This is a genomic window from Amycolatopsis camponoti (assembly GCF_902497555.1).
Taxonomy (GTDB): Bacteria; Actinomycetota; Actinomycetes; order Mycobacteriales; family Pseudonocardiaceae; genus Amycolatopsis; species Amycolatopsis camponoti.
Genome location: NZ_CABVGP010000001.1, coordinates 1,592,501 through 1,704,094, shown reverse-complemented (window position 1 = coordinate 1,704,094; position 111,594 = coordinate 1,592,501). Strand labels below are relative to the sequence as shown.

General features: G+C 71.4%; 111 protein-coding genes, 2 rRNA genes and 1 pseudogene (2 of these 114 only partly in view). 51 read left to right on the top strand and 63 right to left on the bottom strand.

Going from position 1 to position 111,594, the window contains the following annotated elements:
- Together AA23TX_RS08255 and AA23TX_RS08250 are read right to left on the bottom strand one after the other, a co-directional pair.
- Positions 1-343, bottom strand: the 5' end (the start) of a protein-coding gene (locus AA23TX_RS08255; RefSeq protein ID WP_155541968.1) for a transketolase family protein. The gene continues 542 nt to the left of window position 1, outside the view; 343 of the gene's 885 nt are visible here — the first part of the coding sequence; it begins with the start codon at positions 341-343; its stop codon lies off the left edge, out of view.
- Between the two features lie 6 nt (positions 344-349).
- On the bottom strand, positions 350-1,039 hold the full coding sequence (locus tag AA23TX_RS08250; RefSeq protein WP_155541967.1) for a thiamine pyrophosphate-binding protein: 690 nt from the start codon (positions 1,037-1,039) through the stop codon (positions 350-352).
- A 52-nt stretch (positions 1,040-1,091) separates the two neighbouring features.
- Between AA23TX_RS08250 and soxR the strand changes: the two genes are divergently transcribed.
- Together soxR and AA23TX_RS08240 are read left to right on the top strand one after the other, a co-directional pair.
- Positions 1,092-1,553, top strand: a complete 462-nt coding sequence (gene soxR, locus AA23TX_RS08245; protein ID WP_155541966.1) for a redox-sensitive transcriptional activator SoxR — start codon at positions 1,092-1,094, stop codon at positions 1,551-1,553.
- Positions 1,554-1,586: 33 nt separating this feature from the next.
- Positions 1,587-2,120, top strand: coding sequence for an RNA 2'-phosphotransferase (locus AA23TX_RS08240; protein ID WP_196425228.1), 534 nt, complete (start codon positions 1,587-1,589; stop codon positions 2,118-2,120).
- Positions 2,121-2,441: 321 nt separating this feature from the next.
- Here the strand turns inward: AA23TX_RS08240 and AA23TX_RS08235 are convergent, their stop codons facing one another.
- A complete protein-coding gene (locus tag AA23TX_RS08235; protein WP_155541965.1) occupies positions 2,442-3,035 on the bottom strand; it encodes a TetR/AcrR family transcriptional regulator in 594 nt (197 codons plus the stop codon).
- Between the two features lie 204 nt (positions 3,036-3,239).
- Here AA23TX_RS08235 and AA23TX_RS08230 point away from each other — a divergent pair, with 204 nt between their 5' ends.
- A complete protein-coding gene (locus AA23TX_RS08230; protein WP_155541964.1) occupies positions 3,240-5,435 on the top strand; it encodes an MMPL family transporter in 2,196 nt (731 codons plus the stop codon).
- A gap of 174 nt (positions 5,436-5,609) precedes the next feature.
- On the opposite strand, the gene AA23TX_RS08225 is transcribed toward AA23TX_RS08230, so the two are convergent.
- Genes AA23TX_RS08225 through hisD form a run of 5 tightly spaced genes read right to left on the bottom strand, consistent with a single transcriptional unit; the run spans position 5,610 to position 10,194 of the window.
- Positions 5,610-6,977, bottom strand: a complete 1,368-nt coding sequence (locus AA23TX_RS08225; RefSeq protein ID WP_196425227.1) for an RNA polymerase subunit sigma-70 — start codon at positions 6,975-6,977, stop codon at positions 5,610-5,612.
- A gap of 43 nt (positions 6,978-7,020) precedes the next feature.
- On the bottom strand, positions 7,021-7,179 hold the full coding sequence (locus AA23TX_RS49545) for a CG2302 family histidine operon protein (RefSeq protein ID WP_196425226.1): 159 nt from the start codon (positions 7,177-7,179) through the stop codon (positions 7,021-7,023).
- Positions 7,176-7,775, bottom strand: coding sequence for an imidazoleglycerol-phosphate dehydratase HisB (hisB, locus tag AA23TX_RS08220; protein WP_155541963.1), 600 nt, complete (start codon positions 7,773-7,775; stop codon positions 7,176-7,178). The genes AA23TX_RS49545 and hisB overlap by 4 nt, the downstream gene beginning before the upstream one ends.
- Complete coding sequence (locus AA23TX_RS08215) at positions 7,772-8,872, bottom strand: histidinol-phosphate transaminase (RefSeq protein WP_155541962.1); 1,101 nt, start codon at positions 8,870-8,872, stop codon at positions 7,772-7,774. The genes hisB and AA23TX_RS08215 overlap by 4 nt, the downstream gene beginning before the upstream one ends.
- Positions 8,869-10,194: a histidinol dehydrogenase gene (hisD, locus tag AA23TX_RS08210; protein WP_155541961.1), complete on the bottom strand. Its 1,326-nt coding sequence runs from the start codon at positions 10,192-10,194 to the stop codon at positions 8,869-8,871. Before hisD ends, AA23TX_RS08215 begins: the two co-directional genes overlap by 4 nt.
- 83 nt (positions 10,195-10,277) lie before the next feature.
- Between hisD and AA23TX_RS08205 the strand changes: the two genes are divergently transcribed.
- Complete coding sequence (locus AA23TX_RS08205; protein ID WP_155544321.1) at positions 10,278-11,072, top strand: carbon-nitrogen hydrolase family protein; 795 nt, start codon at positions 10,278-10,280, stop codon at positions 11,070-11,072.
- A gap of 42 nt (positions 11,073-11,114) precedes the next feature.
- Here the strand turns inward: AA23TX_RS08205 and AA23TX_RS08200 are convergent.
- The 4 genes and pseudogenes from AA23TX_RS08200 to eccB form a co-directional block, all read right to left on the bottom strand.
- Positions 11,115-12,115: pseudogene (locus AA23TX_RS08200) on the bottom strand (IS481 family transposase).
- 125 nt (positions 12,116-12,240) lie between these two features.
- The gene (locus AA23TX_RS08195; protein ID WP_155541960.1) at positions 12,241-12,900 is read right to left on the bottom strand and encodes a response regulator; all 660 of its coding nucleotides are present in this window, start codon (positions 12,898-12,900) and stop codon (positions 12,241-12,243) included.
- Positions 12,897-13,592, bottom strand: a complete 696-nt coding sequence (locus AA23TX_RS08190) for a response regulator transcription factor (protein ID WP_196425225.1) — start codon at positions 13,590-13,592, stop codon at positions 12,897-12,899. Before AA23TX_RS08190 ends, AA23TX_RS08195 begins: the two co-directional genes overlap by 4 nt.
- A gap of 11 nt (positions 13,593-13,603) precedes the next feature.
- Entirely contained in the window at positions 13,604-15,025 is a 1,422-nt protein-coding gene (gene eccB / locus AA23TX_RS08185) for a type VII secretion protein EccB (RefSeq protein WP_155541958.1), read from the bottom strand.
- 140 nt (positions 15,026-15,165) lie between these two features.
- On the opposite strand from eccB, the gene AA23TX_RS08180 reads away from it, so the two are divergent.
- Complete coding sequence (locus AA23TX_RS08180) at positions 15,166-16,215, top strand: type VII secretion protein EccE (RefSeq protein ID WP_155541957.1); 1,050 nt, start codon at positions 15,166-15,168, stop codon at positions 16,213-16,215.
- Positions 16,216-16,222: 7 nt separating this feature from the next.
- Here the strand turns inward: AA23TX_RS08180 and AA23TX_RS08175 are convergent, their stop codons facing one another.
- The 7 genes from AA23TX_RS08175 to AA23TX_RS08145 are packed head-to-tail and all read right to left on the bottom strand — an operon-like array spanning position 16,223 to position 22,305.
- Positions 16,223-16,813: a hypothetical protein gene (locus AA23TX_RS08175; protein ID WP_155541956.1), complete on the bottom strand. Its 591-nt coding sequence runs from the start codon at positions 16,811-16,813 to the stop codon at positions 16,223-16,225.
- A gap of 50 nt (positions 16,814-16,863) precedes the next feature.
- Positions 16,864-18,237, bottom strand: coding sequence for a type VII secretion integral membrane protein EccD (eccD, locus tag AA23TX_RS08170; protein WP_155541955.1), 1,374 nt, complete (start codon positions 18,235-18,237; stop codon positions 16,864-16,866).
- 37 nt (positions 18,238-18,274) lie between these two features.
- Positions 18,275-18,595 (bottom strand): YbaB/EbfC family nucleoid-associated protein, encoded by a 321-nt coding sequence (locus AA23TX_RS08165; RefSeq protein WP_086674669.1) that lies wholly within the window; start codon positions 18,593-18,595, stop codon positions 18,275-18,277.
- Positions 18,592-19,062 carry a hypothetical protein gene (locus tag AA23TX_RS08160; protein WP_196425224.1) on the bottom strand — a complete coding sequence of 157 codons (471 nt, stop codon included), beginning with the start codon at positions 19,060-19,062 and terminating at the stop codon, positions 18,592-18,594. Before AA23TX_RS08160 ends, AA23TX_RS08165 begins: the two co-directional genes overlap by 4 nt.
- Positions 19,062-20,423: a WXG100 family type VII secretion target gene (locus tag AA23TX_RS08155; protein WP_155541953.1), complete on the bottom strand. Its 1,362-nt coding sequence runs from the start codon at positions 20,421-20,423 to the stop codon at positions 19,062-19,064. The genes AA23TX_RS08160 and AA23TX_RS08155 overlap by 1 nt, the downstream gene beginning before the upstream one ends.
- A 2-nt stretch (positions 20,424-20,425) precedes the next feature.
- Positions 20,426-21,490: a WXG100 family type VII secretion target gene (locus AA23TX_RS08150; RefSeq protein ID WP_155541952.1), complete on the bottom strand. Its 1,065-nt coding sequence runs from the start codon at positions 21,488-21,490 to the stop codon at positions 20,426-20,428.
- A 38-nt stretch (positions 21,491-21,528) separates the two neighbouring features.
- Positions 21,529-22,305 carry a WXG100 family type VII secretion target gene (locus AA23TX_RS08145; RefSeq protein WP_155541951.1) on the bottom strand — a complete coding sequence of 259 codons (777 nt, stop codon included), beginning with the start codon at positions 22,303-22,305 and terminating at the stop codon, positions 21,529-21,531.
- Positions 22,306-22,448: 143 nt separating this feature from the next.
- Between AA23TX_RS08145 and eccCa the strand changes: the two genes are divergently transcribed.
- The 4 genes from eccCa to AA23TX_RS51005 all read left to right on the top strand — a co-directional run bounded on the left by eccCa (position 22,449) and on the right by AA23TX_RS51005 (position 28,073).
- Positions 22,449-26,375 (top strand): type VII secretion protein EccCa, encoded by a 3,927-nt coding sequence (eccCa, locus tag AA23TX_RS08140; RefSeq protein ID WP_155541950.1) that lies wholly within the window; start codon positions 22,449-22,451, stop codon positions 26,373-26,375.
- A 162-nt stretch (positions 26,376-26,537) separates the two neighbouring features.
- Complete coding sequence (locus AA23TX_RS08135; protein WP_338422488.1) at positions 26,538-27,242, top strand: S1 family peptidase; 705 nt, start codon at positions 26,538-26,540, stop codon at positions 27,240-27,242.
- Positions 27,243-27,297: 55 nt separating this feature from the next.
- Entirely contained in the window at positions 27,298-27,741 is a 444-nt protein-coding gene (locus AA23TX_RS08130; RefSeq protein WP_155541948.1) for a YdeI/OmpD-associated family protein, read from the top strand.
- Entirely contained in the window at positions 27,741-28,073 is a 333-nt protein-coding gene (locus tag AA23TX_RS51005; RefSeq protein WP_369334184.1) for a nucleotidyltransferase domain-containing protein, read from the top strand. Before AA23TX_RS08130 ends, AA23TX_RS51005 begins: the two co-directional genes overlap by 1 nt.
- Positions 28,074-28,162: 89 nt before the next feature.
- On the opposite strand, the gene AA23TX_RS08120 is transcribed toward AA23TX_RS51005, so the two are convergent.
- Positions 28,163-29,626, bottom strand: a complete 1,464-nt coding sequence (locus AA23TX_RS08120; protein WP_155541947.1) for a class I adenylate-forming enzyme family protein — start codon at positions 29,624-29,626, stop codon at positions 28,163-28,165.
- A gap of 255 nt (positions 29,627-29,881) precedes the next feature.
- On the opposite strand from AA23TX_RS08120, the gene AA23TX_RS08115 reads away from it, so the two are divergent.
- The 6 genes from AA23TX_RS08115 (at position 29,882) to AA23TX_RS08090 (ending at position 34,071) form a co-directional block, all read left to right on the top strand.
- Positions 29,882-30,226: a WXG100 family type VII secretion target gene (locus AA23TX_RS08115; RefSeq protein ID WP_155541946.1), complete on the top strand. Its 345-nt coding sequence runs from the start codon at positions 29,882-29,884 to the stop codon at positions 30,224-30,226.
- A 17-nt stretch (positions 30,227-30,243) separates the two neighbouring features.
- Complete coding sequence (locus AA23TX_RS08110) at positions 30,244-30,546, top strand: hypothetical protein (protein ID WP_020644701.1); 303 nt, start codon at positions 30,244-30,246, stop codon at positions 30,544-30,546.
- A 106-nt stretch (positions 30,547-30,652) separates the two neighbouring features.
- The gene (locus AA23TX_RS08105) at positions 30,653-31,039 is read left to right on the top strand and encodes a hypothetical protein (protein WP_155541945.1); all 387 of its coding nucleotides are present in this window, start codon (positions 30,653-30,655) and stop codon (positions 31,037-31,039) included.
- Entirely contained in the window at positions 31,036-32,343 is a 1,308-nt protein-coding gene (locus AA23TX_RS08100; RefSeq protein WP_155541944.1) for a WXG100 family type VII secretion target, read from the top strand. The genes AA23TX_RS08105 and AA23TX_RS08100 overlap by 4 nt, the downstream gene beginning before the upstream one ends.
- Before the next feature lie 25 nt (positions 32,344-32,368).
- Positions 32,369-33,709, top strand: coding sequence for an alpha/beta hydrolase (locus AA23TX_RS08095; RefSeq protein WP_155541943.1), 1,341 nt, complete (start codon positions 32,369-32,371; stop codon positions 33,707-33,709).
- Positions 33,706-34,071 carry a hypothetical protein gene (locus AA23TX_RS08090; RefSeq protein ID WP_155541942.1) on the top strand — a complete coding sequence of 122 codons (366 nt, stop codon included), beginning with the start codon at positions 33,706-33,708 and terminating at the stop codon, positions 34,069-34,071. Before AA23TX_RS08095 ends, AA23TX_RS08090 begins: the two co-directional genes overlap by 4 nt.
- A 210-nt stretch (positions 34,072-34,281) precedes the next feature.
- Here AA23TX_RS08090 and AA23TX_RS08085 read toward each other — a convergent pair whose 3' ends face one another.
- The 4 genes from AA23TX_RS08085 to nadA form a co-directional block, all read right to left on the bottom strand.
- Complete coding sequence (locus AA23TX_RS08085) at positions 34,282-35,433, bottom strand: S8 family serine peptidase (protein ID WP_439328753.1); 1,152 nt, start codon at positions 35,431-35,433, stop codon at positions 34,282-34,284.
- Between the two features lie 95 nt (positions 35,434-35,528).
- The gene (nadC, locus tag AA23TX_RS08080) at positions 35,529-36,422 is read right to left on the bottom strand and encodes a carboxylating nicotinate-nucleotide diphosphorylase (RefSeq protein ID WP_155541940.1); all 894 of its coding nucleotides are present in this window, start codon (positions 36,420-36,422) and stop codon (positions 35,529-35,531) included.
- Positions 36,419-37,996, bottom strand: a complete 1,578-nt coding sequence (locus AA23TX_RS08075) for an L-aspartate oxidase (protein WP_155541939.1) — start codon at positions 37,994-37,996, stop codon at positions 36,419-36,421. Before AA23TX_RS08075 ends, nadC begins: the two co-directional genes overlap by 4 nt.
- A 61-nt stretch (positions 37,997-38,057) precedes the next feature.
- Positions 38,058-39,071 carry a quinolinate synthase NadA gene (gene nadA, locus AA23TX_RS08070; protein WP_155541938.1) on the bottom strand — a complete coding sequence of 338 codons (1,014 nt, stop codon included), beginning with the start codon at positions 39,069-39,071 and terminating at the stop codon, positions 38,058-38,060.
- Between the two features lie 111 nt (positions 39,072-39,182).
- Here nadA and AA23TX_RS08065 point away from each other — a divergent pair, with 111 nt between their 5' ends.
- Together AA23TX_RS08065 and AA23TX_RS08060 are read left to right on the top strand one after the other, a co-directional pair.
- Positions 39,183-39,815 (top strand): NUDIX hydrolase, encoded by a 633-nt coding sequence (locus AA23TX_RS08065; RefSeq protein ID WP_155541937.1) that lies wholly within the window; start codon positions 39,183-39,185, stop codon positions 39,813-39,815.
- A gap of 41 nt (positions 39,816-39,856) precedes the next feature.
- The gene (locus tag AA23TX_RS08060) at positions 39,857-40,573 is read left to right on the top strand and encodes an LON peptidase substrate-binding domain-containing protein (protein WP_196425223.1); all 717 of its coding nucleotides are present in this window, start codon (positions 39,857-39,859) and stop codon (positions 40,571-40,573) included.
- Positions 40,574-40,708: 135 nt separating this feature from the next.
- On the opposite strand, the gene AA23TX_RS08055 is transcribed toward AA23TX_RS08060, so the two are convergent.
- From AA23TX_RS08055 to AA23TX_RS08010, 10 genes are all read right to left on the bottom strand, one after another.
- Entirely contained in the window at positions 40,709-41,785 is a 1,077-nt protein-coding gene (locus tag AA23TX_RS08055; RefSeq protein WP_155541935.1) for a M48 family metallopeptidase, read from the bottom strand.
- A 45-nt stretch (positions 41,786-41,830) separates the two neighbouring features.
- On the bottom strand, positions 41,831-42,427 hold the full coding sequence (locus AA23TX_RS08050; RefSeq protein ID WP_155541934.1) for a DUF2567 domain-containing protein: 597 nt from the start codon (positions 42,425-42,427) through the stop codon (positions 41,831-41,833).
- A gap of 108 nt (positions 42,428-42,535) precedes the next feature.
- Positions 42,536-42,739, bottom strand: coding sequence for a biotin synthase auxiliary protein BsaP (gene bsaP, locus AA23TX_RS08045; protein ID WP_155541933.1), 204 nt, complete (start codon positions 42,737-42,739; stop codon positions 42,536-42,538).
- Positions 42,726-43,739 (bottom strand): biotin synthase BioB, encoded by a 1,014-nt coding sequence (gene bioB / locus AA23TX_RS08040; RefSeq protein WP_155541932.1) that lies wholly within the window; start codon positions 43,737-43,739, stop codon positions 42,726-42,728. The genes bsaP and bioB overlap by 14 nt, the downstream gene beginning before the upstream one ends.
- A gap of 72 nt (positions 43,740-43,811) precedes the next feature.
- Positions 43,812-44,531 (bottom strand): dethiobiotin synthase, encoded by a 720-nt coding sequence (gene bioD / locus AA23TX_RS08035; RefSeq protein ID WP_196425420.1) that lies wholly within the window; start codon positions 44,529-44,531, stop codon positions 43,812-43,814.
- Positions 44,532-45,143: 612 nt separating this feature from the next.
- Positions 45,144-47,321: a SulP family inorganic anion transporter gene (locus AA23TX_RS08030; protein WP_155541930.1), complete on the bottom strand. Its 2,178-nt coding sequence runs from the start codon at positions 47,319-47,321 to the stop codon at positions 45,144-45,146.
- A 284-nt stretch (positions 47,322-47,605) separates the two neighbouring features.
- Positions 47,606-49,840, bottom strand: coding sequence for a bifunctional SulP family inorganic anion transporter/carbonic anhydrase (locus AA23TX_RS08025; RefSeq protein ID WP_155541929.1), 2,235 nt, complete (start codon positions 49,838-49,840; stop codon positions 47,606-47,608).
- A 217-nt stretch (positions 49,841-50,057) separates the two neighbouring features.
- Positions 50,058-51,335: an adenosylmethionine--8-amino-7-oxononanoate transaminase gene (locus AA23TX_RS08020; protein ID WP_155541928.1), complete on the bottom strand. Its 1,278-nt coding sequence runs from the start codon at positions 51,333-51,335 to the stop codon at positions 50,058-50,060.
- Positions 51,336-51,354: 19 nt separating this feature from the next.
- The gene (locus AA23TX_RS08015) at positions 51,355-52,557 is read right to left on the bottom strand and encodes a cytochrome P450 family protein (RefSeq protein WP_155541927.1); all 1,203 of its coding nucleotides are present in this window, start codon (positions 52,555-52,557) and stop codon (positions 51,355-51,357) included.
- A gap of 22 nt (positions 52,558-52,579) precedes the next feature.
- Positions 52,580-52,993, bottom strand: coding sequence for an SRPBCC family protein (locus AA23TX_RS08010; RefSeq protein WP_196425222.1), 414 nt, complete (start codon positions 52,991-52,993; stop codon positions 52,580-52,582).
- A 64-nt stretch (positions 52,994-53,057) separates the two neighbouring features.
- Between AA23TX_RS08010 and AA23TX_RS08005 the strand changes: the two genes are divergently transcribed.
- Positions 53,058-53,681 carry a nucleoside/nucleotide kinase family protein gene (locus AA23TX_RS08005; RefSeq protein WP_155541926.1) on the top strand — a complete coding sequence of 208 codons (624 nt, stop codon included), beginning with the start codon at positions 53,058-53,060 and terminating at the stop codon, positions 53,679-53,681.
- Between the two features lie 4 nt (positions 53,682-53,685).
- Here AA23TX_RS08005 and AA23TX_RS08000 read toward each other — a convergent pair whose 3' ends face one another.
- From AA23TX_RS08000 to AA23TX_RS07985, 4 genes are all read right to left on the bottom strand, one after another.
- Positions 53,686-54,843: a glycosyltransferase family 4 protein gene (locus tag AA23TX_RS08000; RefSeq protein WP_196425221.1), complete on the bottom strand. Its 1,158-nt coding sequence runs from the start codon at positions 54,841-54,843 to the stop codon at positions 53,686-53,688.
- A gap of 132 nt (positions 54,844-54,975) precedes the next feature.
- Positions 54,976-56,028 (bottom strand): C40 family peptidase, encoded by a 1,053-nt coding sequence (locus AA23TX_RS07995; protein WP_196425220.1) that lies wholly within the window; start codon positions 56,026-56,028, stop codon positions 54,976-54,978.
- Positions 56,029-56,453: 425 nt separating this feature from the next.
- Entirely contained in the window at positions 56,454-56,711 is a 258-nt protein-coding gene (locus AA23TX_RS07990; protein ID WP_155541924.1) for a hypothetical protein, read from the bottom strand.
- Between the two features lie 110 nt (positions 56,712-56,821).
- Entirely contained in the window at positions 56,822-58,231 is a 1,410-nt protein-coding gene (locus AA23TX_RS07985; protein WP_155541923.1) for an NYN domain-containing protein, read from the bottom strand.
- 96 nt (positions 58,232-58,327) lie between these two features.
- On the opposite strand from AA23TX_RS07985, the gene AA23TX_RS07980 reads away from it, so the two are divergent.
- The gene (locus tag AA23TX_RS07980; RefSeq protein WP_155541922.1) at positions 58,328-60,031 is read left to right on the top strand and encodes a DEDD exonuclease domain-containing protein; all 1,704 of its coding nucleotides are present in this window, start codon (positions 58,328-58,330) and stop codon (positions 60,029-60,031) included.
- Between the two features lie 118 nt (positions 60,032-60,149).
- Here AA23TX_RS07980 and AA23TX_RS07975 read toward each other — a convergent pair whose 3' ends face one another.
- On the bottom strand, positions 60,150-61,055 hold the full coding sequence (locus AA23TX_RS07975) for a MerR family transcriptional regulator (RefSeq protein ID WP_155541921.1): 906 nt from the start codon (positions 61,053-61,055) through the stop codon (positions 60,150-60,152).
- A gap of 44 nt (positions 61,056-61,099) precedes the next feature.
- Here AA23TX_RS07975 and AA23TX_RS07970 point away from each other — a divergent pair, with 44 nt between their 5' ends.
- The 3 genes from AA23TX_RS07970 to AA23TX_RS07960 are packed head-to-tail and all read left to right on the top strand — an operon-like array spanning position 61,100 to position 62,342.
- A complete protein-coding gene (locus AA23TX_RS07970) occupies positions 61,100-61,837 on the top strand; it encodes a maleylpyruvate isomerase family mycothiol-dependent enzyme (protein WP_155541920.1) in 738 nt (245 codons plus the stop codon).
- 41 nt (positions 61,838-61,878) lie between these two features.
- Complete coding sequence (locus AA23TX_RS07965) at positions 61,879-62,160, top strand: Lrp/AsnC family transcriptional regulator (RefSeq protein ID WP_155541919.1); 282 nt, start codon at positions 61,879-61,881, stop codon at positions 62,158-62,160.
- The gene (locus AA23TX_RS07960; protein WP_155541918.1) at positions 62,157-62,342 is read left to right on the top strand and encodes a YdeI/OmpD-associated family protein; all 186 of its coding nucleotides are present in this window, start codon (positions 62,157-62,159) and stop codon (positions 62,340-62,342) included. The genes AA23TX_RS07965 and AA23TX_RS07960 overlap by 4 nt, the downstream gene beginning before the upstream one ends.
- A gap of 51 nt (positions 62,343-62,393) precedes the next feature.
- On the opposite strand, the gene qcrB is transcribed toward AA23TX_RS07960, so the two are convergent.
- The 4 genes from qcrB to ctaE form a co-directional block, all read right to left on the bottom strand.
- Positions 62,394-64,073, bottom strand: a complete 1,680-nt coding sequence (qcrB, locus tag AA23TX_RS07955) for a cytochrome bc1 complex cytochrome b subunit (protein WP_155541917.1) — start codon at positions 64,071-64,073, stop codon at positions 62,394-62,396.
- Positions 64,070-65,236, bottom strand: a complete 1,167-nt coding sequence (gene qcrA, locus AA23TX_RS07950) for a cytochrome bc1 complex Rieske iron-sulfur subunit (protein WP_155541916.1) — start codon at positions 65,234-65,236, stop codon at positions 64,070-64,072. The genes qcrB and qcrA overlap by 4 nt, the downstream gene beginning before the upstream one ends.
- Positions 65,233-66,051 (bottom strand): cytochrome bc1 complex diheme cytochrome c subunit, encoded by an 819-nt coding sequence (qcrC, locus tag AA23TX_RS07945; protein WP_155541915.1) that lies wholly within the window; start codon positions 66,049-66,051, stop codon positions 65,233-65,235. The genes qcrA and qcrC overlap by 4 nt, the downstream gene beginning before the upstream one ends.
- 62 nt (positions 66,052-66,113) lie before the next feature.
- Positions 66,114-66,737, bottom strand: coding sequence for an aa3-type cytochrome oxidase subunit III (ctaE, locus tag AA23TX_RS07940; protein WP_086681061.1), 624 nt, complete (start codon positions 66,735-66,737; stop codon positions 66,114-66,116).
- A gap of 95 nt (positions 66,738-66,832) precedes the next feature.
- Between ctaE and AA23TX_RS07935 the strand changes: the two genes are divergently transcribed.
- The 3 genes from AA23TX_RS07935 to trpD all read left to right on the top strand — a co-directional run bounded on the left by AA23TX_RS07935 (position 66,833) and on the right by trpD (position 68,755).
- Positions 66,833-67,246 (top strand): hypothetical protein, encoded by a 414-nt coding sequence (locus tag AA23TX_RS07935; protein ID WP_155541914.1) that lies wholly within the window; start codon positions 66,833-66,835, stop codon positions 67,244-67,246.
- A 61-nt stretch (positions 67,247-67,307) separates the two neighbouring features.
- Positions 67,308-67,715 (top strand): hypothetical protein, encoded by a 408-nt coding sequence (locus AA23TX_RS07930; protein WP_155541913.1) that lies wholly within the window; start codon positions 67,308-67,310, stop codon positions 67,713-67,715.
- 5 nt (positions 67,716-67,720) lie between these two features.
- Positions 67,721-68,755, top strand: a complete 1,035-nt coding sequence (gene trpD / locus AA23TX_RS07925) for an anthranilate phosphoribosyltransferase (protein WP_155541912.1) — start codon at positions 67,721-67,723, stop codon at positions 68,753-68,755.
- A gap of 6 nt (positions 68,756-68,761) precedes the next feature.
- Here trpD and AA23TX_RS07920 read toward each other — a convergent pair whose 3' ends face one another.
- Positions 68,762-69,715: a GlxA family transcriptional regulator gene (locus tag AA23TX_RS07920; RefSeq protein WP_155544318.1), complete on the bottom strand. Its 954-nt coding sequence runs from the start codon at positions 69,713-69,715 to the stop codon at positions 68,762-68,764.
- An 83-nt stretch (positions 69,716-69,798) separates the two neighbouring features.
- Here AA23TX_RS07920 and AA23TX_RS07915 point away from each other — a divergent pair, with 83 nt between their 5' ends.
- Positions 69,799-70,731 (top strand): DMT family transporter, encoded by a 933-nt coding sequence (locus tag AA23TX_RS07915; RefSeq protein ID WP_155541911.1) that lies wholly within the window; start codon positions 69,799-69,801, stop codon positions 70,729-70,731.
- On the opposite strand, the gene AA23TX_RS07910 is transcribed toward AA23TX_RS07915, so the two are convergent.
- Both AA23TX_RS07910 and ctaC read right to left on the bottom strand, forming a co-directional pair.
- The gene (locus AA23TX_RS07910; protein ID WP_155541910.1) at positions 70,679-71,104 is read right to left on the bottom strand and encodes a cytochrome c oxidase subunit 4; all 426 of its coding nucleotides are present in this window, start codon (positions 71,102-71,104) and stop codon (positions 70,679-70,681) included. The genes AA23TX_RS07915 and AA23TX_RS07910 overlap by 53 nt on opposite strands.
- A 20-nt stretch (positions 71,105-71,124) precedes the next feature.
- Complete coding sequence (gene ctaC, locus AA23TX_RS07905; RefSeq protein WP_196425219.1) at positions 71,125-72,069, bottom strand: aa3-type cytochrome oxidase subunit II; 945 nt, start codon at positions 72,067-72,069, stop codon at positions 71,125-71,127.
- A 184-nt stretch (positions 72,070-72,253) separates the two neighbouring features.
- Here ctaC and asnB point away from each other — a divergent pair, with 184 nt between their 5' ends.
- Positions 72,254-74,188 (top strand): asparagine synthase (glutamine-hydrolyzing), encoded by a 1,935-nt coding sequence (asnB, locus tag AA23TX_RS07900; RefSeq protein WP_155541908.1) that lies wholly within the window; start codon positions 72,254-72,256, stop codon positions 74,186-74,188.
- Between the two features lie 69 nt (positions 74,189-74,257).
- Here asnB and AA23TX_RS07895 read toward each other — a convergent pair whose 3' ends face one another.
- Positions 74,258-75,247, bottom strand: a complete 990-nt coding sequence (locus AA23TX_RS07895) for a carbohydrate kinase family protein (protein ID WP_155541907.1) — start codon at positions 75,245-75,247, stop codon at positions 74,258-74,260.
- 149 nt (positions 75,248-75,396) lie between these two features.
- Between AA23TX_RS07895 and AA23TX_RS49540 the strand changes: the two genes are divergently transcribed.
- Positions 75,397-75,567 carry a hypothetical protein gene (locus AA23TX_RS49540; protein WP_196425218.1) on the top strand — a complete coding sequence of 57 codons (171 nt, stop codon included), beginning with the start codon at positions 75,397-75,399 and terminating at the stop codon, positions 75,565-75,567.
- An 80-nt stretch (positions 75,568-75,647) separates the two neighbouring features.
- On the opposite strand, the gene AA23TX_RS07890 is transcribed toward AA23TX_RS49540, so the two are convergent.
- A complete protein-coding gene (locus AA23TX_RS07890) occupies positions 75,648-76,025 on the bottom strand; it encodes a HesB/IscA family protein (RefSeq protein ID WP_155541906.1) in 378 nt (125 codons plus the stop codon).
- 146 nt (positions 76,026-76,171) lie between these two features.
- On the opposite strand from AA23TX_RS07890, the gene AA23TX_RS07885 reads away from it, so the two are divergent.
- The 3 genes from AA23TX_RS07885 to AA23TX_RS07875 all read left to right on the top strand — a co-directional run bounded on the left by AA23TX_RS07885 (position 76,172) and on the right by AA23TX_RS07875 (position 78,530).
- The gene (locus AA23TX_RS07885) at positions 76,172-76,819 is read left to right on the top strand and encodes a DUF3043 domain-containing protein (protein ID WP_155541905.1); all 648 of its coding nucleotides are present in this window, start codon (positions 76,172-76,174) and stop codon (positions 76,817-76,819) included.
- A gap of 443 nt (positions 76,820-77,262) precedes the next feature.
- On the top strand, positions 77,263-77,481 hold the full coding sequence (locus AA23TX_RS07880) for a hypothetical protein (RefSeq protein ID WP_230862392.1): 219 nt from the start codon (positions 77,263-77,265) through the stop codon (positions 77,479-77,481).
- Between the two features lie 59 nt (positions 77,482-77,540).
- Positions 77,541-78,530, top strand: coding sequence for an aldo/keto reductase family protein (locus tag AA23TX_RS07875; protein ID WP_155541904.1), 990 nt, complete (start codon positions 77,541-77,543; stop codon positions 78,528-78,530).
- Here AA23TX_RS07875 and AA23TX_RS07870 read toward each other — a convergent pair.
- From AA23TX_RS07870 to AA23TX_RS07860, 3 genes are read right to left on the bottom strand one after another with little or no spacing between them, the layout of a single operon-like run.
- Positions 78,527-78,739: a hypothetical protein gene (locus AA23TX_RS07870; RefSeq protein ID WP_155541903.1), complete on the bottom strand. Its 213-nt coding sequence runs from the start codon at positions 78,737-78,739 to the stop codon at positions 78,527-78,529. The two genes, AA23TX_RS07875 and AA23TX_RS07870, sit on opposite strands and share 4 nt — an antisense overlap.
- The gene (locus AA23TX_RS07865) at positions 78,732-79,574 is read right to left on the bottom strand and encodes a phosphoribosylaminoimidazolesuccinocarboxamide synthase (protein WP_155541902.1); all 843 of its coding nucleotides are present in this window, start codon (positions 79,572-79,574) and stop codon (positions 78,732-78,734) included. Before AA23TX_RS07865 ends, AA23TX_RS07870 begins: the two co-directional genes overlap by 8 nt.
- Positions 79,571-80,320 carry a GntR family transcriptional regulator gene (locus AA23TX_RS07860; protein WP_155541901.1) on the bottom strand — a complete coding sequence of 250 codons (750 nt, stop codon included), beginning with the start codon at positions 80,318-80,320 and terminating at the stop codon, positions 79,571-79,573. The genes AA23TX_RS07865 and AA23TX_RS07860 overlap by 4 nt, the downstream gene beginning before the upstream one ends.
- 139 nt (positions 80,321-80,459) lie before the next feature.
- Between AA23TX_RS07860 and AA23TX_RS07855 the strand changes: the two genes are divergently transcribed.
- Entirely contained in the window at positions 80,460-80,912 is a 453-nt protein-coding gene (locus AA23TX_RS07855; RefSeq protein ID WP_155541900.1) for a hypothetical protein, read from the top strand.
- Between the two features lie 6 nt (positions 80,913-80,918).
- Here AA23TX_RS07855 and AA23TX_RS07850 read toward each other — a convergent pair whose 3' ends face one another.
- The gene (locus AA23TX_RS07850; protein WP_155541899.1) at positions 80,919-81,602 is read right to left on the bottom strand and encodes an IspD/TarI family cytidylyltransferase; all 684 of its coding nucleotides are present in this window, start codon (positions 81,600-81,602) and stop codon (positions 80,919-80,921) included.
- An 86-nt stretch (positions 81,603-81,688) separates the two neighbouring features.
- Here AA23TX_RS07850 and cobT point away from each other — a divergent pair, with 86 nt between their 5' ends.
- A complete protein-coding gene (cobT, locus tag AA23TX_RS07845; RefSeq protein WP_155544316.1) occupies positions 81,689-82,765 on the top strand; it encodes a nicotinate-nucleotide--dimethylbenzimidazole phosphoribosyltransferase in 1,077 nt (358 codons plus the stop codon).
- A gap of 54 nt (positions 82,766-82,819) precedes the next feature.
- On the opposite strand, the gene AA23TX_RS07840 is transcribed toward cobT, so the two are convergent.
- Entirely contained in the window at positions 82,820-83,923 is a 1,104-nt protein-coding gene (locus AA23TX_RS07840; RefSeq protein ID WP_155541898.1) for a branched-chain amino acid aminotransferase, read from the bottom strand.
- A gap of 96 nt (positions 83,924-84,019) precedes the next feature.
- On the opposite strand from AA23TX_RS07840, the gene AA23TX_RS07835 reads away from it, so the two are divergent.
- Positions 84,020-84,319, top strand: coding sequence for a hypothetical protein (locus tag AA23TX_RS07835; RefSeq protein ID WP_155541897.1), 300 nt, complete (start codon positions 84,020-84,022; stop codon positions 84,317-84,319).
- On the opposite strand, the gene AA23TX_RS07830 is transcribed toward AA23TX_RS07835, so the two are convergent.
- Together AA23TX_RS07830 and AA23TX_RS07825 are read right to left on the bottom strand one after the other, a co-directional pair.
- On the bottom strand, positions 84,276-84,938 hold the full coding sequence (locus tag AA23TX_RS07830; protein WP_196425217.1) for a ribonuclease FAU-1 family protein: 663 nt from the start codon (positions 84,936-84,938) through the stop codon (positions 84,276-84,278). The two genes, AA23TX_RS07835 and AA23TX_RS07830, sit on opposite strands and share 44 nt — an antisense overlap.
- Complete coding sequence (locus AA23TX_RS07825; protein WP_155541896.1) at positions 84,931-85,779, bottom strand: hypothetical protein; 849 nt, start codon at positions 85,777-85,779, stop codon at positions 84,931-84,933. Before AA23TX_RS07825 ends, AA23TX_RS07830 begins: the two co-directional genes overlap by 8 nt.
- Before the next feature lie 109 nt (positions 85,780-85,888).
- Here AA23TX_RS07825 and AA23TX_RS07820 point away from each other — a divergent pair, with 109 nt between their 5' ends.
- The 5 genes from AA23TX_RS07820 (at position 85,889) to AA23TX_RS07800 (ending at position 91,902) form a co-directional block, all read left to right on the top strand.
- Complete coding sequence (locus AA23TX_RS07820) at positions 85,889-87,388, top strand: leucyl aminopeptidase (RefSeq protein WP_155541895.1); 1,500 nt, start codon at positions 85,889-85,891, stop codon at positions 87,386-87,388.
- Positions 87,389-87,514: 126 nt separating this feature from the next.
- Entirely contained in the window at positions 87,515-89,479 is a 1,965-nt protein-coding gene (locus tag AA23TX_RS07815; RefSeq protein WP_155541894.1) for a TRAP transporter permease, read from the top strand.
- The gene (locus AA23TX_RS07810; RefSeq protein WP_155541893.1) at positions 89,476-90,450 is read left to right on the top strand and encodes a TAXI family TRAP transporter solute-binding subunit; all 975 of its coding nucleotides are present in this window, start codon (positions 89,476-89,478) and stop codon (positions 90,448-90,450) included. Before AA23TX_RS07815 ends, AA23TX_RS07810 begins: the two co-directional genes overlap by 4 nt.
- Positions 90,451-90,461: 11 nt before the next feature.
- The gene (locus AA23TX_RS07805) at positions 90,462-91,439 is read left to right on the top strand and encodes an SMI1/KNR4 family protein (protein ID WP_155541892.1); all 978 of its coding nucleotides are present in this window, start codon (positions 90,462-90,464) and stop codon (positions 91,437-91,439) included.
- Between the two features lie 10 nt (positions 91,440-91,449).
- Entirely contained in the window at positions 91,450-91,902 is a 453-nt protein-coding gene (locus AA23TX_RS07800) for a GNAT family N-acetyltransferase (protein WP_155541891.1), read from the top strand.
- On the opposite strand, the gene AA23TX_RS07795 is transcribed toward AA23TX_RS07800, so the two are convergent.
- Entirely contained in the window at positions 91,899-92,243 is a 345-nt protein-coding gene (locus AA23TX_RS07795; RefSeq protein WP_155541890.1) for an oxidoreductase, read from the bottom strand. The two genes, AA23TX_RS07800 and AA23TX_RS07795, sit on opposite strands and share 4 nt — an antisense overlap.
- A 182-nt stretch (positions 92,244-92,425) precedes the next feature.
- On the opposite strand from AA23TX_RS07795, the gene lpdA reads away from it, so the two are divergent.
- Genes lpdA through lipB form a run of 6 tightly spaced genes read left to right on the top strand, consistent with a single transcriptional unit; the run spans position 92,426 to position 98,854 of the window.
- A complete protein-coding gene (gene lpdA, locus AA23TX_RS07790) occupies positions 92,426-93,799 on the top strand; it encodes a dihydrolipoyl dehydrogenase (protein ID WP_155541889.1) in 1,374 nt (457 codons plus the stop codon).
- 56 nt (positions 93,800-93,855) lie between these two features.
- On the top strand, positions 93,856-95,652 hold the full coding sequence (gene sucB, locus AA23TX_RS07785; protein WP_155541888.1) for a 2-oxoglutarate dehydrogenase, E2 component, dihydrolipoamide succinyltransferase: 1,797 nt from the start codon (positions 93,856-93,858) through the stop codon (positions 95,650-95,652).
- Positions 95,653-95,662: 10 nt separating this feature from the next.
- A complete protein-coding gene (locus AA23TX_RS07780) occupies positions 95,663-96,631 on the top strand; it encodes a serine hydrolase (protein WP_155541887.1) in 969 nt (322 codons plus the stop codon).
- Positions 96,619-97,494 carry a TIGR01777 family oxidoreductase gene (locus AA23TX_RS07775; RefSeq protein WP_155541886.1) on the top strand — a complete coding sequence of 292 codons (876 nt, stop codon included), beginning with the start codon at positions 96,619-96,621 and terminating at the stop codon, positions 97,492-97,494. Before AA23TX_RS07780 ends, AA23TX_RS07775 begins: the two co-directional genes overlap by 13 nt.
- A complete protein-coding gene (locus AA23TX_RS07770; protein WP_155541885.1) occupies positions 97,491-98,114 on the top strand; it encodes a phosphatase PAP2 family protein in 624 nt (207 codons plus the stop codon). The genes AA23TX_RS07775 and AA23TX_RS07770 overlap by 4 nt, the downstream gene beginning before the upstream one ends.
- Entirely contained in the window at positions 98,111-98,854 is a 744-nt protein-coding gene (lipB, locus tag AA23TX_RS07765; RefSeq protein ID WP_155541884.1) for a lipoyl(octanoyl) transferase LipB, read from the top strand. The genes AA23TX_RS07770 and lipB overlap by 4 nt, the downstream gene beginning before the upstream one ends.
- A 96-nt stretch (positions 98,855-98,950) precedes the next feature.
- Here the strand turns inward: lipB and AA23TX_RS07760 are convergent, their stop codons facing one another.
- Together AA23TX_RS07760 and AA23TX_RS07755 are read right to left on the bottom strand one after the other, a co-directional pair.
- Positions 98,951-99,886, bottom strand: a complete 936-nt coding sequence (locus AA23TX_RS07760) for an LLM class F420-dependent oxidoreductase (RefSeq protein WP_155541883.1) — start codon at positions 99,884-99,886, stop codon at positions 98,951-98,953.
- Positions 99,887-99,891: 5 nt separating this feature from the next.
- Positions 99,892-100,503: a TetR/AcrR family transcriptional regulator gene (locus tag AA23TX_RS07755; RefSeq protein WP_155541882.1), complete on the bottom strand. Its 612-nt coding sequence runs from the start codon at positions 100,501-100,503 to the stop codon at positions 99,892-99,894.
- A 131-nt stretch (positions 100,504-100,634) separates the two neighbouring features.
- Between AA23TX_RS07755 and AA23TX_RS07750 the strand changes: the two genes are divergently transcribed.
- The 4 genes from AA23TX_RS07750 to AA23TX_RS07735 are packed head-to-tail and all read left to right on the top strand — an operon-like array spanning position 100,635 to position 103,845.
- Positions 100,635-101,156 carry a hypothetical protein gene (locus AA23TX_RS07750; protein WP_155541881.1) on the top strand — a complete coding sequence of 174 codons (522 nt, stop codon included), beginning with the start codon at positions 100,635-100,637 and terminating at the stop codon, positions 101,154-101,156.
- Between the two features lie 18 nt (positions 101,157-101,174).
- Positions 101,175-102,125, top strand: coding sequence for an oxidoreductase (locus tag AA23TX_RS07745; RefSeq protein WP_155541880.1), 951 nt, complete (start codon positions 101,175-101,177; stop codon positions 102,123-102,125).
- Between the two features lie 25 nt (positions 102,126-102,150).
- A complete protein-coding gene (lipA, locus tag AA23TX_RS07740; protein WP_155541879.1) occupies positions 102,151-103,152 on the top strand; it encodes a lipoyl synthase in 1,002 nt (333 codons plus the stop codon).
- A gap of 45 nt (positions 103,153-103,197) precedes the next feature.
- The gene (locus AA23TX_RS07735) at positions 103,198-103,845 is read left to right on the top strand and encodes a DedA family protein (protein WP_155541878.1); all 648 of its coding nucleotides are present in this window, start codon (positions 103,198-103,200) and stop codon (positions 103,843-103,845) included.
- 119 nt (positions 103,846-103,964) lie between these two features.
- Here AA23TX_RS07735 and AA23TX_RS07730 read toward each other — a convergent pair whose 3' ends face one another.
- The 3 genes from AA23TX_RS07730 to AA23TX_RS07720 form a co-directional block, all read right to left on the bottom strand.
- Positions 103,965-104,723 (bottom strand): hypothetical protein, encoded by a 759-nt coding sequence (locus AA23TX_RS07730; RefSeq protein WP_155541877.1) that lies wholly within the window; start codon positions 104,721-104,723, stop codon positions 103,965-103,967.
- Positions 104,720-105,283: a papain-like cysteine protease family protein gene (locus tag AA23TX_RS07725; RefSeq protein ID WP_155541876.1), complete on the bottom strand. Its 564-nt coding sequence runs from the start codon at positions 105,281-105,283 to the stop codon at positions 104,720-104,722. Before AA23TX_RS07725 ends, AA23TX_RS07730 begins: the two co-directional genes overlap by 4 nt.
- 99 nt (positions 105,284-105,382) lie before the next feature.
- Positions 105,383-106,318, bottom strand: a complete 936-nt coding sequence (locus AA23TX_RS07720) for a LysR family transcriptional regulator (RefSeq protein WP_196425216.1) — start codon at positions 106,316-106,318, stop codon at positions 105,383-105,385.
- 70 nt (positions 106,319-106,388) lie between these two features.
- Here AA23TX_RS07720 and AA23TX_RS07715 point away from each other — a divergent pair, with 70 nt between their 5' ends.
- Entirely contained in the window at positions 106,389-107,258 is an 870-nt protein-coding gene (locus AA23TX_RS07715) for a patatin-like phospholipase family protein (RefSeq protein WP_155541874.1), read from the top strand.
- Positions 107,259-107,362: 104 nt separating this feature from the next.
- Entirely contained in the window at positions 107,363-108,574 is a 1,212-nt protein-coding gene (locus tag AA23TX_RS07710; RefSeq protein WP_196425215.1) for a L,D-transpeptidase, read from the top strand.
- 458 nt (positions 108,575-109,032) lie between these two features.
- On the opposite strand, the gene rrf is transcribed toward AA23TX_RS07710, so the two are convergent.
- A 5S ribosomal RNA gene (gene rrf, locus AA23TX_RS07705) occupies positions 109,033-109,149 on the bottom strand.
- A gap of 82 nt (positions 109,150-109,231) precedes the next feature.
- A 23S ribosomal RNA gene (locus tag AA23TX_RS07700) occupies positions 109,232-111,594 on the bottom strand; it runs 760 nt beyond the window's last position.

The following is a 111,594-nucleotide window of genomic DNA, read 5'->3' as shown; positions in this document are numbered from 1 at the left end:
GCGACTGATGCGTCCGCCCCGCCATCGACATGTCGTACGACGCCCCGTACGACACCAGAACCCCACCCACCTCCTGGTGCGAAAAGTCCAGCTTGATCTGCTCGAACGCGCGCTCCACCAGGAACGACGGGAACGTGTGCACGATCGGCCGCAGCCCCGCCAGCGCCAGACCCGCACCCGTGCTCACCAGCAACTGCTCGCGGATCCCCACGTTGATCACCCGGTCCGGGTGCCGCCGCGCCGCGCCGGCCAGCTGGGCCGCCGAAATGTCCGCCAGGACCACCGCCACGTCCGGGTCCGCGTCCAGAATCTCTTCCGTCGTCTTCAAAAACGTTTCCCTCATGGAAAATCAGCCCTTCGGTTCGACGACGGCGACCACGGCCAGCGGCCGGCCGGGATGGGCGTCGGTGAACGCCGAGTACAGCGCCGCATGGTCGCGGCCGGACACCGTGCGCGTCTCCCAGCCCTCCACCTCGAAGCGGCGGGCGAGGCCTCCCGGCCAGCCGTGCGTCGACGAGCGATTGTCGATCACCACCGTCGTCAGGTTTTCGAGGCCGGAGCGCGCCGCGACGACGATCGCCTCGTGGTTCGATCCCTCGTCCAGCTCGGCGTCGCCGATCAGCGTCACGACCTTCGACGGCAGCCCGCGGGCGCGCAGCCCGAGCGCCGTGCCGAACGCGATCGGCAGGCCGTGGCCGAGGGAGCCGCTGGAGATCTCGACGCCGGGGACGCGCCGGCGGTCCGGGTGGCGGCCGAGGCGCGACAGCGCGTTGGACCACATCGGCAGCTCGGCTTCGTCGAGAAAGCCCTTCACCGTCAGCACGGCGTAGTACGCCATCGGCCCGTGTCCCTTGGACAGCAGGAAACGGTCGCGGTCCGGCGAGCGGAAGTTCGCCGGCGTGACGTCGAGCACGCGGTCGTAGAGCACCCACAGGACGTCCACAGTGGACTCTGCGGCGGCGTGGTGCTTGTCGTCGCCGGTCATCAACGAGATCAGTCGCGGTAGCTCGGCGTAGCCCGGTTCGGTCGCAGTGGTCATACTCCGACGATGCAACCTCGACTAAACTCGAAGTCAAGGATAGCCTGAGCTGGTGACGAGGCTCGCTGAACATCTCAGCATCGGACAGGTGGCGGACCGCAGCGGCGTGCCGCACACGGCACTGCGGTTCTACGAGGAGAAAGGCCTGATCAGCTCGGAGCGGTCGGCGGGCAACCAGCGCCGCTACTCACGCTCGGTGCTGCGGCGGATCGCGTTCATCCGCGCCGCGCAACGGGTCGGGCTCTCCCTCGAAGACATCAGCGCGGCGCTGGCGTCACTGCCCGCCGACCACGCCCCGACGAAGACCGACTGGGCGCGGCTGTCGCGCGACTGGCAGCACGAGCTCGACGCGCGGATCGACGCCCTGCAACGGCTTCGCGACCGGCTCACCGGCTGCGTCGGCTGCGGGTGCCTGTCGCTGCGCAGCTGCGCGCTCTACAACAACGACGACGAGCTGGCGCGCTTCGGGCCGGGAGCGAGCAAGCTTCGTCCGGCGGTCGAGGGCGGCATCTAAATCGCTTGCCCGCCGCGGGATCCTGGGGAGGAAATGAACGAGAAAGAACTGATCCGCATCTCCAAACGGATGTCACTGCACCTGCGCCACAACCCGGCCGCGGCCGGCCTCACCCTCTCCCCCGACGGCTGGGTCGACGTGGACGCGCTGCTGCGCGCGCTGAAGATCACCCGCGAACAGCTCGACGAAGTGGTCGAGACGAACAACAAGCGCCGCTTCGCGTTCGACGAGACCGGCGCGCGCATCCGCGCGAGCCAGGGCCACAGCGTCACGGTCGACCTCGGCCTGGCGGACGCACAGCCGCCGGACGTGCTCTACCACGGCACGGTGGCAAAGTTCCTCGACGCCATCCTGCGCGAGGGGCTGCACCCGATGAACCGCCACGCGGTCCACCTTTCGGAAACGGTCGACACGGCCCGGACCGTAGGCGCCCGCCGAGGCAAGCCGGTGATCCTCCGAGTCGACGCCGCGGCGATGTCCGAGACGGGACACGCGTTCCAGGTGAGCGCGAACGGAGTCTGGCTGACGGCGAGCGTGCCACCGAAGTACCTCTACCGCATCGGCTGAGGCGCGCCGCAGCGGTCGACACGCGCACACGGACGGCCGACACGCGCACCCGGAGGGCCGACACGCGCACCCAGGCGGACGACACGCGTACCCAGGCGGCCGACACGCGCGCCGGAAGCCGGATCTCGCGCGAATGGGCGCGCGACTCGCGTGATCAGCGAGGCATCACGCGTGACCGGGCGGGCATCACGCGTGATTGGCGGGGCATCCCCCGTAGCTGGCGCGCATCTCGCGTGATCAGCGAGGCATCTCGCGTGACCGGGCGGGCATCTCGCGTGACCGGGCGGGCATCTCGCGTGATTGGCGGGGCATCACGCGTGATCAGAGGGTCGACACCGCTGTGGGGGTTCGGCGGCGGGGGCGGCCCAGGAGGCGGCGGCCCACATCCAGCAGTTCCGTGCGCAGGACGTCGTCGCTCAGGCGGGCCAGGTCCGGGGAACCGCCGGCCATCGCGATGCCCGTCAGCGCCACCATCGCGTTGACGCGCGCCGCCGGCGTCGGGTCCGGGCCCGACAGGATGCCCAGCAGCGCCTGGCCGAAGCCCTCCATGCCGCCGTGCGCCGACTTCTCGATCGCGCGGACCAGGCCCGGGTCGCTCGAAAACAGCGCCACCAGCGCGCGGTGCCGGATCACCAGGTCGACGAACCCCTCCAGCAGCAGGTCCACCTGCGTGCCGCGGCGCTTCTGCGCGGCCGCGCGCAGCACCAGCTCGTCCAGATCGCGCACGCCGGGCTCGGCGACGGCCTCGGTGATCTCCGCCTTCGTCTTGAAGTGGTAGTAGACCGCCGCCTTCGTGATGCCGAGCGCGTCGGCGATCATCTGCAGCGACGTGCCCTCGACCCCGTGTTCGGTGAACAGCCGCAACGCGGTCTGCAGCAGTCGGGTCCGGGTGTCCTCGGCCGGGCCGGCGGTCATTCTTCCTCCTCATCGAGCCGTCGGAGCGTACGTCACTCCCTGTCGATCGGCAAACCAGCCACTAGCCGATCGGCTGGGATAAACCTTGCTGTTCGGCAAGTCACATACTTGCCGATCGGCTTGGACTATGCTTGCCGATCGGCTAGCTTGGTCAGTAATCAATTGGAGTGAACCGACCCCGTTCGGGCGAAACGGAGCTGACTCGTGGCGACCTTCCTGTACCGGCTCGGCCGGTTGTCCTTCCGGCGGCGGGCGCTGGTCGCCGCCGTCTGGGCAGCCGTCCTCGTGGCGCTCGGGCTGGGCGCGCTCACGCTGTCCGGCCAGCTGTCGAACTCGGTGACGATCCCCGGCACCGAGTCGCAGCGGGCCGTCGACCTGCTGACCGAGAAGTTCCCGCAGGCCAACGCCGGTGGCGCCACCGCGCGCGTCGTGATCGAGGCGCCGGCCGGCACCACCGTGACCGACGCGAAGGGCAAGGCGGCCGTCGAGACGCTGGTCGGGCAGCTGAAGACCGCGCCGAAGGTCGCGGTGGTCGTCGACCCGTTCCAGGCGCAGTCGATCTCCCCCGACAAGCGCGTCGCGCTCGCCCAGGTCAGCTATGGCGCGAAGGCCTACGAGCTCACCGACGGTGACCGCCAGGCGCTGCTCGACGCGGCGAAAGCCACCCGCGAGGCCGGGTTCACCGTCGAGTTCGGCGGTGACGCCGTCCAGGGCGTCCCCGAGACCGGCGCGACCGAGGGCCTGGGTGTCGCGGTCGCCGCCGTCGTGCTGATCATCACCTTCGGCTCGCTCGTCGCCGCCGGGATCCCGCTGCTCACCGCGCTGATCGGCGTCGGCACCGGGATGGGCGGCATCTTCCTCGCCTCCGGCTTCCTGGAGCTGAACTCGAACACGCCGATCCTCGCGCTGATGATCGGGCTGGCCGTCGGCATCGACTACGCGCTTTTCATCGTGTCGCGCTACCGGCACGAGCTGAAGCTCGGCCGCGATCCCGAGGAGGCCGCGGGCCGCGCCACCGGCACCGCCGGTTCGGCTGTCGTGTTCGCCGGGCTCACCGTCATCATCGCGCTGGCCGGCCTGACCGTCATCGGCATCCCGTTCCTCGGCCAGATGGGCGTCGCCGCGGCCGTGACCGTGGCGGTCGCCGTGGTCATCGCCCTGACGCTGCTGCCCGCGATCCTCGGCTTCGCCGGCACCCGGGTCGCCGGCGAGCGCATCCGGCTGCGCCGCAAGCCCGTCGAAACGACGCACGGCGAGCGTTGGGCGCGGTTCGTCGCCCGCCACCGGTGGCCGGTGCTGCTCGTCGCACTGGCCGGGATGGCCGTCGTCGCGCTGCCCGCGCTCGGCATGCAGCTCGGCCTGCCCAACGACGCGACCGCCGCGCCGGAGTCCACGCAGCACAAGGCGTACGAGATCGCCAGCCGCAGCTTCGGCGAAGGCTCGAACGGGCCGCTGCTGGTCGTCGTCGACACCGGCGCGAGCACCAACCGGCAGGCCGCACTCGGCCAGGCCGCGGCCGACATCCAGAAGCTCCCCGACGTCGCCGCCGTCACTCCGCCGCGGGTCAACCAGACCGGTGACACGGCGTTGCTCACGGTGATCCCCAAGAGCGGGCCGAGCAGCACCCAGACCGAGGACCTGGTGGCCGCGATCCGCACCGAGTCCGGCGCGCTGGAGAACGCGACCGGCGCGAAGCTGGCCGTCACCGGGCAGACCGCGGCGAACATCGACGTCTCGGAGAAGCTGTCCGACGCGATGCTGCCCTACCTCGCGCTGATCGTCGGGCTGGCGTTCGTGCTGCTGATGCTGGTGTTCCGCTCGGTCGTGGTGCCGCTGAAGGCGACGATCGGCTTCCTCGGCTCGGTCGCGGCGACGTTCGGCGCGGTGGTCGCGGTGTTCCAGTGGGGCTGGCTGACGGACCTGCTCGGCGTCAAGTCGACCGGGCCGATCATGAGCATGCTGCCGATCCTGCTGATCGGCGTCCTCTTCGGACTGGCGATGGACTACCAGGTGTTCCTGGTGACGCGGATGCGCGAGGAGCACGTCCACGGCGCGGAGCCGCAGGAGGCGATGGTCACCGGCTTCCGCCACGGCGCGCGGGTGGTCGTCGCGGCGGCGCTGATCATGATCAGCGTGTTCGCCGGGTTCATCCTGGCCGAGTCGGCACTGATCCAGTCGATCGGCTTCGCGCTGGCGTTCGGCGTGCTGGTGGACGCGTTCGTGGTCCGGATGACGCTGGTGCCGGCGGTGATGTCGCTGCTGGGCCGCGGCGCGTGGTGGCTGCCGAAGTGGCTGGACCGCATCCTGCCGGACGTTGACGTGGAGGGCGAGAAGCTCACGAAGCACCTCGACGCCGCACCCGACGACGACGAGCGCGAACTGGTCGGCGCGAGCCGGTGAGCCGCTGGTTGTCCACAGCCCGGCGGGGTTGTGGACAACCAGGCTCCGGCAGCCGGTTTTGTCGGCCGGGGCCGATAGACTGGACCAGGGACGCCCCCCGGAGAGGGTGGGGGCCGCTCTCGGTGGGGGCCGCTCTCGGCGGGGCCGCTCTCGGCGGGGTCAGCGTCGGCGCGGTCAGCCCGGTGCGGGAACGCCGTCGAGGATGATCACCGGGAACACCCGGTCCGTGTTCCGCTCGTAGGCCGACGTCCCATCGGACACCCTGCCGTACAGCCGGTCGCGTTCCTCACCCGTCGTCACGATCGCCCGGGCCTCGTAGGACCCGTCGCCGAGTTCGACCGTCACCGATGGGTTCGCGCGCAAGTTGTGGAACCACGCCGGATGCCGGGGCGCCCCCGCCTTCGAGCCGACCACGAACACGCGGCCCTCGTCGTCGACCGCATAACCGAGCGGGACCGTTGTCCGCCGGCCGGTGCGGGCGCCCGTTGTCGTCAGCAGCAGGATCGGGAACGGTGGCTGGCTGACCACACCCCGCTGGGCGCGGAATTCGCTGATGACGCCTTCGTTGTAGGTCCGGAACTCCTCGTCGGCCGGCACGCTCGACTCCGTGGGAAGGCCGAACCGCGCCACCAGTTCGGGGCCGCCCGGGAACACCGTGATGCGGGCTATTCCGGTGGCCGTGACCGTGAGCACCGCGATCCCGAGGGCCTGGCCGTGGTAAGACGTCGCCGCGGCGGGTTGGCCGTTCGCGCGCGTCGGGGTCATCCGCCAGTCGCCGGGAGCGCCGAGCACCTGTGCCAGGTAGCGCAGGCACGTCGCCTTGCCGGAGAACCAGGTCCGCGTGCCCACCAGCTCGATGGCGGCGTCGGCGCGCAACGCCTGCTCCAGAACCGCCAGGTCGGCGTTCTCGAAACCGGCGATGTACTGGCGCAGCAGGTCCCGGGCGTGCGGTTCGGCCGGCTCGACGACGTCGTCGGGCGACGGCGCGACCTCGTCGAGCCGGGCGCGGGCCCGTTGCAGCGTGCTCTTGACCGCGGCCGTGGAGATCTCCAGCATGGCCGCGACCTCGGCGGCGCTGAACCCCAGCACCTCCCGGAGCAGGAGCACCGCGCGTTGCCGGGCCGGCAGGTACTGCAGCGCGGCGACGAGCGCCAGCCGCACGCTGTCCCGCTCCGCCGAGAGCGTGGCCGGGTCGGGGGTCACCAGCGCGTCCGGGACCGGCCCCAGCCAGGCCACCTCGGGCCCCGCCGGCACCGGCGGCGCGCCGGGGTCGACGGCCGGGCCCCCCAGGCCGGCGGGCAGCACCCGCCTGCCGCGCTGCTCCAGCGCGGACAGGCAGGCGTTGGTCGCGATGCGGTGGAGCCAGGTGCGCAGCGAAGAACGGCCTTCGAACGTGCCGTACGACCGCCACGCCCGCAGGTACGTCTCCTGCACCAGGTCCGCGGCGTCGTCCGCCGAACCGACCATGCGGTAGCAGTGCGCCAGCAGCTCCGGCCGGAACGGCTCCGCCTGCCGCGCGAACTCCTCTGACCACTCCGTCATCAGCATGCCAAGGTAGACCGCCCGCGACGCTGAAAGGAATCGGTCAGCTCATGAACCAGAAGATCGCGCCGCCGATGGCGAGCAGGGCCGCGACGCCGAGCACGCCCGCCATGAACTTGGCCGTCTTCCACGTCGAGTAGACCCCGCCCACGAGGAAGCCCCCGAGGGCGAGCAGGAGGACTCCGACGACTTCCTTGCTCACAGAACGCCCTTCGTGGAGGGGATGCCGGCCGCGCGCGGGTCCGGCTCCGTCGCGGCCCGCAACGCGCGGGCCACCGCCTTGTACTCCGCCTCCGCGATGTGGTGCGGGTCGCGGCCGTGGATCACCCTTACGTGCAGCGCGATCTGCGCGTGGAACGACAGCGAGTCGAACACGTGCCGCGTCAGCACGAACGGGTAGTTGCCGCCGATCGTGAAGGTGTTGAACTGCTCCGGCTCGCCCACGTGCACGCAGTACGGGCGCCCCGACACGTCGATCGCCGCGTGGGCCAGGGTCTCGTCCATCGGGATCCACGCGTCGCCGAAGCGGCGGATGCCGCTCTTGTCGCCCAGGGCCTGGCGGATCGCCTGGCCCAGCACGATCGCCGTGTCCTCGACCGTGTGGTGCGCGTCGATGTGGATGTCGCCGGTCGCCTCGACCTTGAGGTCCAGGGAGCCGTGGACGCCGAACGCCGTCAGCATGTGGTCGTAGAACGGCACGCCGGTCGAGATCTCGACCTCGCCCGTGCCGTCGAGGTCCAGCTGCACGGAGATCGAGGACTCCTTGGTGGTCCGCTCGATCTTGCCGATCCGGGTCATCGGGAAACTTCCTTACTCGCCTCGAGGAAGGCGTCGTTCTCTTCCGGGGTGCCGATGCTCACGCGCAGGTGCCCGTCGATGCCGGGGTCGCGGATCAGCACTCCCTTGTCCAAATAGGACTGCCACGCCGCGTGCGGATCGCTGAACCGTCCGAAGAGGACGAAGTTCGAATCGCTCGGCACGGGGTCGTAACCCAGCCCCGCCAGCGCCTCCACGACGCGGTCGCGTTCCGCCGCCAGCTTGTGCACACTGTCCAAAGTGGCGTCCGCGTGGCGCAGTGCCGCCCGCGCGGCCGCCTGCGTGAGCCGCGAAAGGTGGTACGGCAGCCGCACCAGCTGCAGCGCGTCGACGACCGCCGGGGCCGCGGCCAGGTAGCCCAGCCGCCCGCCCGCGAACGCGAACGCCTTGCTCATCGTGCGCGACACGATCAGCCGCGCCGGGTAGTCGGCCAGCAACCCGACCGCGCTCGGCTGCGACGAGAACTCCGCGTACGCCTCGTCGACCACCACGATCCCCGTGGCCGCGTCCAGGACGGCACGCAGCTCCGGCAGCGGGATCGAGCCGCCGGTCGGGTTGTTCGGGCTGGTGACGAACACGATGTCCGGCCGTTTCTCGGCGATCAGCGCAGCCGCCGCGGCCGTGTCGAGCGTGAAGTCGGCGCGGCGCGGCGCCGGGACCCACTCGGTGCGCGTGCCCGACGCGATGATCGGGTGCATCGAGTACGACGGCTCGAAGCCCAGCGCGCTGCGCCCGGGACCGCCGAAGGCCTGCAGGATCTGCTGCAGCACCTCGTTGGACCCGTTGGCGGCCCAGACGTTCGCCTCCGACAGCACCACCCGCGTCGACACGCTCAGGTAGTCGGCCAGGTCCTGGCGCAGCGCCAGGGCGTCGCGGTCCGGGTAGCGGTGCAGCTCGGCAGCCTCAAGACGGACGGCTTCGGCCACGTCCGCGACCAGCTCGGGCGGCGGCGGGTACGGGTTCTCGTTGGTGTTGAGCCGGACCGGGACGTCCAGCTGCGGCGCGCCGTACGGCGTCTTCCCGCGCAGGTCGTCGCGCAGCGGCAGCTGGTCCAGGGTGACGTCTTCGCCGATGGTCATCGGACGGAACCTCCGAAGCGCGCGGCGACGGCCTCGCCGTGCGCGGGCAGGTCCTCGGCGTCGGCCAGCGCGACGACGCGGCCGGCGACCTCGCGCAGCGCGTCCTCGGAGTAGTCCACGACGTGGATGCCCTTGAGGAAGCTCTGCACGGACAGGCCCGAGGAGTGGCGGGCGAAGCCGCCGGTGGGCAGGACGTGGTTGGACCCGGCGCAGTAGTCGCCGAGCGACACCGGGGCGTACGCGCCGACGAAGATCGCGCCCGCGTTGCGGACCCGGGCGGCGACCGCGCGCGCGTCCGCCGTCTGGATCTCGAGGTGCTCGGCGGCGTAGGCGTCGACGACGCGCAGGCCGTCGTCCACTGTGGACACCAGGATGACGCCGGACTGCTTGCCGCCCAAAGCCTCGGCGACGCGTTCGGAGTGCTTCGTCGCCGCGACGCGGTTCACCAGGTCCTTGTCGACGGCGTCGGCCAGCTCGACGGAAGTCGTCACCAGGACGCTCGCCGCCAGGGGGTCGTGCTCGGCCTGGCTGACCAGGTCGGCGGCGACGTGCACCGGGTCGGCCGTCTCGTCGGCGAGGATGGCGATCTCGGTCGGGCCGGCCTCGGAGTCGATGCCGATCAGGCCGCGCAGCATCCGCTTCGCCGCGGTCAGGTAGATGTTGCCCGGGCCGGTGACGACGTCGACCGGGGTGAGCTCCGTGCCGTCGGTGTCCGTGCCGCCGTACGCGAGCAGAGCGACGGCCTGGGCGCCTCCCACCGCCCACACCTCGTCGACGCCGAGGAGCTCGGCCGCGGCGAGGATGGTCGGGTGCGGCAGGCCGTCGAACGCGGCCTGCGGCGGTGAGCAGACGACCAGCGAGCCGACGCCCGCGATCTGCGCCGGGACGACGTTCATCACCACGGTCGAGGGGTACACGGCCAGCCCGCCCGGGGCGTACAGCCCGACGCGCTCGACCGGCACCCACTTCTCGGTGACCGTGCCGCCGTCGACGACCGTGGTCGTGACGTCGGTGCGGCGCTGCTCTTCGTGCACCTTCCGGGCGCGGGTGATCGACTCCTCCAGCGCGGCGCGCACGGCCGGGTCCAGCTCGGCCAGCGCCTTCGTCAACAAAGCACGCGGCACCCGCACGGACGCCGGCCGCACCTTGTCGAACTTCTCCGTGTACTCGAGGACGGCTTCGACACCGCGGTCACGGACCGCCTCGACCACCGGGCGCACGTGATGCAGCGCCGCGTCCACGTCGTATTCGGCGCGGGGAAGCGTGGCGCGCAGTTCGGCGGCGGTCGGGACCTGCCCACGCAGGTCGGTGCGGTTCAACATGCCACCAGGGTACGAGGTCACGCCGAAGGGGTTTTCAGCGATACTCCCCGGTGACGGCGGATCCCAGCATGCAGGAGGCAGTGGTGGCGCGAATCGCGTTGTGCCAGGTCAACTCGGGTGACGACCCGGCGGCGAACCTGAAGCTCGTTCGCTCCGGGGTGGAAGCCGCGGTGGCCGACGGCGCGCGGATCGTCGTGTTCCCCGAGGCGACGATGGCCCGCTTCGGGCGTCCGCTGGCGCCGGTCGCGGAGGAGCTGGACGGGCCGTGGGCCTTGGCGGTGGCCGCGGTGGCCGCCGAGCACGACGTGGTGGTCGTCGCCGGGATGTTCACCCCCGCGGACGGCGGCCGGGTGCGCAACACGCTGCTGGTCACCGGCGCCGGGCAGCACCGCGGCTACGACAAGATCCACCTCTACGACGCGTTCGGCTTCGCGGAGTCGGACACGGTGGCGCCCGGCGCGTCGGTGACCACGTTCGAGCTGGACGGCGTCGTCTACGGCGTCGCGACCTGCTACGACGTGCGGTTCCCGGAGCTGTTCCGCGCGCTGGCCGACGACGGTGCCGACGTCGTGCTGCTGCCTGCGTCCTGGGGCGCGGGCGAGGGCAAGCGCGAGCAGTGGGAGGTGCTGGTGCGCGCGCGAGCCCTCGATTCGGGCTGCTGGGTGCTGGCCTGCGGCCAGGCGGACCCGGCGGCGACGGGCCTCACGGTGAACCCGAAGGCCCCGACCGGGATCGGGTATTCGCTGGTCGCGGATGGTTTCGGCCGGCTGCACGCCGCCGCGGGCCCGGCCCCGGAGACGCTGGTGGTCGACATCGACACCGCGGTGTCGGCCAAGGCCCGCACGGCGACGGGAGCCCTGGCCAACCGCCGTCTCTGAACCCGGCCGGACGCAGCTTTCACGGGAAAGCTCGGGACGGGCCTAGCTGTGATGTCCGGGGAGGTTGGTCAGCCGGGTGACCGGCGGCTTGCCGCCGGTTGAGCTGTGGGGTCGATGATGATTGTAGAAGTGCAGCCACCCCGGTAACGCGGCCCGCCGCAGGGTTTCCGACGGATAGAAACGGGCATAGGCCCAGCCCTCGGCCAACGTGCGGTGAAACCGTTCGATCTTGCCGTTGGTCTGCGGCCGGTAAGGCCGAGTCCGTTTCGGAGTGATCCCCAGCTCGAGGCAGGTATCGCGCCAGGCATGAGACCGGTAGGCCGACCCGTTGTCCGAGAGCACCCGCTCGACGGCGACGCCGCGGGCAGCGAACCAGGCCACGGCCCGGCGCAGCACTGCGGTGGCGGTAACAGCGGTTTCGTCGGCGTGGATCTCGGCGTAGGCGACGCGGGAATGGTCGTCGAGCACCGTGTGCACGAACCCGGTCCCGATCTTGGGGTTGCGGTAGGCGTTGCGGGGCTTGCCCGGCGTCGCGGCCCGGTTGCGGTCACCTTGAGCGCGTCCGACGTAGCGCCAGCCGCCGCCGTCGGGGATGTTGCCGAACTTGGTGACATCGACATGGATCAGCGACCCGGGATGGTCGTGTTCGCAGCGGCGCAGCGGCGCAGCGGCTCGCCGGTGACCCGGTCGATGCGGGAGAGCCGGTTGATCCGGCATCGCACCAGCACCGCGTGCACCGTGGATGCGGGCAGGCCGAGCCGGCCGGCGATCTGGACCGGGCCCAGCCGCTTGCGCCACCGCAACCGCACGATCGCCCGCACCAGGTGCTCGGGTGTGCGGGTCGGGCTGCGGCGGGGACGGCAGCTGCGATCAGCCATGCCGGCCACGCCTTCGGCTCGGTAGCGGGCGGCCCATTTCGCGGCGGTTTTGGCGGCGACCATGAACATCTTCGCTGCTGCGGTGCAGGTCCAGCCGTGCTCGACGATCAGGCGGGCCAGGCGCAGCCGGGTGCGTGGGGTCAGGGTGGCGTTAGGGTGGGACACGAAGGCCTCCGGTGGGTGAAGCGGTTCCTAGACAGCTCCACTTCACAACCGGAGGCCTTCACCTGTCAGCACGACAGGCCGCCGCTGGTCACCTCAACTCGGGACAACGTCCCTGGACATCACACCTAGCGGAGCAGGCCCTCGCGGATGGCGACGCGCACGAAGCCCGCGCGCCGCCGTTCGCCCGTCTTGTCGCGGATCCGGTCCAGGTACGACCGGACCGTGCGGACGCTGATGTTGAGGATCTCCGCCACGTCGACGTCGCGCTCCCCCGCCGCCACCAGGCGGAGCACCTGCTTCTCGCGCTCCGACAGGACGATCTTCGGCCCCGCGTGCCGCTCCTCGCTGTCCTGGATGATCATCCCGGCCAGCGTCGGCGAGACGTAGGCGTTGTCGTCGGCGATCGTGCGGATCGCGCGCAGCAGCTCGTCGCCGTCGACGTCCTTCGACAAGAAGCCCTTCGCGCCCGCCTGCATCGCGCCGAGCACCTCCGGCTGTTCCGCGTGCGCGGACACCACCAGCACCTTGTGCCCCATCTGCCCCACTTCCAGGACCGCGGCCGCGTCCTGGACGCCCCGGAGCTTCAGGTCGAGGACCACGACGCTGCCGGCCGGCTGGTCCTGCACCGCGAACCGGGCCACCGAGTCGGCGACGGCGCCGAGCTCGATGTCCGCGGCCTCGGTGAGCACGCGGGTGAGCGCGTACCGGTAGAGCGGGTGGTCCTCGATGACCCCGACGTGGATCCGCCGGGGCGCCTTGGCCGCCGCCTGGTCGTCGTCGCTCATTTGCGGCCGCCGCGCCGCGGGCCGGAGCCGCCGATCAGGCCGCGCCGGATGGCTTCCTTGACCAGGCCCGGCCGACGCCGTTCGCCGGTCTTGTCGCGGATGCGGTCGAGGTAGCCCCGCACCGTCCGGACGCCGATGCCGAGGATCAGCGCGATGTCGACGTCGCGCTCCCCCGCCGCCACCAGCCGCAGCACCTGCTCTTCACGCGGCGACAGCTCGACGTCCGCCGAGACGGCGGGCCGGTCCGCGTTGTCCTTCATGATCATCCCGGCGACCACCGCCGAGACGTACGCGCCGCCGTCGGCGACCGTCTTGATCGCGATCAGCAGCTCGTCCCCGTCGACGTCCTTGGAGAGGAAGCCGCGCGCCCCCGCGGCGATCGCCCCCAGCACGACTTCGGGCTCCGCCTGCGCGGAGACCACGAGGACGTGGTGCCCGAGTTCGCAGACCTCCAGGACCGCCGCCGCCCCGGCGACGCCCGGGAGGCCCAGGTCCAGCAGCACCACGCTGCCCGGTGGCTGCCGGTGGACGTGGAACCGCGCCACCGAGTCGACCACCGCCCCCAGCTCGATGAATTCGGCTTCGGCCAGCACCCGCTCCACCGAAACGCGGTACAGCGGGTGGTCTTCGATGACCGCGACCCGGACCCGGCCCCGGTCCAGATCGTCCTCGGCCGAGCGCTCTTGTGTCATGTGCACGACTTTCACCCCGTTCCACCCGACGGGGCCGGCTGCCCGGCCGTGGCCGGGTCCAGCGCGGGGCCCATCGGCACCAATGCCAGCAAACTACCGTTGACCGGTGACTTGGCCACGTTTCCGTAGCCGAGCGAGGCCACTGCCTGCGCGTTCACCACCGGGTACTTCCGGCCCGTGTCGGTCACCAGGTAAGTGGTGGCCGAGCCGGATTCGACGACGACGGCTCCCCCCGACGGAGGTACCCACACCTCGTCCGCCACCCGTGCTTCGGTCCTCGTGGCGACCTGGATTGCTTTCGCGCCAGGGGAAAGCGGGAATTCGGCCGAAACGAGCAACCGGCTGCCCTGGATGCACAGCACGACGGAGTTACCGGTGATCGGCGCCTTGCCCGGGATGCGGTCGGGGAACGCAGCTGGGTCAGCACCGCCGGCGCGGGGCGCGGCGACCTTCGGCACGGCGGCGACGTCGGCCGCGCGGACGTCGACCGGCGCCGGCCTGCCGGGGTACGCGGCCGCGTTGGCCTCCGTCGTCACCAGGAGGCTCGCTTCGGTCTGCCCGACCGGCTCGAGGCCGTCCCGGCGGACCAGGTAGTACGACGTCGCGGAGCCGGGCGCGGCCATCGCGTCCACGACGGCGAGGACCTCACCGACGCGGGTGTCGCGGCCGCCCACCTCGGGGCCCCGGTCGCCGGCGCCGTCGACCGGCAGCGCGGTCAGGTCACGCCCGGCCGGGACGGTGTCGATCCACCGCGCGGACACCGCGATCGTCGGGTAGCTGTCGAACTGCAGCGCGGTCGCGGCCTCGTCGGACAGCTTGTAGCGGCGGCCGCCGGTGAGCAGGAACCGGTCGCCCTCGGGCAGCCGGACGATCACGCCCTGGTCGCGGGGCAGCTCGACCCCGGACGCGGGCGCGGCGAGCAGGACGGCGGTGCGCGGCTCGGCCGACGCGGGCGCGTCCTGCGTGGTGCGGCTGCAGCTCGTCCACGGCGTCGTGACCAGCGCTCCGGCGGCGGGCACCGAGTCGGGCGCCCCCGGGATGCCGATCGGGGTGCCGCGGCCGGCCTTGCCGAGGTTCTCCGGCGAGACGGACACGGTCGCGTCGCCGTTGCCGCCGGCCAGCAGCCGCGCGGAGGCGTAGTTGAGGACGGGGTGCAGGACGCCGTCGGCGCCGAGCACGAACCGCGCGCCGGTGCCCTCCTCGACGATCACCTTGCCACCGGCCAGCCAGTCCTTGCCACCGGAGGGGTTCAGCAGGCCGATGATCCCGAAGACGGCGGTGACGAGCAGGGCGGCCACGAGCCCCAGCACCGTGCCGAGCACGAGCCGCCGGCTGGGCGAGACGGGGTGGTTGGCGTCAGCCGCGACGAGAGCGGAAACGAGCCTGCGGCGGAGGAACTGGTACGCCTGGATCTGGTCCCGCTGCGTCCACACGCGCTGTGCCCCCGGCTGTGTGCGTCGTCCTCCCGAGTGCTCGATGCTAGGCACCCGAATGGTGCAAGGGGAGGGTAATTTTTACGCCCACACGGCATCCGGGGAGGCAGTAGCGTCGCAGACCGGGGAAAGGGGAGCCCGTGTCCGTCGAAACCGCCGGCGCCGTGCGCCCGGCACCGCCGCGGCCCGCGTCCACGCCGCTGCCCTGGCTGCTGCCGATCCGGCCGCTGCAGGCCGCGCTGTGGGAGATCGCGGGCATCGCCGTCCTGCTCGCGTGGATGGTCGACACGGTCTCGCAGCCGGTGCGGATCGCGGTCAGCGCGGCGGCCGGGCTCGTGGTGCTGCTGACGTCCGTGCGCTTCGCCGGGCGGCACCTGGCGGGCTGGGCCCTGACCTGGACGGCGTTCCGGCTGCGGCGCCACGACACGCGCCGCGACAGCCCGGATCCGCTGCTTTCGGTGGCCGGCCCGGTCAAGGTGCGCCAGCACGTCGACCGCGCGGGCAACCGCTTCGGCGTCGCCGAGGTCGACGGCGGCTGGAGCGCGCTGGTGCGGCTGACGCAGGGGCCGGGAGCGCCGGGGCCGCTGGTGGAGGCGTTGCGTTCGGCTTACGCGCGCACGGACGTACCGCTGGCGTCGGCGCAGCTGCTGACGTGGGCCATCCCGCGCGGGGAGCAGGTGCTGCGGGTGCGCTGGCTGGCGGTCCGGTACCGGCCGGACCTGGCCCCGATCGCGGCATTGGCCCGTGGTGGTGGCGACCTGGGTGCGTTGCGGAGCACGGCGTCGGCGGCGTTGAGCTTGATGGGGGCGCTGGCCGAGGCGGGGTACCAGAGCACGGTGCTGGAGGCCGGGGAGCTGGCGAAGGAGCTTCGGGTCGCTCTGGGTGTCCAGGGGGCGGCTTCCGCTCAGCCGAACCGGTGGAAGTCTTGGACTTGGGGTGACTCGGCGCAGGTTTGCTTCCGGCCGAGGACGTCGAAGGTGGTGGATTTCGCGGTGCCGGGAGCGGCTTTCACGGCGACTTCGTACCTGCTGACGCGGACCGCCGGGGGGCGGGAAAAGGCTGAAGTGACGGTGCGGGTGGGGGCTCGGCCCGGGGCCGCGGTCCCGTCGCCGAGGATTCCGGTGGTTCCGTTGCACGGCCGGCACGGCGCCGCGGTGCGGCGGACTCTTCCGCTGGCGCTGGACAGCTGAGCACGAGTCAGTCGTGGGATCCGGGCGGATGTTCTGCGGCGCCGGTCGACGGAATTCCCAAGTCTCGCCGGAAGGACTCATTCAGCTGTCGAGCCGCTGACTCGATCCGGGGATACAGGTCGTTCGAGTCCCGGGCGATCTCGCTGATCATGGCCGCGTCGGCTTCGCGGCCTTCTCCGGTCGGGTACTGCAGATAAAGGAATCTCAGAGTACGCAGAAAGCCACTGAGCGACTTCAGCTGTGCGGACGTTTCGGCCGACCCGACTATCTCGACCTTCCCCAGCTGAGCGTGAACCACTTTGGTCACCGAATCAAGCCTGGAGCTGGCTGTTCCGATCTCGGAATGGCTGGACACGAAAGGGTCGTAGGAGCCGAGGAACTCGTTCACGCCGCCCGTGATGGTTCCGTAGATGTCCACACGCATCTTGCGCCAGTCGAGAGTGTCGTCGTGCGTCAGCTTGAGACGTTCCCGTTCGAGGTCGTACCGCCTGATCCGCGCGTCCCGCCAAGCGTTGATCACCTGACCGACCACCACACCCGCGACGCCCAAGATCGCGACGACAATGGGGATCCAGATCGGGACCTGAGAGTTTTGCATCGACGTAGGGTAATGGGCCGCCGCAGTCGTCGGTGGCGGCCCATTACTCCTCAGCCGCGGACGGCTTCGTACACCCCCGCGATCATGCCCACGAACGGCACCAGCGAAAGCAGCACCAGAAACTCCGAAACGTCCAAAAGCCTCGACCAGTAAGGCGAACGCAGCCCGCGCGCGACCCGCGTCGCGTAAACCAGGCACACCACCGCCGCCAGGACGACCGCGCAGCCCGCCGCGAACACCACCGTCCGGTTGCCCGACGCCACCAGCCACACCCCGGCGCACACCAGCGAAAGCACGCCGAACCCGACCAGCACCAGGCGCTGGACCCGGCCCGCGTACGACCGCGACCGCAGGATCCACGCCAAGCCCAGCACCGCGGCCAGCCCGGCGTCCCACGGTCCGCCCGCCGACAGCACCACCGACGACGCCAGCACCACCAGGCCCAGGCCCACCAGCAGTCCCGTCAGCACGGCCTGGGCCCGGGATGTCCGGCCGATCATCTCCGTGCCCAGCGACGGCTGTTCGTCCGCGCGGAACGCCTCCATGTCGTCCGGCACTCGAGGCAACGGCAGCCGGGCCAGGCGCAGCGACAGCATCGGGGCCACCGCCGCCAAAGCCGTGCTCAGCACCGAGACCACCGCGGCCGCCGACACGGGAGAAACGCCGGCCAGCAGGACCACGCCCGTCGTGATCGCGCCGAAGCCCGCCGCGGTCGTGATCGCCACGAACCACGGCAGCCGGTCGGCCACCGAGACCGCCGCCAGGACGCCGTACACCGTCACCGCCGCCAGCCCGGCCGCCAACGGCCCGGCCGACAGCGAAAACAGCGGATGCGGCGCCAGGACGGACATCCCGGCCAGCAGCGCGACGCCGACGCCCGCCACCGCGCCGGCCGCGCCGGCCTCGGCGTCGCCGTACGCGCGGCTCAGCGCGCCGCCGCCGAGGAGCAGCACCAGGGCCAGCAGGCCCGTCCCGATCGGGGCCAGGACGCTGCCGGACGCCGCCGACTGCACCAGCAGACCGCCGGCCAGCAGCAGCACCACCGCGGCCACCAGCCCCGACCGCCGCGCGACCGACGGCCCCCAGCCGCCGGCGGAATCGGCGACGCTCGCGATCGAGTCGACGACGTCGTCGAACAGCAGCGGACCCCGCGGGCGTTCCCGCGGGGTCAGGTGGAGGACTTCGCCGTCCCGGATCTGGGCGGCCGCCACGCTCAGGCCGAGCGCCAACGGCGCGCCGCCGAGCCGCGACAGCACCCAGCCCGGATGTTCGGCCGACGCCTGCCCGGACGCCCCGGCCAGCCGCACCAGCTGCGGCACCAGCTCGGCGAACGTCGACTGCTGCGGCAGCGCGACGTCCACCCGGGCCCTCGGCGTCACCACCGTGACCCGGCGGGTCGTGCCCGTCAAAGACGCGGTGGTCATGCCGCCTCCGCGGAAAAAAGTACGTCGGCGGTGGTCATCAGACGTTCTTCGCGGCCGAGATCACCGGGGCGAACTTGGCGTTCGACGCCTCGGCGAGCTTCTGCAGCCCGGCGTTCACCGCCTCGAGGACGATCTCCGAGAGGTTGCGGGCGTCGTACTCGCGGATCGCGCGGGGGTCGATGTCGATCGAGGTGAACCGGCCGTCGCCGCGGAGGGTGACGGTGACCTCGTTCTGCCGCGAGTGCGCCTTGACCTCCATCGCCTCGACCGTGCGCTGGATCCGCTGGACCTCCTCGGTCTGCTTGCGCACCTGCGCGAGCAGCTCGTCCATGTCCGGCACCGCGTACGGATCGGTCACTGTTGCATCCCTTCGTGCTGGCGGACGCGGACACTGCCCACGAACCGCTGGAAACCGGGTGAGAGCCGCCGCGCGGTCGCGGGCGCGGCCGTGCAGGCGAGCTCGAGCACCAGCCGGTCCGCCGGCGCGGGGCCGGGAACCGTCAGGTGCACCTGGGTCTGGATCAGCTCTTCGCCTTCGCCGGTGCGCAGGCGCAGCAGCTGCATGACGCCGGGCGCGGCCGGGGCGCCGACGTCGCGGCGGCTCAGCACTTCCAGGCCGGCCATCGTGAGCGACAGGCGTTCGACGGCCTCGGCGGCGATGGCGTCGATCGACGCTTCGTCGGGCCGCTGCTGGACGCTGACCGTGATGTTCGGGACGAACTCGCCCGGCGCAGCGTCGTGCACGGCGACGAACACCGCGCCCGACTCGCCCGGGTCGACGGCCGTCCAGCCGTCCGGGATGACGAAGTCCAGGGGAAGGGTCATCACAGCCCCACGTAGGAAACGGCGTCGTCCCAAGCGGATCCGACGGCGTTGGCCGCGTCGTTCGCCGCGGTCCCGACGTAGTCCGCGGCCGCGCCGCCGTACTCGGTGATGGTGTGGCCGAGCTTCGGCAGGTCGATGTCGATCTTCGCGCCGACCCCGGCGCCGAGGCCGAGCGCCGCGCCCGCCTTGAAGTTGACCTTGATGTGCCCGGCGTCGTAGGTGGCCTGGGCGTCGAGCTGCGCGCCGATGCCGTACTGCAGGGTGCCGTTCGCGCCGACGCCGATGCCCGCGACGTCCGCGGCCACCTCGCCTTCGACCTTGCCGCCGGCGAAGACGTTCGCGTGCGCGCCGACGCCGTGCGCCCCGATGGTGCCGGACGCGCTCGCTTCACCACCCGCGAAGACCGTGCCCTTGGCGTGCGCCGCCGCCGGGCCCCAGTCCCCCTTGGCTTCGAGCTCTTCCTTCACCGCGGCCAGCTCGGTGTGCCCGGACGCGCCGACGTCCCAGCCCTTCGACGTGATCTTGCCGTCGTACTCCGGGGTGAGCCCGTCCTGCTCGTGCTTGAACTTGTAGTACGTGATCTCGGTGTTGTTGCCGAGCTTGTCCTTGAACCCCTCGGGCTTCGGCTGCCCGAACGGCGTGTCCGCCTTCTTCGGCGCGCGAGTGCCTTCCAGGCCGTCCCAGGTGAGCTTCTTCCAGCCCGAGTTGCCGAACCACGACGGCGCGCCGCGCGGCCGCTTGCGCCCGTCGAGGGTGCTGCCGTTGAGCCAGCCCAAGGGACCCCAGGTCTTCTTGCCCAGCTTGTACTCCAGCCGCTGGGTGCCCTCGGGCGGGAACAGCTCGGCCAGCGCGTCGGAGAACTCGTCGACGACCTGGCGGGCGGCCTGGACGCTCTGCTCCCCGAGCTGCCGCGCGGCCTGGATGAACGCGCCGACCGAGCCGGAGTTCACCGCGCGCGCCTGCGCGGTCAGCTGCTGGGCGTACTGGTCGAACTGCGCGATGACCGAGTCGACGGCGGCCTTCGCCGACTGGACGAGCTGCGCCGCCGTCGAAAGCCGTTTTGCCTGGTCGTCGAGCTTCGTGGCGGCGTCCGTCAGCTCCTCGCCCAGTTTCCCGGCGGCCGTCGCGAACGCGGTGTAGGCGTCGCCGTCCCAGTCCGCGTGCAGGGTCTTCGCGGACTCGTCGATCTCCTTCGCCTTGCCCGAGACCGTCGAGGCCTGGGTGGCGACCCGCTGCGCCGCGGCGCTCAGCGCACCGGGATCACCGGTGACGCGCCGCTGGCACTCGACCAGGACCTGCCGGTAGCCGGACAGCACGGAGCTGACCACCCCCGACGCGTCGACGACCCCCGAGGACCACATGGCTAGTTCCCGGCCGCGTCGTAACCGACGTGCTGGCTGAAGTGCTTGCCGTTGTAGTCCATGGCGATGTCGAGGTCGAAGTCCTGACCGCCCGGAGCCTCCACAGTGGACTCACCGGTGGTGAGGTTGGTGTGGATGACGACCTCGTCGGGGTGCGCGGGCGCCGGCGCGGGGATCGGAGCCGGGGCCGGGGGAACCGAACCGGTGGCCGGCGTCGTCGAAGCGTGGTCGACGGGGATCCAGCTGTTCGAGGGGTTCAGCGGGGTCCCGTTGGCGGTCACCGGCACGGTCGCGCCGTTCGCTCCCGTGCCGGTGCCCGAACCGCCGCCGGTGGCGAGCGCGGGCGGGGTGTAGTCGGTGAACGAAGGCTGCTGCGGGATCCCCCCGCCGCTCCCGCCCGCCACCGCCTGCTGCCCGGCCGGACTCGCCACCGACGACGGGGCCTGGGGCGCCGTGACCGGGGTGTTCCCGATCGACGGCGTCGTCGCGCCCGCACCGCCGGAGTCGTGGTGGAAGAGCTTCTCGATCTGGCCGATGACCTGCGCGAGCTGGGTGATCTGCTGGGCGAGGTCGACCGCGCCGAGCGCCTTGAGCAGCGCGCCGATAGCGGTGATGAACGCCCGCAGCGACGCGCTCGTCGCGGTCGACAAAGCGACCGCCGCGCCGTAGGTCCACCAGTTCGACATCAGCGCGGCGACCGTCGGGTTCACCGCCGAGACGACCGCGCGGTAGGCCTCCTGCGCGGTCTTGATCAGCGTCCCGGAGACCCCGAGCAGCTCGGCGCCCTTCTGGACCACGTTGATGATCTTCGTGAGCTGGTCGAGCGATTCGCTGATCTTCTTCAGCGCCGACTCGCTCGCCGCGCCCGACCAGATCTTGCCGAGCTGGTCGGCGGCCTTGGTGAGCTCGGTGTACATGCTCAGGAACTGCTCGGCCTTCTTGACCAGGTCGACCACGTGCTGCGCGATCTGCTCCGGCTGGCCGGTGACGATCTGCGGCAGGATGGTGATCGGCCCGCCCGAGGACGCGGTCGCGTCCATCGCGCTGGAGTTCGGGAAAGTCAGCATCGGACCTCACAAAGGTTCTGTAGTGCCAGACAGGACGATCAGGCGACGACGGAGGCGGGCCGGTAGACGCTGACCTTCGCCAGGCCGCCGATGCGGGCGTCGAGGAGCCCGTGGTTGTACAGGCGGCCGCCGTCGCCGGCGACGCCGATGACCGGCTGGCGGTCGGAGAACAGCAACGGCTCGACGACCACGACGTCCCCGCTGTGCACGCCGCCCGGAACGTCGGAGAACGTGCGCGCGGTGCCGGCGTAGACCTCGATGAGGCCGACGCGCGCCTGGTTGTCGGCGTCGCCGGCGAGCCAGTCGTTGAAGTCGGCGACACCGTGGAAGCGCGTGTCGGTGATCGGGTGGTCCCCGAGCCTGCCGAGCCGCGCGTCCCCCAGGTAGCGCAGCACGTTCCCGACCGACGACGGCTCGCCGTGGGCGCCCGCGCTGTCGTTGATCGCCAGGGTGGCGAGCTCGGAGGCGTGTGAGCTGCCCCAGATCGACGACGTGGGCGTGGTGGATCCGTCGTGACCCCCGCCGTAGCCGGCGGCCGCCGCCCGGTCCGCCGCCTGGTAAGCGTCGGCACTGGCCTTGACCAGCCCGTTGACCTGCTGCAGCAGCTGCAGGAGCGTGCGGACGGCGGTGACCTGGCTGGAGTGCAGGGCGGCGTTGGCGGCGGCGACGGCGCTGCCGAAGCCCGCGAACGACATCGGCTGCACGACGAGCCGTTCGAGGTCGGCCACGGCGTTGATGCCGTGCGCGATGATGCCGCCGACGTTGCCGACGGACGAGCGCATCGCCTCGGGCTCCGCCCGGTACTCGCCGGCCATGGCTCTCCTTCCGCGGGTGGCTGCTCGGCAGAGCGTAAGTTCGGCCCCGGAAGCGGGCGGACGGCAAAAGTACCCACCGCGCCGTGTCGGCAAGTGGCCAAAATACCGGTCAGAGCCACCCCGATCTGCTGGAGCCTTACCTCATGAGCCTGTCGCCGGAGCGCCCTTCCGAGATCGTGCTGCAGTCGCCGCCGATGCTCCCGAAGAGCTCGTCCGGCGGGATGATGCAGCTGATGATGTTCCTGCCGATGATGCTCGGCATGGGCGCGATGTCGTTCGTCTACATCGGACGCGACGGCGGTGTGATGACCTACATCTTCGGCGCGCTGTTCATCTGCGCCATGGGCGGCATGGTCGTGATGTCGCTGGGCCGCGGCGGCATGGCGAAGAAGGCGCAGATCAACGACGAGCGCCGCGACTACCAGCGCTACCTGTCCGGGCTGCGGGCCCAGGTCCGGGACATCGCCGACGGCCAGCGCGCCGCGATGATCGCCGTCCAGCCCGACCCCGCCGACCTCTGGGCCTACGTCGAGACCGGGAAGCTGTGGGACCGGCGGCGCACCGACGGCCAGTTCGCGCAGGTCCGCGCGGGCACCGGGCCGCAGCGGCTGGCGACCCCGCTGAAGGCGCCGCAGACCGTGCCGCTGGAAGACCTCGACCCGGTGTGCTCGACCAGCCTCAAGCACTTCATCCGCACCTACTCGACGGTCGACGACCTGCCGGTGGCGCTGTCGCTGCGCTCGTTCGCCGCGGTCACCGTGGCCGGGCGGCGGCCGGACGTGCTCGGCCTGGTGCGGTCGCTGCTGTGCCAGCTCGTCACCTTCCACTCCCCGTCCGACCTGCGGGTCGCGGTGTGCGTCCCGCAGGACCGGCAGCACGACTGGGAGTGGGCGAAGTGGCTGCCGCACGCGACGGCGGCCGGTGCGGCCGACGCCGTCGGCTCCCGTCGCCTGGCCGCCGACTCGGCGGCCGGCCTGGCCGAGCTGCTCGGCGCGGACCTCGGCGAACGTCCCGCGTTCAGCCGGCGCGCGGCGGCCGAGCTGGACCTGCCGCACCTGGTGGTCGTCGTCGACGGTGGCACCGCCCACGGCGAGCCCCGGCTGATCGGCGAGGACGGCCGGCTCGGCGTCACGGTCATCGAGATCGGGCCGGAACACCCGCGGACGTACTCGACCGAGCGGCTGCTGAGCCTGCACACCACCCCCGACTCCCTGGGCATGGTCGTCGGCGACGCCACCGAGCAGCGGCTCGGGTTCCTCGGCCGCCCGGACATCCTGGACCGCGGCGCCGCGGAGGCGCTGGCCCGCATGCTGACGCCGTTGCACACCCCGGCCGCCGTCGTCGGCGACAAGCCGATGTCGGCGACGTTCGGGTTGTCCGGGCTGCTCGGCATCGGCGACCCGCGCGACACCGACACGACCATCACGTGGGCGCCGCGCGCCGCGCGCGACCGGCTGCGGATCCCGCTGGGCGTCAACCCGGAGGGCCGCCCGGTGGAGCTGGACCTCAAGGAGTCGGCCGAGGGCGGGATGGGCCCGCACGGCCTGGTCATCGGCGCGACCGGCTCCGGCAAGAGCGAGCTGCTGCGGACGCTGGTGACGGCGCTGGCGGTGATGCACTCGTCGGAGACGCTGAACCTGGCGCTGATCGACTTCAAGGGCGGCGCGACCTTCGCCGGGATGACCGGTCTGCCGCACACCTGCGCCGTCATCACGAACCTGTCCGACGACCTCGCGCTGGTCGACCGCATGGCCGACGCGCTCAACGGCGAGCTGCTGCGGCGCCAGGAACTGCTGCACGCGGCCGGGAACTACGCGTCGGTGCGCGACTACGAGAAGGCGCGCGCGGACGGCGTGGCGCTCGACCCGCTGCCGTCGCTGCTGGTGATCATCGACGAGTTCAGCGAGCTGCTGTCCGCGCGGCCGGAGTTCATCGACCTGTTCGTCGCGATCGGCAGGCTCGGGCGCTCGCTCGGCATCCACCTGCTGCTGGCGTCGCAGCGGCTGGAGGAGGGCCGGCTGCGCGGGCTCGACTCGCACCTGTCGTACCGGATCGGCCTGCGGACGTTCTCGGCCTCGGAAAGCCGGACCGTGCTGGGCGTCGCCGACGCCTACCACCTGCCGCCGGTCCCGGGCTCGGCGTACCTGAAGTCCGACACCGAAACGCTCATCCGGCTCAAGGCCGCGTACGTCTCCGGGGAGCTGCCGCCGCGCAGCACGGTCGTGCGCGAGGACGGGCAGGAGCTGGGCGTGCTGCCGTTCTCCCTGGCCCCGGTGGAGATCCCGGTGACGACGGAGATCTCCTCGGCGCCTTCGGAGGACGGCACCGGTGAGACGATCATCCACGCGATGCTCTCGCGCCTGGAGGGCCGCGGGCCGGCCGCGCACCAGATCTGGCTGCCGCCGCTGAACGAGCCGCCGACGCTGGAGCAGCTCCTGCCGCCGCTGGGCGAGGACGCCGCGCGCGGCCTGTGCCCGCTCGGCTGGGGCGGCAACGGCAAGCTGACCATCCCGGTCGCGCTGGTGGACAAGCCGTTCGAGCAGCGCCGCGACATGCTGTGGGCCGACTTCTCCGGCGCGGGCGGGCACGCGCTGATCGTCGGCGCCCCGCAGAGCGGCAAGTCGACGCTGATGAAGGACATCGCGGGCATGCTCGCGCTGACGCACACCCCGGCCGAGGTGCAGCTGTTCGTGCTGGACATGGGCGGTGGCGCGCTGGCCCCGATCGCCGGGCTGCCGCACACGTCCGGCTACGCCACCCGCCGCGACGCGCAGCGCTGCCGCCGGGTCGTCGCCGAGCTGACGACGTTGCTCGAACAGCGCGAAGAGTTCTTCTCCGCCAACGGGATCGAGTCGATCACGACGTTCCGCCAGCGGCGCGCGGAGTTCACCGAGAGCACCGACGGACGCGAGTTCGGCGACGTGTTCCTGCTGGTGGACAACTGGACCACGATCCGCCAGGAGTACGAGCAGCTGGAGGAGCAGATCACCGGGCTCGCCGCGCGCGGGCTCGGGTTCGGCATCCACGTGATCGTCTCGCTCAACCAGTGGATCGGCGTCCGCGCCCAGCTGCGCGACGCGATCGGCACGCGCTTCGAACTGCGCCTGGGCGACCCGATGGACTCCTCGATCGACCGCAAGGTCGCGGTGAACGTCCCGGCCGACCGGCCCGGGCGCGGCATCACGGCGGAGAAGCTGCACTTCCTCGCGGCGCTCCCCCGCATCGACGGCGACCAGCGCCCGGAGACGGTCGGCGCGGGCGGCGTCGACCTCGTCCGGAAGATTTCCGACGCGTGGAAGGGACCGCGCGCGCCGCAGGTCCGGCTGCTGCCCCCCGAGGTGCCCCTGGACGGGTTGCCCGCGGCGCCTTCGCGTCAGGTCACCTTGGGCATCGCCGAATCGACGTTGCGGCCGGTGTACCTGGACTTCGCGGCGGACCCGCACTTCGTGGCCTTCGGCGACGTCGAGTCCGGCAAGAGCTCGTTGCTGCGTGCTCTGGCGCAGGGCATCACGTCGGCGTACACCCCGGACGAGGCGGCGATCATCGTGGCGGACTACCGCCGCGGTCTGCTGGGCGCGGTGCCGGAGGCGCACCTGCTGGGCTACGCGGGAGCCGAGGGCAAGCTGACGGAGCTGATCACCGAGTGCGCCCAGGCCATGCGCAACCGGCTGCCGGGTCCGTCGGTGACGCCGGAGCAGCTGCGCAACCGGTCGTGGTGGCGCGGGCCGGAGCTGTTCGTCATGGTGGACGACTACGAGCTGGTGGCGACGGTGGGGCGGAACCCGTTGCAGCCATTGCTGGAGTTCCTCCCGCAGGCGCGGGACATCGGGCTGCACGTGATCATCGTCCGCGGGTCGGGAGGGGCCGGGCGGGCGTTGTTCGAGCCGGTCCTGCAGCGGCTGCGGGAGCTGGGCTCGCCGGGGTTGATCATGTCGGGCACGAAGGACGAAGGGGCGTTGCTGGCCGACGTGAAGCCGTCGCCGCAGCCACCGGGCCGGGGGACGCTGGTGTCCCGGCGGCACGGGACGGGGCTGGTGCAGGTGGCGTGGACCAAGCCTGCGGAGTCCTGACGCACGGACCGCGACCGCGCGGCGGCACAGACCAGAGCGCCGGTCACCGTCGGCAAGTTACCGACTTCGGTAGGTACCTGAGAACCTCCCACGAACCTACTTTTGTGCTCGTCGCCCGGTTTCGGGGCCGACATCCGGATCACCTGGCCGAAGGGCATTTTCATGCGAATGTCGAGGGCTGTTGCCGCGGCGGGTGCCGCCGCCGCGGCGCTGAGCTTGGTCTCAGCGGGGGTTGCGGACGCCCAGGAGGACATCATCGGCGGGACCACCGTCTCCTCCGCGCCGTGGGGTGCCCAGATCTACTGGAACAACGTGACGACCTACGGCGGGTTCGAGTGCTCGGGGACGATCATCGCCCCGCAGTGGGTGCTCACCGCGCAGCACTGCCTGAACTCGCCGGGCATGCACGTCAAGGTCGGCAACGTGACGCTCCAGCAGGGCACGAACGCCAACGTCGACCAGCAGAAGGCCTCGCCCAACGGCGACATCGCGCTGCTGCACCTGACGACCGCGGTGAACACGACCTACATGAAGCTCGGCACCGGGAACCCGCCGGCCGGGTCGACCAACCAGATCTACGGCTGGGGCCGCACCCAGGGCAGCAGCCCGCCGTCGAGCACCCTCAAGACCGCCAACGTCCGCGTCACCGGCACCAGCACCGACGCGTTCGGCGGCACCGCCATCGCCAGCCAGGGCGTCAACGGCTCGGCGTGGCACGGCGACTCCGGCGGGCCGCAGCTCTCCGGCGGCGTGCAGGTCGGCGTGTGCTCCACGGGCAGCAACTCCGGTTCGAACACGCAGGGCACGCAGAACTACGCGAGCGTCGCGTCGAGCCGCAGCTGGATCCGCACCACGGCCGGCGTCTGAGCCGTGCCCGGCCCGGCCACTCCGCCCGGGTGGCCGGACCGGGCATACTCGCTCCATGAAGTTCCGGACTCAGGTGCTGCTCGGCGGTAAGACGGCGACCGGCCTGCCGGTCCCCGCCGACGTCGTCGAGGCGCTCGGGGCGGGCAAGAAGCCCGCGGTCACCGTCACGCTCGGCGGGCACACCTACCGCACGACGGTCGCCAGCCGCGGCGGGCAGTTCCTGCTGTCGCTGAGCGCGGAGAACCGTGAGAAGGCCGGAGTGGCCGCCGGCGACGACGTCGAGGTGGAGATCGCCCTCGACACCGCGCCGCGCGAGCTGGAGATCCCCCCGGACCTGGCGGCGGCCCTCGCGGCCGACGAGACCGCGAAAGCCCGGTTCGAAAGCCTGTCCTACAGCGGGAAACAGCGGTTCGTGCTGCCGATCGGCCAGGCGAAGACCGAGGAGACCCGCCGGCGGCGCGTCGCCAAGGTGATCACGGACCTGCGCGCCGGGAAGTGATGCCCGCCGGCACCGTCCTGCGCGTGCTCGACGCGGTCCACCCCGCCCGAGTCTGGCTGGCCGGTGGCTGGGGCATCGACGCACTCCTCGGCCGCCGGACGCGGGAGCACCGCGACCTCGACCTGCACCCGCTCGTCTTCGCCGCGGACGGCTCGGCCGTGCAGGCCGCACCCGCGGGGACTTTCCCCTACCCCGCGGCCGCACGGCCTCACGGACATGCGGCACCTCCGCGAAGCCTTCGGCGTCCGCACCCGCTTCTAGCGGCCTGTATCGAAGTCGGTCAGAGCCGTTCGGCAACCGCGGCCCGGCTCTCGAGTCCCAGACGGTCGTGAGTGAGAAACAGGGTTAGAACACTGTTTCTCACTCACGACCACGCCCCAGCAGTCCAAGCCGGACATCGACGCCAGCTTCGATACACGCCCTAGTCCACAATGGACGCCCGCAACGCCGCCTTGTCCGGTTTTCCCGACGGCGCGATCGGCACCGCGCCCACGAAGCTGAACCGCGCGGGCACCGCCGCCTCCCCCAGCTCGGCCGCCACGGCCTTGCGGACCGCGTCGAGGTTCGGCTCGCGGCCCGGGACCGGCACCACGAACGCGTGCGCCGCCTCGCCCGTCAGCTCGTCCGGCACCGCCACGACGTACGCCTGGTCGACGTCCGGGTGCGCCGCGATCGCCCGCTCGATCGGGCCGGTGTAGTGGATGACCGCGTTGACGATCACGACGTCACGCGCGCGACCGGACAGGTGCAGGTACCCGGCGTCGTCCAGCCAGCCGACGTCCTGCGTGCGCACCCAGCCGTCGCGCAGGACCTGCGCGGTGGTGGCCTCGTCGCGCCAGTACCCGGCCAGCGCCGACGGCGTCCGCACCCAGACCTCGCCCTCCGCGCCGGCCGGCAGGGGCACGCCCGCGGCGTCGCGGACCGCGATTTCGACGGTGTCGCAAGCCTTCCCGACGGATCCGTGGCCCTCGCCGGCGCCGCAGATCGTCAGCATCCCGGTCTCGGTCTGCCCGTACGCGTGGTGCATCGCGGGCCCGATCAGCTCGACCGCCTCGGCCAGCTTGTGCGGCGGCACCGGCGAACCGGCCACGACCAGCGTCCGCAGGCCGCTCAGGTCGACGTCCTCGGAGCGCAGCACGTCCAGGACCTGGTGCAGCCGCGGCACGGTCATCAGCGCCGCGGTGATCCGCAGCCGCGGCAGCACCCACGGGAAGTCCGGCAGCTCGGCGGGCACCACCGCGGTCCCGCCGGCCAGCAGGCACACCCCCAGCTGTTCGAGCATCACCGCGCTGGTGAGCGTGCCGAACAACAGGAACCGCCCGAACCCGGCGCCGAGCCGCTCGTGGGCCGAGCCGGGCACCGGCGCGCGCCACACCCGGCCCTCGGTCAGGGCGCGGTAGCTGTAGGCGACGCCCTTCGGCACGCCCGTGCTCCCGCTGGTGTAGACGACCGTCGCGATGTCGTCCGGACGTCCTTGCGGCACCGGCTCTTCGTGACCGGCCAGCAGCTCGGGCCCGACGCGCAGGATCGGCACGCCCGCGACGGTGCCGAGCAGCTCCGGCGTCTCGGACGCCACGTCGACGACCAGCGCGCCGACGTCGCTCACGACGTGGCGCAGCTGCGGCACGGGCAGCCCGGGCCGCACCCCGACGACCCGGCAGCCGAGCACCTGCGCGGCGATGATCGCGGCGAACCCCTCCGGCGTGACGGCGGTGGCGATGCCGACGCCGTCACCCGGCCCCAGCCCGGCCGCCCGCAGGCCCGCGGTGAACCGGCCGATCAGCTCCCGCAGCTCGCGCCGCGACGTGACGCGCGAGCCGTGCTCGAACGCCGGATCCTCCGGGGCGCGCCCCAGCTCGTCCAGCAGTGCCTGCGGGTGGACCATCACGACCGCCTTTCGCCCGGGGCGGCCCGGTCTACCGGGTGGATCTCAGAATTTCGGCAGAACGTCGCTGACCAGCGCTTTCCCGCGTCTGCCACGGCAGACGCGCGGGCGGGGCACCCCCTGTGGGTATAAGTGCCGTCAGTACGACCGGCAGTTGTGCCGTTTGACCACACCTGCCTTCTTTCTAGCGTGACTTTCACACCGCGCGGACCACCGCGTCAGGGGTATTCGCTTCAGGAAGGAGGTGGCCCGTCCATGTCCAGTCCGGGATTCCAGGCAGATTCCGCTGCCATGACGCGCGCCGTCCAGGGTTTCGAGGAAACCGCGACGAACGCCAAGTCCACGATGGCCAGCTTGGAGTCCGAGCTGACCGAGGCGCTCCGCAACTACAAGGGTGACCAGGCCGTCGCGTTCTGGGACCTGCAGCGCCGGCTCCAGGAGAAGATGACCGTGGCGGTGAAGGAGCTCGACACCATGTCACAGCTCGTCCACACCAGCCACCAGAACTACGGCCGCGGCGACGCCGACGTCCACCAGAGCTTCCAGGGGGTCGGCAACACCCTCGAGGGCTCGGGCGTGATCCCCCGCCTCAACCCCTGACCCGAGAGGACGTACCGATGGCCGACGTCGTCGAAATCAACTTCGCCGCGCTGCAGCACAGCTCGGCGTCCCTGGCCGCCAAGGCCAAGGCGCTCACCTCGCAGCTGGAGCAGCTGCACCAGAACCTTCAGCCGATCACCGCGACCTGGTACGCCTCCGGCAGCTCCGCCGGTGACGCGGCCCGCCAGTCGGAGACCCGGCTGCGGCAGGCCACCGCGGACATCGTCGCCATCATCGCCCAGTTCGGCGGCAAGGTCGGCGAGGCCCACGACCTCCAGCAGTCGCTGGAGAACCGCAACCAGGGACTGTTCGCGGGCTGAACCGCGCCCAGACGTCGGTCGGCCGGTGCGGGAAACCCCCCGCTCGCACCGGCCGACCGGCTTTCCCTCCGTTCGTAAGAGAGTGCGACCAGAGAGCCGGGACCCGATGCACGACCAGTCGTACTACGTCCACCTGGAATCGCTGAAGGACTTCGTGCGGGAGCTGGAGACCCAGATCCACGCGATGGCCAAACCGAACGACTTCCTGCTCACCCTCGGCGAGGAGCCGCTGTTGTTCGGCGAGTTCGGCGAAGCCGGGTCGCTGGCCGACGCCCACCGCGCCGCGGTTTCGGAGATGCAGGGCCTGCTCGACCAGGTCCGCAGCGCGATCGGGTTCGCGCAGGACGTCACCACCACGGTCGCCGACGGCTACCAGAACGCCGACGAGGCGGTGGCCGGGGACCTGCACCACTCGGGCGCCGTCACCAACCTCCTCGACCCGGTGCTCGGGCTGCTGGGCCTCGGTGACTCGGACGGGAGCCGCAAGGGATGACGAAGAACACCGCGCACACGAACTTCGCCGCGTACAGCCACCAGCAGCTGTACGCGATGCTCCAGGCCGGCGACCCGAACAGCGCGCGGCACGCCGCCGACAAGTGGAAGTCCGCCGCGCTGCACCTGCACGAGCAGGCCCACAACCTCAACTCGGAGCTCACCGAGTTCAAGGACCAGTGGACCGGTGGCGCCGCCGACCAGTACCAGCACATGATCGTCGACCTCGCGAACGGCATCTCCAAGGTGGCGCGGACCGCCGAGGCGATGAACGTGATGCTCGACGACGCCGCCGACGCCTTGGTCAAGGCCAAGAAGGAGATGCCGCCGCCGGTTTCGGTGCCGGACGTCTCCCCCTCCGACGTCGCGCTCGCGGTGAACCCGCCGCTGCTGCCGGCGGACTCCTCCCCCGCCGTCGTCCAGGCCGCGGCGCAGCAGCGCCAGCAGGCCATCGCGAACGTCGAAGCCCAGCAGTCCGCGGCGAACGCGGCCGGGTCGGCGCACGGTAAGGCGATCGTCGTGATGACGCAGCTGGCCGGCGAGTACACCACCGCCGAGGAGTCGATCCCGGCGTCGCCGAACGCCGTGCAGACGCCCACCGCGCCGCCCGCCGGTGGCGGCGGCGCCGGGAGCGCGGGCTCGCCCGGGCTCGTCGGCAACGGCGTCACCGACCCCGGCGTCGTCGTCACCCCGGCCGACGGGCACCCGCTGCCCTCGACCGGCACGCCGCAGCAGCCGGGCACCGTGCCGACGTCGAACCCGCTGTTCGGCGACATGTTCACCGCCGGGCTCGCCGCGGCTTCGGCCGCCGCGTTCGGCCGGTTCGGCTCGATCATGCCGAAGGTGCCGTCGTGGGCGACCGGCAAGGATCCCAAGGACGACAAGGAAAACCCGGCCGGCACGAAGCTCGGCGGCGGCGGGGCCGGCGTCGAAGGTGGCGCGGGGGGCGGCATCCCGATCGGCGGAGGTGACGCGCCTTCCCTCGGCGGCGCCGGCGGGATTCCCGGCGGGGCCGGGATCGGCGGCGGCGCCGACGGTCCGGCGGCGCACTCGGGCCTGGCCGGCGACGGCGGCGCGGGCAACGCCCTGAGCGGGCTCGCCGGCGGCGCGGCCGGAGCCGCGGGCGCGGCGGCGGCCAAGGGCGCGATGCCGATGATGCCCATGATGCCGATGGGCATGGGCGGTGGCGGCGAGATGGGGTCCGGGCGCCGGATCCCGGCGTGGCTGGTCGAGACGGAGAACGTCTGGGGCCAGTCGGCGCCGGTCGCGCCGCCGGTGATCGGCGAAGAGCCGGAAGCGTACTGAGCCACTCTACGATTGGAGGCGGGCCGTGACGGCTGCCGGCTACCGCGTTGCCCCGGCCCGCCTCGACACCGTGGCCGGGGAGTCCGGCTCGCGGGCCGGGGCTTTGCACACCGCGCAGACGGCCGTGGCGGGCGAGAAGGTGCCCGCCACCGCCTTCGGCCGGGTCGATGCGTCCGCGGCCGCGGCCAAGACGTTCGAGAAGACCATGAAAGAGCTGGGGTCGAAGCTCGATTCGAGCGTGTCCCGGCTCCGGACGATCCAAAGTGGACTGACCGAGTCGGCGGCCGGGTACCGGCGGGCCGACGCGCAGGTCGCGGCGATGTACCGTGCCCTGCTGCCCGAGGATCCCTTGCCGGCCGCCGGAAACCCGGCGGGCATCGGCGGTTCGGCCGACACCGGCGCGTGGGCGCGGGCGATCGCCGCCAACCACACGAAGGTCGCCGACGCGCTGACGGCCGAGCGGTCGAAGCTCGCGGCACTCACCGACGCCGACGAAATCGCGCGGTCGCGGGCGCGGATCAAGCTGTACGAGGACATCCTCGCGAACAACCGGCAGATCCTGAAGTTCGACCCGTCGGGCAACGGCCGGATCGTCGAGCTGGTCGGGCACATCGAGCCGGGGACGCGCAACGTCGGGCTGTTCGTCCCCGGCGTCAACACGCAGATGTCGAACTTCGACGCCTACGCGGGCCTCGGGCGCAGCCTGGTGGCCGCGGACCCGACCGGGCGCACGGCGATGGTCGTCTGGGCCGACGGCGTCTTCCCGCAGAACCCGGTGGTGCAGGGCCCGGACGCGAGCTATGCGCAGACGATGGCGCCGGACCTCAAACACTTCACCGACGACCTGCGCGGCGAGATCTCGAGCCACGCCGGTTCCGACGTCACGCTGACCGCGATCGGGCACAGCTACGGCGGCGCGACGGTCGGGCTGGCCGAGACGCAGGGTCTCGACGTCGACCGCGTCCTGCACGTCGAGTCGGCGGGCATGGGCCACGGCGTCTGGTCGCCCGCGGACCTGCCGCCGAGCCAGGCGGGCGTCCAGCGGTTCTCGATGACCGCGCCGCTCGACCCGATCGAGCTCGCCCAGGGCAACGCGTGGGGCCTGGAGTGGACCGGCATCGGCCACGGCGCGGACCCGGACACGTTCCCCGGCGTCACGGAGCTGGAGACGGGCCGGGCCGCCGACGGGTCGCAGCTGTGGGGCCTGTCCTCGCACAGTGACGTGCTGAAGCCGGGTTCGGAGTCGTGGACGAACATGTACCGCGTGCTCACGTCCGGGCCCACCACGCCGAACGGCAGCTTCGACCCGCGTGGCATCCTCGAGAACGGCGTCGAGTTCCTCAACGACGGGGGTGTGCTGCGATGACCACTCCGGACCTGGACCTCTTGGCGAGCGAGCTGACGGACGTGATCGACGGCGTCGCGGCGGTGTTCGGCCCGTCGGCGGCCCCGACGGTGAACGGCGAGCTGGACTGCGACCCCACTCAGCCGGGCAAGCTCTTCTGCTGGCAGTACGGCGTCCGCCTGGAGCACCCGGGCGAGCCGGAACGCCGCCTCACCGAGGTGATCCCCACCTTGGAGCAGCGCGGCTGGCAGGCCCACGACCGCAGCACCCCGCGCGAGCTGATCGCGAGGTTCTCCCGCGAGGGCGCGGACTTCACGATCCACGTGGCCAGGGCCAGCCACGCGGTGGCGATCATCGGCTCAACCCGCCCCGTCCCCGCCTGACCGTGTCGACCCTCCAATCACACGTGATGCCCCTCCAATCACGCGTGATGCCCGTCTAATCACGCGAGATGCCCCTTTGATCACACGAGTCCGGCGAACCGACCCTTCAGGCACACCGGACTCGTGTGACCGAACGGGCATCACGTGTGATTGAGCGGGCATCTCGCGTGATTGAAGGGGCATCACTCGTGATTGCGAGGTCGACACGGGTTACGGCGTGAAGCGGGACGGGCGCCAACCACGGCGCCGGGCCCGGCGGACCGCCGCCATCGCCACTCCCGCCGCGGCCGCGAGGGCCACGCCGGCCAGGGCGATCGTGCCCGCCGCGACATCGGACGTCGGACGCGCGGGTGCCGCCGCCGGGACCACCGCCGGGGCCGACCCCGACGCGGGAACCGCGCCCGGGGGCGGGACGTCGGCCGGCAACGTCGAGGACACCGCCGCGTACGCGTCCAGCACTCCCCAGCCCAGCCGCGCGTCGTGGCGCCCCGAGGAGGCGCGGTGCGCCGTCAGCTCGAGCCGGGTGACGACCTGGTCGCCGGTCAGGTCCGGGTGGTACGCCCGGACCAGCGCCGCGACGCCGGCGACGTACGCCGCCGCCAGTCCCGGGTCCGTCACCGGCCAGCGGTGCGCCACCGCGCCACCCGCTCCCGCCGACGTGCTGACCAGCTCCGCTCCCGGTGCCGCAACGCCGACGTAGTCCCCCGCTTCCGTCTGCACCGGCTCGCCCGCGGGGTTCACCGACCCGACGGACAGCACCCCGGGCGTCGCCGTCGGGTACGACCGCGCGCCCTGCTGGGTCGCCGACGCCGCCGAAACGACGACTGCGCCGGCAGAACGCGCCCGCGCGACCGCGCCGGACAACGTCGGGCTGTCGAACGCCGCGGGCACCGCGATCAGGACCACGCTCGCCTGCCGGTCCACCGCCGTGTCGATCGCGTCGGCCAGCGCGCCCGGGTCTCCCCCGCCGCCGTCGGCCGCCGACGAGCCCGAGCCTTCGGTGTACCGGATCGGCAGCAGGTGCGCGCCGGGCGCGACGCCGGCGAACGTCGTCGACGCGTCCGGTTGCGCGCCGACGATCCCAGCCGCGATCGTGCCGCGGCCGTCGCAGTCCGAGCGCTCGGTGCCGTTTCCGCCTTCGAGCTGGCCGGGCGCGAACTGCGCGTTCTGCCCGTCGACGCCCGTGCCGATCACGGCCACCAGCTGGCCGGCGCCGCGGGTCAGCGGCCAGAGCCGCGCCGGGTCGACCAGGCGCTGCCCCCACGGGACTTCGCCGGTGTACGTGCCGGAAGGGTTGGCGCACTGCCCTTCGGGAGCGGCGACGGCGGACGCGGGCAACCCCAGCGCCACGAGACCCGCCACCGCGAGCACCGCCGGTAACCGCACCCCAACCCCCGAACGAAAGACGGTGGCGGAAAAGGACTTCCGCCACCGTCAGTCTACGCGCGAAACACCGTTCAGCGAAGGTCCATGCCCAGATCCAGCGCCGGGGAAGAGTGGGTCAGCCCGCCCACCGAAAGATAGTCCACACCGGACTCGGCGTAGGCCTTACCACGGTCGAGGGTGAGGCCACCAGAGGATTCCAGCCGCGTCTTCGGGGAAACGTCGTCGCGGCGCGCCACCGCCTGCCGGCACTGCTCCGGCGTGAAGTTGTCCAGCAGCACCTCGTCCGCCGCCGCGGCCAGCGCCTCCTCCAGCTGGGCGAGCGTATCGACCTCCACCTCGCACGCCAGCTCCGGCGCGTGCGCCCGGGCGGCGGCGAGCGCCGCGGTCACCGAACCCGCGGCGACGACGTGGTTGTCCTTGATCAGGACCGCGTCGCCCAGCCCGAGCCGGTGGTTGACCCCGCCGCCGCACCGGACGGCGTACTTCTGCAGCAACCGCAGCCCCGGCAACGTCTTGCGGGAGTCGCGGATCGCGCAGCCGGTACCGTCCACTTCGGACACCCAGGCGGCGGTCGCGGTCGCGACGCCGGAGAGGTGGCACAGCAGGTTCAGCGCCGTGCGCTCGGCCGTGAGCAGCCCGCGCACGGGACCGCGCAGCACCAGCGCGGGCTCCCCCGCGACCAACCGGTCGCCGTCCTCGCGCCCGGCCAGCACCTCGTACGAAGAGCCCAGCACCATGTCGAACACGGCCAGCGCGACCGGCAGCCCGGCCACGACGCCGTCGGCGCGCGGGGTCAGCTCGGCCACCGCGATCGCTTCGGCGGGCACCGTCGACGCCGTCGTCGCGTCCGGCCCGTACCGCAGGTCCTCGCCCAGCGCCGTGGAAACCACCCGCGTCACGTCCTCGACGTCGAGGCCGGAAGCGGCGATCAGCTTCAGGACCGGTTCGGAGATCGGGAAAGTCATGCCACGCCCTCCAGGGGGATCGGGTCGGCCAGCACCGGCTGACCGGACGGGCTGAGCCGGATGAGCTGGCTGCGCCGCCAGCCGTCGTCGAGCGAGGGGAAGTCGGTCCGCACGTGGCAGCCGCGCGACTCGGTGCGCCGGACGGCCGCGGCGAGCAACGCCTGCGCCACCACCGTCAGCGCCGCGTCCTCGACCGCGGCGTGCGTCCACAAGGGACTGTCCTGTGCCGACAGGTCGAGCACGGAAACCGCCGCCGCCAGGCCGTCGGCGTCCCGGCCGATCGCGGCGTACCGGCTCATCACGCGCTGCAGCGAGTCCCGCGACGCGGCCGGCGCGGTCGTCCACGAAGGCAACCGCCCCCGCGAGGGGTCGGCCAGCAGCCCGGCCGCGAGGTCCGCCGCGACGGCCTCGGCGACGCGCTGCCCGACGACCAGGCCTTCGAGCAAGCTGTTGGACGCCAAGCGGTTCGCGCCGTGCAACCCGGTCCGCGCGACTTCGCCCGCGGCGTACAGCCCGGGCACCGACGAGCGTCCGTCCACAGTGGTCACCACGCCACCGCACGAGAAGTGCGCCGCGGGCGTCACCGGGATCGGGTCCGACGCCGGGTCGAGCCCCAGCGCCGCGCACGCCGCGAACACCGTCGGGAACCGCTGGGCGAACCCGGCGATCCCGGTCGCGTCGAGGAAGACGTGGTCGTCGACCCCGCCAGGCGCCAGGCCCATCCGCCTCGTGATCGCCGCCGAGACGACGTCGCGGGGAGCCAGGTCGCCGAGCGGGTGCACGCCCGCCATGACCGGCTGCCCCGCGCCGTCGACCAGCGTCGCGCCCTCGCCGCGGACAGCCTCGGTGACCAGCGGGCAGCGTCCCCGCGCGCCCGGGGTGTACAGGACGGTCGGGTGGAACTGGACGAACTCGATGTCCGCCACGGTCGCCCCCGCCCGCAGTGCGAGCGCGAGCCCGTCGCCGGTGGCGATCTCCGGGTTCGACGTCGCCTGGTAGAGCTGCCCGATCCCGCCGCTGGCCAGCAGCACGGCCGGCGCGCGGACGACGCCGGGGACGCCGTTCCGGTCGAGCACGGTGACGCCCGCGACCCGCCCGCCCGGCGTGCGCAGTGCGTCGACGGCGATGTGGTGCTCCAGCACCGGCACCCGCGCCTGCCCGGCCTGCGCGACCAGGGCGCGCTCGACCTCGGCACCGGTGGCGTCGCCGCCCGCGTGGATGACGCGGAACGCGCTGTGCCCGCCCTCGCGGGTCCGGGCCAGCAGGCCGTCACCCGCGGAGTCGAACGTGGCGCCGTCGGCCCGCAGCCGGGCGACCGCGGCCGGGCCGCCGTCGAGGATCGAGCGGGCGGCGGCCTCGTCGACCAGCCCGGCCCCCGCGGTGAAGGTGTCCTCCGCGTGCTTCGCGACCGAATCGTCGAGGTCGTGCTCCTCGGCCAGCACCACGGCGACACCGCCCTGGGCCCAGCGCGTGTTGCCGTCCTCGACCGCCGCCTTGGTGATCACCAGGACGTGCAGCCCGAGGGCCTGCGCGCGCAACGCCGCGGTCAGCCCCGCGACACCGCTGCCGATCACGACGAGGTCCGCGCGAGCTTCCCAGACCGGGTTTTCGCCTGTGAATCATTAACCGGGGTGGTCATTCGCCGCCGCCAGGCTGCCCGATCTCGATCATCCGCTGCACCGACGCCTTGGCGCGGGCCGCGGTTTCGAGGTCGACGTGGACCTCGTCGAGACCGTCACGCAGGCAGCGCAGCAGCGCCGCGGGCGTGATCATCTTCATGTACCGGCAGGACGCGCGGTCGTTCACCGCGCGGAAGTCGATACCCGGCGCGGCCTTGCGGAGCTGGTGGATCATGCCGATCTCGGTGGCCACCAGGACGGTCTTGGCCTTCGTGTCGCGGGCCTCGTGGACCATGTCGCCGGTCGAGAGGATCTTGACCCGCTCCGGCGCCACGGCCCCCTCGCCGGCCAGGTAGAGCGCCGACGTCGCGCAGCCGCATTCGGGGTGGATGAACAGGTCCGCGCTCGGGTTCTCGGCCGCGCGCTCGGCCAGCTCGGCGCCGTTGATCCCGGCGTGGACGTGGCACTCCCCGGCCCAGATGTGCATGTTCTCCCGGCCGGTCACGCGCTTGACGTGCGCGCCGAGGAACTGGTCCGGCAGGAAGAGAACCTCCTGGTCAGCGGGGATGGAAGCGACGACGTCGACCGCGTTCGAGGACGTGCAGCAGATGTCCGTCTCGGCCTTCACCTCGGCCGTGGTGTTGACGTAGGAGACGACCACCGCGCCCGGGTGCTCGGCCTTCCAGACGCGCAGCTCGGCGCCGGTGATGGAGTCGGCCAGCGAGCAGCCGGCCCGCGCGTCCGGGATCAGGACGGTCTTCTCCGGCGCGAGGATCTTCGCCGTCTCGGCCATGAAGTGCACGCCGCAGAAGACGATGGTGGAGGCGTCGCTGCTCGCCGCGATGCGGCTGAGCGCGAGGGAGTCGCCCGTGTGGTCGGCGATGTCCTGGATCTCCGGGACCTGGTAGTTGTGCGCGAGCAGGACCGCGTCGCGCTGCTTCGCCAGGCGCCGCACCTCCTCGGCCCACGCCGCGTTCGCCTCGACCCCGCCGAACGGGGTGAGACCTTCCGGAACCAACGTGCTGGTCATCGGGCCCTCCTGGACCTGTCTCCGGTTTTCGCCTTATAATCGAAAACCGTGCGAAGTCATCTTAACACCCAGGCCCCCCTGGCCCACGAGGTTTTGGGAGCGGTCCTTCAAGTGCGCTCGGACACACTGCGGGTCCTGCTGTGGCGCCGCGCGCTCGACCCGCACCTCGGCCGCTGGTCGCTGCCGGGCGGGCGGCTGCGGCCCGACGAGGACGTCGAGACGTCGATCCGGCGCCAGCTCAAGGAGAAGGTCGACGTGCGCCGGATCGAGCACGTCGAGCAGCTCGCGGTGTTCAGCGGCCCGCACCGGGTCCCCGGCCCGCGCGTGGTCGCGACGGCGTTCCTCGCGCTGGTCCCCTCCGACGCCGACCCCGAGGTGCCCGAGGACACCGAGTGGCACGACGTCGCGAAGCTGCCGCGGACGGCGTTCGACCACGAGGCGATCGTGCTGCGCGCCCGCGACCGGCTGCGCTCGAAGCTCTCCTACACCAACCTCGGGTTCGCGCTCGCGCCCGACGAGTTCACGATCTCCGCGCTGCGCGGGCTGTATTCGGCGGCGCTGGGCTACCGCGTCTCGGCGACCAACCTGCAGCGGGTGCTTTCGCGGCGCGGGCTGCTGGTTCCCACTGGTCACACGGCCCCGCCGGGCCGCGCCGGCGGGCGTCCGGCGGCGTTGTTCTCCTTCGCCGGCAAGGGCATGCAGATCACCGATCCGTTCGCGGTGTTCAAGCCGCCGAACCGGTGACCATCCTGCGGCGGAGGCGTTCTCCCCTTACCGTGGAGCCCGTGACAGAGCCGGAATCGGAAAGCGACGCGACGACGACCTTGCTGCCGTTGTTCCCGCTGCAGACGGTTCTGCTCCCGGGGACCAAGCTGCCGCTGCACATCTTCGAACCGCGCTACCGGCAGCTGACGGCCGACCTCGTCAGCGGCACGGTGCCGGGGCGCGAGTTCGGCGTGGTGGCCCTGCGGTCCTCCCTGACCCGCGAGGTCCGTGGTCTGGACCAGCTGTACGAAATCGGCTGCAGCACGGTGCTGCGCGAGGCGAAGCGCCTACCGGACGGCCGGTTCGACGTCGTGACGCAGGCCCAGCGCCGCTTCCGCCTGACGGACCTCGACTGCGTGTCGGCGCCCTACATGATCGCGTCGGTGGAATGGGTCGACGACGACCCGGTGGCGCCGGCCGGCGACATGGCCGAACGCCTCGCGGTGGTAGCCCGCACGGCGCACCGCCGCTACTGCGAAACGGCGTGGCGCAGCGACGACTGGAACGCCCCGGAGGCGGACACCGAACTGGCCGAGCTCGCGTACCAGCTGGCCGCGGACTGCCTGCTGCCACTGGAAGACCGCCAGCGCCTGCTGGAGGAACGCCACCCGCTGCGCAGGCTCCGCATCGCCTGCCGGCTCCTGATCCGGGAGGCGGGGTTCCTCGACACACTGGGCGCGGTGCCGCTGCCCCCCGGCGAGCTCACCGACCTCGGCAAGCCGGCCAGCTTGAACTGACCCCCGCCCCACAGACAAGGCCCCACCCATCCCTGGGGGCTGACCCCGGTCCAGTCTATCGGCGACCCCCGACGGAACCCGCCGCGAAGCGGAATTCCGCCGAGGTTGTCCACAACCGCGTCACCCTGGGGACAGTCACTCCCCGGAGCCGGAACCGGAGCCGGAGCCGTTGCCAGAGCCGTTTCCGTTGCCGGAGCCGTTCCCGAACTTGTTCCACACCTTCCCCGCCGTGCTGGAAACCGCTTCGCCGACATCGCTGAACACCTTCGTCAGCGGATCGGCCGACGTGCTCCAAGAGTCCTTGTACGACTTCGCGGCCGACTTCAGATCGTCCTTCCAGTCGGACGTCGGCGCATCGTCGTCCCGGCGCGGGTAGTCGCCCGCCAAGATCGCCCGGTACTCCTCCGACGCCGCCCACTTCTGCAGCTGCGCCGCGCGGACCACCGCGAACGGGTGCGTCTCGGTCTCGACGAACTTGAGCTTGAGGAAGCTGTCGCGGATGTCTTCGACCGACTCGTACTCGGCCGCCTGCTGCAGGAACGACGGGATGTCGATACGGGACGGGTCGACGCCGCCCGCGATCTGGATCTGGGCGCGCAGCGCGGCCGTCGGATCCTGGCCGCACAGCAGCCCGGCGCGGTCGCACGACAGCTCGGCCTTGCGGTACCACTCGCGCAGCGCCGCGATGATCGCGCGGATCCCGAGCGCGCTGACCGGCGTCCACGACAACGACATCTGCAGGCTGATCAGGCGCACCATGATCGTGCGGTAGACGGTGTGCCCGGACAGCACGTGCCCCATCTCGTGCCCGAGCACGAACCGCAGCGACTCGTGGCCCATCAGCTCGACGAGCCCGGTGCTGATCCGGATGAACGGCTCGTCCATCCCGACGGCCGACGCCTGCACGCGCGGGTCCTGGTAGACGAACACGTTCGGCACGGCGGGCAGGTCCAGCGTCTCGGCGCACTCGTGCCGCAGCCGGTCGAGCTCCGGGTACTGCTTCGGCCCGACGCGGATCGACGACGCGAGCGCCATCAGCCGCTCGCCACGCTCGTTGTAGAACCCCGAAACGGCCTTGACCACCTGGGCGAACCCGGGCACCGCGCGCAACGTCGCGAGCGCGCCGCGATCCACCGGGTGCTCGTAGGCGCGCGGGCTAATGCCCGGGAAGCGGACGGCGTGGTGCCGGGAAACTTCGATGTCTTCGGTCACTGAACCCCCTGTGATTCGAGGGAGCCAGCTTAGGGGGAGACGAGGTCAGCCGAGACGGCGGCCGAGGTCGTCGCGGCCGTTCCAGGTGGCGAGCAGGCTGTAGACCAGCGTCACGCCGAGCGGGCCGGTGAGCAGCACCCACCACGACTCCAGGCGCGGCGCCAGCTCGATCACCGAGCCGAGCGCGGGCGGGGCGGCGATCGCGTAGTGGCTGTTCGCCCAGCCGACGCCGAGCAGCATGGCCAGGGCGCTCGCGAGGGCGACGCCGAGGACCGCGGCGAGGAACACGACCGGCCCGCGCCGCTCGCGCAGCAGCCAGACGACGACGCCGACCACGATACCCAGCCCGAGCGTCATGAGCCCGAAGACGGCGAGGTCGTCGAAGCGGTGCCAGCTCTCCAGTTCGAGGGCGCCCTGGGTGCCGTCGGTGCCGATGATGCGCACGCGCTCCGGCGGCGCGAGGCGGGACCACGCGAAGGCGAGCGGGAAGCTCAGCAGGCTGAGGGTGCCGAGCACGCTCACGGCGGGCAGCAGGTCGGCCTTGACGACGACCCGCGGCCGCCGCTCCCGGAACAGCACGGGCACCGACCACGGACCGGCCACGGCCGACGGCCGGTGTGCGGGCCCCGACGACTCACTCACCCGGACTCCCTCCTGCTACCTGATGCGACCGAGGGTAACCGGTCGGTGCGTGGCGACGGTGAGCCGCCGGTCGTGTCGCGGCGCGGAAAGCGGCCGGACCCGATCGCGTCAGCCGCTCGCCGTCTCCCCGTGGCGGCTGCACTTCGCCGTCCACCCCAGTGGGCTCACCTGGACCACCAGCCGCCGCGCGCAGAACGTGCAGTAGCGCGGCGGCTCCAGCGCCGTCCTCGGGTTGTGGCACGCCGGGTGGTCCGCCCCGCCGGCCGACTGCTGTCCACAGTGGACGCAGAAAGCGGCGTCAGAGACTGTCACTGAGCGCCTTGATGGGCATCTTGAGCTCGTCGAGCATCTCGAGGTCCGCCGAAGCCGGGCGGCCCAGGTTGGTCAGGTAGTTGCCGACGATGATGGCGTTGATGCCGCCGAGCATGCCCTGCTCCGCACCGAGGTCGCCGAGCGTCAGCTCGCGGCCGCCGGCAAAGCGCAGCATCGTGCGCGGCATCGCGAGCCGGAACGCCGCGACCGTCCGCAGCGCGTCCTTGCCCTCGACGATCTCGTAGTGCTCGTACGGCGTGCCCGGCTGCGGGATCAGGAAGTTCATCGGCACCTCGTGCGGGCTCAGCTCGGCCAGCTGCACCGCGAACTCCGAGCGCTGCTCGACCGTCTCCCCCATGCCGATGATGCCGCCGCAGCAGACCTCCATGCCCGCCTTCGCGACCATCCGGAGGGTGTCCGCGCGCTCTTCCCACGTGTGGGTGGTGACGACGGCCGGGAAGTGCGAGCGCGCCGTCTCGAGGTTGTGGTTGTAGCGGTGCACGCCCATTTCGACGAGCTCGTCGACCTGCTCCTGCGTGAGCATGCCGAGCGAGCAGGCGATCTGGATGTCGTTGCCGTCCGCGCGGATCGCCTTCACACCCTCGCGCACCTGCGAGAGCAGCCGCTGGTCCGGACCGCGGACGGCGGCGACGATGCAGAACTCCGTCGCGCCGGTCTCGGCGGTCTGCCGGGCGGCCTTGACCAGGTTCGGGATGTCCAGCCAGGCCGAGCGCACCGGCGTCGGGAAGCGGCCGGACTGGGAGCAGAAGTGGCAGTCTTCCGGGCAGCCGCCGGTCTTGAGGCTGATGATGCCCTCGACCTCGACCTCCGGGCCGCACCAGCGCATCCGCACGTCGTGCGCCAGGGCGAGGAGGTCCGGCAGCCGCTCGTCGGGCAGCCGCAGCACCTCCAGGACCTCGGCTTCGCCCAGGCCGACGCCGTTTTCGAGGACGTGCTCGCGCGCGTAGGCGAGGACATCGGTGTCCGGGACTGCGGTCACGGCGTCTCCTTGGTCGTGGTGGAAGCGTCCCTCATCGTGCCCGACGGCACGCCGGGACGACAGCGACGCAGGTCACTTCCCGGCGGAAGCGCACCCTGCGAACAGCTCGGGGTCGAACTCGCCGCCGAACCACGGCGAGAGCCCGGCCCGGGCGGCGGACAGGAACTCCTCGGGCGACGCGTCGCCGAGCCCGGCCGGCAGCGCGCCGAGCAGCGGCGCCCCCGCCGCGACCGGCAGGTCTTCGAGGTTGGACAGCGCGGCGAGGTCCGGTTCGGCGGGCCACGAGCCGATGATGACCCCGGCGACGGTCAGGCCGCGCTTCGTGGCGACCTCGGCGGTGAGCGCGGTGGCGTTGAGCGTGCCGAGGCCGGCCTCGGCGACGACGATCACGAGCGAGCCGAGCGACCACGCGACGTCGGCCAGGCTGGACCCACGCTGGTCGAAGCGCACGAGCAAGCCGCCGGCGCCTTCGATCAGGGTGAGGTCGTGCCCGGTGTCGAGGTCGGACGCGGCCCGCGCGATCTCCCCGGGATCGAGCGACGGAAGGCCACTGCGCCGCGCGGCGGCCTCCGGCGACAACGGATCGGGGTAACGCCGGAGTTCCCGGGTGGTGACGTCCCGGCCGGCCAGGCGCCGCACATCGGCGAGGTCACCGGGCTCATCGGGCGCGACGCCGGTCTGCGCGGGTTTCAGGACGGCGACGCGCTGCCCGCCGGCCACCGCCAGGGCGGCGATGGCCGCCGTGGTGATCGTCTTGCCGACCCCGGTCCCGGTCCCCGTCATCACCAGCATGGTCACGGACCATCAACTTAGTGACCCGGGGCGGGGGTGCGCACCGCGGGCACCGGATGAGCGGGGGTGACTGGGGAAGGTTCCCTGGTCGGGGCGGGGTTCCGGCGTGCGGACGGTGGGCGGTGGTCCGAACCCGAGCCCGGACGACGAATCTCCGACCGAGACGCGGCGCGTGCCGAACGCGGGCGGCGAGGATGCCGCCCGCAGGGCCGGGCGCCGGCCGCGACCCGCCTGAGGCGCGGGGCCGGGGCCGGGGCCGGGGCCGGGGCCGGAGATCAACCCTGAGCCGCCAGTAACCGCCGTGTCGTCCGTCCACGTACGCGTGTCGTCCGCCTGAGTACGCGTGTCGTCCGTGGGTGTCCGCGGGTCGGGCCGGCGGCCGTACCTGGATGGACGACACGCGTACCTGGGTGGACGACGCGGTCAGGCGGGGGGGCGGATCAACCAACCAGCACCGGCCACCCCCGCGAGCCGCCTGAGGCGCGAGCCGGGCCCGCAGGCCATCCCCGACCCGCCGCACGGCGGGGCGGATCAAACCGACCGGCGACTCCCGCGGGCCGCGAGCGTCCGAGGCGCGGGCCGGGCCCGAACGAGCCCGGCCCGCGACAGACCTCACGCTCCCGGCACCCCCACAGCGGCGCCGGCCGGGCGGAATGTCCGCTCCGCTCCGTCGAACAGGTACACCTGCGCGGTCCCCACCGCGAAGTACATCCCCGTCAGCTGCACCTTCCCCGCCGCCTCGGCGGTCGCCACCGATGGGTACTCCCGCAGGTGCTCCAGCTGCTGCAGCACGTTGTGCAGCGCCAGCCGGTCGCCTTCGCGGTCCGGGACCCCGCCGTCCAGCGTCGCCGAGCCCGTGCGGTGGGCGCTCGGCTCCGCGTGCCGGAGCCAGACCGACAGCGGCCCCGGCGGCGGGCCCTCCGCCAAGGCCGCCATCGCGCCGCAGCCCGAATGACCGCACACCACGATCTCCTCCACTCCCAGCACCCCGACCGCGTACTCGATCGACGCGTTCATCGACGGGTCGGCCTGCCCCGGCGGGACCAGGTTGCCGATGTTGCGGATCGTGAACAGGTCGCCCGGGCCGCTCGTCGTGATCAGGTTCGGCACGATCCGGGAGTCGCCGCAGGTGATGAACAGCGTGCGGGGACGCTGGCCGTCGGCGAGGCCGGACAGCGTGTCGCGCAGCAGCGGGGCCGCGCGGCGGTGGAACTCGGTCGCGCCGCGGCGGGTCTGCTGGGCCGGGATCCCTTCCACCGCTTGCCATTCCGACCACGGCGCCAGCCAGCGCGGCACCGCCCGGCTGGCCGCCAGCCGGGACCGCGTCGGGCGGCCCGCCTTGCCCTCGCCGAACCACGGGTGGCCGACCTCGTCGACGTCCACCGTGCCGCCGGCGCGCTCGTGCGCCTGCTGCCACGTCGTCAGGCTCTCGAACGCCGCGTGGTCGAGGTAGTCGACGACCAGCTCCAGCCGCACCGGCACGCCGGCCGGGATGGCGCCGAGCACCCGCGACAGCCGCGGCACCGACAGGAACGTCAGGACGCCTTCGACGACGACGCGGTGGTCGTCGCCTTCCGCCTCGATGTGGATGCCGGACCACAGCGTCCGGCGCAGCATCAGCACCAGCGACAGGCCGATCCCGGCCAGGACGCCGGTGAGCAGGTCGAACACGACGACGCCGGCGAGGGTGAGCAGGTAGACGGGCAGGTCGCCGTGGGCGAGGACGGTCCTCAGGTGCCCGGGGTTGACCAGTTTCGCGCCGACGTGCACCAGCAGCCCGGCCAGCGCCGCCAGCGGGATGCTCTGGATCAGCCCGGCCAGCAGGACGACGAACAGCAGCACCCAGACGCCGTGCAGCACCGCCGACACCCGGGTTTTCGCGCCGGCGGCGACGTTCGTGGAACTGCGGACGATGACGCCGGTGACCGGCAGCCCGCCCACCGCGCCGGACAGCATGTTGGCCGCGCCCTGGCCGACGAGCTCCCGGTTGAGGTGGGCGCGCGGGCCGGTGTGCAGGCGGTCGACCGCGACCGCCGAAAGCAGGCTCTCCACGCTGGCGATCAGGGCGATCGTGACGACGGCGAGCGCGAACCCGCCCCACCCGCCGTCCGGCAGCTGCGGAACGAGGTGGACGTCCAGCAGGTCGCCGGGCAGCTCGACGCGCGGCAGCGTCATCCCGGCGACCACCGACACGACCGTCGCGGTGGCGATCGCGGCCAGCGGCCCGGGCACCTTGCGGACGGCGGCCGGGAGCTTCGGCCAGAGCAGCAGGATCGCGATGGTGAGCAGGCCGATCAGGGCGGCGGAGTCGTGGTGGGCGACGATCTGGCCGGGCAGCTCGGCGATGTTCTCCACCGCCGAGCTCTGGGCCTTCCCGCCGAGGATGACGTGCAGCTGGCCGAGCACGATCGTGACGCCGATGCCGGCCAGCATGCCGTGCACGATGGCCGGCGAGATGGCCAGCGCGGCGCGGGCGATCCGGCTCAGCCCCAGCAGGATCTGCAGCGCGCCGGCCGCGACGGTGATGGCGCAGGTGACGGCCCAGCCGAACGTCTGGATGGTTTCGGCCATGACGACGGTCAGGCCGGCGGCGGGCCCGCTCACCTGGAGCGCGGAGCCGCCGAGGGCACCGGCGACGATGCCACCGATGACAGCGGCGATCAACCCGGCGGCGACCGGCGCGCCCGAAGCGAGGGCGATGCCGAGGGACAGGGGTACTGCGACGAGGAAGACGACCAGTGAGGCCGGCAGGTCGTGTCGGAGCACGGCGAGGGGTCTCATGATCACCATGCAACCGGAAATCGTGTGAAATGTCCGCTATGCACCACCCGATCGAGTGAACAACTGGCAACATTTAGCCCAGACGTCACAAATCGGGCGCGCTGTTCACCTGTCGTTCACAAGATCATTTCGGTCGCGTGACAGTTGAAAGCCGGACGACACAACGCATCCCGCGCACCGAGACGACGTGAAGGCCGGCTCCGGAACCCACCTCGCCCGAAGCCGGCCTTCAGTGACTGAAACTTTCAGTGACTGAAAACACTCAAGTCACTTACTCTTTTCAGTCGCTGTAATCAGTGCTCCAGCGCACCCGCCCGCACGAACCCGCGCGCCGCATCGTCCAAAAGGGACACTTGCGCGGCGCCGACGTCGAAGTACATCCCGGTCAACCGGAGCCCGCCGCGGGCCAGCGCCTCCGCCACCACCGGGTACCCGCGCAGGGTTTCCAGCTGCTGCACGACGTTCTGCAGCGCGAGCTGGTCGGCCTCGGCACCGGGCCGCTCCCCGCCGAGCAGCAGCGGAGCCTCCCGGCTCCGTCGCCGCAACGTCGCTTCGCCGTGCCGCAGCCAGCTGCCGAGCTGCACGAGCCCGGCCGGCGCCTGGCCGAGCAGCGCCTTCATCGCCCCACAACCGGAATGCCCGCACACGACGATCTCGGCGACCCCGAGCACCCCGACGGCGTACTCGATCGCCGCGCCGACCGAAGAGTCGTCGCCGTCCGCCGGCGGCACGAGGTTACCGATGTTCCGCACGGTGAACAGGTCGCCCGGCCCGCTCGTGGTGATGAGGTTCGGCACGATCCGCGCGTCCCCGCAGGTGATGAACAGCGTGTGCGGCTGCTGCCCGTGCGCCAGCCCGCTCCACGTGTCGCGCAGCAGCGGCGCCGTGCGGCGGTGGAACTCCGAAGCACCGCGGCACAACAGGGAACTGGCGGTCCGCTGGGCCGGCAGCACGACGTGCTCGGCCTGCCACTCCGACCACGGCGCGAGCCACCGCGGCACGACGCGCGCGGCGACGCTGCGGCGCACGGTCGGCGCGCCCGAGGTGCCGCGCTCGAACCACGGGTGCCCGATCTCGTCGACCGTCACCGGCCCGGCGTGGGCCTGCTGCCAGCCGCGCAGGCAGTCGAACGCGGCGTGGTCGAGGTAGTCGACGAGCAGCTCCAGCCGGACGTCGGCGTGCGCGGGCACCTCGGCGAGCACCCGGGTCAGCCGCGGCACGGACAGGAACGTCAGCGCGCCTTCGATGACGACGCGGTGGCGGTCGCCGTCGTCCCTTTCGACGTGGATGCCGGAGAAGATCATCCGCCGCAGCATCATCGCCAGCGCCAGCAAGACCCCCGCGGCGACACCGGTCAGCAGGTTGACGGCGACCGCGCCGGCCAGCGTGACGGCGTACACCGGCAGGTCGCCGTGGCGCCGCACTTCCTTGAGCCCGTGCAGGTTCACGAGTTTCGCGCCGACGTACACGAGCAGCGCGGCGAGCGCGGCCAGCGGGATCAGCCGCAGGGCGCCGGTGAACAGCAGGCACGCGGCGAGGATCCAGGCGCAGTGCAGGATCGCCGACGCGCGGGTGCGCGCCCCCGCTTCGTAGTTGGTCATGCTGCGGACGATGACGCCGGTGACCGGGAACCCGCCGAGCGCGCCGGCGGCGACGTTCGCCGCGCCCTGCCCGATGAGCTCGCGGTCGAGGTCGGTGCGCGGGCCGCCGCGCAGCTTGTCCACCGAGACCGCGGACAGCAGGCTCTCCAGGCCGGCGATCAGCGCGATGGTGAGCGCGGCGACCGCGAAGCCGCCCCAGCCGCCGTCGGGCAGCCGTGGCACGACGTTCAGCGTGGGCAGCCCGGCCGGGAGGTCGACGCGCGGCAGGGACATGCCGGCCGCGACGGAAAGGCCGGTGGCCAGCGCGACGGCGGCCAGCGGCGCGGGCACGCGGCGGACGGGCTTCGGCAGCCGCGGCCACGCCAGCAGCACCGCGAGGGTGACCACGCCGATCAGCACGGCCTGGTCGTGGTGCGCGGCGATCTGCCGGGGCAACGCGAGAACGTTGGCCAGCGCCGAGCCCTGGGCCGAACCGCCGAGCACGACGTGCAGCTGGCCGAGCACCAGCGTGACGCCGATGCCGGCGAGCAGGCCGTGGACGATGGCCGGCGACACGGCGAGCGCGGCGCGGGCGAGGCGGGTCAGGCCGAAGAGGATCTGGAGCAGGCCCGCGGCGACGGTGATCGCGCAGGTGACGGGCCAGCCGTGGGTGGCGATCGTGTCGGCCAGCACCACGGTGAGGGCGGCGGACGGGCCGCTGACCTGCAGCGGCGATCCGCCGAAGGCGCTCGCGACCAGCCCGCCGACGACGGCGGAGATCAGGCCCGAGAGCAGCGGCGCCCCGGCGGCGAAGGCCACGCCGAGGGACAGGGGGACGGCGACGAGGAAGACGACTATCGAAGCGAGGACATCGTGCTTGAGGTTCTCCAGGAACTTGGGGGTCGTCGGGGGTCCGGTGTCGTGTTCTCCACGAACGATCTCGATCATGGGGGCAGGATCGCCGATACCGCGCGAAAAGTCCGCTACGCAAGCATTTCTCGCGTTTGTCCCGGTACGGATCGGTTCGGTTCGCCGGACCTTTCAGGCGAAAAGCGCGCGGGAACCTCCGCCGATCGCGTGGTGCGGACCGCGCAACGGCACGGAGCGCGACGATGAGAGACCTTCGGGTCTCGGTGTGCGCGTGGTCACACCCGATGTGCTGAATTCACGCCTTTTCCGCCACGGCAAGCATCGCGCGGGTGATCGCGGCCAGGTCGTCGTCAGTCGAAACGTAAGGCGGCATCGCGTAGACGAGGTCCCGGAACGGCCGCAGCCAGACGCCCTGCGCGGTGACGACGTCGGTGGCCGTCGCCATGTCGACGGGGTGGTCGAGCTGCAGCACGCCGATCCCGCCGAGCACCCGGACGTCGACGACCGAGCCGAGGTCGCGCGCCGGTGCCAGGCCGTCCAGCAGGCCCTTTTCGAGCCGGCTGACGTCCTGCCGCCACGCGCCGCCGGCGAGGAGACCCAGCGAAGCGTTCGCCACGGCCGAGGCCAGCGGGTTGCCCATGAACGTCGGCCCGTGCGCGAGGACCGGCAGCGCGCCGCGGGAGATCCCCGCCGCGACCTCCGGGGTGCACAGCGCCGCCGCCATGCTCAGGTAGCCGCCGGTCAGCGCCTTGCCGAGGCAGAGGACGTCCGGCGTCACGCCCGCGTGCTCGGCGGCGAAGAACGCGCCGGTGCGGCCGAAGCCGGTGGCGATCTCGTCGAAGATCAGCAGCACGTCGTGCGCCTCGGTCAGTTCCCGCAGCGCACGCAGGTAGGCGGGGTGGTGGAACCGCATCCCGCCGGCACCCTGCACGACCGGTTCGACGATCACCGCGGCCAGCTCCCCGGCGTGCGCGCCGATCGCGTCCGCCAGCATGTCCACATAGGACTGATCGGGCGGGGTGTCGAACCCGGACGGCGGGGCCGGCACGAAGACCTGTTCGGGCAGCACGCCGCGCCACAGCGAGTGCATGCCGCCGTCGGGGTCGCACACGCTCATCGGCGTGAAGGTGTCGCCGTGGTAGCCGCCGCGCCAGGTCAGCAGCCGGCGCTTCTCCGGCAGTCCCCGGGAACGCTGGTACTGCAGGCACATCTTCGCGGCGACCTCGACCGACACCGAGCCGGAGTCGCAGAGGAAGACGTGCTCGAGGCCCTCGGGCGTCACGTCGACCAGGGTCTTCGCGAGGGTGATCGCGGGCTCGTGGGTCAGGCCGCCGAACATGACGTGGCTCATCCGCCCGGCCTGCTCGGCGAGGGCGGCATCGAGCACCGGGTGCCGGTAGCCGTGGACGGCCGACCACCACGACGACATCCCGTCGACCAGCTCCCGGCCGTCGGCGAGCTTCAGCCGGACCCCGCTCGCCTCGGTGACCAGCAGCGAAGGCACCTTCGCCGGCATCGGCGCGTACGGGTGCCAGACGTGCTGGGCGTCCAGGGCGAGCAAGTCGGCTTCCATAGGGGCCGACCCTACGATGTCATCGCAGGCGGACCGGCAACGCCTCCAGTCCGTGCACCAGCGAGCTGTACCGGTAGCGCAGCTCGTCCGGCTTCGCGTCCAGCGCCAGGCCGGGGAACCGCGCCAGCAGGCCGGCCAGCGCGATCTCGGCCTCCAGGCGGGCCAGGGGCGCGCCGACGCAGTAGTGGATGCCGTGCCCGAAGGCCAGGTGCCCGCCCGCCGCCCGCGTGACGTCGAGGCGGTCCGCGTCCGGGAACCGCTCGTCGTCGCGATTCGCGCCCAGCAGCGAGATCAGCACGAACTCGCCCGCCGGGATCGTCACCTCGCCCGCCTCGACCGCCTCCGCGGTGAACCGGAGCGTGGCCAGGTGGATCGGGCCGTCGAAGCGGAGGAACTCCTCGACGGCGCCCGGCATCAACGACGGGTCGGCGCGCAGCAGGGCCAGCTGCTGCGGCTCGCGCAACAGCGCCAGGACGCTGTTGGCGATCAGGTTGACCGTGGTCTCGTGGCCGGCGACCAGCAGCAGGAACGCCATCGAGATGAGCTCGTCCTGCGAGAGCGAGTCGCCGTCGTCGCTCGCGTGCACCAGGTCCGACAGCAGGTCTTCGGCCGGCTCGGCGCGCTTCTGCTCGACCAGGCCGGTGAGGTAGGAGAGCATGCTCTGCGCCGCGTGCTGCGCGTCTTCCGGCGTCGACGAGCTCAGCAGCGTCTTCGACCAGGCGGAGAACTCGGTCCGGTCCTCCGGGGCGACGCCCAGCAGCTCGCAGATCACCGTGATCGGCAGCGGCGCGGCGAACGACGGCAGCAGGTCGGCCCGCTCCTGCCCGGCCAGCGCGTCGAGCAGCTCGGTGGTGATCTCCTCGATCCGCGGCCGCAGCCGGGCCACCGTCCGCCCGGTGAACGCCTTGTTCACCAGCTTGCGCAGCCGCGAGTGGTCCGGCGGGTCCGTGTTGAGCATGTGCCGCCCGAGCGCTTCGCCGAAGCCGCCCTGGCTGGTCGCCCCGGCCGGGAACTTCGCCTCGAACAGCTCGTACGCACGCCGGTTGTCTTTGTGCAGCCGGGAATCCGCCAGCAGAGCCCGCGCCAGAGCGAAGTCCGTGACGACGTAGCAGTCCAGGCCACGCGGCATCCGGACCCGGCGCACCGGCCCGCCCGCGCGCAGCATCGCCGCGAACAGGTGCGCGTCCTGCGCGAAGTCCTCGGCCACTTCGATCGCCGTCATCGCCGCCCCCATGCAGTCAGCCTCAGCGCTCGGCGAGTGCCGCCACCACGCGCTCGGTCACGTCCTGCCAGTATGCCCGCTGTTGCTCGCGCTCCTCCGCGTCCGAAAGCCACTCCTGGTGGAACCGCAACGTGGTCTTCGCGCCCGAGCCGCTGAGCCGCACCTGGACCGTCGAATCGTGGTCCCAGTCGCTCGGCCGCCACGTCAGCCGCACCCGGTCACCCTCGACGAAGCTGCGCATCTCCCCGACCGTGCCGTTGGCCGTCTCGTACTCCGCGCCGGTCTCCCGCGGCAGCTCGACCCCGGGACCGAGCCAGATGGCGACGCCGTCGCGGCTGACCAGGAACTCCCAGACCGTCCCGGCGGTGTAGGGCAGCGTGCGGGAAACCCCGATGTTCCACCCGACATCGGCCGTCTTCCCCACTGAAGAAGTCATGCCGGCATCATTCCACCGGGGTACGACAAAACCCGGCCCCGGTCCGGGTGCAGGATCGTCATCCGTGCGCTACCGCCCGATTTCCCCCGCCGTCCTGGCCGAAGAGCTGACCGAACGCATCGCCGCGCTCACCGGGCGCCGACGGATCGCGGTCGCCGTCGACGGCGCGGCGGGTGCGACGGAAACCACAGAACTCGCCGACGCCCTGGTCGACCCGCTGCGCCTGCGCGGCCGCGCGGCCCTGCGCGTCTCGGCGCGCGACTTCCTGCGGCCCGCGTCCCTGCGCTTCGAGCGCGGCCGCACCGACCCCGACGCGCGCTACACCGACTGGCTCGACCTCGGCGCCCTGCGCCGCGAAGTCCTCGACCCGCTGGGGGAAACCGGCTCCGGCGAGGTCCTGCCGTCGCTGTGGGACGCCGAGCGCGACCGCGCGACCCGCGCCGAGCGGGTGCCGCTCCCCGAAGGCGGGGTGGTCCTCCTCGACGGCGAACTGCTGCTGGGCACCGGCCTGGCCTTCGACCTGGCCGTGCACCTGTGGCTCTCCCCCGCCGCCCTGCGCCGCCGCGTGCCGGACGCCTGGGCGGTCCCGGCCTACGAGCGGTACGAGGAAGAGGTCGATCCGAGCTCGCTCGCCGACGTCGTCGTGCGCGTCGACGATCCGCGGCACCCGGCGCTCTACACGCCGTGACGCCTCAGCGGACGGCGGCCACCGGGTCGCCGTCCAGGAGCCCCGACAACCGCGCGGCCATGGTGTCCCAGCGCCAGTTCTCGCTCACCCACGCGCGGCCGGCCTCGCCCATCCGGCGGGCCCGCACGGGGTCCGCGAGCAGGCTGGCCAGTGTCTCGGCGAGCTGGCCGACGTCCCGGCCCTCGACGACGTGCCCGGTGACCTCGTCGAGCACCGTCTCGGGCGCGCCGCCGGAGTTGCCCGCGACCACCGGCAGGCCGGTCGCCGAGGCCTCCAGGTAGACGATGCCGAGCGCCTCGACGTCGAGGCCCTTGCCGCGGGTGCGGGCCGGCATGGCGAAGACGTCGCCCGCGGCGTAGTGCGCCGGCAGCTCGGCCCACGGCACCGACCCGGTGAACACGACGTCGCCCGCCAGCCCCAGCTCGCCGACCAGGCCGGTGAGCGTCTTGCGGTAAGGGCCGCCGCCGACGATCAGCAGCGCCGCGTCCGGGACGCGCCGCCGGATCGCCGGCAGCGCGCGGATCAGCTGGTCCTGGCCCTTGCGCGGGACGAGCCGGGACACGCACACGATCGTGGGGCGGTCGGACAGGCCGTGGCGCGCGCGGACTTCCGCGCGCCCGGCCGGGTCCGGCCGGTACAGCTCGGTGTCCACTCCGGACGGCAGCAGCTCCAGCCCGGCCATCGGGCCGAAGGCGGCGGCGAACCGCCCGCGCGTGTACCGGCTGACGTAGGTGAGGACGTCCACGGTGTCCCCGATGCGCCGCAACGCCTGCCGCGAGCCCGGGAGCATCGACCAGCCGACTTCGTGGCCGTGCGTGGCCGCCACGACGCGACGTGCGCCGGCCTGGCGCAGCGAGTGCCCCAGCAGCGCGAGCGGCGCGGCGGCACCGAACCAGACGGCTTCGCAGTCGTGCGCCCGCATGATCTGCTTCGCGCGGCGAAGGACGTCCGGCGTCGGCAGCATCAGCGACGTCGGGTGCCGGACGACCTCGAACGGCGCCTCGGCGTCGAACTCCTCGTGCGACCCCGTCCGCGACTCCCACGACGGCGCGTAGACGACCAGGTCGTCCGCCGGCAGCCGGGTGGCCAGGGAGTTCAGGTAGTTCTGGATCCCCCCGGGCCGCGGCGGGAAGTCGTTGGTCACGAGCAGGGTCTTGAGCACGCCCCTGAGGCTAGCGGCCCCCACCTCACTTCGTTCGGGGGTCCGGGTGGCGAAGCCCCGTCCCTCGGATGACACGCCGAAGGGGCGGCACCGCGTGTGTGCGGTACCGCCCCTTCGGCTTGGTGCGTCAGGTCACGACGTCGGGCGTCGCGCTCCCGCGTACTGGCTCTGCAGCGGCGAGATCTTCACGACGTCACCGGTGTCGGGCGCGTGAACCATCTTGCCGTCGCCGATGTACATGCCGACGTGCGAAACGGGCGAGTAGTAGAACACGAGGTCGCCCGGCTGGAGCTGGTCCCGCGGCACCGCGGCGCCGAAGGTGGACTGCTCGCGGCTCGACCGGGGCAGCGTGATGCCCGCCTGCTTGTAGGCCCACAGCATCAGGCCCGAGCAGTCGAACGTGCTCGGCCCGGTGGCGCCCCAGACGTACGCGCTGCCCCGCTTGCCCAGCGCCGCGTCCAGCGCGGTCTGGGCGGCCGCGGTGGGCGCCTTGAGGCCGGTGGGCGAGCCGCCCTTGTCGCCCTGGGCGGCCTTGTCGGCCGCGCTCAGGCTCTTGTTGGCCGCCTTCAGCTGGTCGATCTGGTCGTTCAGCGTCTTCTGCTTGGCCCGGATGTCGTCGGTCAGCTTCGCCGCCGCGTCCCGCGCGTCAGTCGCGCGCTTCGCCGCGTCGGAAGCCTTGTTCGTGGCATCGGTGGCCTGCTGGACGGCGCCGGTGAGATTGCCCATCGCGCCGTTCTTCTCGGTCGCGATGACCTCTAGGGCCGAGGAGCGGTCGAGGAAGTCCTGAGTGGACGTCCCGGCCAGCAGCGCCGACAGCTTGTTCAGCTGGACGCCGCTGGTGAACGACGCACCGGCGAACTTGTCGACCTGGGTCTGGTACTTCTTCTGGTTCTCGGCCGCCGAAGCGGCCTGGTCCTTGGCCGCGTTGACGTCGGCGGTGGCCTTGTCGAGCTCGCCCTGCTTGGCCTTCAGGTCGTCCTGGGCCTTGAGCAGGTCTTCGTTGAGCTTTTCGGCCTGGGCCGCGAGGTCGCGGTACTGGGCGAGGGCGTCCGAACCGGTCGGCGGGGCCTGGAGGACGGGGATGGGGGCGGCGGTGGCCGTCGGCTGGGCGATGGTGACGAGGGTGATCACCGAAGCCGCGGCGAGGGCACCTGAAACCACGCGCCTAACTGGATGCGACTGCACGGTCGCGCGGGTCTCCTTTGCGTCTCGGCCGCCGAGGGGACCGGGGCACGAAGAGGTCGGGGGTAGTCCTCTTCGCCGCTGTCCCGCCCCGCGCGCGAGCCGTCTTCTGCTGCAACAGGTTCCGCACGCGGTGGTGGTTCCGGTTCCCAGCTTCCCGACAAAGCTGCGTCCGGCGGCGATCCCGCGTCGCCGCCCTTTTCGACGGCCAGGGGCCACGAGATCTCGGACAGGTTACGAAAAGACCGCCACCACGTCCACCACCCGGGGGGCAAAAACTCTCCGTAGCGCCCGGAAACACCATCGGACCAGCAGGGGAGAAAACATGTGATCGGCGTTACACGCTGGGGTTTCTTCCGGAGCCAATTCGGCTACATACCGTTCACCTGATCCGATCGACCACTCGGCGCGCCGACACGAAACGGGGGTCAGGCCGTGTTCGGGAGGGGTCCTTCGACCAGCCGGAGGCGGGGCACCATCCCCGCGTCGGCGAACGCGTCCAGGGCCCGCCGCTCGTCGGCGTCCCACACGACGGCGGGTGGCGCGCCCAGCAGCACGGTCACCACGCAGTCATGGCAGGAAATGCCGCGGACGACGCAGCGATCGCAGTCGACCACCACGTTTTCGATGTCCGAAACCGAAATGTGCGAGACGTCCACTTCGGACAGGTCGGGGGTGTCGTTCATGTGCTCCTCCTCACGCCGGGACTGACTGAGGAGCACGGTAGGCGCCACCACCGACAATTTCCGTCGACCGGCCTCGGAAGAGGCGGCTGACCTGCACTTCGGCCGGCTGGTCAGACCCGCGACAAGCGGCTCACCAGCACCGCGGACGGCGTCGGGTGGGCGCCGCCGCCGCGCACGGAGTCCGCCACCGCGCGGTCGGACGTCGCCACGACCATCGGCCGGCCCGCGGGCTCGGCCGCGACGAGGTTGCGGATCACGTCGTCGGCCAGCACCCCGCGGTCGGAGAACAGCACCCGCACCCCACGCGGCACCGAGGCCGGGACCGACAGCACGCCCGCGCCGTCGAACACGACCGTCACCTCGGCCGACGTGCGCGCGGCCAGCGCGGACAACTGGTGGATCAGGCGGTCGCGCTGGTCGGCCAGCGCCAGCTCGGGGTAGCCCGTCTTGGTGACGTTGTAGCCGTCGACGATCAGGTGCACGTTCGGCAGCGCCAGGTAGCGGTCCAACGTGGACACGTCGGCGATCTTGCCGCCCTGGCCGGTGCCGGTGCTGGCGCCGCGGACCATGTCGGCGGGCCGCGCCCCGCGGGCGCCGAGGGCGAGCTCGCGGCGCAGGCCGGTGACCGCGCCGTCGATGGTGTCGATGAGCAGCGCCAGCCGCACCTCGTCGGCCTCGCGGGCCTCGCGGGCGGACTGGCGGGCGATTTCGGCGTCGCCCACCGCGCGTTCGGCGCGGGCGCGTTCGGTGGCGACGCGCTGGCGTTCGCGCTGGAGCTGGGCGGTGAGGGCGGCGATCTCCTCGGCGCGCGCGGCGGACCCGCGCGCCGTCTCGGCGGCCGCCGCTTCGGCCGCGTCCTTGGCCTGGCGGAGCTGGACGCCTTGCTCGCGAAGGCGTTTCAAAAGCTTCTCGACTTCGCCCTCGCGCTCGCCTCGCGCGCCTTCAGCGGCTTTTTTGGCCTCGGCGAGCTCGACGCGCAGCTGCGTGAGCTCGGCTTCGAGGCGCTGGCTGCGGGCCAGCGCGGCGTCACGTTCGGCGCGCAGCGAGTTTTCCTCGGCGTTCTTGGCGACGAGCCGGACCCGCCCCGCGGCACCGGACTCGCCGAGCAGCACGGCGGCGGCCGCCGCGGCGACCGAATCGGCGGCGTTGGGGTCGAGCGCGTCGGTGCGGTGCTCGCGCAGCCATTCGATGACCGCGGTCCGGAACTGGGCCGACTCGCCGAGCGCGGTGAGCAGGGCGGCACCGCCGAGCTTGGCCCGCTTGGCCGGGGCGAACTTGGCGACGGGCCGCAGCTGGCGGGGCACGTCCGTGGCGGGCAGCTTCGCGACGGCGGCGGCCGAGAGCTCGGCGATCCGGTCGCGGACGGGCTCGGGCAGCGCCGGCCAGGTGGCCGGATCCGGCCGCCCGGCCTGGTCGGCGGGCTCCCCGGCGGGGTCGTCGGCCCGCTCCGGCCGCGCGGCGACACCCGACGGACCGGCGGGGTCCTCGGGCGGCTCCGGCACGAGCGGCTGCGGGTGCATCGGTCCAGGGTAGGCCCCGCCCCGGAATCACGCGCCGCACGGCACACGGACCGGGCGCGACCGAAAACTGTCGGTGGTCGCCTCTAGGCTCCGCACATGCGTTCGATCCAGGCACAGCTCGCGTTCGACGAGCTCGGAACTCCCTTGCGGGACACGACTTTCGTGGTGTTCGACCTCGAGACGACCGGGGCCGCGCCGGGGCCGTCGGGCATCACCGAGATCGGCGCGGTGAAGGTGCGCGCGGGCGAGGTGCTGGGCGAGTTCGCGACGCTCGTCAACCCCGGGATGGCGATCCCGCCGCAGATCGTGTCGCTGACGGGCATCACGCAGGCGATGGTCTACGACGCGCCGCCGATCGAGGAGGTGCTGCCGGCGTTCCTGGAGTTCATCGGCGGTTCGGTGCTGGTGGCGCACAACTCGGGGTTCGACACGTCCCACATGCGGGCGGCGTGCGAAGGACACGGCTACGTCTGGCCCAAGCTGACGGTCGTCTGCACGGTCCGGCTGGCCCGGCGGGTGGTGCCGCGCGACGAGGTGGGCCGTTACAACCTGACCGCGCTGGCGCTGCTGTTCGGGGCGCGGACGCGACCGACGCACCGGGCGCTCGACGACGCGCGCGCGACGGTCGACGTGCTGCACGGGCTGCTGGAGCGCGTCGGCAACCTGGGCGTCCATTCGCTCGAAGAGCTGATGAGCTACCTGCCCGAGGTCACGGTGGCGCAGCGGGCGAAGCGGCACCTGGCGGCGGACCTGCCGTCGGCGCCGGGCGTCTACCTCTTCAAGGGCCCGAAGGAGGAGGTCCTGTACGTCGGCACGGCGAAGGACCTGCGGCGGCGCGTGCGGTCGTACTTCACGGGTTCGGAGGGCCGGAGCCGGATCCGCGAGATGGTCGCGCTGGCCGAGCGCGTCGACCACGTGGTGTGCGCGCACGCGCTGGAGGCGGAGGTGCGCGAGCTGCGGCTGATCGCGGCGCACCGGCCCGCGTACAACCGGCGGTCGAAGAACCGGCACCAGGGCTGGTGGGTCGGGCTGACGGAGGAGGCGTTCCCGCGGCTGTCGGTGGTCCGGCTGCCGCGGCCGGGGGTGCTGGGCCCGTTCCGCAACCAGGCGGACGCCCGCGCGACCGCCGACACCTTGGCCGGGGCGTCGGGGCTGCGGACGTGCACCCAGCGGATCTCACCGCGGACGGCGAACGGGACCCCGTGCGTGCTGGCGGAGCTGGGGCGCTGCGGAGCGCCGTGCGCGGGACGGCAGAGCGTGGAGGCGTACGTCCCGGCGGTGGAGTCGGTGTCGGGGCTGATCGCGGGACTCGACGGCCGCCCCCTGCACGTGGCGGCGGCCCAGGTCGAGCGGCTGGCGGAGGCCCGCCACTTCGAGCAGGCGGCCCGCCACCGCGACGAGCTGGCGGGACTGATCCGGGCACTGGGCCGCGCCCACCGCCAGACGGCGCTGGCATCGATCGCGGAGCTGATCGCGGCGGCCCCGGATGGCAACGGGGGCTGGGAGCTGTCGGTGATCCGCTACGGCCGCCTGGCCTCGGCGGGCGTGGCCCGGCGCGGGGTGCCGCCGATGCCGGTGGTGGAGGCGCTGGTGGCCTCGGCGGAGACGGTGCTGCCGGACCCGGGCCCGTTGAACGGCGCACCACCGGAGGAGGTGGGGGTGCTGTTGCGCTGGCTGGCCCGCCCGGGGGTGCGCTTGGTGCGGACGACCAGGCCATGGGCCGAGCCGGCGGCGGTGGCCGGGTGGCGGGGATGGCTGGACCTGGTCTCGACGGCACATTCCCTGGAGCACGTGGGGTGAGGCGGACAGGCTTTGGCAGGCGGGCCGGGGTGGCCCCGGTCCGGCTTCGGTGCCCTTCAGCCCGGCCGGGAACCCTGCGCTGGGCTCGCCGAAACAAACCGGCCCGGCCCTTCCAGGCTCAAGCCACCGACCGGTCCAAAGCGTCCAGCAACCACGTGTGCGTGACCCCCATCGGCGCCGGCTCCCCCGTGACCTCCCCCGCCAGCCGCCAATACCGCCGCACCCGCGGATCCCGGTCCGGCGCCGTCCGGCAGTTCAACGCCCGGCGAAACTCCGGGGTGTCCCCCGCCCCCACTGCCGCCGCGTGCGCCGCCACGAACCGGTCCAACGCCGCCCCCGGCCCCGGCGCCGCTCCCGCGGCCACCGGCTCGAAAGCCAGCGAGCACGCCGCCGCCACCTCCGCGTGGAGCGCGCCCAGGTCCGCTATCCGCTCGTGGCCCAGCAGCGTGCTCGCCCGGACGTGGCCGGCCAGCGTCCGGTCCGCCGCCAGCACCACCAGCGACGCGTACGCCACCACCTGCGCCGTCGACGGCTGCTCCGGCGGCCTCGGCGCGCTGATGTCCAGGAACATGCGGGCCGTGTCCGGCGGGATCGGGCCCGTTGTCATCGGGTGCCACAGGCGGACCAGCGCCTCGTGCGCCGAGAACCCGTCCCGCACCGCCGACAGCAGCTCCAGCCGGGCCGCCCGGTCCGCCGGCGAAGACTCCTCCACCGCGCGCAGCACCGAACGCCGCCAGGCCAGCGTCGCCACCTCGCGGTCCAGCGCCGCGCGCTCGGAAGCCACCGCCTCGTCCAGCGAACGAGCGCCGGTCAGGACGTCGGTGATCGAACGCAGCCCCAACCCGAGCCCACGCAGCCGCCGGACCAGGTTCAGGCGGTCGATCGCCGCCCCGTCGAAGCGGCGGTGGCCGCCGACGCTGCGCGCGGGCTCCAGCAGCCCTTCGTCGCAGTAGAAACGGATCGTGCGGACGGGCACCCCCGTCCGCCGGGCGAGGTCGCCGATCCCGAGTGTGTCTTCGGTCACCTTCGGTCGAACCTCCAGCCGGGTGGAATTCCTACGGTACGGCCATGGACACCACCAGCCTCGCCGAGGCACTGCACGCCCGCACCGCCGCGTTCGCGGAGACCGTCACCGGCGCCGACCCCGACGCCCGCGTCCCCACCTGCCCGGACTGGCCGCTGCGGGTGCTCGTCGGTCACATCGGCCAGGCCCACCGCTGGGCCGCCGACGTCGTCCGGTCCGGCCCGTCGCCGGTCCCCGACCCGCTCGACGCCGACCCCGGTGCCCCCGCGACCTGGGCCGACTGGCTCCGCCAAGGCGCCGAGGACCTCGCCAAGACAGCCCTGGACGCGGGCGAAACGCCGGTCTGGACGTTCTTCGGCCCGCAACCGGCGAGGTTCTGGCTGCGCCGGATGCTCCACGACACCACGATCCACCACGCCGACGCGGCCCTGACCACGGGAACCGCCATCGAAGTGGCCCCTGACCTCGCGACGGACGCGATCAGCGAGTGGCTCGAAATGCTGTCCAACCCCATCACGGCGAGCCTCCGGCCGGACTTCGCCGAGCTGTGCGGCACCGGCCAGACCCTCCAGCTCCGCCCGGACCAGAACCAGGCCTGGCTGGTCACCCGTGCACCCGACGGCATCCGATGGGCCCGCGAGACGAAAGCGGCCGACGTCACCCTGGCCGGCCCCGTCCAGGACCTGCTGCTCGTCCTCACCCGGCGCCGGCCCGCCGAAGACGTCACCATCACCGGTGACCGCGCCCTGGCTGACCATTGGCTGGCGCACACCGCGGCCTAGGATCGCGGGCGACACCCGCAGACGAGTCTTGGAGGACCCAGGTGATCACCGCGATCGTGCTGATCCAGGTTGAGGCGGACGCGATCCCGGACGCGGCGCAGGCGATCGCCGACATCGACGGCGTCGGCGAGGTCTACTCGTGCGCCGGCGACGTCGACCTCATCGCGACCGTCCAGGTGTCCGCGCACGAGGAGCTGGCCGACCTCATCCCCGGCCGGATCGGGAAGGTCCCGGGGGTGCTCGACACCGTCACGCACATCGCGTTCCGGTCGTACTCCCGCGCCGACACCGAGCAGGCCTTCGCGATCGGCGCCGAGGATTGACCGACGTCCCCGACGAGCTGGCCGCCGCGCTCGCCGCGGCGCCGGACGCGGCCGCGCGTTTCGAGGCCCTGCCGCCCTCACACCGGCGCGAGTACGTCCGGTGGGTGGCGGAGGCCAAGAAGCCCGCGACGCGCGTCTCACGGGCGGAGAAGACCGTCGCACGGCTGCGCGGCGAAGCCTGAAACGAACGAAGGCCACCTCCCGCGGGAGGTGGCCTTCGTCGTGCTGGGGAGCTAGTGGTCCGAGCCCTTGGCGGCCTCGGCCGTCTCGATCTCGCCCGGCTCGCCCTGGGTGATCGAGTGGCCGTTGCCGTGCCCGTTCCCGTGACCGTGGGCCCGCTGCAGCGCGACGGTCTCCTCGGCCGGGTCCGGCGACCAGAACGTGCCCGGCACGGCCTGACCGGCCGAGCCCAGCTTGTTCATCTTCTTCGGCACCGACGCGCCCTGGTACTCGAGCGGGACCGCGTGGCCGTGGCTGTCGACGCCGGCGAGCGGCTGGTGGATTTCGATGAACTCACCGTGCGGCAGCCGCTTGATGATGCCCGTCTCGACGCCGTGCTCCAGCACCTCGCGGTCGGCCCGCTGCAGACCCAGGCAGAGCCGGTAGGTCAGGTAGTAGGCGATCGGCGGCACGATGAGCACGCCGATGCGGCCCGCCCACGTCGTCGCGTTCAGCGAGATGTCGAAGCTGTCGGCGATGATGTCGTTGAAGCCCGACAGCTCGATGACCAGGAAGAAGCCCAGCGCCATCGCGCCCAGCGCCGTGCGGACCGGGGCGTCCCGGGGCCGCTGGAGCAGGTTGTGGTGCGCGGTGTCCTTGGACAGCTTGCGCTCGAGGAACGGGTAGGCCAGCAGCAGGCCGATCAGGACCGGCATGCCGATCGCGCCGGGGAAGAACACCGCCGGGATCGTGTAGTTCCCGAGGTAGACCTCCCACGCCGGCCAGATCCGGAGCATGCCGTCGGCCCAGGCCATGTACCAGTCCGGCTGCGAGCCCGCCGACACCTGCGCCGGGTTGTACGGGCCGAAGTTCCACACCGGGTTGATCTGGAACAACCCCGACATCAACGCCAGCACCCCGACGACCAGGGTGAAGAACGCCCCGCCCTTCAACGCGAAGTACGGCATGATCCGCACACCGACGACGTTGGTCTCCTTGCGCCGCACCCCCGGGAACTGGGTGTGCTTCTGATACCACACCAGCGCCAGGTGCGCCCCGACCAGGGCGAGCATGATGCCCGGCAGCAGCAGGATGTGCAGCGTGTACAACCGCGGGATGATCTGATCGCCCGGGAACTCCCCACCGAAGAGCGCCCAGTGGATCCAGGTACCGATCACCGGCACCGACAACACGATCCCCGACAACGTCGCCCGGATACCGGTACCCGAGAGCAGGTCGTCCGGCAGCGAATACCCGAAGAAACCCTCGAAACACCCGAGGATCAGCAGCAGCCCGCCGATCACCCAGTTGGCCTCACGCGGGCGCCGGAACGCGCCGGTGAAGAAGATCCGCAGCATGTGCACGGCCATCGACGCCACGAAGATCAGCGCCGCCCAGTGGTGCAGCTGCCGCATGAACAACCCACCGCGAACGTCGAACGAGAGGTCCAGGGTGGTGCGGAAGGCCTGCGACATCTCCAGGCCCTGCATGTTCTTGAAGCTGCCGTGGTAGACGACCTCCTGCATCGAGGGGTCGAAGAACAGCGTCAGGTACACCCCGGTCAGCAACAGGATGATGAAGCTGTAGAGCGCGATCTCGCCCAGCAGGAACGACCAGTGGGTCGGGAACACCTTGTTCAGCTGGTGCCGCAGGCCCTTGGCCGCGTGGTACCGCTGGTCGGCGTTGTCCGCGGCGTCGGCCAGTGCCTTTTCGACCGGGCTCGACCCCTTGGTCGGCGTGGTGAGTGAACTCATGACTTACGCTCCCAAAAGGCCGGACCGATGGCCTCGATGAAGTCGCCTCGCGCGATCAAGTATCCCTCTTCGTCCACCGTGATCGGTAGCTGGGCCAGCGGACGGGTCGCCGGGCCGAAAATCGGCTTCGCGTAGTGGAGGGCGTCGAACTGCGACTGGTGGCACGGGCACAGGATCCGGTTGGTCCGCTGCTCGTACAGGGAGGTCGGGCAGCCGACGTGGCTGCAGATCTTCGTGTACGCGTAGAGGTCGCCGAAGTTGAAGTCCTCCTGGCCGGCCCGCTTGACCACCTTGGCGGCGTCGGTCGGGCGCAGGCGGATCAGCATGACCGGGTTGTCGATCCGGGTCAGCGCGGCCGCCAGTGCCTCGGCGTCGTTCCGCTCGGACTCGCGGAACGGGAACACGGTCTCCATCGCGCCGGCGTCGAGGTCCTCGGCCTTGAGCAGGGGGACCTCGGTCTCCTTGCCGTGCTCGACCTCGATGGGCTTGCCGGTGTCGCGGCGCAGGTAGACCTTCTCGCCGGGGTAGTTCGGCAGCCAGCCGGTGTGCCAGAGCGACGCCCGGTTGTCGGTGTCCTTCCACGGGTCCTTGATGAAGGACGCGAGCGGCAGCGCCGCGGCCGCGAGGCCCAGTGCGCCGGCCCCGGCGATCGCCGTGCGCTTGACCAGCGACCGGCGCGCGATGGTGCTGCGGCTCCCGGCGTCGGCCAGGTGGGCGATGATCGTGGCGCGGTCGACCTCGGCCGACCCCTTTCCGTCGCCGTCGTGGCGCTCCTGCACCGCGACCTCGGCGGGCACGAACTTCTTCGTGTACAGGATCACGCCGATGCCGAGACCGAGGATGGCCAGGCCGAGCGTGAGACCGAGCATCGGGGTGTACAGGCTGTACCAGAAGTGGGCGCTCTCGTTGTCCGGCGCCTCGTACTGCCACGGCCACCAGATGAGCGAGACGACGAACGCGATCCCGGCCAGCGCGGACAGGGCGAACCAGAACGCCACCAGGCGCTCGGCCCGCTTCTCCGCGCGGGTGCCCTCCACGGGCCACGGGGTCGGGTACTCGACGATCTCGACCCCGTCGAGCGCGCCGCCCAGCTTGACCAGCTGGTCGCGGTCCATCTCCGCCAGCTCCGCCTCCGTCGGCGGCTTAGGCCCCTCGGCACTCATGCCTTCGATCCAATCCACAACGTCGCGCCGATCAGCGCGGCGATCCCGACGATGAAGGCGATCACGCCCTCGGAAGCGGGGCCGACCCCGCCGAGGCCGTTACCACCCGGGTTGTTGTTGCCGTCGGACACCGACTTCACGTAGGCGACGATGTCCTTCTTCTCCTCCGGCGACAGCTGCCGGTCGGAGAACTTCGGCATGTTCTGCGGCCCGGTGAGCATGGCCGTGTAGATCTGCTCTTCGCTGGCCGGGTCCAGGTTCGGCGCGTACTTGCCGGCGGACAGCGCGCCGCCGCGGCCGGTGAAGTTGTGGCACGACGCGCAGTTGAGGCGGAACAGCTCGCCACCGCGGGCCGGGTCGGAGCCGCGCAGCGCCTCGCCCTTCTCCGCCGGGCGCTGGGCGCCGCCGCCGTGCGCCTGGATGTAAGCGCCGACCGCGTCGATCTCGGCCTCGGTCAGCTTCGGCGGCTTCCGCTCGATCTGCGCCTCCTGGCGCGCGGCGGGCATGCGGCCGGAAGAAGTCTGGAAGTACACCGCGGCGTCGCCGATGCCGATCAGGCTCGGCCCGCGGTCCTGCACGCCCTCGAGGTTCGCGCCGTGGCACGCGATGCAGGTGTTGTTGTAGACCTGCTCGCCGAGGCGCAGCTGCGCCGGCGTGCCCTGGGCCTGCGCGGTCTGCGGCTCCGGGGCGAACACGGCGTACAGGGCGCCGGCGCCCACCAGCGCGATACCGAGCGCGAGCAGGCCGGCGAACCGCCTCCGCAGCTTCGACCGCGCGCGGTAGCGGCGCTCCGACGTTTTCGTGCTGGTGGTCATCTTGCGGCAACCCTTGCTGTCAGTTCAGGCCGATGGTGAAGGTGGTGGCGGCTGAGGCGGATCTACGGAAGGAGGTAGATCACACCGAAGAGGCCGACCCACACGATGTCGACGAAGTGCCAGTAGTAGGACACGACGATCGCCGACGTGGCCTGGGCGGGCGTGAACTTGCTCAGTTTCGTGCGGATGAGCAGGTACACGAAGGCGATGAGCCCGCCGATGACGTGCAGGCCGTGGAACCCGGTCGCGAGGTAGAAGACCGTGCCGAACGGGCCGGACGGGATCGTCATCCCCTCTTCGACCAGGTTGTGGTACTCGTTGGCCTGGCCGCCGACGAAGATCGCGCCCATGATCAACGTGATGATGTACCAGCGGCGCAGGCCGTAGACGTCACCGCGCTCGGCGGCGAACACGCCGAACTGGCAGGTCAGCGAGGACAGCACGAGGATCACCGTGAACGGGATCGCGTACGCCACGTTGAGGTGGAACTCCTCGCCGTGCAACGGCGGCGGCCACTGGCCGGAAGAGTTCTGCGCCTTGACGGTGAAGAACATCGCGAACAGTCCGGCGAAGAACATCAGCTCGCTGGACAGCCACACGATGGTGCCGACACTGACCATGTTCGGCCGGTTCAGCGAGTGGACCCGCTGACTGATGGTGGGAGCTGCCGTTGTCACGCGTCGCATTATGTCCTCTCGCACCACCGCTCCGCCGGGTGGGTCCACGGCGAGCCGCCTGCGTAACCGATCACAGTGAACGCCCGGGAAGGTGAGAGCTACTCATGGGTTTGGTGAACCGCCTGCTCAACCTGGTCAAGAAGCGCGAAACCCCCGGTCTGACGCCTGATGCGCCCGGTCTGGAGATCGTCGCCGAGGCCTTCGACCCGGCGGTCGCGGACTCCGCCGTGCTCGCCGGTTCACCCGCCTGGGTCAGCACGGCACCGGCCGTTCTGCGGCACCACCTGCTCCTGCCGCCGGACCGGGTCGCCGAAGCGGCGTCGATCCTCGCGCAGGACGGCTATGACCTGCGAGAAGAGTCACCTTCGGGGGAGCTGACGCGGGTGCTCGCGGTCCGCGTCCAGGTGCTCGACGCGCTGCACTGCGCCCAGGAACGGTCCCGGATGGCGGGTCTGGCCCAGCGGCTGGGCGGCGACGCCCTGGGCTGGGACGCGCAACAGCCGGAGGCGCCCGCGTGATGTCGGTCTCGGCCGATACGATCGTGGCGGACGTGTGGTTAGCGAGACGGAGGCGTGCCTGATGGGCGAGTCGATGCGGGTCCTGGTGTTCAGCCACAAGGCGGAGGTGCGCGAAGCGATCGTGAACGCGGTCGGGCGCCGTCCGGCGGCGGACCTGGCGCGCGTGGACTACATCGAGGCCGCCGGGATCGCGGACGTGCTGTCCGAGGTGGACGCGGGGAACGTCGACCTGGCGATCCTCGACGGTGAGGCGCAGCCGACCGGCGGCATCGGCCTGTGCCGGCAGCTCAAGAGCGAGATCGCCGACTGTCCCCCGATCGTGGTCGCGGTGCGGCGCCGGGACGACCGGTGGCTGGCGACGTGGTCGCAGGCGGACGCCGTGCTGGTGCACCCGCTGGACCCGCTGACCGCCGCGGAGACCGTCGCCGACGTGCTGCGCGCGCGACGGGTCCCCGTCGTGAACGGCTGAGCCCGGTGACCACCCCGGTCCCCCGCACCTGGCCGCCGCTGCTCAAGCAGCTCGTCGCACGCGTCGACCTGTCCGAGGAGGACACGGCGTGGGCGATGGACCAGATCATGAGCGGCGCGGCGAGCCCGGCCCGGATCGCCGGGTTCGCGGTGGCGCTGCGCGCGAAGGGCGAGACGCCGTCGGAGATCGCGGGCATGGCGGCGACGATGCTGGCGCACGCCCGGCGGGTCGAGCTGGACCGCCCGGCGGTCGACATCGTCGGCACCGGTGGCGACGGCTCGAACTCGGTGAACATCTCGACGATGGCGACGATCGTCACGGCGGCGGCCGGCGCCCCGGTGGCCAAGCACGGCAACCGCAGCGCGTCGTCGAAGTCCGGTGCGGCGGACGTGCTGGAGGCGCTCGGCGTCACGATTTCGCTGCCCCCGGAGGACGTCCAGCGGAGCCTCACCGAGGTCGGCGTGGGGTTCTTCCTGGCGTCGGCGTTCCACCCCGCCCTGCGGCACGCGGGCCCGGTCCGCGGCGAGCTCGGCATCCCGACGACGTTCAACCTGCTGGGGCCGCTGACCAACCCGGCCCAGCCGGGCAGCGCGCTGATCGGCTGCGCGTACGAGGACAAGACGCACGTGCTGGCGGAGGTGTTCGCCCGCCGGGGAACCCGTGCCCTGATCGTCCGCGGCGACGACGGCCTGGACGAGATCACCACGACGACGACCTCGTCGGTGTGGGTGGTGTCGGACGGCACGGTGACTTCGCGCTCGCTGGACCCGGCGGAGCTGGGTGTCCCGCGCGCCACGGCGGAGGATCTGCGCGGTGGCGACGCGGCGTCGAACGCCCAGGTGGTCCGCGAGCTGGTGGGCGGCAAGCCCGGGCCGGTGCGGGACGCGGTCCTGATCAACGCGGCCGCGGCTCTGGCGGTGTTCACCGGGTTCTCGGAATCCCTCGAGGACGATCTGCGTGCCGGGCTGGCGAAGGCGGCCGAGGCCATCGATTCCGGGGCCGCGGCCGCGCTCTTGGACCGCTGGATCGCCTTCGGCTGAGGCTCGTCAGCCGCGGAAGGCCGTGCGGTACGACGTCGGGCTCGTCCCCCGCAGCCGGCTGAACTGGTGCCGGAGCGCCGCCGCCGAGGCGTACCCGCACGCCGTCGCGATGTCCTCCACCGACAGGCGGCCCTCCTCCAGCAACGCCTGGGCCCGGTCCAGCCGCCGCTCGGTCAGCCACCGGTGCGGTGTCGTCCCCGTGGCGGCCGAGAACCGGCGCAGGAACGTCCGCTCCCCCAGCCCGCTCCGCCGGGCCAGCTCGGCCACCGTGAACGGCTGGTCCAGCCGCCGCTCGACCCACTCCAGTGCCTCCGCCACCACCGAGTCGTCCGGGGCGGACGGCACCGGCGCCTGGACGAACTGGGCCTGCCCGCCGGCCCGGAACGGCGCCGCCACCATCCGGCGGGCCAGCGTCGTCGCCGCCGTCACGCCGCGCAGCCGCCGGACCAGGTGCAGGCACAGGTCCACCGCCGCCACCGTGCCCGCGCTCGTCAACACCCCGCCGTCGTCCGCGTACAGCGCCTGCGTGTCCACGGACGCCGCCGGGAACCGGGCGCGGAACTCCGCCTCGTACACCCAGTGGACCGTGCAGCGCCGTCCGTCGAGCAGGCCCGCGTAGCCCAGCGTGAACACGCCCGCGCAGAACCCCGCCACCCACGCGCCCCGCGCCGCCGCGTCGCGCAGGACGTCCAGCACCGGCGACGGCGGTGGCGCCGTCCGGGGTGCGCACGTCGGCACGATCAGCAGGTCCGCCGACGCCGCGAAGTCCAGGTCGTGCAGCCCGGTCAGCCCGAAGCCCGACCAGCTGGCCACCGGCTCGCCCGCGGGCGAGCAGACCCCGAAGTCCCAGCCTTCGATGCCGTCGGCGCTGCGGTCGGTGCCGAAGACCTCGCACGCGACACCCAGCTCGAACGGCGAAACGTGGTCCGCGAGCACCACCGCGACCCGGTTGACGTCCATGCCGGCCAGCATGTCACAAGTTTTGCGGCCGTTGTCATCTCTGACACTGGTCGCGCCCGAGCAAGCGGACGAACCTGAACGCCATGACGAACTCCGAAACCCGCCCGCTGCTCCAGTGGTCCGCGGCGATGGCGATGTCCGGCACGATCGGCGCCGTCGTCCTCGAGAGCGGCGCGGCCGCCCCGGCCGTGGCCTTCGCCCGCTGCTTCGTCGGCGGGACGCTGCTGGTGCTCTGGTGCCTCGCCCGCGGCTGGCTGCCCGCCTGGCGGCCCTCGAAGCGCGACCTCGGGCTGGCCGTCCTCGGCGGGCTGTTCCTGGTCGGCAACTGGGTGCTGCTGTTCGCGTCCTACGCGCTGTCGTCGATCTCGGTCAGCACGGTCGTCTACCACACCCAGCCGCTCATCCTGGTCGGCCTGGCGGCGGCGTTCCTCGGCGAAAAGGTCGCCAAGAGCCACCTGGTCCGAGCCGCGATCGCGTTCGGCGGCGTGACGCTCATCTCACTGTCCGCGCACGGCGAGGACGGCAAGCCCGTCCAGCTCGCCGGGATCGGGCTGGCGCTCGGCGCAGCCGTGCTCTACGCCGGTGCGTCCTTCGTCGCGAAGCAGCTGAAGCACATCCGCCCGCACCTGCTCGCGGCCGTGCAGACGACGGTCGGCGCGGTCCTGCTGGCACCCGTCCTGCTGGTCACGCCGTTGCCGACGGCGCCGCGTGAGCTGCTCTGGCTGGTGTTGCTGGGCACCGTCCACACCGCGCTGATGTACGTGCTGATGTACGCGAGCATCGGCAAGCTGCCGACCACGACGGTGGCACTGCTGTCCTACCTGTACCCGGTGGTCGCGGTGCTGGTGGACGTCGCCTTCTACGGCCACCGCCCGACCTGGCCGGAGGCACTGGGCATGCTCGCAGTACTGGCCGCCGCGCTGAGTCCTCAGCGGGGCGGCCAGTCGGCGAAGAACGCTCAGGTCAGTCGTGCGACGGACCCGTGTGGTACTCGAACACCAGCCCGCCGATCGTGATGAGCAGCGCGACGAGCGCGATCACGAGCAGCCAGATGTGGAAGAACGCCAGCGCCAGCGCGGCGAGCGCCGCGGTGGCCGCCATGGAGACCGGCCAGTAGCTGCCCGGGCTGAAGAAGCCCAGCTCGCCGGCGCCGTCGCTGATCTCGGCGTCCTCGCGGTCTTCCGGCCGCGGCTCGATGCGCCGGGAGACGAACTGCATGTAGCTGCCCGCGAGGAACGCGAGCCCACCGGTCAGGATCAGCGAGACGATGCCCACCGGCTCGGGCTTGCCTCCGAAGCGGGGGTCCAGCACGGCCCACGTCCAGTACACACCGGCCATGATCACGGCGAAGACTGCCACGATGAAGAAGATGCGCGCTTCGACCTTCATGGGTCTTTCCTACTCCTGGCTCAGTTGGACGCGGTCCGCGCCGTGCGGTCGGTGTTGAACGGCTGGGTGGTGACCGCGTGCGGGGTGCACAGCTCGCCGCAGTTCATCTTCTTGAGGGCTTCGGACGCGGTGAAGGTCTGGCCGGTGGCCGGGTTCACCTGCTTGCGCAGCGCGATGTACGCGTCGTACTTGTCCGGCGACAGCGCGCGGACCTCGAAGTTCATCACCGAGTGGTACGTGCCGCACAGCTCCGCGCACCGGCCGACGAAGGAGCCTTCGCGGTCGATCGTGTTCTGGAAGGAGCTGTCCTGGTTGTTCTTGTCCGGGTTCGGGAAGACGTCCCGCTTGAAGTGGAACTCGGGCACCCAGAAGGAGTGGATGACGTCGGTGGAGAGCAGGTCGTACTGGATGACCTTGCCGACCGGGAGCACCAGCAGCGGGATCTCACCGGACGAGCCGACCGTGCTGACCTGGCCGCTGCCGTCGGGCTTCGCCGCGTTGGCGTCCTCGTACTTGAACTCCCAGTTCCACTGGAAGGCCACGACCTGGACCTTGACGTCCGGGTTCGGGATCTTGTCCAGGACCTTCGACTCCGTCGTCGCGGTGAAGAAGAACAGGACGCAGACCATGATCGTCGGGACGACGACCGTGAACAGCTCGAGCGGGATGTTGTACTGGAACTGCCGGGGCAGCTCCTCCGGCTCGCCGTCGACCGTCTTCTTCTTGCGGTGGAACGTCGCGGTCCAGAAGATCAGGGCCCACACGATGGCGCCGACGACCAGCGCGGCCACCACGGTCCAGGTCCACAGCGTGCGCATCTCGTCGGCCTGGCGCGTGACGCCCACCGGCCAGCCGAACCGCAGGATCTCGTCGCCGGAGCAGCCCGTCGCGGTCAGCGCGACCAGCACGGCCAGCGCGGCTACGCGCACGGTCCGCTTCCCCAGGGTGCGCTTGGGTTGTCCCACTGCGCCTCGCCCTTTCACCCAGAGCCTCCTACGACAGATCTTTGTGACAGGCCGGAGCCTAGCCGAGTTCACGCTCCACGCTGACCAAGGGGTAACCCATGACGCGCGTGGTACTCGCCACGGCCTGCCCGGCATACTGGGCGCTCCCCAGCCCCACGAAGACCCTGAAGGTGTGTGAGTACCCGTGTGCGGCCTGCTTGGACTGATCTGCGCGACCGAGACCGGCGCCGCGAACGCGCGTGACGCCGTCGGCGCGGCCATGCGCTGCCAGCGCCACCGCGGCCCCGACGAGCAGGACACGTGGGCCGACGCCGAGGTCGTCTACGGCTTCAACCGGCTCGCCTTCATCGACGTCGAGCACGCCCACCAGCCGCTGGTCTGGGGGCCGCCGGAGGCGCCGGGCCGCTACACGATGAACTTCAACGGCGAGATCTACAACTACCTGGAGCTGCGCGCCGAGCTGGCCGAGCAGCACGGCGCGAAGTTCGAGACCGAGGGCGACGGCGAGGCCATCGTCGCCGGCTTCCACTACCTCGGCGCCGACTGGGTGAAGCGCCTGCGCGGCATGTTCGCCTTCATGATCTGGGACTCCCAGGAGAAGCGCGTCTTCGGTGCGCGCGACCCGTTCGGGATCAAGCCGCTCTTCTACTCGGCCGGCCCGGGCGGGGTGGCGTTCTCCAGCGAGAAGAAGAGCCTGCTGGAGCTGTCGGACACCCTCGGCGTCGCGCAGGAGCTGGACCGGAAGGCGCTGCAGCACTACCTGGTCCTGCAGTACGTACCCGAGCCCGAGTCGCTGCACACCGCGATCCGCCGCGTCGAGTCCGGGACGTCGTTCGAGGTGGTCCCGGGCGGTGAGGTGAAGTTCACCCGCTACTTCCACCCGCAGTTCGCGACGAAGCCGGTCAACGGGCCGGCCGAGGCCGAGGAGCTGTACCAGCGCATCGCCGATGTGATGCGCGACTCGGTCGGCAAGCACATGATCTCCGACCCCGACGTCACCGTGGGCGCGTTCCTGTCGGGCGGCATCGACTCCACGGCCACCGCCACGCTGGCCAAGGAGCACAACCCGAACCTGATCGCGTTCACCACCGGGTTCGAGCGCGAGGGCTACTCCGAGGTCGACGTCGCCGCCGAGTCGGCCGCCGCGATCGGCGTGAAGCACGTGGTCCGCACGGTGTCGGCGGACGAGATGATGGAGGCCCTGCCGCTCATCGTCTGGTACCTCGACGACCCGGTGGCCGACCCGGCGCTGGTCCCGCTGTGGTTCATCGCGCGCGAGGCCCGCAAGCACGTCAAGGCGGTGCTGTCCGGCGAAGGCGCGGACGAGCTGTTCGGCGGCTACACGATCTACAACGAGCCGATCTCGCTGGCGCCGTTCGAGAAGATCCCGGGCGGCATGCGGAAGCTCATCGGCAAGGTGTCGACGAAGATCCCCGAGGGCACCCGCGGCAAGGACCTGCTGCGCCGCGGCGCGCTGCCGCTGGAGGACCGCTACTACGGCAACGCCCGCAACTTCCGGGACGACCAGCTGCGCAACGTGCTGAAGAGCTACCAGGAAGGCGTCGGCTTCAAGGACGTCACGGCGCCCTGGTACGACGTCTCGCGCGGCTGGGACCCGGTGGCGCGGATGCAGCACGTCGACCTCTACACCTGGCTGCGCGGCGACATCCTGGTCAAGGCCGACAAGGTGACGATGGCGAACTCGCTGGAGCTGCGGGTGCCGTTCCTCGACGCCGAGGTGTTCAAGGTCGCGGCCTCGATCCCGCTGGACCAGAAGCTGGCGCACGGCACGACGAAGTACGCGCTGCGCCAGGCCCTGGCCAAGATCATCCCGGCGCACGTGCTGAACCGCCGCAAGCTCGGGTTCCCGGTGCCGATCCGGCTGTGGCTGCGCAACGAGATGTACGACTGGGCGAAGGGGATCATCAACGATTCACGCGCCGAGGAGCTGCTGGACAAGAAGGCGATCCTGGCCCTGCTGGAGGAGCACAAGGCGGGGCAGCTCGACCGCAGCCGCCAGCTGTGGGCGCTGATCGTGTTCATGCTGTGGCACGGCATCTTCGTCGAGCACCGCATCAAGCCCGAGATCCCGGAGCCGGTGTACCCGGTCAAGCTCTGATCTCTGCCGCGGCCGGTCGTGAGTGAGAAACAGGGTTAGAACACTGTTTCTCACTCACGACCACGGGGGTCAGGCGGGCAGGACCACCGAGATCTCCTCCGCCGCGTCCGGGCCGAACGCGTCGCCGATGCGGGCCAGCGCGTCCGTGCGGTCGAACGTCCACTCCTGGGTGCCGACCGTCTCCAGGACCAGCACCGCGATCAGCGAGCCGAGCTGGGCCGCGCGCTCGACGTTCAGGCCGCCGTCGAGACCGGCCAGGAAGCCCGCGCGGAAGCCGTCGCCGACGCCCGTCGGGTCGGCCTTCGCGCGCTCGGGGACCGCGCCGATCTGCAGGGCGACGAAGTCCTTGCCGACGATCTCGACGCCCTTCTCCCCCAGCGTCGTGATCCGCAGGCCGACCTGGTCGAGCACGTCGGCCTCGGTCCAGCCGGTCTTCTGGAGCAGCAGCTCCCACTCGTAGTCGTTGCTGAACAGGTACTTCGCGCCGGCCACGAACGCGCGGGCCTGCTCGCCGGTCATGCGGGCCAGCTGCTGCGACGGGTCCACGGCGAACTCGTACCCGCGCTGACGGCACTCTTCGGCGTGGCGGACCATGCCCTCCGGGTCGTCCGGGCTGATCAGCACCAGGCTGAGCGCGCCGGCGCGCTCGGCGATGGGCTGGAGCTCGATGTTGCGGGACTCGGCCATCGCGCCGGCGTAGAACGTCGCGATCTGGCAGAGGTCCTCGTCGGTCGTGCAGACGAACCGCGCGGTGTGCGCGACCTCCGAGACGTGCACACCGGACGTGTCGACGCCGTGCCGCTCCAGCCAGGAGCGGTAGTCGGCGAAGTCCGCGCCCACCGCGCCCACGAGCACCGGCTGCACGCCGAGCACCCCGAGACCGAAGGCGATGTTCGCGCCGATGCCGCCGCGCCGGACCACGAGGTCGTCGGCGAGGAAGCTCAGCGAGACCCGGTGCAGCTGCTCGGCGACCAGCTGCTCCGCGAACCTGCCCGGGAAATGCATGAGGTGGTCGGTCGCGATACTGCCGGACACCGCGATCCTGGCTTTGGCTGCCACCGGCTGCTCCTTATGTGGTCGACCTCACGGCAAAAGGCACGAAGTTACCCCCGGGTCATGACCCAACCGGGTAGTCCGCGCACGCCCAACCGACACTACCGGCTGGTACTCCTTCTCCAGTCGAGAGCGGATCAATAGCGTTACGAATCGTGAACGCCCTCACCGAACCCGAGACCCTGTCCGAGCTGATCGCCGACTGCGCGCTCATCCCGGCGACGCTCCAGGCGGAGGACCTCCCGCTGCCCCGAGTCACGGCCAAGCCGTGGCAGGTCGACGAGGCGTGCCACGCCCAGGTCGCGGAGCTCGACGCCTACGTGTAGGCCCGCAGCGACGAAAAAGGCCCCGCCCTCCGCACGGAGGTCGGGGCCTTCTTCGTGGCCGTCTTGCGCGACGCTGTGACTCAGTGGAACGAGTCGCCGCAGGCGCAGGAGCCGGTGGCGTTCGGGTTGTCGATCGTGAAGCCCTGCTTCTCGATCGTGTCCACGAAGTCGATGACGGCTTCCGACACGTACGGCGCGCTCATCCGGTCGACGGCGACCTTGAGGCCGTCGAAGTCGCGGAACAGGTCGCCGTCGAGCGAACGCTCGTCGAAGAACAGCTGGTAGCGCAGGCCCGCGCAGCCACCGGGCTGGACGGCGATGCGCAGGTGCATGTCGTCGCGGCCCTCCTGCTCGAGCAGGGCCCTCGCCTTGGAAGCCGCGGCGTCGGTCAGCGTGACGCCGTGGGTTTCTTCGGTGGTCTCGGCCTGCGTCGCGCCGGCGTGCTCAGCGGTCGTCATGGCACTCCCTCTAAGTTCGAACTCACTGCGGATAGTCCTCGTGCTGACGTCTTCAACACCCGGAGCGTCCGTTCTGTTCCCCCACCATGGTCGCACATCGATCGACCTGGTGAACGGCGGCGTGACGCCTGCAATACCCTGGTGAGGTGAGGTTCCTGCGCCGAAGCACCACAGACACCGCCGCCGAAGAGCCGGAGGCCGCGGAAGCCGTCGACGTCAACGGCAAGTCGTACACGCCCGGTAAGGGCAAGGCTACGCCGAAGCGCCGAGACGCGGAGGCGAAGCGGCGCGGCCCGGTGGCGCCGCCGCCCACCTCCATGCGCGAGGCGATGAAGCGCAACAAGGAACTGCGCAAGTCGAACCCCCAGACCAAGGAAGACCGCCGCGCGGCGGCCAAGCTCCGCCGCGACCGCATGATGGCGGGCGACGACAAGTACCTGCTCCCGCGCGACCGCGGGCCGGTGAAGGCGTACGTCCGCGACCTGGTCGACACGCGGCGCAACCTGCTGGGCCTGTTCATGCCGCTGGCGATCCTGGTGTTCCTGGCGCTGCTGGTGCCGCTGCCCCAGGTCCAGTCGTACATCACGCTGCTGTGCACGGCGATGCTGCTGGTGATGGCGATCGAGGGCTTCGTGAACGGACGCAAGATCGCGAAGCTGGCGCGGGAGAAGTTCCCGAAGGAGCCGATCGCGGGCCGCTCGATCGGCTGGTACGCGTTCGTCCGGGCGTCGCAGATCCGGCGGCTGCGGGTGCCGAAGCCGCGGTTGAAGCCCGGGGACCCGATCCCGAACTGAGCTGGTTTCGAACTGAGCTGTTTTCGAGAAGGCGGGTGGAGCGAGCCTCCACCCGCCTTCTTGCTGTCCGAAGCGATCCGCGCGAGCAGACGACCCGGCGCGCCGCGCATCCGCGGACCACAGCGCCCGCACGACACAGGGCGCGTTAAACTTCGTTTCGACGTGTCCGGAAGGGTGTCACCGAGCAGGTGACGAAGCTCCTTTCACAGGGAGTTTCGCGCTGGCTAGGGCGGCTATGGGGCCGAGACGTGTCCGTGTTGGCAACAACACGATGCGCGCTCTGCCTGGCTGCACTGTGTGACATGCAGCCACTCCGGGGCCAGGGCGCCGGGCGTGGCGCGACATTGGCAGGCTCGAATGAGCCGGCCGAAGCTGAAGTGGCAACACCACCCTTGACCGGCTGGTGGGGACGCCCCGGGACTCGTCAGCGGTGAGGGCTGCTCGTGTCGTTCGAAGTCGTCCTGTCCCGGGTCGCCGGCATGTCCGCGGCGAGCCTCTGGGCCATCGCCGCCATCCTGGTCATCGTCTTCCTCGGCGCCTGGCTGATCTACCGCCTCCACCTCGCGAAGCGCAAGGACGGCGAGCGGTTCCGCCTCAAGCTGCCGTTCTTCGAGATCGAGACCGGCCCACCAGCGGACACCAAGGACGAACAGCCCAAGTGAAGCTGGAGTCACTCCAGGGTCGTTAGCAAAGCAAACGATTACCGCCTAAACTCCCACCCATGGAGTTTCGTCGTCTCGGCCGCAGCGGCCTCAACGTCAGTGAGATCTCGTACGGGAACTGGCTCACCCATGGTTCCCAGGTCGAGGAGGACCAGGCGCACGCCTGCATCAAAGCCGCCCTCGACGCGGGCATAACCACGTTCGATACAGCCGACGTCTACGCCAACACCGCCGCCGAATCGGTGCTGGGCCGCGGTCTGAAGGGGCAGCGGCGGGAAAGCCTGGAGATCTTCACCAAGGTCTTCTGGCCCACCGGCCCCAAGGGCCCCAACGACAAGGGCCTGTCCCGCAAGCACATCATGGAGTCGGCCCACGCGTCCCTGCAGCGGCTCGGCACCGACTACCTCGACCTCTACCAGGCGCACCGGTTCGACCGGACCGTCCCGCTCGAAGAGACGATGCTCGCCTTCGCCGACCTCGTCCGCCAGGGCAAGGTGCTCTACGTCGGCGTCTCCGAGTGGACCGGCGAGCAGATCAGCCGCGGTGCCGCCCTCGCGCGGGAGCTGAAGGTCCCGCTCGTCTCGAACCAGCCGCAGTACAACATGCTCTGGCGCGTCATCGAGGACCAGGTCATCCCCGCTTCGGAGCGTGAGGGCCTGAGCCAGATCGTCTGGTCGCCGATCGCGCAGGGCGTCCTCACCGGCAAGTACAAGCCCGGCGCCGACTACCCCGCCGGCTCGCGCGCCACCGACGAGAAGGGCGGTGCCAACATGGTCGCCCGCTTCCTCGACGAGAACGTCCTCAAACGCGTCGCCGAGCTGGAGCCGCTCGCCAAGCAGGCCGACCTGAGCCTCGCTCAGCTGGCCGTCGCGTGGGTGCTGCAGAACCCGAACGTCGCCTCGGCGATCATCGGGGCTTCGCGCCCGGAGCAGGTGCACGAGAACGTCAAGGCCGCCGGCAAGAAGCTCGACGCCGACCTGCTGACCGCCATCGACGACGTCCTCGGCGACGTCGTCGAGCGCGACGCGAGCCTGACCAGGAGCCCCTAATCCTGGTTGATCCGGCCCTGGAACGGCACGCCGAGGTCGAGCGCGTCTTCCGGGGCCATCCGGGGCTCCAGCCCGAACCCGCGCAGGAGGCGGCTGGCACCCGCCAGCCGGTCGCCTCCGCGCCCGGGCACGCGCTCGGGGGCGAACCCGCGCTCGGTCAGCAACGTCTCGACGTCGTCGATCAGCCGGTACGGGTCACACTCACCCACGAACCCAGGTCTTCCCCGTGATCCGCTCGTAGACCTCGGTGTAGCGCTGCCGCGTCTGCTCGACGATCTCCGCCGGGATCTCGGGCCCGGGCGGGGTCTGGTCCCAGCCCGTCGAACGCGACCAGTCCCGCACGAACTGCTTGTCGAACGCGTGCTGCGGACGGCCCGGCTCCCACTCGTCGGCGGGCCAGAATCGCGACGAGTCCGAGGTCAGGACCTCGTCGCCGAGGGTCAGCGTGCCGTCGGCGTCGAAACCGAACTCCAGCTTCGTGTCCGCGATGATCACGCCCTGCTTCGCGGCGTGCTCCGCGCCCTTCGTGTAGATCTCCAGCGTCAGCTCGCGAAGCCGCTTCGCGGTGTCTTCGCCGATCTCGTTCAGCACCTCGTCGAAGGTCATGAACTCGTCGTGGCCGGTGTCGGAGATCTTCGTCGTCGGCGTGAAGATCGGCTCCGGCAGCTTGTCGCCCTCGACCAGGCCCGGCGGGAGCGCGACGCCGGAGATCTTGCCGTCGCGCTGGTACTCGCGCAGGCCGAGGCCGGCGAGGTGGCCGCGCGCGATGCACTCGACCTGGACCATCTTCAGCGGCTTGCACCGCATCGCGCGGCCGGCGAACTCTTCGGGGACGTCCGTCGTCGAGACGACGTGGTTCGGGACCACACCGGACATCCGCTCGAACCACCACGCGGACAGCTGGTTGAGCAGCGCGCCCTTGTCCGGGATCGGCGTCGGCAGCGAGACGTCGTAGACCGAGACCCGGTCGGACGCGACGAGCAGGATGTCCCCGCCGTCGAGTTCGTACAGGTCGCGGACCTTGCCCGCGTGGATGTGCTTCATTCGCCGTCCTCAGTCGTGTACTCGTAGAAAACCCAGTGGTCGGGCAAGGCGGCGGACTCACCGTACTCGACGACCGTCCCGTCGGCCGCCAGGAAGGTGCTCCGGCCCAGCAGCACCGGCGAACCGGCCGGCAGCCCCAGTTCGGCCGCCTCCTCCTCGCTCGCGCGGCCCGCCGCGTGCCTTTCCTGCGTCGTCGCGATCTTCGTGCCGAGCCGCGCGGCCGCGTGGGCCGAGGTGCCCTCGACGATCCGCTCGGGGACCAGCAGCGCCGGCGCCTTGGCCGACAGCGTGCCGTCGAACCACGACGTCGACGTCGACAGCGGCCGCGAGTCCGGCCCGTAGGTGGTACGCCGCCGCCGGATCGCCGGAGCGCCCTCCTCCAGGCCCAGCGCGGCCGCGGCGCGTTCGGGCGCCTGCTCGAGGCCGGCCGACCGGATCACGGCGTAGTGGCCGGGCGGGTAGATCCGGCCCGTCCGCGTCGAAGCGGCGTTGCGGTCGCGGGCGGTGCGGTGCAGGCCGCCGCGGTCGACGACCGTACCGACGCCGCGCACGGGGCGCACGAGCCCTTGCGAGCGCAGCGTGGCCAGGACCTTGGTGGCCGTCGCCATGGCGACGGCCCAGGTGCGCGCGATCTCGCGGGCGGACGGCACCGCGTCGCCCTCCTGCAGCCGGCCGGACAGGATGTCTTCCCGGATCCGGCCCGCGATCTGCAGGTACGGCGGCTCAGGACGGTCGAGGGTGGGCAAGGCGGCTCCTCACGCCGGAAATCACGCACAAGTGTTCTAGCACGCCGGAGTGTGTCCCACAAAGGCCTGTTCAGAACCACCCAGGTGTACTAGTACACATGCTGGACTGCGCTCTAGTGCGCAAGTTACCCTCGAAAGTGTGTCCCCGCCCACAGCACACAGCGGCTCCAGCGGCCCGGGCCTCGAGGAACTCCTCGAGGAGCTCCGGCGCCGCAAGTGGGTGCTGCACCTGTTCGGCGGCCGCGAGGCCCCGGAGCTCTACGCCGCGGTCCACACGTGGCCGACCTGCGCGGATGTCATCGTCCTCCGGGACGAGCACCGTGCCAGCGCCTACCGCGTGCCGACCTTCCCGGGCACCGACGTGTTCAGCCCGCGGGTGGTCACGTGGCAGTACCACGCCACCCCGGTCTGGACGCTGCGGGCGGTGCTCACCCTGGCGGAGCCCGGCACCCCGGGCGCCCCGCTGCAGGCGCTGCGGCCACAGCCGCAGTGCCACATCCCGCCGGAGCTGCGCCACGACGTGACGGTCCGGCCGACGAGCACCACGGAAACGGAAGGCGACCACGGTGGCGGCCCGCCCGCGTGCGCCTAGCGGCGGTCAGGCCCGGCGGGCGAGCAGCCGCTCCGCGACCACGAGGTCGTGGGGATAGGTGATCTTGAGGTTCTCGGGAGCCCCCGGGACCCAGCGGATCGGCAGGGAGGAGAACCGCTCCATGCACGACGAAGTGTCCGTTCCCAAGAAGCCTTCTCGTTCGGCCTTCTCGTAGGCCTCGAGCAGCGGTCCGGCCCGGAAGCCCTGAGGCGTCTGGACGCGGATCGCGCCGGGCACCTGGGCGACCAGGTGCCCGGCATCCACCTCGACGACGTCGTCCGCGGCCAGGCCCGGCACAGCCCCCCCGTCCTCGCGTGTCCGGGCCAACACCGCACCGACCAGTTCGGGGTGGACCAGCGGCCGGGCCGCGTCGTGCAGCAGCACGGCGTCGACCCGGCCGCCTCTTATGCGCGGGGCGAGGTGGCGCAGGGCGTTGAGCTCGGACGCCTGACGGGTGTCCCCGCCGTGCACGATCTCGACGTCGCCGTCGACGACCTCTTCGGCGAGTTCGCGGTCCTGCGGCCGGATGACCAGCACGACCACGCCGATGCCGGGGACGCGCTTGAAGGCGTCGAGCGACCAGGCGACCACGGGCCGCCCTGCCAGCGGCAGGTAGACCTTGTTCAGCTTCGCGCCGACGCGGGTGCCCGCGCCACTGGCCAGCACCACCGCGGCCGCCGTCGTCTCCACGAGCCGCGAGACTACCGGGGCCGCCCCACCGGTAGGTTGGCCACGGCGTGGTCACAAGCGCTGCCGTGGACGAGAAAGGGCCTGGTGTGGAGCCGGAAGACATCGAGTTCCCCGAGATCACCCCGCCCGACGACCACGCGCGGTCCGATGCGATCGCCCTGCACGACAAGCTGGTCAAGCCGGCCGGGTCACTGGGCAGGCTCGAAGAGCTGGGCGTCTGGATCGCGGCCTGCCAGGGCCAGTCGCCGCCGCGGCCGTTCACCCGGCCGCGCGTCATCGTGTTCGCCGGCGACCACGGCATCGCCGCGAAGGGCGTCTCGGCCTACCCCGCCGAGGTCACCGCCCAGCTGCTGGGCACGATGCTGACCGGCGGCGCCGCGATCAACGTGCTGGCCGCCGCCGCGGGCGCGAGCGTCCGCGTCGTCGACATGGCCGTGGACACCGAAGCTCCCGCCACGCGCTCGATCGGCGAGTTCAAGGTCCGCCGCGGGTCCGGGTCCATCGACGTCGAGGACGCCCTCACCGCCGACGAGGTCAAGGCCGCGATCCGCGCCGGGATCGCGATCGCCGACGCCGAGGTCGACGGCGGCGCGGACCTGCTCATCCCGGGCGACCTCGGGATCGGCAACAGCACGCCCGCGTCGGTCCTGGTGGCGGCGCTGACCGGCACCGAGCCGGTCGCGGTCGTCGGCCGCGGCTCCGGCATCGACGACGACGCGTGGATGCGCAAGGCCACCGCGGTGCGCGACGCGCTGCGCCGGGCCCGGGTGGTCCTGGCCAACCCCGTAGACCTGCTGCGCACCACGGCGGGCGCGGACATCGCGGCCATGGCCGGGTTCCTGGCCCAGGCCGCGGCCCGCCGGACGCCGGTGGTGCTGGACGGGCTCGTCGCGTGCGCCGCGGCGCTCGTCGCCGAGGACCTCGCGCCCGGCGCGCGACGCTGGTGGGTGGCCGGGCAGCGGACCGCCGAACCCGCCCACTCGCTGGCCTTGGAGCACCTGGACCTCGGCCCCCTGCTGGAGCTGGACGTCCGCCTCGGCGAGGGCACCGGCGCGGTGACGGCGTTGCCGCTGCTGATGATGGCCGCCCGCGTCCTCGCCGAAACCGCGACGCACGAGCAGGCCGGCGTCTCCGGCCCGGTCATCCCGGCCACGGCCTCCTGACCCACGGAAAAGGCCCCCGCACCGGTCGGTGCGGGGGCCTTTTCGCGCACTCGATCAGCCGAGCGGGACCATCCAGTGGTCCACGTCGGTGCGGGTGCCCTCCTGGATGCCGGTCAGCTCTTCGCGCAGCTTCATCGTCAGCGCGCCCGGCTGCCCGTCGGCGATGGTGAACTCGCCGCCCGCGTGCTTGACGTGCCCGACGGGCGTGATGACCGCCGCCGTGCCGCAGGCGAACGTCTCGGTCAGCTCACCCGAGGCAGCCGCCTTCTCCCATTCTTCGGTGGAGATGCGGCGCTCCTCGACCTTGTAGCCGAGCCGGGAAGCGAGCTGCAGCAGCGACTTGCGGGTGACGCCGGGCAGCAGCGAGCCGGTCAGCTCGGGCGTGACCACCCGGGCGTTCTCGCCGGAGCCGAAGACGAAGAACAGGTTCATCCCGCCCATCTCCTCGACCCAGCGCCGCTCGACCGCGTCGAGCCACACCACCTGGTCGCAGCCCTTCTCCACGGCCTGCGCCTGCGCCACGAACGAGGCCGCGTAGTTGCCGGCGCACTTCGCCGCGCCGGTGCCGCCGGGCGCCGCGCGCACGTACTCCGTCGACAGCCAGACGCTCACCGGCTTGACGCCACCGGAGAAGTACGAGCCGGCCGGGGACGCGATGACGGTGTACACGTAGTCGGCGGCGGGGCTGTTGACGCCGAGGCCGGTGGACGTCGAGATCATGAACGGGCGCAGGTAGAGGGAATCACCCGGACGGGTGGGCACCCACCGGCTGTCGACCGCGATGAGCTCCCGCAGCGACTCGAGGAAGACCTCGTCGGGCAGCTGCGGCATCGCGAGCCGCTCGGCCGACTGCCGGAACCGGGCGGCGTTGGCGTCCGGGCGGAACGACGCGATCGAGCCGTCCGGCTGGCGGTAGGCCTTGAGGCCCTCGAAGATGGCCTGGCCGTAGTGCAGCACCGACGTCGCCGGGTCGAGGGTGAACGGGGCGTAGGGGCCGACCTGCGCGTCGTGCCAGCCTTCGCTCTTCGACCACTTGACGGTCACCATGTGGTCGGTGAAGTAGAGCCCGAACCCGGGCTTCTCGAGTACCTCCGCGACACGGTCCGCGCTCGCAGGACTCGGGTGCGGGACATGGGCGAACTGTGTCGAGGTCGTCATGGCTACACGATACCGTTTGGTCGGAGGCGCGTTAGTCGGATGTCCCACTGTTCCGGCCTCCCCGCGCCCGAGCCGGGAAGACCCTAGGATGGCACCGTGACCTACCACTCCACGGAGCCGGTGCCCCGGCCCAAGACCGGCGGGGCCGACGTCAAGACGTTCGTCACCGCGGTGCTGCTGACCTTCGGCGTCGGCTTGCTCGGCATGGTCGGCTGGGCGGTGCTCAGCAGCGGCTTCGGCGGCTTCCTCGGCCTCGTCGCGGGCGTCTTCGGCGTCGTGTGGTGGCGGAAGATCCACGGCAAGGCGTTCCCGGCGGTGCTCCCGACGAAGTCGGTCGTGATCCTCGCGGTCGTCAACGCGGTGCTGGCGCTGGTCCTGTTCCTGACCGCGGGCTGAGCTCCGCGGGCAGCTCGGGCATCGGCCAGTCCGGGTCCGGGCGGAAGTCGGTGTCCGTCCCGTCGAACGGGTAGGCGCCGCGCTCGGCCAGCGCGCCGATCCGCTCGCCCTCCGCGCGCAGCCGGTCCAGCTGCTCGTGCGTCAGGCGGCCGGCGTCGATCGCCACCTCGGCCTCGTCCTCGTCGTCCCAGCGCCAGGTGCCGTCCCGCTCGACGACGACGTCGAGCACGCCGTCGATGCGGTCCACCCCGGCCGGGGTCCGGCCGAGCGGGACCTCGAGGTTGACGTACCAGTTGGTGAAGCGGCCGGCGGCGTCGAAGAACCACCACACCGACGACCACTCGTCGTCGGCGATCCGCCGCAGCGTCGACGTGCGGTGCCAGAAGTCCGGCACGGCCACGCGCGGGATGCGGAACCGCTGTTCCAGGGGCGCGTCCGCCATGTGCCGGCCGTCCACGAGCCTGCTGCCGATGATCGGGGTGCCGGCCGGCAGCCAGGCGAGCAGGACGCGGCCGTCGTCGGCGAGCACGCGCAGCGGGTGGACCTGGCCGATCGAGCCGTCGGGGCGGTGGAACCGCTCGACCACGGTCTCCCCCGGCCGCCAGCGTCGATCACTCACCCGACCCACTGTACCGACGCGCGCGCACGCCCAGTAGCAGCTCGATCACGGTCACCAGCCCCGCGACGACGAGCACGGGCAGCACCGGCAGGAAGTACGCGGCCACCGCGGCGACGGCGATCCCCGCGAGGCCCGGCACGCCGGCCCGTTCCCGGACCTCGGTCCCGGCGGCGAGGGCGGGCACCACGGTCGCGACCACGGCGATGACCGTGAGCAGCGGCTGCAGCGACTCCGCGTCGGCGGCGGAAAGCAGGTCGCGCAACGACGTCAGGGAGAGCCCGAGCCGGACCGCGCCGAGCTGGTACAGCGCGGCGAAGGCGGTCAGCACGGCGACCGCACCCAGCAGCAGCACGCGCCACCCCGCACCCTCACGGCCGGTGGGCCGGAGGAACGGCAGCGTCAGCACCGCGGCGACGAGCACAGCGGCGAAGTCCGGGGTCTGCAGCCCGCCCCCGGCCGTCGCCACGGGCGGCACGGCCACGCACACCGCGACCAGGACGAGCCCCGCCACGAGCAGCAGGCCGCCGGTGATCCGTACGACGATCGTCGGGATCTTCAGCCCGGCGAACCCGGCACCGGTCGCCACCACGACGAACCCCGCGGCCGCCAGTTCCCGGTGCGCAGGGACGACGTAAGCGCCGAACGCGATCGCGTAGACGGTCACCTCGGCCAGCCGCGCGACGGCCACCACGACCCGGTCGACCTGGGCGTCCCCCGGTTCCGGGACCCGGGCCGTCACGCCCGCGGCGATCGCCGCGAGCACCAGCCCGGCGAGCACCCACCAGCCCGCGCCCGCCGCTCCGGCCGCCAGCGCCACCAGCAGCCCACCGCCCAGCCGCACGCGGCCCTCCTCGCCCTCTGTTCACCCGTGGTCCGGTCGTCATTAGCATGGCTCACGATCCCGACCGGGCCGGCGCCCGGTACCACCGCGAACGCGCGAGGAGCCAGAAGTGACCGTGCCTAAGCTCGCCCTGTCCGACAACACCGGGGAGGCACTGGCCAAGACGCGCGCCGACGTGATCGTCATCGGCACCCTGGCCGGCGAGGACGGCCCGCTGCTCGCCGCGGGTGCCGCCGCCGTGGACGCCGCCTTCGACGGCCGCCTCGCCGGGTTGCTCGCCACCCTCGGTGCGAGCGGCAAGGCCGAAGAGGTCGTCAAGATCCCGACGCTGGGCAAGCTCCCGGCGGGTGTCGTGCTCGCCGTCGGCCTGGGCAAGGAGGGTGCCGGCGTCACCCCCGAGCAGGTCCGCCGCGCCGCCGGGGCCGCCGGGCGCGCGCTGGCCGGCACCGACCGCGCCTTCGTGACGCTGTCGGAGCTCGACCTGCAGGCCGCCGTCGAGGGCACCGTCCTCGGCTCCTACGTCTTCACCGCCTACCGCTCCGAGAAGGGTGACGCGCCGGTCGCGAAGGTCGACTTCGCGAGCCCGGCGACAGGCACCAGCCGCGAGCACAAGGCGACGCTGAAGGCCGCGACCAGCATCGCCGAGGCCGTGCTGACCGCCCGCGACCTGATCAACACCCCGCCGAACGACCTCTACCCGGCCTCCTTCGCCGACCGCGCGAAGAAGCTGGCCGAGGACAACGGCCTCGAGTTCGAGGTCCTCGACGAGAAGGCCCTCAAGCGCAAGGGCTTCGGCGGCATCCTCGGCGTCGGCGGCGGTTCGGCCCGCCAGCCGCGCCTGGTGCGCATCGCCTACAAGCCGGCCAAGGCCGCCAAGAAGGTCGCGCTGGTCGGCAAGGGCATCACGTTCGACTCGGGCGGCATCTCCCTCAAGCCCGCCGCGAACATGGACCACATGACCTCGGACATGTCCGGCGCGGCCGGCGTCCTCGCGTCCGTCGTGCTGGCGGCGAAGCTGAAGTACCCCCTGGAAGTCGTCGCGCACATCCCGCTGGCGGAGAACCTGCCGTCGGGGACGTCGTACCGCCCGGGTGACGTCCTCACCATGTACGGCGGCAAGACCGTCGAGGTCCTCAACACCGACGCCGAGGGCCGGCTCGTCCTGGCCGACGCGATGGTGCGCGCGGCGGAGGAGAACCCGGACTACCTGATCGAGACCTCGACGCTGACCGGCGCCCAGGTCGTCGCGCTCGGCAACCGCACCGCCGGCGTGATGGGCTCGGACGACTTCCGCGACCGCGTCGCCGGCGTCATGCAGGCCACCGGCGAGAACGGCTGGGCGATGCCGCTGCCGGAGGAGCTGCGCGCCGACCTCGACTCGCGCCTGGCCGACCTGGCCAACGTGACGGGCCACCGCTGGGGCGGCATGCTCGCGGCCGGGATCTTCCTGCGCGAGTTCGTCGCCGACGGCCTCGACTGGGTCCACATCGACATCGCGGGCCCGTCGTTCAACACCGGTTCGCCGTGGGGCTACACCGGCAAGGGCGGCACCGGCGTCCCGGTCCGGACGATCGCCGCGGTCCTGGCGGACATCGCCGCCAACGGCTGATCCCTCCCGCACTCGGTCGTGAGTGAGAAACAGTGTTCTAACCCTGTTTCTCACTCACGACCGGTCTGGGAGCAGATGATCCCTTTGCCGGTTTCGGTGTGATCCACGACACCGTACGGTGACCGGATGACCACTCGGCCGGTCGAAGAGGACACTCCCGCCGCGATCGCCGCCGAGCACGACGAAGAACGGCCGGCGCGCACCCTCTCCCGCGTTCCCGACCGCGTCGTCTACTTCGTCGCGCTCGCCGTCGCGATCCTCGTGCTCAAGCAGGTGTTCTTCCCGTTCGCCAAGGGCAACCAGTTCTACCTCGTGCTGTTCCTCGGCGTGACGCTCCCGCTGGTCTTCCTCTGCTACCGCCCGCGGCTGCGCGGCCGTGACGACCCCGGCTGGACGGACTGGGCGCTCGCGGCGGTCGCCCTCGCCGTCGGCCTCTACCCGGTACTCGTCGGCTACGACGACTTCCTGAACCGCCAGGGCATCCTGTCCCCGCTGGACATCGTCGCCGGCGCGCTGCTGCTCGTGCTGATCCTCGAAGCCACCCGCCGCACGACCGGGCTGGTGCTGCCGATCGTCTGCCTGCTCTTCCTCGCCTACGCCTACTACGGCGGCTTCCTCCCGCAGAGTTGGGGCATCGCGCACGCCGGCATCGACTTCAGCCAGATCGTCAACGCCCTCTACAACGACGCGAGCGGTTTCTACGGCACCCCGCTCGACGTCGCCGCGAGCTACATCGTGCTGTTCACCCTCTACGGCGCCGTGCTCAACGCCTCCGGCGCCGGCCGGTTCTTCGTGGACATCTCCTTCGCCGCCTTCCGGCGGTCCCGGACGGCGCCGGGCCGGACCACCGTCCTGTCGGGCTTCCTGCTCGGCACGGTCTCGGGTTCGGGCACCGCGACGGCCGTCAGCCTCGGCTCGATCACCTGGCCGATCCTCAAGAAAGCCGGGTACCCCAAGGAAAACGCGGGCGGGCTGCTCGCCGCGTCCGGTATCGGCGCGATCCTCTCGCCGCCGACGCTGGGCGCGGCCGCGTTCATCATCGCCGAGTACCTGCAGACGTCCTACCTGACCGTGCTGATCTGGGCGACCGTCCCGACGCTGCTCTACTACCTCGGCATCGTCTTCGCGATGGAGGCCGACGCGCGGCGCTTCGAGGCCGAACCGGTCGACGTCCCGCACGGGAATCCGTGGCAGCTCCTGCGCCAGGGTGGCTACCACTTCCTGTCGCTGGCCATCATCGTCGTGTTCCTGGCCCTGGACATCCCGCCGTTCGCCGCGGTGGTCTACGCCACCGGCGTCGCCGCGCTCTTCGCGCTGATCGCCCGCCGCCACGACGTGCGCGGGTGGGCGAAGGACATGGTCGACGCGCTGTCGGCCGGGGTCCGCGGGGCGCTGCCGGTGATCGCGGTGTGCGCGGCGGCCGGCGTGATCACCTCGACCATCACCAAGACCGGGCTCGGCCTCGAACTCGCCGACGCGCTGGTCGAACTGGCCGGCGCGCTCACCGACAACGGCACGGTCGTCCTGATCCTGACCGTGCTGCTCTCGGCGATCGCCGTCGGCGTGCTCGGGCTCGCGGTGCCGGTCACCGCCAGCTTCATCATCGCGTGGGTGGTGATCGGGCCCGCCCTGGAGACGCTGGGGGTGGCCGACGCCGAGCGCGCGATGTTCATCTTCTACTACGCCGTGCTGTCCGAGGTCACGCCGCCGACCGCGCTCGCCGCCGTCGCCTCGGCGGCCATCACCGGCGGCTCGGTGCTCGGCACCATGTGGCAGTGCTGGAAGTACACGCTGCCGGCCTTCCTGGTGCCGATCGCCTTCGTGCTCACCGACAACGGCGCCGCGTTGCTGCTGCAGTCCGATGTGCTCACCGTGCTGTGGGTGGCGGCGGTGTCGGCGGTGGCCGTCGCGGCGCTGGCGGTGGTGACCGGCGGCTGGCTGTTCGGGCCGGTCAGCCTGCCGGTGCGGCTGTTGTTCGTTCCGGCCGCCCTGTGCCTGCTCTACCTGGAACCGGTGCCGATCGCGGTCGGCGCCGCGTTCGCCGTCGTCGCCGTGCTCGCCCACGCCGTGATCAAGAGGAGGACAGCATGAAACGCGCACTGGCCGCTGCCGCGGTACTCGCTCTGGCCGTGACGGGCTGCGGCGGGAAACAGCAGACGGACTCCCCCGCCCAGGGTGGCGGGCAGTCCTGCGAAGCCGGCGAAGGCCGGATCACCATCGCCACCGGCAACAGCGGCGGCGTCTACTACGTGCTGGGCGGCGGGCTGGCCCAGCTGATCAGCAACACCACCAAGCTGCGCGCGACGGCGGCCGAGACCGGCGCGTCGGTGCAGAACATCCAGCAGCTGGTCGCCGGCAACTACGACGTCGCGTTCTCGCTGGCGGACACCGCGGCGGACGCCGTGCGCGGCAAGGGATCCTTCGACGGCAAGCCGCAGAAGATCCAGGCCCTGTCCCGGATCTACCCGAACTCGACGCAGGTTCTGGTGCGCACCGACGCGGGGATCAACACCATCGCGGACATGAAGGGCAAGCGGATCTCGACGGGCTCGCCGAAGTCCGGCACCGAGGTCATCGCGAACCGCCTGCTGCAGGCGGCGGGCCTCAAGCCGGATACCGACGTCCAGGCGCAGCGGCTCGACCTGGCCAAGACCGCCGACGGCATGAAGTCGGGCACGCTCGACGGGCTCGTCTGGTCCGGCGGGCTGCCGACCGCGCAGATCACCGACATCACGACGGCGTTGAAGGACAAGGTGAAGTTCCTCGACGTCACGCCATCGCTGCCGAAGCTCAAGCAGGTCAACGACGTCTACGACCAGGGCGTCATCCCGGCCTCGACGTACGCGCAGCCGTCGGACGTGCCGACGGTCGTGGTGCCCAACCTCCTGCTGGTGCGCGAAGACTTCCCGGCGGCCAACGCGTGCGCGATCACCAAGCTGCTCTTCGACAAGCAGGCGGAGCTGGCGAAAGTCCACCCGGCGGCGAAGGAGTTCACGAAGCAGCTGGCGACGCGGACCGATCCCGTCCCGCTGCACCCGGGGGCGAAGCAAGCGCTCGGCTAGGGTCGGTTCTCGTGGATGCCGGTGAGTACCTCGAGTCGGCGGTCCGCGACGTCCTGGCCGCGCCGGAGATCCGTCTCGACGACCAGGTCGGGTACGCGGCCCTGCTGCTCGCGGTCACCGGCGCCCTCGATGAGGCCGATCGCCTGGTCGAGCAGTGGCGGGCCCGCACGGAACGCCCGGTGGACGCCCTGGTGGCGGCCCCGGTCCGGGCCCGCGCGTGGGCGATGCTGTTCGAAGCCCGCGGCGGCCGTCCGGGCTGGGCCGAGGGGCTGGCGCCGCTCGACCTCGATGCCGAAGAGCGCGCGCACACGGCTTCGCTGCGCCGTCCGGTCTCGGATTTCGAGGGTGTCCTCCCGCCGGGGCCGATCGCGCAAGTGGTCGAGCACGTCGCGCCTTCGCGGCCGGATCGCGTCCGCGCGGCTCTCGCCGACGGCGACCTCACGCTGTGGGCTTCACTGGCCGGGCAGCGTCCGGACGTGGCGGCGCCGGCCGCGACGCGGGCGCTCGCCCCGGCGCTGGTGGCCGGGGCGGACCCGCTCGGCCTGCGCGAGTGGGCGCCGAGCTGCGCGGGTGCGCTGGTCGCGGCGCTGCACGAGCGGTATCCGCCGGACCTGGGAAGCTGGCCCGAACTGATCGCGGAGATCATGCGCCTGCGTGGTCTCGGCGGAGCGGGACCGCTCCTCCCTCCCCCGGCCTCCGAAGCCGCGATCCGCTCGGCCGGACTGCGGCTGGGCGTCGACCTCCCGCAGGACTTCCGCGACTTCCTCCGCACCTGCGACGGCCTCCCCGGCGACGTCGTCTTCCCGCGGCTGCTGGGCACGGCCGAGCTGCGGGCCGAAAACGGCGTGGTGATCCTCGCCGAACCCGCCGTTCTCCTGCTCTCGGCGTCGCATGTGGTCGAGGTCGATCCGGTGCTCGGCACGACGGTCCACCCGTCCTTCCGCGCGGCACTGGGCCGGCACGCCACCCTGCTCGCCCAGGCAAGCTAGCTTGGTCCCGGTGACCACCCTCACCGCGGAGAAGATCACCCCGGACAACGTCGCCGCCGCGTGCCAGCTGGCCGTCGAACCGCACCAGAAGGTCTTCGTCGCGCCCGTGGCCGTTTCGCTCGCCGAGGCCTACACGCAGCCGGAGATCGCCTGGCCGCGGCTGATCCTCGACGACGGGGAGCCGGTCGCCTTCGTCATGGGCGGCTTCCACCCGGAGGCGGAGTTCGACTTCTTCCGCTGCGGGATCTGGCGGCTCAACGTCGGCGCCGGCGTCCAGGGCCGCGGCCACGGCCGGTTCGCCGTCGAAACCGTCCTCGAAGAGGCCCGCCGCCGTGGGGAAAAGGCCGCGACCGTGCTGTGGATCCCGGCCGAAGGGGGTCCGGAGGGCTTCTACCGCAAGCTGGGCTTCCGCCCCACCGGCCAGACCTTCAACGGCGAGGTCGTCGGCCGGATCGAGCTCTAGACCTGGCCGCGCTTCTTGCGCTCGGTGTACTCGCGCATGCGCTTGGGGTAGCCGACCCGCGCGACCTCGTACACCGGGATCGACCGGCGGTGGCCGAACTGCTGGGCCGCCTCCAGGCTGCCGATCCGGCGGCGGGTCCATTCACCGTCGTGGGCGATCAACACCACAGTGGTCTCGGTGACGTTCGTCTTCGGCTCGACGAAGGCCTCGACACCCCGGCGCGAGGCTGCCCACTCATCGAGGTGATGGGTGTCCTCGGAGCTGGCTTTCCGCAGCGTACCGGCCTTCTGCCCGCCCTTGGCGCGCCTGCGCAGCGAGTCGAACAACCCCACCGCGACCACCTTCCCTCCCGAGACTTTCCTCCCTCATTATCCCGATGTCGGCGTGTGGTCGGTGTCGCACACCCGGCTAGGTCGCAGCCCGGTCCGGCGTAGTGACAAGATGGCGGGTGTCGCGCGCGCGGTTATACCGCGCACAAGCGACGACAGAGCACCACCCCACTGCTTGCCGAGGAGTTATACAAGTGACCGACACCTCCGCCGACCTCGTGATCCTGGGAGGCGGATCGGGCGGCTACGCCGCGGCGTTCCGCGCGGCCGAGCTGGGCCTTTCCGTCACGTTGATCGAGAAGGACAAGCTCGGCGGGACGTGCCTCCACCGGGGCTGCATCCCGACCAAGGCCCTGCTCCACGCCGCCGAGGTCGCCGACGAAACCCGCGACGCCGAAGCGGTCGGCGTCAAGGCCGTCTTCGAGGGCATCGACATCGCCGGGGTCAACAAGTACAAGGACGGGATCGTCTCCCGCCTGTACAAGGGCCTGCAGGGCCTGGCCAAGGCGCACAAGGTGAACCTCGTCGAGGGCAGCGGCACGTTCGTCGGCGGCACGACCGTCGAGGTGGACGGCACCCGCTACACCGGCAAGAACGTCATCCTCGCGACCGGTTCGTACTCCCGCACGCTGCCCGGCCTCGAGCTCGGCGGCCGCGTCATCGCCAGCGAGCAGGCCCTCGCCCTCGACTACGTCCCCAAGAAGGTCGTCGTCCTCGGTGGCGGCGTCATCGGCGTCGAGTTCGCCAGCGTCTGGGCCTCCTTCGGCGTCGACGTCACCATCGTGGAAGCGCTGCCGCGGCTCGTCCCGAACGAGGACGAGTTCGCGTCCAAGCAGCTCGAGCGCGCTTTCCGCCGCCGCAAGATCGCCTTCAAGACCGGCGTGCGGTTCACCGGCGCGAAGCAGGACGACAACGGCGTGAGCGTCTCGCTGGAGTCCGGCGAGACCATCGAGGCCGACCTGCTGCTGGTCGCCGTCGGCCGCGGGCCGAACTCGGCGGGCCACGGCTACGAGGAGGCCGGCGTCAAGATCGAGCGCGGCTTCGTCATCACCGACGAGCGGCTGCGCACCAACCTGCCGAACGTCTACGCCGTCGGCGACATCGTCCCCGGCCTGCAGCTCGCGCACCGCGGCTTCCAGCAGGGCATCTTCGTCGCCGAGGAGATCGCCGGGCAGAGCCCGCGCGTGATCGACGAGAGCGGCATCCCGCGCGTCACCTACTCCCACCCGGAGGTCGCGTCGGTCGGGCTGACCGAGTCGCAGGCGAAGGACAAGTACGGCGCCGACGTCACGACGTTCACCTACGACCTCGGCGGCAACGGCAAGAGCCAGATCCTCAAGACCTCCGGCGGGGTCAAGCTGGTCAAGGCCCCGGACGGCCCGGTCGTCGGGGTCCACATGGTCGGCGACCGCGTCGGCGAGCTGATAGGCGAAGCGCAGCTGATCTACAGCTGGGAGGCTTTCCCCGAAGACGTCGCGCCGCTCATCCACGCGCACCCCACCCAGACCGAGGCCCTCGGTGAAGCGTTCCTTGCCCTGGCCGGCAAGCCGCTGCACGTGCACAGCTGACGTCCCACCAGCAGAATCCAGACCCACGCAGAACTTGGAAGAGGAGTCAGCGAACGATGGCCTACTCCGTCACATTGCCGGAGCTCGGGGAGAGCGTCACCGAAGGCACCGTCACCCGGTGGCTCAAGCAGGAGGGTGACACCGTCGAGGTCGACGAGCCGTTGCTCGAGATCTCGACCGACAAGGTCGACACCGAGGTGCCGTCCCCGGTCGCGGGCACGGTCGTGAAGATCAGCGCCGCCGAGGACGAGACCGTCGAGGTCGGCGCCGAGCTGGCCGTGATCGACGACGGTTCGGGCGGCGCGCCCGAAGCTTCCGCCCCGGCCGAGGAAGAGCCCGCGCAGGAGGAGTCGGCGCCCGAACCGGAGCCGGAGCCCGAACCGCAGGCCCAGGCCCAGGAGAGCGCCCCGAGCAAGCCGGACACCGCGCCGGCCGCCGGTGGTGAAGGCACCGAGGTGAAGCTGCCCGAGCTGGGCGAGAGCGTCACCGAAGGCACCGTCACGCGCTGGCTGAAGCAGGTCGGCGACTCGGTCGAGGTCGACGAGCCGCTGCTCGAGATCTCCACCGACAAGGTCGACACCGAGGTGCCGTCGCCGGTCGCCGGCACGGTGCTGGAGATCCGCGCGGGCGAGGACGAGACCGTCGAGGTCGGCGGCGTCCTGGCCGTGATCGGCGACGCGAACGCGGCGCCGAAGGCGGATTCCCAGCCGGAACCCAAGCCCGAGCCGAAGCCGGAACCCAAGCCGGAGCCGAAGCCCGAGCCGGTCCAGGAGTCCAAGCCCGAGCCCAAGCCGGAACCGAAGCCCGAGCCGCAGGCCGCGCCCGCGGCGAAGGCAGCCGAGTCGGCCCCGGCCGCCGCGGCGAAGGACGGTTCGGCGGACGGCCCGTACGTCACGCCGCTGGTGCGCAAGCTGGCGTCGGAGCACGGCATCGACCTGTCGAGCCTGACCGGCAGCGGTGTCGGCGGCCGGATCCGCAAGCAGGACGTCCTGGCCGCGGCCGAGGAGAAGCAGAAGGCCGCGGCCGCCCCGGCCCCGGCGGCTGCCGCTCCGGCCGCGTCGGCTCCCGCGGCGTCCGCTCCGGCGGCCCCGCGTCCGACGTCGACCGCGGTCTCCGCGGAGGTCCAGGCCCTGCGCGGCACGGTGCAGAAGGCCAGCCGGATCCGCCAGATCACGGCCACCAAGACCCGCGAGTCGCTGCAGATCGCCGCGCAGCTCACGCAGGTCCAGGAAGTGGACGTGACGAAGATCGCCAAGCTGCGCCAGCGCGCGAAGGCGGCCTTCAAGGAGCGCGAGGGCGTCAACCTGACGTTCCTGCCGTTCTTCGCGAAGGCGACGGTCGAGGCACTGAAGCAGCACGCGAACGTCAACGCGTCCTACAACGAGGACACGAAGGAGATCACCTACCACGGCGCCGTGCACCTGGGCATCGCGGTGGACACCGAGCGCGGCCTGCTCTCGGTCGTGATCCACGACGCGGGCGAGCTGAGCCTGGCCGGTCTCGCGCACCGGATCGCCGACCTGGCGGGCCGGGCGCGGGCGAACCAGATCAAGCCCGACGAGCTGTCCGGTGGCACGTTCTCCATCACCAACATCGGCAGCGTCGGCGCCCTGTTCGACACGCCGATCATCGTGCAGCCGCAGTCCGGCATCCTCGGCACCGGCGCGGTCGTCAAGCGCCCGATCGTCGCCACCGACGCCGACGGCAACGACACGATCGCCATCCGCTCGATGGCGTACCTCCCGCTGACGTACGACCACCGCCTGGTGGACGGCGCCGACGCGGGCCGCTTCCTGATGACGATCAAGCAGCGTCTGGAAGAGGGCAACTTCGAGGACGAGCTCGGCCTCTGAGTTCCGGACCGTGAAGGGCCTCGCATCAGCTGGTGCGGGGCCCTTCACGGCGTTCCGGGCCTGGCTCGCCGACCACCGCGAGAACGTCTCGATGGTCGCGGACGACGGCGCCGGGCAGCGGCTGAGCCACCTCCCGGACGTGCCGCGCGTCGTGGCTTCGACGATCAAGGTCGTCCCCTTGCTCGCCTACGCGACCGCGGTCGCCGACGGCGTGCTCGACCCGGCCGAGCCGGTCCCGGTCGGCGACTGGGACGCGTTCCACCCCTTCGACGGCGACGGCCCCGTCGGCGCCGGCGCCCACCACCGGGCGCTGACCGCGCTCGGCATCCCCTGCGACGAGTACGGGATCGCCCACGACCCCGGCCGGCTCGTCCCGCTCGACGCCATCGCCACGGCGATGATCGCCGAGAGCGACAACGCGGCCCCCGACTACCTCCGCGCCCGGCTCGGCGACGGGGCGGTGCGGGCCGCGGCGGCCGCCGGCGGCTGGCCGGACGCCGACATCCGCTGGTTCTGCGGCGAAACCCTCCGCTCGTTCCACCCCGGCGAGCCGGACCTGACCGCGCGCTTCACGGGCGATCCCGCGTTCCGGACGGCGGTGCTCGAACGCGTCCGAGGCGCACCGATCTCCGCCGAAGCCGGGTGGGAATGGACACAACGGACCGCGCACGGCACCGCGGCGCGGCTCTTCGCCTTCCACCGCCACCTCGTCACCTCGGACGCCCCGGCCGCCGCGCTCGCGCGCCGGAAACTCGGCCGGGACGTCCGCTACAAGGGCGGCGCCCTGCCGCGCAGCCGCGGTTTCGGTCTCTCCGCGGCCGGCGGAACCGTCGCGATGTTCTTCACCGGAACGGACTTCCCCGAGATCCCGCTCGCCGATCTGGGCCTGGCGATCCTCGCCGACCTGCCCGGTTTCGCGCGAGACCTGGGCGTGCGGCCCGGACCCGGATGCGCGACGATCGAGGCATGCGAGTACTGATCGCCGGAGCGAGCGGCTTGATCGGGTCGGCGCTGGGCGACCGGCTGCGGCGCGCCGGGCACGAGGTCCGCACCTTGGTGCGCCGGGAAACCCGCGCCACGACCGAGTTCCGCTGGGACCCGCCCTCGGGCACCGTCGCGGACGGCGCCTTCGAAGGCGTGGACGCCGTCGTGAACCTCGGTGGCAAGCCCTTGTTCCCCGGGCGGTGGAGCGCGATGCGCAAGCAGGAGCTCACCGACAGCCGGGTCGAGCCGACCGAGGTGCTCGCCGAAGCCGTCGCCGAGCACGGTGTCGGCGTGCTCGTCAACGCGTCCGCCGTCGGGTACTACGGCCACACGCACGAGTCCACTGTGGACGAATCGGGGCCCCGCGGCCGCGGTTTCCTCGCCGAGCTCTGCGAAGCCTGGGAAGCGGCGACGGCGGGTGCGGGCGACGCGCGCGTCGTGAACATCCGGACCGGGCTGGTGCTTTCGGCGAAGGGCGGGCTCTACGGCACGCTGCGGCCGCTCTTCCGGCTGTGCCTGGGCGGCCGGCTCGGCGACGGCCGCCAGTTCATGCCGTGGATCGCCCTCGAGGACGAGGTCGGCGCGATCGTCCACGTCCTCACCCACGACGACCTGTCCGGCCCGGTCAACCTCAGCGGCCCGGCCCCGGTGACCAACGCCGAGTTCACCCGGGCGGTCGGGCGGGCCCTGCACCGCCCCGCGCCGTGGTGGGTGCCCGGGATCGCGCTCAAGACCGTGCTCGGGCAAGCCGGCGAGGAGATGGCGCTGTTCGGGCAGCGGGCCGTCCCGGCCGCGCTGGAGCGGTCCGGCTACGAGTTCCGGCACCGGACCCTGGACAGCGCGCTGACCGCGGCATGAGCGTCCCGCTTCAGCGCTGGCTCGTCGTGGGCGCGGTGTTCTGCGCCGCGTTCGTCTTGCTCGGCTTGAGCGTGGCCCGGCAGCCGCTGACCCTCGACGTCGAAGTCGCGGACGCGCTGCACGGCGTCTACGCCGAGCCGCTCGGCCGGGTCGCGCAGGCCGGGAGCGACGTTCTCGGGCCGGTCCTCCCGTTCGTCCTCGGCACGGCGCTGCTCGCGCTCGCCCTGCGCCGCCGCGAGCACATCGGGCTGTGCGTGCGGCTGGCCGTCGTGCTGGTGCTGTGCCGGCTGACGAGCCTGGTGTTCAAGCCGTTGTTCCTGCGGGAGCGCCCGCGCGACTACCCGGACCTGAGCTACCCGAGCGGGCACGTGGTGTCGGTGGCGAGCACGGGGTTCGTCCTCCTCCTGCTGTGCGCGTGGCTGTGGCCACGGCTGGTCCGCCGGGTTTCGGCCGCCGTCGCGGTCGCCGTCGTGCTGTGCGCGGCCTGTCGCGTCGTGCTGGGCGTGCACTGGGTCACCGACACGATCGGAGCAGTGCTCGCGGTGACGGGTGTCGGGCTGCTCTCAGCGTGCGCCTTGCGGCTGCTTCCCCCGGGTGACGGGCGTAGCCTCGACGGGTGAGTTCTTCCCGCACCTCTTGCCGCGCCACCACCGAGCCCGTCGACGTCCGGGAGCTCGGCACGATCGAGTACACCGAAGCCTGGGAGCTCCAGCGGAGCCGGCTCACCGAGCGCGCCGACGGCACCGCGCCGGACACGATGTTCCTGCTGCAGCACCCGTCGGTGTACACCGCGGGCAAGCGCACGGAGCCCGCCGACCGCCCGGCCGACGGCACCCCGGTGATCGACGTCGACCGCGGCGGCAAGATCACCTGGCACGGCCCGGGCCAGCTGGTCGGCTACCCGATCGTGAAGCTCGGCGACCCGATCGACGTCGTGCACTACGTGCGGCGGCTGGAGGAGGCGCTGATCCACGTGTGCGACCGGCTCGGCGTGCGCACCGGGCGGGTCGAGGGCCGCAGCGGCGTCTGGATCCCGGCGGACGACCGCGGCATCGAGCGCAAGATCGCCGCGATCGGCATCCGCGTCCAGCGCGGCGTGACGATGCACGGCTTCGAGCTCAACTGCAACGCGGACCTCTCGGCGTTCGACACGATCGTGCCGTGCGGGATCCGCGACGCGGGCGTGACGTCGCTGTCGTACGAGCTGCAGCGCGACGTGAGTGTGGAAGCAGTCCTCCCACTGGCCCGCGACGCCGTCCTGGCGGCCCTCGAGGGCGAGCTACCGGTGAGCGAGGACCGCTGGCTCCCGCGCCCGGAGGCCCCGCGGGCGCCGGGCGTCACCTTCGCGCTCCAGAACTGAAAGCGGGCCGGCCACCTGTGGACAACAGGCGGCCGGCCCGGCTTTCGCGGTCCGGAACCGTCGGACCCTTCCGCTAGCGTGGAAAACGGGGGCTGCTCAGTCCAGCTGCGGCGCGACCTCGGCCGCGACCAGCTCGATCTGGTCCACATCGGACAGATCCAGCAGCTGCAGGTAGACCCGGGTGATCCCGGTCTTCTCCCGCCACTGCCCGATCCGGTCGACGACCTCGGCGGGCGTCCCGGCCAGGCCGTTCGCCCGCAGCTCGGTGACATCACGGCCGGCCGCCGACGCCCGCCGCGAAACCTCGGCGTCGTCGCGCCCGACGGCGATGGTCAGCGCCACCGAGCGCAGGATCTCCTTGGGGTCGCGGCCGATCTCCGCGGCCGCCGCGTCGACGCGGGCGAACTGCGCGGCCGCCGCGTCGGCGCCCACGAACGGCAGGTTGAACTCGTCCGCGAACCGGGCCGCCAGCGCCGGCGTGCGCTTCTTGCCCTGACCGCCGACGATCACCGGCGGCGCGGGCGACTGCGCGGGCTTCGGCAGGCCCGGCGACTCCGCGAGCGTGTAGTACTCGCCCTTGAAGGAGTACGTCGAGCCCACCGGCGTCTTCCACAGCCCGGTGATGATCTCGAGCTGCTCGGCGTAGCGGTCGAAGCGCTCCTTCAGCGGCGGCAGCGTCAGGCCGTACGCCTCGTGTTCGGCGTCGTACCAGCCGGAGCCGAGGCCGAACTCGACGCGTCCGCCGGACATCTGGTCGACCTGGGCGACCGAGATCGCCAGCGGGCCCGGGTGCCGGAACGTCGCCGCGGTGACGAGCGTGCCGAGCCGGATCCGGCTGGTCTCCCGCGCCAGGCCGGCCAGGGTGATCCAGGCGTCGGTCGGGCCGGGCAGGCCGTCGGCCGAGCCCATCTTCAGGTAGTGGTCGCTACGGAAGAAGGCGTCGTAGCCGGCGGCTTCGGTCGCCTTGGCGACGCGCAGCAGGTCGTCGTAGCTGGCCCCTTGCTGGGGCTCGGTGAAGATCCTCAAGTCCACGAAAGTCAGCCTATAGAGACGTCGGGCTCCGTGCGCCGCAGCCGTACCAGCATGCGGACGATCACGTCCTCGATCTCGGCGCCGACCTTCTTCGGGTCCGGCGAGCTGGCGATCTCGGTCGCGGCGCTCGACAGCGCGCCGAACAGCAGCCGCGCGGTGACCTCGACCGGGACCGGCTCGACCTCGCCGGCGTCGATCAGCGACTGCAGGCCGGACCGGACGAGCCCGAAGCTGCACCGCTCCTCGGCTTCGCGCCAGCGTTCCCAGCCCATGACGACCGGGGCCTCGTGGATGGCGATCCGCTGGTAGGCCGGGTCGAGGCAGGCGCGGATGAACGCGTTGAGCCCGCCGAGCGCCCGCTCCCACGGCGAGCCCTCACCGGTCATGATCTTGTCGAGCCGGTCGTAGACGAGGCTTTCGACCTGGTCGAACGCCGCTTCGAAGAGCGCCTGCTTGCCGCTGAAGTGGTGGTAGAGCGCACCCTTCGTGACGCGGGCGCGCTTGGCGATCTCGTCGAGCGAGGTCCCCGCGTAACCGCGTTTGGTGAACAGTTCCACCGCGCTGTCGACCAGCGCCGACCGCGTCGACTCGGAGTAGTCGAGCCGCCTGGACCTCATTGTCGCCACCTTCACAACCTTACGCCCGGAGGATCTCTCCATACTCATGGTATGTTCACCTCGTCAGGTCCGTACCGGGAGTATGCCGCAGACCCGCGGTATGACCCGGACCACGGAAGGGGAGCCCCACGATGAGCTGGACAGACTTCTACCGACGGCAGGAAATCCTCGAAGCCACCGTGCGCCTGGCGGGCCGCAACCCGGCCGCGCCGCTGCCGCTCGACGAGGTTCCCGGCGCCGAAGAGCACTTCGGCACCGAGGAGAACATCCTCCTGGCCCTGCAGTACCAGTGGACGAGGACGCTGAGCGGACGCCTGCGCGCCGAGGTCACCGACCCGGACGACGCCGACGGCCTCGGCGACCACGTCGACGCCGTCACGCGCGCCTGGCGCGCGTCCGTCGAAGAGCACGAGACGCTGCGCGCGGTGCTCGACGGCGGCTACGAGCGGCACGCGTCGCTGCGCCGCATGCACGAAGGTGAGCTGCGGATGCTCGCGGTCACGGCCGGGCTGGCCGACCCGCGGGAGCCGGGCGAAGAGATCGTCAAGGTGGGTCACGCGCTCGAGGCGCTGCTGCGCACGAGCCGCGAGGAGCCCGCCCGCCGCCGTCCCGTCATGGGACACCTGCGGCGCCTGCTCGCGCCGTCGGCGTGAACAGGGTTTAGTACACGCATGACGGAGCGCTGGACCGACGCCGACATCGCCGACCAGACCGGCCGGACCGTGCTGGTCACCGGGGCGAACTCGGGGCTCGGGCTGCGCACCGCCGAGGTGCTCGCGAGCAAGGGGGCTCGCGTGCTCCTCGCCTGCCGCTCCGCCGAACGCGGGGCGAAGGCACTGGACCTCGTCAAAGCGGCCGCCGCGGGCGCCGAGCCCGAGCTCATCCCACTGGACCTGAGCGAGCTCGCCTCGGTGCGCGCGGCCGCCGCGTCGGCCCGGGAGCTGACCGGCGACAAGCTGGACGTCCTGGTCAACAACGCCGGCGTGATGGCGACCGCCCGCGGCCGCACCGCCGACGGCTTCGAGCTGCAGTTCGGCACCAACTACCTCGGCCACGCGGCGCTGACCTGGCTGCTGATGCCCGCCCTGCGCGGCGGATCGCACGCCCGCGTCGTCACGCTGTCGAGCCTCGCCGCCACCGGCGCCCGCATCCACCTCGACGACCCGAACGGCGAGCACCGCCGCTACAACGCGGCCGCCGCGTACGGCCAGTCCAAGCTCGCCGACCAGGTGTTCGCGCTCGAACTGGACCGTCGTCTGCGCGCGGCGGGTTCGGACATCATCAGCGTCGCCGCCCATCCCGGCTACACCGCGACGGGGCTCGGCAGCGGCATGGCCCGGTCGTACTCGAACCCGGTCGTCCGGTCCCTGATCGCCGGCGGCCACCGCATCGGCGAGGTCCTGTTCGCCCAGGGCCCCCGTATCGGCGCCCTCCCGCAGCTGTACGCGGCGACGGCGGACGGCGTCTCCGGGGGTTCGTATTTCGCCCCGCGTGGCCTCGGGAACCTGCGCGGTCACCCGGTTCAGGTGCCCCCGCTCGCCACCGCGCGCCTCGAGCCGCTGGGTTCCGCACTGTGGGACCTGACGGCGGAGTTGACCGAGGTCACCCCCGATCCCGCGTAGCCCGGACGGGCGTACGGTTGAGGACGTGAGTGCTGCGCCTGAAGGCCGGAAGCTGCTGCGTCTGGAAGTCCGCAACAGTGAGACGCCGATCGAGAAGAAGCCGCCGTGGATCAAGACGCGGGTGCGGATGGGGCCGGAGTTCACCGAACTCAAGGGTCTCGTTCGTCGCGAGGGTCTGCACACGGTGTGCGAAGAGGCCGGTTGTCCCAACATCTACGAGTGCTGGGAAGACCGCGAAGCCACGTTCCTGATCGGCGGTGACCAGTGCACGCGCCGGTGTGACTTCTGTCAGATCGACACGGGCAAGCCCGCTGAGCTGGACCGGACTGAGCCGCGGAAGGTCGCGGAGTCCGTGCAGGCCATGGGGTTGCGCTACTCGACGGTCACTGGTGTGGCCCGTGATGACCTGGAGGATGGCGGCGCTTGGCTCTACGCCGAGACCGTCCGGCAGATCCACGCTCTGAACCCGGGTACCGGTGTCGAGCTGTTGATCCCGGACTTCAACGCGGATCCGGCGCAGCTGGCCGAGGTGTTCGGGTCGCGGCCGGAGGTGTTGGCGCACAACGTGGAGACGGTGCCGCGGATCTTCAAGCGGATCCGCCCCGGCTTCCGCTACGCGCGTTCGCTGGAGGTCATCACCGCCGCGCGTGAGGCCGGTCTGGTGACGAAGTCCAACCTGATCCTCGGCATGGGTGAGACCCCCGACGAGGTGGCTCCGGCGATGCAGGACCTGGTCGACGCGGGGTGCGAGATCCTGACGATCACGCAGTATCTGCGTCCCTCTCCGCGGCATCACCCGGTGGACCGGTGGGTCAAGCCGGAGGAGTTCGTCGAGCACTCCCACGCCGCCGAGACGATGGGCTTCGCCGGAGTCATGGCCGGGCCGCTGGTGCGGTCGTCCTACCGCGCCGGACGCCTGTACGCCCAGACGAAGGCCCACCGCGGCGAGGACCTGCCGGAGAACCTGGCCCACCTGGCCGCCGAAGGCCCGGCCGCACAGGAAGCCGCGTCGCTGCTGGCGCGGTGACCCAGGTCACCCCACCATCCTTAAAGGATCGGTAAAGTGGGTGGCATGGCCCTGGTTTCGGACCTCCTCAGCTGGTTGCAAGGACTCCCGGAACCGGGGCTCGTCGCGGTGACCGGCGGGCTGGTCTTCGCCGAGTGCACGATCGGGCTGGGTTTCGTCGCCCCCGGCGAGTCCGGGCTGCTCATCGCCGCGACGACGGCGAACACCGTCGCGCGGTTCGTCGTCCTGTGGCTGGTGGTCACGGTGTGCGCGACGGCGGGCGACGCGCTCGGCTACCTCGTCGGCCGCCGGTTCGGCCCCCGGCTGCGCGAGACGAAACTGATCCGCAAGTACGGCCTCGACGCGTGGGACAAGGCGACGGCGGTCCTGGAGCGCCGGGGCGCGTGGGCGGTGTTCTTCGCCCGGTTCCTGCCGGTGATCCGCACGCTGACCCCCGCGGCGGCGGGAACGTCCGGACTGCCGTTCCGCCGCTTCCTCCCCGCGGCGGCTGCCGGGGCGTTCTGCTGGTCCCTGGTCCACATCAGCATCGGCGCAGCCTTGGGCGAGGCGGCGAAGCGGATCGAAGGCGTGCTGAACACGGGCGGCTTGATCGTGGTCGGCGTGCTCGCGGCGGTCGGGGTGTTCTTCTTGCTGCGCTTGAAGAAGCGCAAAGCCCTCGCCACCCCGGAACGCGAGCCCGAGCGCGTGCCCTGACCTCACCCCGGCTCTCCCGGCCCCAAGCGGCCCGATGTGGCCTTGGACGCTCGACACCCGGCTGTCCGGAGTCCACGAGGGTGTGGCCCGGGCGGACCCGGGCCGCCACCCTCCCGGCGTCAACGGCGGGCGCGCGCCGCCTTGCCGGTGGCCCAGCCGGCCAAGCCGAGCGCGAGCAGCGCCCCACCGGCGACGAACGGCCAGGATCCGGTGCCCGGCGCCGCGACCGGAGCCGGAGCCGAGGCGAGGTCGTACCCGCCGAGCTTGCCCTGCTGCCGGTACGCCGAACCCGGCAGCTTGTCGCCGTAGAGCCGGTGCACCAGCTGCTGGTACGCGGCCAGCGTGACGCCTTCGCCGACGCGCCGGCGAGCCGGGTCGTTGAGCGCCAGCACGCGGCCGTCGCGCACCCGGTACCACGCGTTGACCTGCGGTTCGGTGAACACGAGATCGCCACCGGCCTGCGCCGGGTAGGTCAGCTCCTCGGTGCCGGTGGTGAAGTTGCTCGCGGCCCAGCCGCCCGCTTCCGGCGTCACCCACACGGTGGCCTGCCGCCCGGTCGAGGCCGAAGCGCGCACCGCGTAGAACGCGAACGACGCGGGCGCGGCGCCCGGCTTTCCGGCGACGAAAGCCGGGTCCAGCGAGTAAACCGGCTGCGGCGAGCCGTCCACCGCGGGCGCCTGCACGACATTCGCGCGTTGGACGCCCGCCCGCCGGTCGAGCTGGCCGAAGAACGCCGAGAGCTGCGCGTCCGCCGCCTTGACCGCGGCGGCGACCTCACCGGAGGAAGGCTCCGAAGCCGAAGCCGGGCCACCGAAACCGAGCACCAGGGCCGCACCCGCGACCAGGACTGCGAGTCCACGGAAGAAGTTCACGGTCACGCCCCGATCCGGTAGAGGGACTGCGCCCACTGGAACTGCCCGTTGCGGACGTAGCTCGAGTGCGCCATCGCGCTGTAGCGCTGGCTGCTCGGCCACGGGTCGCCGTAGTAGACGAGCCCGCTCGCGTCGTAGCCGTAGATCACCTGGGCGTGCCCGCCGCCGGCGGTCCAGTAGATGCCGGTCTCGACCGGGCGCCGCGCGCCGATCTCGGTCTGCACCGACGCGAAGCTCAACGCACCGGTCACCGTGCCGGGCCGCAGGCCGAGCGCCTGGTAGCCCCGCTGGACGTAGGTCAGCTCGCCGGCCTGGTTGGGACACTGCGAGCCGGCCGGGTAGCCACGCGAGTAGTCGCAGAAGGTGTTCTGGCTGACGTTCGTTCCGTAGCCGAGGAACCGGGCGATGGTCAGGCCGCTGGCGGCCCAGCACCACTGGTTCTGCTCCTGGACCAGCTGGCTGATCGACAGCGTGGTCGCCTCGGTCGTCGCGCTCGCGGGCGGGGAGAGCAGGCCGGTGAGGGCCACGCACAGCGCGCCGAGCGCCATTGCTCGTCTGAAGTGCATTCGTTGCTCCTTGTCGGCAACAGGTGGGGACTTCGTGAGCTTCTCCCGTTGCCGCGCCGGGCAGTAATCCCAGCGGGGATAACACCGGCGTTATGCCGCCTATCGGGCCGGCGCCAGCCCGCACCAGCGCGCGAAATGCGGATTCCGTTGCCGTGACGCGGTATACGCGGCTTCCGCGCACCCGAACACCCGCTCGGTCACCGGAGTCCGTGCGTCGTCCTCGCGCGTCGCGAACAACAGCGTCGTCCACAGCGGGTCACCGGCCAGAGGCAACGCCACGAGCCCTGGCGGCGGCGCCGAAGCCGCCTGCGCGAGGCAGACGGCCCCCTGCGCGATGAGCGTCCCCGCAGTGCCCGCCTCCGACGTGAAGTGCCGCACCCGCGGTGTGAACCCGGCGGCCGCGCACGCTTGCAGGAACCGCACGCGCACGCAGTTTTCGTGCGGAGGCGGGAGAATCCAGTCGCAGGCGGCCAGGTCCGCCAGATCGACAACGCCGTCGCGGATCGCCGGGTGTCCCTCGGCGATGCCGACGAAGATGGGTTCGGTGGCCAGCGTCCGCACAGTCAGGCCGGCGAAGTGCCGCGACTCGGTGCCGTCGAAGCGTTCGAGCAGCGCGACGTCCACACGTCCGGTCGAGAGCAGCTTGAGCAGGGTCAGCGACGCGGGTTCGGCGTACGTCTGGACGTCGAGGTCCCCCAGCTCCTCGATGAACCGGCCGATGATGAGCAGCGGCACATACCCGATCTTGAGCGTCTCGGCAACGCCCTCGCCGTGGCGCCGGGCGGAGGCGACGAGGGCCTGCATGTCGGACAGCAGCGCGTCGGCGCGGGCGAGCACGAACCGGCCGAGCTCGGTCGGACGCACGCCGCTGGGGCCGCGGACGAAGAGGTCGCCGCCGAGGATCCGCTCGATCCGCTTGAGCTGCGCGGTGAGCGCGGGCTGGCTGACGCCGAGAACGGTGGCGGCACGGCTCACGCTGCCGCCGTCCGCGACGGCGCGGACGGCCCTGAGATGGCGCAGCTCCAGCTCGGCCACGCCCAGCAGGCTAACGCCGTCGTCCCGGGCGGCACGACCTGCGAAAGTCGGGCTTACTACATTCGGCGGTATGAGTCTCGCGGATCTTCCCCGGCCGATCGGGTTCGTCCTCGGCGGAGGCGGCAGCCTCGGCGCCATGCAGGTCGGCATGCTGCGCGCGCTGGCCGAGGCCGGCCTCACGCCGGATCTGGTGGCGGGCACGTCGGTCGGCTCGCTCAACGCGGCGGTGCTGGCCCTGCCCGGCGACGACGCGCTGGCGCGCCTGCACGGCATCTGGGCGCACATGACGCGCGCCGAGGCGTTCCCCGGCGGCGTGCTGAGCCGCGTCCGGACCCTGACGCAGAGCAAGACGCACCTGTTCCCCAACAGCGGCCTCACGACGATCATCGCCGACCACGTGGGCGCCGAGACCCGCTTCGAGGACCTGGCGCTGCCGCTCGGCGTGGTCACGACGCAGGTCGACACGGCCGAGCCGCTGCTGATCCGGTCCGGGCGGCTGCTCGAGCCGCTCCTGGCCAGCTGCGCGATCCCGGGGATCTTCCCGCCGGTGGAGCACGACGGCCGGCTGCTCTACGACGGCGGGCTCGTCGCGAACGTGCCGATGCGCCAGGCGCTGGCGATGGGCGCGAAGTCTCTGGTCGTGCTCGACTGCGCGTTCCCCGGGAAGCTGCCGGGCGCGCCGCGGACGTTCGCCGAGGTGATGATGTTCACCGCGATGATCTCCATGCGGAACCAGGCGGTGCTGGAAGCGCCCGCGGCGGCCGCGCGCGTGCCGGTGGTGTACCTGCCGGGGCCGGCGCCGGTACGTGTGAACCCACTCGATTTCGGGCACACCGAAGCACTGGCGGAACAGGCGTACTCGGCCGCCCGGGAGTTCCTCGACGGGATCTCGGTGAGCGGGCCGGGACTCTACGGGGCACCGGGCCTCGTCGTCACGTGATCCACGTCACGCCGATGCACCGATCCGCCGGGAAGAACGTCATTGCTATCGCGTAGTTTTGACGACGAATGCCCGCCGATCCCAATTTCCCAAAAAGAGACAATATGCTCCCCAAGAAGATTTTACTTTCGGTGGCCGGAATCCTCGCCGGAGCACTGCTGCTTTCCGCCTGCTCCTCCGGGGACGACGGCGGCTCGACCGCCGGCGGGACGCCCGCGTCCGGTTCCGCGTCGGCGTCCGCGACCCCGGTCGCGGTGTCGTTCGAGCCCGCGGGCGGCACGGGGGTGAACCCGGCGACGCCCGTCGTCGTCAAGGCCGCCAACGGGAAGCTCCTCGACGTCACGGTGACCAACACCGCGAAGGGGAACAAGGTCGGCGGCAAGCTCGCGGACGACGGGGCCAGCTGGACGTCGACCGAGCCGCTCGGCTACGGGGCGACGTACAAGATCGTCGCGCACGCCCAGGGCGCCGACGGGAAGCCGGTCGAACAGGACAACCAGATCAGCACGGTCGCGCCGAAGAAGCAGGCGAACGCCAACCTGATCCCGGCGCCGGCCGCGGTGGCGAGCGCGGGGGTCGGCGTCGGGCAGCCGATCGTGTTCAGCTTCGGGAAGATCGCCGTGAAGAACAAGGCGGCGGTGGAGAAAGCCCTGACGGTGGAGTCGACACCGAAGCAGGACGGCGGCTGGTACTGGATCGACGACTCGAACGTCCACTACCGGCCGAAGGAGTACTGGAAGGCCGGCACGACGCTGAAGGTGTCGGCGAAGATCTACGGCGTCGATTTCGGCAACGGTGTCTTCGGTGCGGAGGATCGCACGGAAACGTACAAGGTGCACGATTCCTGGGTCGCCAAGGCGGACGGCAACACCGAGCAGATGCAGATCTTCCACAACGGCGCGATGGTGAAGTCCATGCCGATCTCGATGGGCAAGGACGCGACCCCGACACATTTGGGCGCGCACGTCATTTCGGACAAGCAGGCGAACTACACGATGGACTCGTGCACGTACGGCGTCTGCCCGCCGGACCCGAAGGCGTACCGGTCGAACGAGAAGTTCTCGGAGCGGATCTCGAATGACGGCGAGTTCGTCCACGAGAACCCGAACAGCGTGGGACAGCAGGGAAGCTCGAACGTGTCCCACGGCTGCATCAACCTGAACGGCGCGAACGCCCAGTGGTTCTTCCAGAACATGGGCCTGGGTGACGTCGTGGAGGTGACCAACTCCGGCGGCCCGCAGCTCCCGGTGTGGGACCTGTACGGCGACTGGTCCAAGTCCTGGGCCGACTGGCAGGCCGGCTCGGCCATCAAGTAAGTCTCTGCGTTTCCCGGGGCCAGGAGCTGACCGCTCCTGGCCCCTTCTCATGCCCACCCGACCCTTCCAGGTACGCGAGTCGACCCTCCAATCACGCGTGATGCCTCCTCAATCACGCGTGATGCCCGCTCAATCACGCGAGACGCCTGCCTGAGCACGCGAGTTGGCCGGCCGCGGTGGCGAGTTCCGCCTTCAATCACGCGAGTTCCGGACCTTGGTCACGCGAGTCCGTGCCTGAGCACGCCGGCGGGTTCGCCCCAGCCGGTCGGGTCGCGTGCCTGGAGGGTCGACACGCGTGATTGGGGAGCCGACTCGCGTGATTGGACGGACGACACGCGTACCCCGACGGACGACAGCCGTACCCGGGCGGACGACACGGTCATGTCCCGGGCATGAAAAAGGGCCTGGACCGGGAGAACCGAAGTTCTCAACCAGGCCCAGGCCCTCTTCCCACGTAAGTTCGGCGGTGTCCTACTCTCCCACAACCCTTCGGTTGCAGTACCATCGGCGCTATCAGGCTTAGCTTCCGGGTTCGGAATGGGACCGGGCGTTTCCCTGACGCTAAAACCACCGAAACACTACGAAACAACACACCCCCCAACCAACAGGGGAATCATGTGGTGTTTCAGAACCGTAGAGTGGATGCGTAACACCTTCGTAGACAAGTCCTCGGCCTATTAGTACCAGTCAACTCGACAACACATTACTGTGCTTCCATTTCTGGCCTATCAACCCAATGGTCTATTGGGAGCCTTAACCCACAAAGGGTGGGATACCTCATCTTGGAACAGGCTTCCCGCTTAGATGCCTTCAGCGGTTATCCCTTCCGAACGTGGCCAACCAGCCATGCCCCTGGCGGAACAACTGGCACACCAGAGGTTCGTCCGTCCCGGTCCTCTCGTACTAGGGACAGCCTTCCTCAAGTATCCTACGCGCGCGGCGGATAGGGACCGAACTGTCTCACGACGTTCTAAACCCAGCTCGCGTGCCGCTTTAATGGGCGAACAGCCCAACCCTTGGGACCTACTCCGGCCCCAGGATGCGACGAGCCGACATCGAGGTGCCAAACCATGCCGTCGATATGGACTCTTGGGCAAGATCAGCCTGTTATCCCCGGGGTACCTTTTATCCGTTGAGCGACACCCCTTCCACCAGGAGGTGCCGGATCACTAGTCCCGACTTTCGTCCCTGCTCGACATGTCTGTCTCACAGTCAAGCTCCCTTGTGCACTTGCACTCAACACCTGATTGCCAACCAGGCTGAGGGAACCTTTGGGCGCCTCCGTTACTCTTTAGGAGGCAACCGCCCCAGTTAAACTACCCATCAGGCACTGTCCCTGAACCAGATCATGGCCCGAGGTTCAGATTCCCAATTCGACCAGAGTGGTATTTCAACAACGACTCCACAGTAACTAGCGTCACCGCTTCACAGTCTCCCACCTATCCTACACAAGCCGAACCGAAAACCAATACCAAACTATAGTAAAGGTCCCGGGGTCTTTCCGTCCTGCCGCGCGTAACGAGCATCTTTACTCGTAGTGCAATTTCGCCGGGCCTGTGGTTGAGACAGCCGGAAAGTCGTTACGCCATTCGTGCAGGTCGGAACTTACCCGACAAGGAATTTCGCTACCTTAGGATGGTTATAGTTACCACCGCCGTTTACTGGCGCTTAAATTCTCAGCTTCGCCCCGAAAGGCTAACCGGTCCTCTTAACGTTCCAGCACCGGGCAGGCGTCAGTCCATATACATCGTCTTGCGACTTCGCATGGACCTGTGTTTTTAGTAAACAGTCGCTTTCCGCTGGTCTCTGCGGCCACCCACCCCTAGTCCGTAAAGGACTTCAGAGTGTTTGGCCCCCCTTCTCCCGAAGTTACGGGGGCATTTTGCCGAGTTCCTTAACCACAGTTCACCCGATCGCCTTGGTATTCTCTACCTGACCACCTGTGTTGGTTTGGGGTACGGGCCGTGCATGCACTCACTAGAGGCTTTTCTCGGCAGCATAGGATCACTCTACTTCGCCTCAAACGGCTACGCATCACGTCTCAGCCTCATGGAACACGGATTTGCCTATGTTCCGGCCTACACGCTTACACCAGTACTACCACTCACTGGCGGAGCTACCTTCCTGCGTCACCCCATCGCTTGACTACTACGAAATCAGGTCCCACGCTCCACACACAAACCTCCATCCGAAGACTTCAGCTCATGGCTTTGGGTGGTTAGTATCAAACGCCTCGTCATGGGCGCACATGCTCGGGTACGGGAATATCAACCCGTTGTCCATCGACTACGCCTGTCGGCCTCGCCTTAGGTCCCGACTTACCCTGGGCGGATTAGCCTGGCCCAGGAACCCTTGGTCATCCGGCGGCAGAGTTTCTCACTCTGCATTCGCTACTCATGCCTGCATTCTCACTCCCACACCCTCCACGACTGGCTTCCGCCGCCGCTTCCCTGGATGCAGGACGCTCCCCTACCCATCCACACCACTAGACAAGGACTTCAAGAGTCCAAGCCGATGTATTGCATGAATGACACAGCTTCGGCGGTGTGCTTAAGCCCCGCTACATTGTCGGCGCAGGACCACTTGACCAGTGAGCTATTACGCACTCTTTCAAGGGTGGCTGCTTCTAAGCCAACCTCCTGGTTGTCTGGGCAATCCCACATCCTTTCCCACTGAGCACACACTTAGGGGCCTTAGCTGGTGTTCTGGGCTGTTTCCCTCTCGACGACGAAGCTTATCCCCCGCCGTCTCACTGCCACGCTCTCACACTACGGTATTCGGAGTTTGGTTGATTTCGGTAACCCGGTAAGGCCCCTAGACCATCCAGTAGCTCTACCCCCGCAGTGAAACACGTGACGCTGCACCTAAATGCATTTCGGGGAGAACCAGCTATCACGGAGTTTGATTGGCCTTTCACCCCTACCCACAGCTCATCCCCTCAGTTTTCAACCTAAGTGGGTTCGGGCCTCCACGACGTCTTACCGTCGCTTCACCCTGGCCATGGGTAGATCACTCCGCTT

What these genes read in the sequence shown, in the direction of transcription:
- AA23TX_RS08250 (WP_155541967.1), bottom strand. Translation starts at nt 1,039, where the DNA reads ATGACCACTGCGACCGAACCGGGCTACGCCGAGCTACCGCGACTGATC.
- AA23TX_RS08240 (WP_196425228.1), top strand. Translation starts at nt 1,587, where the DNA reads ATGAACGAGAAAGAACTGATCCGCATCTCCAAACGGATGTCACTGCAC.
- AA23TX_RS08235 (WP_155541965.1), bottom strand. Translation starts at nt 3,035, where the DNA reads ATGACCGCCGGCCCGGCCGAGGACACCCGGACCCGACTGCTGCAGACC.
- AA23TX_RS08225 (WP_196425227.1), bottom strand. Translation starts at nt 6,977, where the DNA reads ATGACGGAGTGGTCAGAGGAGTTCGCGCGGCAGGCGGAGCCGTTCCGG.
- hisB (WP_155541963.1), bottom strand. Translation starts at nt 7,775, where the DNA reads ATGACCCGGATCGGCAAGATCGAGCGGACCACCAAGGAGTCCTCGATC.
- AA23TX_RS08215 (WP_155541962.1), bottom strand. Translation starts at nt 8,872, where the DNA reads ATGACCATCGGCGAAGACGTCACCCTGGACCAGCTGCCGCTGCGCGAC.
- hisD (WP_155541961.1), bottom strand. Translation starts at nt 10,194, where the DNA reads ATGTTGAACCGCACCGACCTGCGTGGGCAGGTCCCGACCGCCGCCGAA.
- AA23TX_RS08195 (WP_155541960.1), bottom strand. Translation starts at nt 12,900, where the DNA reads ATGAGCGACGACGACCAGGCGGCGGCCAAGGCGCCCCGGCGGATCCAC.
- AA23TX_RS08190 (WP_196425225.1), bottom strand. Translation starts at nt 13,592, where the DNA reads ATGACACAAGAGCGCTCGGCCGAGGACGATCTGGACCGGGGCCGGGTC.
- AA23TX_RS08175 (WP_155541956.1), bottom strand. Translation starts at nt 16,813, where the DNA reads ATGCAAAACTCTCAGGTCCCGATCTGGATCCCCATTGTCGTCGCGATC.
- eccD (WP_155541955.1), bottom strand. Translation starts at nt 18,237, where the DNA reads ATGACCACCGCGTCTTTGACGGGCACGACCCGCCGGGTCACGGTGGTG.
- AA23TX_RS08160 (WP_196425224.1), bottom strand. Translation starts at nt 19,062, where the DNA reads ATGACCCTTCCCCTGGACTTCGTCATCCCGGACGGCTGGACGGCCGTC.
- AA23TX_RS08155 (WP_155541953.1), bottom strand. Translation starts at nt 20,423, where the DNA reads ATGTGGTCCTCGGGGGTCGTCGACGCGTCGGGGGTGGTCAGCTCCGTG.
- AA23TX_RS08150 (WP_155541952.1), bottom strand. Translation starts at nt 21,490, where the DNA reads ATGCTGACTTTCCCGAACTCCAGCGCGATGGACGCGACCGCGTCCTCG.
- AA23TX_RS08145 (WP_155541951.1), bottom strand. Translation starts at nt 22,305, where the DNA reads ATGGCCGGCGAGTACCGGGCGGAGCCCGAGGCGATGCGCTCGTCCGTC.
- eccCa (WP_155541950.1), top strand. Translation starts at nt 22,449, where the DNA reads ATGAGCCTGTCGCCGGAGCGCCCTTCCGAGATCGTGCTGCAGTCGCCG.
- AA23TX_RS08135 (WP_338422488.1), top strand. Translation starts at nt 26,538, where the DNA reads ATGCGAATGTCGAGGGCTGTTGCCGCGGCGGGTGCCGCCGCCGCGGCG.
- AA23TX_RS08130 (WP_155541948.1), top strand. Translation starts at nt 27,298, where the DNA reads ATGAAGTTCCGGACTCAGGTGCTGCTCGGCGGTAAGACGGCGACCGGC.
- AA23TX_RS51005 (WP_369334184.1), top strand. Translation starts at nt 27,741, where the DNA reads ATGCCCGCCGGCACCGTCCTGCGCGTGCTCGACGCGGTCCACCCCGCC.
- AA23TX_RS08120 (WP_155541947.1), bottom strand. Translation starts at nt 29,626, where the DNA reads ATGGTCCACCCGCAGGCACTGCTGGACGAGCTGGGGCGCGCCCCGGAG.
- AA23TX_RS08115 (WP_155541946.1), top strand. Translation starts at nt 29,882, where the DNA reads ATGTCCAGTCCGGGATTCCAGGCAGATTCCGCTGCCATGACGCGCGCC.
- AA23TX_RS08110 (WP_020644701.1), top strand. Translation starts at nt 30,244, where the DNA reads ATGGCCGACGTCGTCGAAATCAACTTCGCCGCGCTGCAGCACAGCTCG.
- AA23TX_RS08105 (WP_155541945.1), top strand. Translation starts at nt 30,653, where the DNA reads ATGCACGACCAGTCGTACTACGTCCACCTGGAATCGCTGAAGGACTTC.
- AA23TX_RS08100 (WP_155541944.1), top strand. Translation starts at nt 31,036, where the DNA reads ATGACGAAGAACACCGCGCACACGAACTTCGCCGCGTACAGCCACCAG.
- AA23TX_RS08090 (WP_155541942.1), top strand. Translation starts at nt 33,706, where the DNA reads ATGACCACTCCGGACCTGGACCTCTTGGCGAGCGAGCTGACGGACGTG.
- nadC (WP_155541940.1), bottom strand. Translation starts at nt 36,422, where the DNA reads ATGACTTTCCCGATCTCCGAACCGGTCCTGAAGCTGATCGCCGCTTCC.
- nadA (WP_155541938.1), bottom strand. Translation starts at nt 39,071, where the DNA reads ATGACCAGCACGTTGGTTCCGGAAGGTCTCACCCCGTTCGGCGGGGTC.
- bioD (WP_196425420.1), bottom strand. Translation starts at nt 44,531, where the DNA reads ATGCTGGTGATGACGGGGACCGGGACCGGGGTCGGCAAGACGATCACC.
- AA23TX_RS08030 (WP_155541930.1), bottom strand. Translation starts at nt 47,321, where the DNA reads ATGGTGATCATGAGACCCCTCGCCGTGCTCCGACACGACCTGCCGGCC.
- AA23TX_RS08025 (WP_155541929.1), bottom strand. Translation starts at nt 49,840, where the DNA reads ATGATCGAGATCGTTCGTGGAGAACACGACACCGGACCCCCGACGACC.
- AA23TX_RS08020 (WP_155541928.1), bottom strand. Translation starts at nt 51,335, where the DNA reads ATGGAAGCCGACTTGCTCGCCCTGGACGCCCAGCACGTCTGGCACCCG.
- AA23TX_RS08015 (WP_155541927.1), bottom strand. Translation starts at nt 52,557, where the DNA reads ATGACGGCGATCGAAGTGGCCGAGGACTTCGCGCAGGACGCGCACCTG.
- AA23TX_RS08010 (WP_196425222.1), bottom strand. Translation starts at nt 52,993, where the DNA reads ATGACTTCTTCAGTGGGGAAGACGGCCGATGTCGGGTGGAACATCGGG.
- AA23TX_RS07990 (WP_155541924.1), bottom strand. Translation starts at nt 56,711, where the DNA reads ATGAACGACACCCCCGACCTGTCCGAAGTGGACGTCTCGCACATTTCG.
- AA23TX_RS07985 (WP_155541923.1), bottom strand. Translation starts at nt 58,231, where the DNA reads ATGCACCCGCAGCCGCTCGTGCCGGAGCCGCCCGAGGACCCCGCCGGT.
- AA23TX_RS07980 (WP_155541922.1), top strand. Translation starts at nt 58,328, where the DNA reads ATGCGTTCGATCCAGGCACAGCTCGCGTTCGACGAGCTCGGAACTCCC.
- AA23TX_RS07970 (WP_155541920.1), top strand. Translation starts at nt 61,100, where the DNA reads ATGGACACCACCAGCCTCGCCGAGGCACTGCACGCCCGCACCGCCGCG.
- qcrB (WP_155541917.1), bottom strand. Translation starts at nt 64,073, where the DNA reads ATGAGTTCACTCACCACGCCGACCAAGGGGTCGAGCCCGGTCGAAAAG.
- qcrA (WP_155541916.1), bottom strand. Translation starts at nt 65,236, where the DNA reads ATGAGTGCCGAGGGGCCTAAGCCGCCGACGGAGGCGGAGCTGGCGGAG.
- qcrC (WP_155541915.1), bottom strand. Translation starts at nt 66,051, where the DNA reads ATGACCACCAGCACGAAAACGTCGGAGCGCCGCTACCGCGCGCGGTCG.
- ctaE (WP_086681061.1), bottom strand. Translation starts at nt 66,737, where the DNA reads ATGCGACGCGTGACAACGGCAGCTCCCACCATCAGTCAGCGGGTCCAC.
- AA23TX_RS07935 (WP_155541914.1), top strand. Translation starts at nt 66,833, where the DNA reads ATGGGTTTGGTGAACCGCCTGCTCAACCTGGTCAAGAAGCGCGAAACC.
- AA23TX_RS07930 (WP_155541913.1), top strand. Translation starts at nt 67,308, where the DNA reads ATGGGCGAGTCGATGCGGGTCCTGGTGTTCAGCCACAAGGCGGAGGTG.
- AA23TX_RS07920 (WP_155544318.1), bottom strand. Translation starts at nt 69,715, where the DNA reads ATGGACGTCAACCGGGTCGCGGTGGTGCTCGCGGACCACGTTTCGCCG.
- AA23TX_RS07915 (WP_155541911.1), top strand. Translation starts at nt 69,799, where the DNA reads ATGACGAACTCCGAAACCCGCCCGCTGCTCCAGTGGTCCGCGGCGATG.
- AA23TX_RS07910 (WP_155541910.1), bottom strand. Translation starts at nt 71,104, where the DNA reads ATGAAGGTCGAAGCGCGCATCTTCTTCATCGTGGCAGTCTTCGCCGTG.
- AA23TX_RS07890 (WP_155541906.1), bottom strand. Translation starts at nt 76,025, where the DNA reads ATGACGACCGCTGAGCACGCCGGCGCGACGCAGGCCGAGACCACCGAA.
- AA23TX_RS07875 (WP_155541904.1), top strand. Translation starts at nt 77,541, where the DNA reads ATGGAGTTTCGTCGTCTCGGCCGCAGCGGCCTCAACGTCAGTGAGATC.
- AA23TX_RS07865 (WP_155541902.1), bottom strand. Translation starts at nt 79,574, where the DNA reads ATGAAGCACATCCACGCGGGCAAGGTCCGCGACCTGTACGAACTCGAC.
- AA23TX_RS07840 (WP_155541898.1), bottom strand. Translation starts at nt 83,923, where the DNA reads ATGACGACCTCGACACAGTTCGCCCATGTCCCGCACCCGAGTCCTGCG.
- AA23TX_RS07815 (WP_155541894.1), top strand. Translation starts at nt 87,515, where the DNA reads ATGACCACTCGGCCGGTCGAAGAGGACACTCCCGCCGCGATCGCCGCC.
- AA23TX_RS07810 (WP_155541893.1), top strand. Translation starts at nt 89,476, where the DNA reads ATGAAACGCGCACTGGCCGCTGCCGCGGTACTCGCTCTGGCCGTGACG.
- sucB (WP_155541888.1), top strand. Translation starts at nt 93,856, where the DNA reads ATGGCCTACTCCGTCACATTGCCGGAGCTCGGGGAGAGCGTCACCGAA.
- AA23TX_RS07775 (WP_155541886.1), top strand. Translation starts at nt 96,619, where the DNA reads ATGCGAGTACTGATCGCCGGAGCGAGCGGCTTGATCGGGTCGGCGCTG.
- AA23TX_RS07770 (WP_155541885.1), top strand. Translation starts at nt 97,491, where the DNA reads ATGAGCGTCCCGCTTCAGCGCTGGCTCGTCGTGGGCGCGGTGTTCTGC.
- AA23TX_RS07755 (WP_155541882.1), bottom strand. Translation starts at nt 100,503, where the DNA reads ATGAGGTCCAGGCGGCTCGACTACTCCGAGTCGACGCGGTCGGCGCTG.
- AA23TX_RS07750 (WP_155541881.1), top strand. Translation starts at nt 100,635, where the DNA reads ATGAGCTGGACAGACTTCTACCGACGGCAGGAAATCCTCGAAGCCACC.
- AA23TX_RS07745 (WP_155541880.1), top strand. Translation starts at nt 101,175, where the DNA reads ATGACGGAGCGCTGGACCGACGCCGACATCGCCGACCAGACCGGCCGG.
- AA23TX_RS07735 (WP_155541878.1), top strand. Translation starts at nt 103,198, where the DNA reads ATGGCCCTGGTTTCGGACCTCCTCAGCTGGTTGCAAGGACTCCCGGAA.
- AA23TX_RS07725 (WP_155541876.1), bottom strand. Translation starts at nt 105,283, where the DNA reads ATGCACTTCAGACGAGCAATGGCGCTCGGCGCGCTGTGCGTGGCCCTC.
- AA23TX_RS07715 (WP_155541874.1), top strand. Translation starts at nt 106,389, where the DNA reads ATGAGTCTCGCGGATCTTCCCCGGCCGATCGGGTTCGTCCTCGGCGGA.
- AA23TX_RS07710 (WP_196425215.1), top strand. Translation starts at nt 107,363, where the DNA reads ATGCTCCCCAAGAAGATTTTACTTTCGGTGGCCGGAATCCTCGCCGGA.